Raw genomic sequence first — 115,343 nt, forward strand, 5'->3', positions numbered from 1 at the left:
GGCCGTTGATCATCTCGACACCGACCGGGTGCTGCATCCAGCTGTTCGCCACGATGATGAAGTAGGCGGAAAAGACCGAACCGATCACGGCGATCCAGAGGCAGGCGAGGTGGATGGCGGGCTTGAGCTGCTTCCAGCCGAAGATCCACAGACCCAGGAAGGTCGACTCCACGAAGAACGCCAGGAGGGCTTCCATGGCCAGCGGCGCGCCGAACACGTCGCCGACGAAACGGCTGTACTCGCTCCATGCCATGCCGAACTGGAACTCCTGCACAATGCCCGTGGCGACACCCATGATGAAGTTGATCAGGAAGAGCTTGCCCCAGAACTTGGTCATCCTGAGGTACTCCGGCTTGCCGGTCCGGTGCCACATCGTCTGGATCACAGCCACGACGAGGCCCAGGCCGATCGTGAGCGGCACCATCATGAAGTGGTAGACCGTGGTGATTCCGAATTGCCACCGTGCGATTTCCAAGGCGTCCAAGGCAGTCCCTAACTTTGCTGGGCGGACAACTTCTACATCATGTAGAAAGATTCTTCTACAGAGTGTAGAACATTGTGGCAGTTCCCTGCACCCAGAGTCCCACGGCGCCCAACGGCCCGCAATGGATTGGCCGGTGACCCGGGAGTGTTGCCGCCCAGCAGGCCATGCGCTTCAGGCCTTCGCAGGCTCCCGGGGAATGTCTATGGGCAGGTCCGGCGACCAGGCGGGGTCGTAGTCGGGATGCTCCCGATGCGAGCCCGCGAGAATGGTGAGCATTGACCTGCGGGCAATGGCAACCGTCCCTTCGGCATCGCTGAGGTCGCTGATCCCTTCGGCGTCGGCAGCTTCCTTCCAGCTGGAAATGATTGCCCGCTGCTGGGCGCACTCGTCCAGCATCAGCTGACCCAGGGAGGCCTTGTCGTGGCCATTAGGAAGGTCGGCTGTCCCCGTGGCGAAAGTCCCCTCCCGGATGGCTGATTCCTGCTCCGCGACGCGCGCTTCCAGAAACTCTACGAGACAGGTCCATTCGGCCCCGTTGGGGCTGGTCATTCTGCGGTTCCGGCCAATTGCTCCTGGACCGTTTCGCTTGTCGAATCCCGGTCCCCGGCCGAAGCCGCCTGGAGGAACAGTTTGCGTGACGCGATTTCAATGCCCAAGGCCGTCGCGGCAATATCCTCAAGCGCATCCTGAATCCACACCACGGCAGTCTCGTTGGCTGGTTCCGCGCCTTGTCCGGAAGCTTGGTCTGCCCGTGACGACGAGTACCGGGCTAGCTTCCCCTTGAGCGTTTTAGCGAGGTCTTCGATCTCTGCCAACAGCTGGTCCCGCCACATTCCGGAATCCAGCCCGTTCCCGCGGCCCCCGGCGGACGACGGCAGCTGGTCAAGACCCGGTTCCTGCCGCCTCCACAGGAATTCGGCAAGCTCAGCCGCCATCACCGGCTGTAGTGCCTGGGCGGTCGGCGCTGGCATTTGCCCGGCGTCATCTGTTTGGACGGCCTGCTGTTCGTTGGCCTTCCAGCGTTCGGGGCGCGGAGGATCCGTGATGTCCAGGGAACGATGGAACGGGTGTACGGAAGCGGCTCGAGGGTTGGGGTTGCCTGGCATCAGTGGAATACTCCTGGATAGTTCGCCGAATATTGGCGCTACCGGGGTCCGGGGCAACACGCTCATTTTGTCTGAACTTGAATCAAGACGGTAGGACGCCGCGGCGGGTCCATGCCGCCGAATCAGCGATGGCAGAAAAAGGGGAGCCGGTGCCCGTCATCCGGCTCCCGATTGGGCAGGCATAAACTGAAGCAAACACCCAGGTGCTTCCATCGCGATTGATGGCACTCCGACCAGGCCGAGGAGGCGCGACCCCATGGCCAGTATTTTGTACCGGACCGTCGAGCGGCACCCCTCTCCGCCGGCGGGAAGCGTCGGCTTCGCGGATTCGACTGGCACGGCTGCCCGGCATGGGTGATGGCACAGACTCAATGGCGGCGGGACTTGATGCTGGCCTGTGCGCCGGGTTCCTCGAATCGTTGCCCATCTCCGGAGCCGCGATCTCAGTGTTCGCCGGCCTGGCGCCGGAGACAATGGTGTGTGCCAGCGATGCCATTTCTGCACGGATCGACGAACTGCAGTTCGACCTGGGTGAAGGCCCGCGCTGGGAAGCCCTGCAAACCCGCAGACCCGTGCTTATGCCGGATGTGCGCCGGGGGCCGCATGGCGCATGGCCGGTCTTTGCAAAATCCCTGGTGGAACTGGATGTGGCGGCACTCTTCGTTTTCCCGCTCACGCTCGGCGCGCTGGATATCGGCGTAGTGGAGCTTTACAGTTCTGAACCCGGCCCCCTTAGCCCGGCGAAGCATTCCATGGCCCTGCAGCTCGCCGACGCCGCAACCTGGCACTTGCTGCGCCAGCTCCTGACCCTTGACCCCGGACACGGCGCTGACGCCCCGCCGGATGGCTCTCCCTTGTCACGGCGCGAGGTACACCAGGCCACCGGTATGGTCCTGGCACAAAGCGGAACGACTGCCCGGGACGCACTCCTGCTGATCCGGGCACACGCATTTGCCCATGGACGTACCGTCAGGGAGGTCGCCCGGGACGTGGTCAGCCGATGCCTTGACTTCAGCCCCGAACGCGGCTCAGCCGGGCGAGTGCAGTAGAATCCGAATATGGCGATGATAGGCCGCGCCGGACGCGTGAGTGCCGCATTCGTCAAGATAGCGGACACACTCGTGGCGGACTATGACGTCTTCGACCTCCTCCACACACTGGTGGATGAATCAGTCGGCATTCTTGACGCCGCCGCCGCAGGACTCGTTCTGGTCGACCCGGATGGAGACCTCCAGGTAATGGCCTCGACGAGCGAGGAAAGCCAACTGGTGGAAGTCCTCCAGCTCGAGGCTGGTGCCGGTCCGTGCGTGGACTGCTACCGGACCGGAGCCGTGGTAGCCATCGATGACATCGCAACGCAGGGCTCCCGATGGCCCCTGTTCCAGTCCTCTGCACTCTCCCAGGGATTCCGGTCCCTGCACGCCGTCCCCATGCGCCTGCGCAGCCGGACCATCGGCGCCTTGAACCTTTTTGGCCACGAGGTCGGTCCCCTCACCGCCGACGACGCCGCCATTGCCCAAGCCTTCGCCGACGTGGCAACCATCACCCTCCTGCAGGAACGCGCCGCGAGGGAAAGCGCCCTGATCAACGAACAGCTGCAGCGTGCCCTCAACAGCCGCATCCTGATCGAACAGGCCAAGGGCGTCATTGCCCACACTTCCAAGGTCGACATGAATGCGGCATTCGCGCTGCTGCGCGGCTATGCCCGCGCCCACAACCAGACCATCTACGAAACAGCGGACAAGATCATCAACCGCAGAATTACCCTTTAGCCCACGGAGCAATGGCTCCAGCTGGCTCATCGATTGTCGCCTCGCTGCTCCCTCGCCCGCTCCACCGGCGCACTCCCGGCTGATGCATAGTCGGCCGGCCTTTCAGCGTCGGGCAATCCGGCAGGCAGCGATCAAACGGGCGACACGGGCCAGCACTTCTACCTCATGTAGAAACTATCCGCAAAACACGGTAAATTTAAGACTGAGGTATTCACAGACCGCCCGCAGAGTCGATTGGCCGGAGCGGCATTTACGAAGGACGTACGGAATGGCAAGTCTCGGTGAACTGGAACGGGCAGTGATGGATCTGCTCTGGGCAGGCCATGAGGCTGCAACAGCAAACACCTTGCGGGACCTGCTCGCACAGAGTACACGCGCCGAAAACGGCACCGCAGGACACGAGGGCAAGGATCTGGCCGTCACGACGGTACTGACCGTGCTCTCCCGCCTTGAACGCAAAGGCCTGGTCGAGCGTGAACGCGGCACCCGCCCGCACCGCTACCAGGCAGTCTCCAGCCGCGAGGACCACACCGCTGAACTGATGCACGAGGTTCTGGGCTCCGCACCGGACCGCGAGGCGGTGCTGGCGCGCTTTATTGGTTCCGTCACCGATACCGAGGCAGAAACGCTGCGCAAGCTGCTGGGACTCAGCTAGCGCCCGATGTTCTGGACCTCATGGTTTCTGGCGGTCCTCGCGATAGTGCTGGCCTGGCCGGTGCCTGTCCTGCTTTCGCGCGCCCAGTGGCCGGCGCGTTCGCCGTTCACAGCCATGCTGCTGTGGCAGGCGATCGCCCTCGCCGGCGGGCTGTCCATGATCGGCGCCATGCTGGTCTACGGCCTGGAGCCGGTCGGAGACAACCTGCTGGCCGGCCTGCGCGCCCTTGCCGGGATGGTCTTCAACAACGCGCCCACCACCGCGCTGGGCTTCTGGCACATTTTCGCGCTGTCTGCCGCGGCCCTGCTGACGGCCCACCTGGTGTTCACCCTGCTGCTGACCTACTACAAGATCCAGCGCCAGCGGCGGCGCCACCGCGAACTGCTGGCGCTGCTCGCCTCACCCTCCGCCGACGGCCCTCGGACCATGGTGATCAATGTCGACTCGCCCGTCGCGTACTGCCTGCCCGGAGGCGCCCGCTCGGTCACCGTCCTCTCCGACGGTCTTATGGCGGCCCTCGAACCCGCCGAACTCCGTGCGGTCCTGAACCATGAGAACGCCCACCTGGACCAGCGCCACCATCTGCTGCTCTGGGCCTTTGCAGCCTGGCGGCAAGCCCTTCCGTGGCTGCCCACCACCCGCCTGGCGCAGGAGGCGGTTAGCTCGCTGATCGAGATGCTCGCCGACGACGTCGCGCTGAGAACCGAAAGCAAGGCGACATTGATCAAGGCGATCGCGATTGTCGCCAGCGGCTCCGCCGGCGCCCCCGGCGCACGGATGGCCTTCGGCGAGCCGGAACTGTCCGACGTCGAACCCGGCCAGCCGGGTGCCACCGGCGGCGCCGGTTCGGCCCGGACGACGGCGTCGCGCGTCAGCCGCCTGCTCTCCCCGCAGCCGCCGCTCCCGGAACCCCTGCGCGCGGCTGTGCTGGCCGCATGCCTGCTGCTGCTCGCGGTCCCGACGGCACTGCTGATTGTTCCCGGCATGCTGGGCTAACTCCCCTCGGCGGAGGCGGCAGCGGCGGCCGCCGCCGCCGAAGGCAGCGCACACAAGACGCGGGGCCGCCCCACCCTCAGGCGGGGCGGCCCGCGTCTGTTGTACCGCTGCACTGCCGCCGCCAGTGGCTACTTGATCAGCTTGTTGGCCTTGTACTCGAGGTCCACGTTGCCGGTACCGTTGCCCTTGGTGGTGCCATTGACTGTCGAGGTGGTCATCGCGAAGGTGAGCGTGGAGTGGGCAATCGCGTCCGCCATTTGCTCCAGCACTGTGTCGTTCACCCTGTCGATGGTGTCGCACGCCTGGTGGTAGCAGGAATCGTGGGCCACACCGGCAGTGCCGCCGAAGACGGCCGCCTCGTCAGCGGTTTTCAGGTCTTCCGCACCGGTGAACAGTCCTCCGGCCGGGATGCCGTTGTTGATGAAACCGAAGTAGTCGGATCTCCCGTCGAAGGCGGTCGGCACAACGGGCAGGTTCTGGGACTTGAAGTAGTCCAGGAAGACCTTCTCCACCAACGCGGAACCGTTGGGGCCCTTTTCGCCGAATGCCGAGCCGTCGCCGTCTTACACGTAGCGGACAAAGTTTGGCGAGCCCACCATGTCGAAGTTGAGGTTGACGGCATGGTCCTTGATCTGGCGCGCCGTGAGCTGGGAGACATAGTAATCCGAGCCGATCAGCCCGGCCTCTTCCCGCCCCAGAAGGCGAAGCGCACCCGGTTCGTCAGGGCCGGGCTGCCGGGCTTCTTGAGCTGGATCGCGGTTTCCAGGATGGAGGCCGTGCCGGTGCCGTTGTCGTTGATGCCGGGCCCTTCGGGCACCGAGTCCAGGTGCGCGCCCACCAGGACGGTCCGGTCCGCACGGCCGCCGGTATCGGCCAGGATGTTGAAGGACGCGGTCTGGGTGATAGTGGCGTCGACGGCGAGGTGCATCACGGCGTTTTGCAGCCCGGCGAGTTCGGAGCCGTTGTCGAAGCTCGTGCTGACCACCGGGATGGCCGGCTGCGGCGCGCCGAGGGTGCCGCCAAACAGACCGAGGCGGTCTTCGCCGGGGACGGCGTTGCCCTGGTTGAAGATGATGGCTCCCGCGGCCCCGGCGGCGGCGGCGTTGTCCGCCTTGATCCGGAACGTGCAGGTGCCGCGCTGGATCAGCGCGATGTTCCCCGGTGTGAAGCCGGCAAAGTCGCCCGCTTCGCAGCCGCTGGTCGACGCACGGTCACCGGCCAAATTGATGTCCACGGCCGACACGGGGGCGGTGATGTCCCCCTCGCCGGAGTAGTCCATGTCGAGGAAGCCGTCCCCGTAGGCATAGGCCTTGGGCGTCGGCGACACCCGTTCCAGCGTGGCTCCAACGGTGGCGTACTGTTCGTACGTGAACGGCTGCCGGACCGTCATGTAGCCGGCCGCCGCGAGCTTCGTTTCGATGTACCGGGCGGAGGCCTCGTAGCCTGGGGTTCCCGCCGCACGGTTGCCGCCGTTGGCGGTCGCGATGGCCTGGAGGGCTTGCAGGTGTGCCTTGATGTTTGGGGCCGACACCGCCGAACGCAGGGCTTCCGAGCTGGTTCCGGTTGCTGCAAGGGCCGGAGGCGCGAAGCTGACCGCCAGTCCGATCGTGGCGGCGATGGCCGCGCGCTGGATATTCCGAGTTTGCCTCATAGGGGTCTCCTGGATTCGTGCTGCGGAATCCGGCTCCGGGCGTCATTGCCCGGAGCCGTGAGACGACACTATCGGAACGAGTCAGTACGGTTTAGAGGGCATTTAGGCACTGGCGCAAATGCCCCGCGACGCGGAGGATGCGGGCCGCAGCAGCCCTCGTGCGCCTGGCGTCAGGCGTCGATGCGCTCCCGGTCCAGGCTCGCCGCGCCGGCGATGATGAAGTCCTTGCGGGGCGCGACGTCGGATCCCATCAGGAGGTCAAAGGTCTCTTCGGCGTCCTTGGCATTTTCGATGCCGACCTTGCGCAGGGTGCGGTGCCGCGGGTCCATGGTGGTTTCGGCCAGCTGCTCCGCGTCCATCTCGCCCAGGCCCTTATAGCGCTGGATCGGTTCCTTGTACCGCTTGCCGTCCTTGGCGAGCCGGTCCAGCAGGACGTGCAGTTCAGCCTCGGAGTAGGTGTAGATCATCTCGTTGGCCTTCTGGCCGGCGTTGATGACCTCCACCCGGTGCAGCGGCGGCACGGCAGCGAAGACCCGGCCCTGCTCAATCATCGGCCGCATGTAGCGGAAAAACAGCGTCAGCAGGAGCGTGCGGATGTGGGCGCCGTCGACGTCGGCGTCAGTCATCAGGATGACCTTGCCGTACCGGGCGGCGCTGATGTCGAAGCTCCGGCCGGAGCCCGCGCCCACGACCTGGATGAGGGCCGCACACTCGGCATTGGAAAGCATGTCGCCCACCGAGGCCTTCTGCACGTTGAGGATCTTGCCGCGGATGGGAAGCAGCGCCTGGAAGTCGGAAGAGCGTGCCAGCTTGGCGGTTCCGAGCGCCGAGTCGCCTTCGACAATGAACAGTTCGGAGCGGGCGACGTCGTCCGTGCGGCAGTCCGCGAGCTTGGTGGGCATGGAGGACGTTTCCAGGGCGTTTTTGCGCCGCTGGGTCTCCTTGTGGACGCGCGCGGAGATGCGCGACTTCATCTCGCTGACGATCTTTTCCAGCAGCAGCGCCGACTGGGCCTTGTCGTTCCGGTGGGACGAGGTCAGCTTGGCGTTGATCTCCTGTTCCACCACCTTGGCGACGATGGCCCGCACGGCGGAGGTGCCCAGGATTTCCTTGGTCTGGCCCTCGAACTGTGGTTCGGCAAGCCGGACGGTGAGGACGGCGGTAAGTCCCGCGAAGATGTCGTCCTTTTCGATCTTGTCGTTGCCGGCCTTGAGCTTCCGGGCATTGGTTTCGACGGCTTTGCGGAAGGTCTTCAGGAGCGCCTGTTCGAAGCCGGCCTGGTGGGTGCCGCCCTTGGGGGTGGAGATGATGTTGACGAAAGTGCGCACGGTGCTGTCGTAGCCGATGCCCCAGCGAAGCGCGACGTCGACCTCGCAGTCCCGTTCGACCTCGGTGAGCTGGCTGTGGCCCTTCTCATCGATGACCGGGACAGTTTCCTTGAACTTGCCGGCGCCATGCAGCCGCCAGATGTCCGTGACGGCAGGGTCTGCGGCGAGGTACTCAACGAACTCGGAGATGCCGCCGTCGTGGTGGAACACTTCCTCATGCGGGCCGGACTCGCCCGGGGTGCCGGGGAGCTTGCGCTCGTCCCGGACGGTGAGCTTCAGGCCGGGGACCAGGAAGGAGGTCTGGCGGGCGCGGGCGGCCAGTTCGTCGTAGGAGAACTTGGCGTCCGGGGTGAAGATCTGCCGGTCCGCCCAGTAGCGGATCCGTGTGCCGGTGACGCCGCGCTTGGTCTTGCCCACGATGTCCAGGACGGACCCGTCGACGAAGGGCGCGAAGACCGAAGCCGGGTCGGGCCTGGTGCCGGTGTCCTTGAAGCGGCCGGGCTCGCCACGGCGGAAGGACATCTTGTAGGTCTTGCCGCCGCGGTCGACTTCCACGTCAAGCCGGGCGGACAGGGCATTGACAACGGATGCGCCGACGCCGTGCAGTCCGCCGGAGGCGGTGTAGGAACCGCCGCCGAACTTGCCGCCGGCGTGCAGCTTGGTGAAGACAACCTCGACGCCGCTCAGCCCGGTTTTCGGTTCGATGTCCACCGGGACGCCGCGTCCGTCGTCGTGGATCTCCACCGAGTTGTCCGCGTGCAGGATGATTTTGATGTCATGGCCAAAGCCGGCGAGGGCCTCGTCGACGGAGTTGTCGATGATTTCCCAGAGGCAGTGCATGAGTCCGCGGGAATCGGTGGAACCGATGTACATCCCCGGGCGCTTTCGGACGGCCTCGAGGCCCTCCAGCACGGAGAGATGCCGGGCGGTGTAATCAGAACTTGGGGCCACGGGGCGGAAACTCCTTCAGGAACGGGACCGTCGCCATTGGACGGGCAAAGCATTTTGGCGCTCTTCCTAGGGTAGTCGGAGTGCCGCCGTCCGGCGTGCTGCCACTCCCCCGTAGCCCGACGCGCCGGACGCCGTTATCGAGACGTGATACGCGTACAGCGAAAGTGGCCCATCCAAGCCATGGATTCGCCGCGAATGCTGGTTATATAGGTATACCGATCTACCAAGGAGGCCGAACATGACAACAGCAGTTGCGGACCGCACACTCAGCACCGTCGACCGGTGCGATCGTTGCGGAGCACAGGCATATGTCCGGGTTGTTCTCGGCGCCTCCGGGGGTGAGCTTCTTTTCTGCGGCCACCACGCCCGCGCCGTGGAGCCGACGCTACGGCCGCTCAGCTCAGACTGGCACGACGAGACTGGACGCCTTCACGAGAAGCCGCCGGTCCCGGTCGACTAGACCATTTGAGAAAGGCCCCTCCGAATCCGGAGGGGCCTTTCCGCTTTAACGAACAACGCGGGGTCACTTCCCGCCCATCCTCCGAAGATGATGGGCGGGAAGTGACCCCGCGTTGTGTGGTACCTGCCTAGTCCAGGTAGTCCCGGAGGACCTGGGACCGCGACGGGTGCCGCAGCTTGGACATGGTCTTGGATTCGATCTGGCGGATCCGCTCGCGCGTGACGCCGTAGACCTTGCCGATTTCGTCTAACGTCTTCGGCTGTCCGTCGGTCAGGCCGAAGCGCATCGCGACCACACCGGCCTCCCGTTCGGAGAGCGTGTCCAGCACCGAGTGCAGCTGTTCCTGCAGCAGGGTGAAGCTCACCGCGTCAGCCGGGACCACGGCCTCGGAGTCCTCGATGAGGTCACCGAATTCCGAGTCACCGTCCTCGCCCAGCGGGGTGTGCAGCGAGATCGGCTCACGGCCGTACTTCTGGACCTCGACGACCTTTTCGGGCGTCATGTCCAGTTCGAGGGCCAGCTCTTCCGGCGTAGGTTCGCGGCCGAGGTCCTGCAGCATCTGGCGCTGCACGCGGGCCAGCTTGTTGATGACTTCCACCATGTGCACCGGGATGCGGATGGTGCGGGCCTGGTCGGCCATGGCGCGGGTGATGGCCTGGCGGATCCACCACGTGGCGTAAGTGGAGAACTTGAAGCCCTTGGTGTAATCGAACTTCTCGACCGCACGGATCAAGCCCAGGTTGCCTTCCTGGATCAGGTCCAGGAACAGCATGCCGCGGCCGGTGTAGCGCTTGGCCAGTGAGACCACGAGGCGAAGGTTGGCCTCCAGCAGGTGGTTCTTGGCGCGTTTGCCGTCGTGGATGACGAATTCGAGCTCGCGCTTGAGCTTCGGATCCATGGTTCCGTCGTCGGCGTTGATTTTCTCCTCGGCAAAGAGGCCGGCCTCGATGCGCAGGGCGAGGTCGACTTCCTGCTCGGCGTTCAGCAGGGCGACCTTGCCGATCTGCTTCAGGTAGTCCTTGACGGGGTCGGCGGTGGCGCCGGCGGACATGACCTGCTGCACGGGGGCGTCGTCGTCGTCGGCGTCGGAGTAGACAAAGCCGGAGCCGGTGGCGGCTGCTGCCTTGGCCGGGATCTCCTCGCCGTCCTCACCGATCTCAACGGCCTCGACCACAACGTCGTCGAGGTCAACCTCGACATCCTCATCGGTGTCGTCGTCGCCGTTGGCGGCCTTGCCGGCGGCTTGCGCCGCGGCCTTGGCGCCGGGCTTGGGCCCGCGCTTTTTGGGTTCAGGCTTGGCGACTGCCGACGCGGTGCTGTCGCCTCCGGCCAAGGCGGCGTCTTTGACAGCCTTGTTGGCGGCACGCGTGGCGGCGCGTTTGGCGCTCGTCGCCGCCTTCTTCTCCTCGGGGGACAATACGGCCTGGTCGGCGGGTTCCTTCTTCGCGGAAGACGGGGTCACAGAAAACCTTTCTAGCGGCGGTCTGTGGAATCACCATACGGGCAACACCACTATGACCCTGTCAAGTCCGTGTTTCACATCAGGTGCAATCACGACCAGCAGAGCCACTAAGTAGAACTCCTGGGGCGACCGTAATGTTCCTTGTTTCCAAGGTCGATTGCGAGCACTTAATACACGGACCCAACCGGGTCTCGGCAACCATTGTCTCACGATTTTCGCAATCGGCACCGACCCGCGGTGCAGGCGCCGCAATATCCGCCGCCGGGACCATGGCGCCACTGTCCCGGCCCTGCGGTGGCTTGGCGTCAGGCCACGTCCGGCTCGAACCGCTGCCAGGCGGCCTCCCTTCGGCCCGCCCAGCCGCAGAGCGTCCCGCGGCGGACCAGTTCTGCCAGCAGCTCCGCCAGCCGGTAGCCGGGGTGTTCCTCGTCCGCGCGGCTGAACAGCGCATCGGCGAACGATCCTTTGCCGCGGCACCATTCAATCCAGCCCCGCCCGGTCAGTGCGGCAGCGCCCGCTTCGCCGCCAGCCGCGCCCAGCTGCACCAGCACCCGCTCCAGGCAAGCCATCACGGTCCAGTCCGGCAGCGGAGGCGCCAGACCCAGGAGGACCTCGCCGTAGCCGGACACCTCCGGAGGTTCATGACCGGGGCGGCCCCGGCCCCGGGGCGGGAAACCTTCGAGCGGCGGCAAGGGAGCCAGCGGGCGGCCGGAGTGTCCGGATACAGGCAGCGAACCGCCCCATCCGGAATCCGGTGCCGCGCCGTCGAACACCCCGAAGTCCTCGGCGCCGCGCTCCGCCGCCTCCGCCCCTGCGGCCGCCATTACCAGCACCGCGTCGCGCCAGGCCGGGACGCACAGGGTCGCGCGGAGGTAGCCGGTGAGCGTCGCCGTCAGTCTGGGGCCCGGCGCCGGGGCGTGCAGCACCCGCGTCCACACGTCCAGGACCTGGCCGAACTGGCGCCTGTCCCGCGTACGGACCGAAAACAGCTGTGCCCAGTCCCGCTGAGCCTCCAGCACGGCGGGATCCGGCTCACCCGACGCCATCGCGGGCGGTTCGGTGCCGGGGGCCGGCCCGACAGTACTGCCGCGGAAGATCATCTCGGCGTTGAGCCTGCTGTTCCTGATCTCCTCCACGGGACGCCCGGGCGGAGCGCAGCACGAAGGGTCCACGCAATAGGCGTTGCGCCAGTAGTCGGCGCCGACCAGCCAGGCGTCCCGCACGGGCATGCCGGCGTCGGCCAGCGCATTCTCGAGCTCCGCCAGGAGCGTGGCCCACGGCGCGCCGTCCCCGTCGGCTTCGGTAAAGAAGGCCAGCAGCGAGCCATCCGCCACGTCGTCGGCCTCGAGGTAGGACGCCACGGAACGGGCGAAGCCTGCCGGTCCGGCCGAACCGGACCAGTCGGGGCTGCCGGCGTCACCGGGGAGGTCCACCCGAAGCGTGGCTCCGAGCCGTTTGCCCTGCATGGTCATGGCCACGAGACTGTGGGCCGGCCAGTAGCCCAGGGAATGCGGGATGAACCCGAGGATGTCCTCCGGGCCGGTGATTCTCAGGTGATCGGGGGCTGTCATAAGGCCAGCCTCGCTGCCCCCGGGGGCCCGCGTTAGTGCCGGACTATCCTATGTGGACAACCCGCAGCCCGCGAATCAGGGCGTGCGGCGCCGCTCCGCGCTGAGTCGGCGCTGTTCGGCGAGTGCCGCCAGCAGCGGGGGGACTACAACGCCCTGGGCCGCCATCTGCTTCCGGACTTTCCGGCGGATGACCACGATGGCTCCCGCCCCGCCTGCCAGCAGCACGAACTGCACACTCAGCGCGATCCGGAACGGATCGAGCCCGTACAGCTCGCCCTGTGAGAATCCGCTGGCGTGCAGAACGTCAAGGACCAGGCCGATCAGGTAGATGGCAATGAGGGAGGCGATGAAGCCGCCCACGTTCACGATCCCGGTCGCAGTGCCGATCCGGTGGGCCGGGTTAAAAGTGCGGGCGAAGTCGAAGCCGATCATGGAGCCGGGGCCGCCGATGGCGAGCACCACCACCAGCCCGGCCAGCAGCCACAGCGGGGAGCGTCCCGGGATGAGCAGCACTGCAGCCCAGGCGACGGCAGTAGCGGCGGAGATCAGCAGCACCATGGTGGAGCGCCGGAGCGGGTGGCGTGCAACGAAGCTGCCCATCAGCGGCCCGGCGGCGATGGCCGTGGCCACGTACAGCGTCATCAGTGCCGAAACGGTGGGTCCGTCCAGGCCCTGGGCGGAGATCAGGAACGGGTAGCCCCACGTCATGGCGAAGACGGTGCCGCTGAACTGGACGGTGAAGTGGCTCCAGAGGCCCAGCCGGGTGCCGGGCTGCCGCCAGGCGCGCGACAGCGAGACCCCCGTGGCGCGCAGCCCCTGGGACGGTTCCGGTGCCGGGTGCCCGGGTGGCCGGTCCTGGAGCAGGACCAGCACGAGCACCACGGCGAGGGCTGACATGGCCGCGAGCGTCAGGAACGCGGGGGTCCAGCCGGCGAGGTGCAGGATCATGGCGAACGGCACCACGCTGAAGAGCTGGCCCAGCTGCCCGGACATCCCGGTGAGCTGGGTGAGCAACGGGACACGGGTGGGGACGAACCAGATCGGGATCAGCCGGATCACCGAGATGAAGGTCATGGCGTCCCCGGCACCGACCAGCACCCGGCCCAGCACGCCTCCCGGGATGTTTTCCGCAAAGGCCAGCTGGAGCTGCCCCAGCCCCATCAGGAGGGCGCCGCCGGCGATCATGGCCCGGGAACCGAACCTGTCCACGAGGATGCCGACCGGAATCTGCAGGGCTGCGTAGACGAGGAGCTGCAGGACGGTGAAGAAGGAAATTTCGGCCGCGCTGGCCTGGAAGCGCTCCGTGGCCTCCAGTCCCACTACGCCAAAGGAGGTGCGCTGGCTGACCGCCACGAGGTACGCGAAGACCCCGACGATCCAGATCAGCCAGGCGCGGGGTGAAGTCACCCCTCCATTATGCCCAGTCGACAGAAAAATAGTATTTATTCGCCGGGTTGTTCACGGGCCAGGTAGGCCTCGACGGCGGCACCGAGGGCATCCGCGTTGGGCAGCTGGTCGTTCTCGTCGGCGAGCAGGGACCGGCGCACGGTGCCTTCGGCGTTCTCGTCGTACCGGGTTTCGAGCCGCGAGACCACCTGCTGCACGTCCTCCGACGCGTCAATCTGCTCGGCGATCTGGCGCCCGACTTCCCGGCCGGCTTCGCGGAGCCGGTCGGCGGGCAGCATTAGCGAGGTGGCCGCGCCCAGGTATTCGAGTCCGGCGACGGCCGCCGTCGGGTATTCCGCTTCGGCAAGGTAGTGCGGCACATGCATCACGTAGCCGGCGACGTTGCGCCCGGCGTCCGTCAGCCGCAGTTCAAGGAGGTGGCCGACGGCGGCGGGCACCTCGACGGTGGGCTTCCACACCGAGATGCCCTCGATGAGGTCCGGTCGGTTGCCGTGGACCGTCACTCCGACGGGCCGGGTGTGCGGTACGGGCATGGGGATGGAATGGATCCACGTGACGAGGTTGACGTCCAGGTCCTCGACGATGCCCACGACGGCGCGCGCGAACCGCTCCCATTGCAGGTCCGGTTCAAACCCGGCCAGGAACAGGAACGGGCTGCCAAGCCCGTCCACCAGCCGGTACAGTGCCAGGCGCGGCGCCTGGTAGTCCTGCAGATGGTCCTCGACGAAACTGATCTGCGGGCGGCGGGAGCGGTAGTCGATCAGCTGGTCGGCGTCGAACTCGGCCACCATCGTGGAATCCAGCGTGTCCAGCAGTTCGGCGGTGATCTGCCTGACGACGTGTCCTGCATCGGCAAATCCGGTGAAGCCCATGACGAGGTTCAGACCGCGCAGTTCGGGGCTGCGGAACAGCGCGTCATCACGCCGGTACAGCGATTCGGGGTCCAGCAGGGAGCCGGAAATCCGTTCAAGCACGGCATGTTCCTTTCGTCGTAGTCAGTGGGGGTCGTAGTCAGCGGGGGCAGCCGGGCGCGCCCTGCCGGGCGGCGGCGCCGATATCGGGTATAACACGCCGGAGGACGGGCGCATTCCTCATCGGGGTGTGCTCCAGCTCTCATTCAATTGAACACCCATGCCGGGGAGAGACTACGATCGGAGCTGGCCTTATGACGGCTTGAAGACACCTGGGTGACGTCTCAAACCGGCAGCGGCCCAGGTTCCATGGCAGGACGCCAAACATGCAGTTCCTGCCCTAAAAACTCAGAGAATTGAGGACTGTCCTCGTGGTCAAGAATACGGAAGTCAAACTTAGTGCAGTTGCAGGGGACCTCAAGAAGTCCCCCAGCGACGCCCTTGTCATCGGCGTGGGCCAAGGCACGGACGGTCCCGTCCTGCTCAGCAACCCCCTGACCGCCAAGGCCGCCGAAGCCCTGGCCGAATCACTGAGTGTTCTTGGCATCACCGGGGCAGCGGACCAGGCCCACCGCTTGCCGGGCCTGAGCGAGGCCGGCGCGAAAGTCCTCGTGCTCGCCGGCGTCGGAAAGGTCTCCGCGGCGCAGCCGCTCACCGAGGAGGCGCTGCGCCGCGCCGCCGGCTCGGCGGTCCGCCAGCTGGCCGGCGTCAGCACGGTCACTTTGGCCCTCCCGACGACGTCGCTTGGGGATGTCGCGGCCGTCGCCGAGGGCGCGGCCATGGGCGCCTACTCGTTCACCGAATACCGCTCCGCCAAGGACGGCCTGAAGGATCCCGTCAACAACGTCGTGATTGTCACCGATTTTGCCGCCGACAAGGCCCTGAAACCGGTGCTGGACCGTGCCGCACTGATTGGCAAGGCGGTCAACGCGACCCGCTCGCTGGTCAACCAGCCGCCCAGCCACCTCTACCCCGAATCCTTCGCAGAAGCGGCCAAGGAACTGTCCAAGGGCCTGCCGGTCAAGGTGACCGTGTGGGACGAGAAGCGCCTGGAAAAGGAAGGCTTCGGCGGAATCCTCGGCGTCGGCAAGGGCTCCACCCGGCAGCCGCGCCTTGTCAAGGTCGAATACTCCCCCGCCAGGGCCACCGCCAAGATCGCCCTCGTGGGCAAGGGCATCACCTTCGACACCGGCGGCATCTCGCTCAAGCCGCACCTCGGCATGGGCGACATGAAGTCCGACATGGCGGGCGCCGCCGTCGTACTGAACACCGTCCTGGCCCTCGCCGGCCTGGGCCTGCCGGTCAAGGCGACCGCCTGGCTCTGCATCGCGGAAAACATGCCCTCGGGTGCCGCGCAGCGTCCCGCCGACGTGCTCACCATGTTCGGCGGCAAGACCGTTGAGGTCCTGAACACCGACGCCGAGGGCCGCCTGGTCATGGCCGACGGCATCGTCGCCGCCAGCCAGGAGTACCCGGACGCGATCATCGACGTCGCCACCCTCACCGGCGCGCAACTCATCGCCCTCGGCGACCGCACGGCCGGCGTGATGGGCTCCGAATCCGTTACCGGCCCGCTCAAGGCTGCTGCTGACCGCGCCGGCGAACTGGTCTGGCCGATGCCGCTGCCTGAAGAGCTGCGCCCCAGCCTCGACTCGCAGGTCGCGGACCTCGCCAACATCGGCGAACGCCATGGCGGCATGATGACGGCTGCCGTTTTCCTGCGCGAATTCGTGGGCAAGGGCAAGGACGGCGAACAGATCCCCTGGGCCCACATCGATATTGCCGGCCCGTCCTTCAACAACGGCAGCCCCTACGGCTACAACCACAAGCAGGGCACGGGCTGCACCGTGCGCACGCTCGTGGCCTACGTCGAGGACATCCTGGCCAAAACCGCCTAGGACCAAAACCGTCCAGGACCAAAACCGTCCAGGCGTCCGCGCCAGCCGGTGGCCGGGGCTTCGCTGCCCCGGCCACCGGCCGCGTGAGACTGGACACAAGCGCTCCACAAACGCCACGGCAAGGTGGAGCATGTATTAGTGGTTCGCTAAGGTGAACTCCGGTAGTCACAAATGAAAGGGAACAGCCCTGCTGGCATAATCACGGCAGGAAGTTCCAAGACCAGATGATGCGTACTCTCGTGTCATCGTTCACGCGAGGGAGCGTTTTAGTGGCCGATCAGGCAACTGCGCAAGAATTCGACATCCTGGTACTCGGCGGCGGCAGCGGCGGCTACGCAACTGCCCTGCGTGCCGTTCAGCTTGGCCTCACGGTTGGCCTGATCGAAAAGGGCAAGCTCGGCGGCACCTGCCTGCACAACGGCTGTATCCCCACCAAGGCCCTGCTGCACTCCGCGGAACTGGCCGACCACGCCCGTGACTCGGCGAAGTACGGCGTCAACGTCACCCTGGACAGCATCGACATCACCGCTGTCAACGCCTACAAAGACGGCATCATCGCCGGCAAGTTCAAGGGCCTGCAGGGCCTCATCAAGGGCAAAAAGGGCATCACCGTCATCGAGGGCGAAGGCAAGCTCCAGGGCACCGACACCATCGTCGTGAACGGCACCGCGTACAAGGGCAAGAACATTGTCCTCGCGACCGGCTCCTACTCCCGCTCGCTGCCGGGCCTGGAAATCGGCGGCAAGGTCATCACCTCCGACGAAGCCCTCACCATGGATTTCATCCCCAAGAGCGCGATCATCCTGGGCGGCGGCGTGATCGGCGTCGAGTTCGCTTCAGTGTGGAAGTCCTTCGGCGTCGACGTCACCATCATCGAGGGCCTGCCGTCGCTGGTCCCGAACGAGGACGCGACGATCGTCAAGGCCTTCGAGCGCGCCTTCAAGAAGCGCGGCATCAAGTTCTCCACCGGCACCTTCTTCCAGGGCGTTGAGCAGAACGCCGACGGCGTCAAGGTCACCCTCGTGGACGGCAAGACCTTCGAGGCGGACCTTATGCTCGTCGCGGTCGGCCGCGGCCCCGTCACGGCCAACCTTGGCTACGAGGAAGCCGGCCTGACCATCGACCGCGGCTTCGTTATCACCAACGAACGCCTGCACACCGGCGTTGGCAACGTCTACGCCGTCGGCGACATCGTCCCGGGCGTCCAGCTGGCCCACCGCGGATACCAGCAGGGCATCTTCGTCGCCGAGGAAATCGCCGGCCTGAAGCCGGTTGTCGTCGAGGACGTCAACATCCCCAAGGTCACCTACTCCGAGCCGGAAATCGCGACTGTCGGTTACACGGAGAAGGCCGCCAAGGCCAAGTTCGGTGACGACCAGGTCCTGACCCAGGAATACAACCTTGCCGGCAACGGCAAGAGCTCCATCCTGGGCACCAGCGGCCTCGTGAAGCTGGTCCGCCAGAAGGACGGCCCCGTCGTCGGGGTCCACATGATCGGCTCCCGTATGGGCGAGCAGATCGGTGAAGCCCAGCTGATCGTGAACTGGGAAGCCTACCCGGAAGACGTGGCCCAGCTGGTCCACGCCCACCCGACGCAGAACGAGTCCCTCGGCGAGGCCCACCTGGCCCTGGCCGGCAAGGCCCTCCACGGCTAGCAGTTCCGCCGCACCACCGCAAGAACACCGTGCGTAGTGCACCCGGCCCGAAATGCCGGGTGCACTAAGCTCGACCAAGGCAGCAATCATCCGCACTAAAGATCAATAAGGAGAACGGGGACGACATGTCTGAATCCGTTAACTTGCCCGCCCTCGGTGAGAGTGTCACCGAAGGAACCGTCACCCGCTGGCTCAAGCAGGTAGGTGACCGGGTAGAGGTGGACGAGCCGCTGCTCGAGGTTTCCACCGACAAAGTAGACACCGAGATCCCCTCTCCGATCGCCGGCGTGATCGAGGAAATCCTCGTCGCCGAAGACGAGACCGCTGAAGTTGGCGCACCTCTGGTCCGCATCGGCGACGGTTCCGGCTCCGCCGGCTCGGGCGAAGCCCCCGCCGCCGCAGCCCCGGCCGAGGAAGCACCGGCCCCGGCGGCTGCCGAGTCCCCGGCGGCTGCCGAAGCACCGGCCCCCGAAGCCGAAGCACCCGCCGCGCCGGCCGCACCGGCTGCTGCTCCCGCCGGCGAAGGCCACGAAGTCACGCTCCCCGCCCTGGGCGAGAGCGTCACCGAAGGCACCGTCACCCGCTGGCTCAAGAGCATCGGCGACACCGTCGAGGTCGACGAGCCGCTGCTGGAGGTTTCCACCGACAAGGTTGACACCGAGATCCCGTCCCCGGTTGCCGGCGTTCTGCAGGAAATCCGCGTCGCCGAGGACGAAACGGCCGAGGTCGGCTCTGTCCTCGCCGTGATCGGTTCCGGCGCCGCTGCCCCCGCTGCGGCTCCTGCCGCTGAGGCGCCGAAGGAAGCAGCGGCACCGAAGCAGGAAGCTCCCAAGGAAGCTGCTCCGGCTGAGGCACCGAAGCAGGAAGCTCCCAAGCAGGAGGCACCCGCCCCGGCACAGGAAGCCGCTGCCCCCGTTGCTGCCCCGGCAGCCTCGTCCGCAGAGTCCGGCTACGTTACGCCGCTTGTCCGCAAGCTGGCCAACCAGCAGGGCGTGGACATCACCTCCCTGACCGGCACCGGCGTCGGCGGCCGCATCCGCAAGCAGGACGTGCTGGCAGCAGCAGAAGCCAAGGCAGCCCCGGCCCCCGCCGCGGCCGCCGCACCTTCGGCAGCCCCTTCCGCTGCTCCGGCCGCGCGTCCGTCCGCTGACCTCTCCTCGTTGCGCGGCACCGTGCAGAAGGCCCCGCGGATCCGCCAGGTCATTGCCCGCCGCATGCGCGAGTCGCTGGACATCTCCACCCAGCTGACCCAGGTGCACGAGGTCGACATGACCAAGGTCGCCAAGCTCCGTGCCAAGGCCAAGAACTCCTTCCAGGCCCAGAACGGCTCCAAGCTGACCTTCCTGCCCTTCATCGCCAAGGCTGTTGCCGAGGCCCTGAAGCAGCACCCGAAGGTCAACGCGTCCTACGACGAGGACAAGCAGGAGATCACGTACCACAACGCCGAGCACCTGGCGATTGCGGTGGACACCGACAAGGGTCTGCTGGTTCCGGTCATCGCCGACGCCGGCAACCTGAACCTGGCCGGCCTGGCCGGCAAGATCGCCGACGTCGCGGACCGCACCCGCAACGGCAAGATCGGACCGGACGAGCTCTCCGGCGGAACCTTCAGCATCACCAACATCGGTTCCGTGGGCGCCCTGTTCGACACCCCGATCATCAACCAGCCGCAGGTTGCCATCCTCGGCACCGGTGCGATCGTCAAGCGCGCCGTTGTGGTGGCCGACGAGAACGGCGATGACTCGCTGGCCATCCGCTCGATGATGTACCTCTCCCTCACGTACGATCACCGACTGGTCGACGGTGCGGACGCGGGACGCTTCCTGCAGACGCTGAAGGCACGCCTTGAAGAAGGCGCCTTCGAAGCGGACCTGGGCCTTTAGCGCCTGAAATCAGGCAGCTGCAGGGCACCATCCCGCAAGGGAGGGTGCCCTGCAGTGTTTACCGACAGTTTGTCGCTAAGCTGAAGCCATGGACATTCTCAAATATCTTCTGGTATTCCTGCACATCCTCGGCGCCGCCGCGATCGTCGGTGGCTGGTTCGCCACGTTCAAGAAGCCCACGGTCCTGCCGGTGCAGCTGTACGGCGCCATTGCGCAGCTGGTCACCGGGCTGGCACTCGTAGGGATCGCGGGCGCCACCCACGATCCGCTGAACTACGGCAAGATCGCCGTCAAACTGGTGATCGCCATCGTTGTGCTGGTCGCCGCTGTAATCGGGTACCGCAAGGCAACGTCCGGTGCGGGCGTTCCCAAGGGCCTGGCACACGCCGTCGGCGGGATGGGACTTATCAACATCGCAGTCGCCACCCTCTGGCAGTAGTCCTGTAGGCCTGTAGTCCCGTAGCCCGACGACGGCGACGCACCCCGCATGGGGAGCGTCGCCGTCGTCGTTCAAGGGATGGTCACAATCCACTGACAGCGGAACCCCGGTGCGGCGCCGGCGCTGAATCCCTAGGATGGGACACGGCACGATCCGGCGCTGCGCCGGTTCCGTGGCACGACAACAATCTTGAGGAGTGGACATGGCAGCAACACGCACCGCACACACTGTATGGAACGGCGACCTGATGACCGGCGCCGGCAACACCACGCTGGACAGCTCGGACCTGGGCAACTTCGACGTCACCTGGAAGGCGCGGGCCGAGGCCTCCGAGGGCAAGACCAGCCCGGAAGAACTCATCGCCGCGGCACATTCGGCCTGTTTCTCCATGGCCTTCAGCCTCGCCGTCGCCCAGGCCGGCCACACCCCCGAGGAAGTCAACACCAAGGCGGATGTCACCTTCGTACCCGGCACCGGCATCACGGACAGCCACCTGACCGTCAGTGCCCGGATCCCGGGGATCACGGAGGACGAGTTCCAGCGCATCGCTGAGGAAGCCAAGGTCGGCTGCCCCGTCTCAGCCGCCCTCACCGGCATCAAGATCACCCTGGACGCCACCCTGGCCTCCTAGCGCCCCACGCGCCAACGGCGAAGGCCCCCGTTCCCTGCTGGTCAGGGCGGTTTCTAGGGGTCGTTGCAACACCGGGTGGTTAGGTGGTTAGTAGTAGATCACGTAGACGCTCGGCTGGGGTATCCCAGCCGAGCGTTTTGCGTGGGCGGCCGTTGAGCTCCTGGGCGACGTGTTCGAGGTCTTCAGGTCCGTAGGCGGACAGGTCGGTGCTTTTGGGGAAGTACTGGCGCAGCAGCCCGTTGGTGTTCTCGTTCGAACCGCGCTGCCAGGGGCTGGCTGGGTCGCAGAAGTAAACCTGCATTTCGGTGGCCAGGGTGAAGGTCTTGTGGGCGGCCATTTCCGCGCCCTGGTCCCAGGTCAGAGAGCCTCGCAGATGTGCCGGCAGGGCAGAGATGGTGTTGATGAGCCCGTCCCGGACGGTTTCGGCGGTGTGGTCATTTGGCAGGTGGACGAGCATCACGTAGCGGGTGGTGCGTTCGACCAGGGTTCCGATCGCGGACTGGTTGTAGGCGCCGGTGATGAGATCCCCCTCCCAATGGCCGGGTACTGCGCGGTCCTCGATCTCGGGTGGACGCTCGGAGATCATGACCATCGGATCCACCAACCGGGAGGTGCGCTGTTCCCCGCTCTGGTGGTGTTTCCGGCGGGTCCGGCCTGTGCGCAGCGCGGCCTGTATTTCGCGTTTGAGTCCGCCTCTGGCCTGGACGTAGAGGGCTTGATAAATCGTCTCTGGACTCACACGCATCTCCGGTTGGTCGGGGAACTTTTTGACCAGGGTGTGGCTGATCTGCTCCGGAGACCAGCGTATGAGCAGCTTGGCCTCACATAGTCGCGCAGGTCCGACTCGCCAGCGAGCTTGGCGGTTTTGGGTCGTGCCCGCCGGGCAGCGGCCTTCCGCTGCGCCCCGTGGGGCAGATAGCCCAACAGGGCATCGGCATTTCGGCCCAGCTCGCGGCTGATCGTTGAAGCCGAACGGCCAAGCGCGCTGGCGATCGCCCGCATCGACGAACCCGAGGCTTTCAGGTCCCGGATCATCTCCCGCTCCTGCACGCTAAGAAATCGCGGGTCGATGAGTTTCTCGAGAGCCGCTGTCGGTGGGGCGAGGGCCGGCGAGGTCATAGTGGTCACACCACGTTTGTAATCGACCACCCGCCCATCAGCGTAAATGCGTCGGCCGCCTGACTTACGAATCCCCAGGTCCCACTCCGCCGCGGTCCTGGTATGCACGCTGACCGCTGCGGCCGCCTCCCGCCGACTCAAGCCGGCCTTGCGTAACCGGAAGTACTCATCCCGGCCCCGGTGGGGGCGCGCCCCCGGTTTACCATGGCTCTTCAGTCCGGCTTTACGCACCCAGCCGGCGCACGTATCGGGGCTCAATCCCAGCTCCCTGGCCGCCGCCCCCGTGCTCTTGAGCCGGTCGAACACGACGAAGAACTCATCCTTCTGCTCCTGTGCGTACTTCCTGTTGGTTCGAGGTTCTCCCGTTAAAGACGACACGGTCGTTGCAACTCCCAAAAATTCTGGGTGTTGCGACTGTGAGTATTGGTTGTAGCTGGTCTGGGACTGGCTGGCAGGATAGATATCGGCCGTTCCATCCCGTGGACGTGACTCCTGTTGCGACTGACCCCCAGGTGTCATTCGATCGACTTGTCCGTCCATCGGGGTGGTCCGGCCGGCACCTGTCCGGCCCACCTCGGTAGCTTGATCAGAAGATTGTCCACCCCTTGCGGGGCGTGACCCATCACAGTGCTGTTCCTTTGGTGACCTCTACCCGGACTGGCGCTGGCCGGTGACGGCCATGACCACATCCGTGAAGAGGAAGGTAGGAATGACCGCCATGTCTATCGTCGCGCATGCCCATCCATTTGTCGTGGGTGTCGACACGCACGCCCGAAACCATGTTTACGCCATCCTCGACGCCACCAACGGCGCACTACTGGATACGCAGTCATTCCCCACCACCACAGCCGGGATCAACCGGGCCATTAAATGGATCGCACGCCGCACCAACGCCGACGCAGACACCCTCTGGGTCATCGAAGGAGCCGCATCCTACGGAGCGATCCTCGCCGGCACCGTGGCAACCCACGGATTCCCAGTCGCCGAAGCGCCGCGCATGGATGCCAAGAAGCGCCGTGGCGTGGGCAAGTCCGATGCCCTGGACGCCCACCAGATCGCCATGGCCGTTCTGCCCCTGCCGGTGGACAAGCTGCGCCGACCACGCCTTCATGACGGGGTCCGCCAGGGCGTGCGGATCCTGGTCACAGCGCGGGGGTCCATGAGCAAGGACCGGACCCGGTCGGTCAACGCGCTCAACGCCCTGGTGCGGGGCAATGACCTGGGCATCGATGCCCGCCAGAAGCTCACAGGCGCCCAGATCACCGAGGTCTCAAAGTGGCGTTCCCGCGAGGAAGAGCTCGCCTTGTCCATCGCCCGTGCTGAGGCCGTGCGGCTGGCCAAACACGTCCTGGCGCTGGATGAGCAACTCACGGCCAACGAGAACCAGCTGGACGAGCTGGTGAAGGTCAGCGATGCCGCACCCTTGCTGGAGGAGACGGGGTTCAGGGCGATCAGCGCCGCGAAGTGCCTCGCCGCGTGGTCGCACGAAGGCAGAGTCCGCAACGAGGCAGCATTTGCCTCCCTGGCCGGGGTAAATCCGATCCCCGCGTCCTCCGGGAACACTGTCCGCCACCGCTTGAACCGGGGCGGTGACCGGTCCCTGAACAGCGCCTTGCACATGGTCGCGGTCGTCAGGATGACCCATGATGGCGAAACCCGCCAGTACGTGGCAAAGCGACGCGCCGAGGGTCGTACGGACAAGGAAATTCGTCGTTGCACCAAACGCTACCTGGCCCGCCGCATCTACCGCACGCTCAGCGCGGCGGCAATAGCGATAAACGCGGCTTGACAGACATAGAAGAGTCGACCGCTAGAACCCAAGCTGATGGTCAGGGGACGGGGGCCTTCGCCGTCGCGCGGACACGAGTCCGGGCGGCCGCCCGGACTCGTGTCCGGATCCGGGCCTAGTGTCCGGCCTGGCGGGCCGGCAGCGGTGCCGGCTTCACGCGGCGGTAGCCCTCGCGCAGCGGCGGCCGGTCGGTGGGCAGCTCCTGGATCATTTCCTTGAGCGCTCCAATGCCGTATTCCAGCTGCGGGTCGGTGCCGGCGGCGTAGGCGTGCGGCGGGAAGGTGACTTCGATGTCGGGGGCAACGCCGAAGTTCTCGACACCCCACCCCACGCCTCCGGAGAACCAGGTGGCGTAGCGCGGCTGCGTCACGCCGGTCCCGTCAGCGAGGGCGAAGCGGTTGTCGATGCCCACGACGCCGCCCCAGGTCCGGGTGCCGATGACCGGGCCGATCCCCCGCAGTTTGGAGACCTGGGTGATGATGTCGCCGTCGGAGCCGGCGAATTCGTCGGTCAGGATGATGACGGGACCGCGCGGTGCGTGGTGCGGATAGGTCCGCGGCTTCTCCCCGCGCGGCATGCTCCAGCCGGTGACCTTGCGGCCGATGAGTTCCGCGACGAGCTGGGAGGTGTGCCCTCCCCGGTTGCGGCGGACGTCGACGATCAGTCCGTCGAGGGCTGTTTCGGTGTCGAGGTCGCGGTGGAGCTGGGCCCAGCCGTTGGCCATCATGTCGGGGATGTGCAGGTACCCGAAGGTTCCCTGCGAGGCCTGCCGGACCGTCCGGCGGTTGGCGGCCACCCATTCCTGGTACCGCAGCCGCTCCTCGTCGCGGACCGGGACCACGGCGACCCGGCGCTGCTGCCCGGCCTGGCTTCCGTGCCCGGCGCCGTTGCACAGGGTGAGCTCGACGGCGCGTCCCGCGGCGCCGACCAGTTGCATGGCGGGGGTGCGCGCTTCGGTGAGTTCCACGCCGTCGATCGCCAGCAGCACGTCGCCGGGTTTCGCATCAGCGCCCGGGCGGGTCAGCGGCGAGGTGGCGAGCGGGTCGGAGGACTCCCCCGCGAGGATCCGGGTGATCTCCCAGCCCCCGCCCGTGAACGCAAGGTCGGCGCCGAGCCGGCCCTGGCCGTTGCTGCCGTTCTCGGTGACGGCGGCCGGACGGACGTAGGCATGCGAGGTGCCCAGCTCGCCGTGGAGCTCCCAGAGCAGGTCCACGAGGTCGTCATGCGAGCCCAGGCGGTCCACAATCGGACGGTAGCGGGCGTGCACCGAATCCCAGTCCTGCCCGGCCATGTCCTCCGTCCAGAAGAAGTCGCGCTGGAGCCGCCAGGCTTCATCGAAGGCCTGGCCCCAGACGCTGAGCGGGTCGAGCTGCACGCGGATGCGGCTGAGGTCCACCTTGACCAGCTGGCCGGACTCCTCGTCAGCCTTCGCGTTGGCGGGCGAGACGCGGATCTGCTTGTCGTGCAGGACCACGACCTTTTCGCCGTCGCCGGAGAGCCGGTAGCTGTCGGCGGCGTCCACGATGGTGCTGGTTTTGCGCCGGGCCAGGTCGAAACGGACAAGGGAGGGTGCAGCGTTTTTGTCCTCGAGGCTGGCGCGGCCCTCGCCGGTGACCCCGGAGAGCTCGCTGTCGAGCCAGAGCAGCGCCCCGGCAGTGGCGGTGAGGGCGGAGTAGTTTCCCTGCGGCACGGGCACGCTGATGACCCGGTGCGCGAGGCCTTCGGCATCGACCCGGACCGCGGGAACCGGGTCCTTCACTGTGCCGTCCGCGGCGTCAGTGGCAGAAGTGGCTGCGGCGTCGGCGTCCTCGGGCAGGTCAACACCCGGGCCGAACGGCGAGGGGGTGTCCGCGGCGAGGGCGACGAGATAAGGCTTGATCGGGCTCGGGAAAGACAGGTCGAAGGAGTGCCCGTCGTAGACCGGGTCGAAGCTGCGGTTGGAGAGGAAGGCGAGGTACTTGCCGTCGGGGGTGAACGACGGCGATTCGTCCCGGAAGCGGCCGTCGGTGACGTCGATGATGGTGCGCGTCCCCTCCGCTGCGGCGTCGTCGACCGCGGTGAGGCGCAGCCGGCTGCGGGAGCCGAAGGAGGTGACCGGCTCGGACCAGCCGAGCCAGGCCGAGTCCGGGGACCAGCTGAAGCCTTCGATGCTGCCCTCGCCGATGCTGCTCACGAGGGACAGCGTGCCGGTCCGGGTGTCGGCGAGGTAGATGTCACCGAATGCGGTGCCGACGGCCAGCCAGTTGCCGTCCGGGCTGGCCTCGATGGCGCTGGCCCGCGACGGCCTGGGAAAATCGATCCGGGTCAGCTCGGGGGACGCGCCGTGCTGCGCCGGGGCATTTCCCTCCGCCGGCCCGGCGGTGTCTGCGGCGTCGACGGTGGATTCGGCGGTGGCGTCAACGGTGGCCGTGCGGCCGGTTCCCGCCGCGGATGGTGCCGGGACCGCGGCCACGGCGTCACCCCGGATAAAGGACGCAGCCGGGACGGGCCTGGGCAGGGATGTGCCGGCGTCGGAATCCGCGCCTGGCAGGGCTGGATTCTGCGGCGCCGGGACGGCCGGGGAATACTGCGCTCCGACGCCGAGGGGCGCCGCGATTGCCTTCAGGTACAGGGCTTCGACGCCGTCGTGGTCGGCAACGTAGGCGATCCGGCCCGCGCCGAAGGGGCGGGGCAGGCGTGCCCGGACGCCGGGGGTGGCTTCCAGGACGCGCGAGGGACCGTCCTTGTGCCGCAGCCAGTGCAGGGTGCCGTGGGCCTCCACGGCGCTGGAGCCGCCGGTGCGGTCCGGAACCACGTCGCCCAGATGCCGTGACGGCTTCAGCGGCGCGGCGCGGCGGGCCTGGGAGGCGGATCCCAGGGAGATCCCGAGTTTGACGGCGTCCGCGCCGAGGTCCGGCAGCAGCCACAGCTCACCGGCCGATTCGAAGACGACGCGCCGGCCGTCGGTGGCGGCGTGCCGGACGTAGAAGTCCTCGTGGTCCGTGTGGCGGCGCAGATCGGAACCGTTGGGCAGCACAGAGTACAGGTTGCCGTAGCCCTCGTGGTCGGACAGGAAGGCGATCCGGCCGTCGACCCACATGGGGTCGGTCAGGTTGCCGTCCAGCTCGGCGGCGAGGCGTTCGAATTCGCCGTTTCCGTCGGCGTCGATCCACAGCTTGCCGGCGGCCCCACCCCGGTAGCGCTTCCACCATGCCGGCTCCCGCGAGAGCACGCTGGCGAGGACCACGGGGCGCTCGTCGCCGACGACCGGCCCGAACGCGACGGATTCCACCGGTCCCAGCGGGAGTTCAGTGGCCCAACCGCCCGTGACGGGCAGGCTGTAGGCGTGGGTGTGCCGGCTGTCGGCCTGGCGGAAGGCGCTGGTGACCAGGACGTCGCCGTCGGGGGTGAAGCCCTTGACCCTGGTAGTGGCGTGGCCGAAGTAGCTCAACTGGCGGTAGCCGCCGCCGTCGACCTCCGCGGTGACAACTTCCGGGGACGTTCCCTGGACGACCGTCCACACCAGCCGCTTGCCGTCCGGCGTGAAGCGGGGGTTGCGGGCGGGCAGCTGCAGCGAGGAAACGCGCCAGGCGCGGCCCCCGCCGAGGGGCGCAATCCAGACGTCGTCCTCGGCCACGAAAGTGACCAGATCGCCGTGCAGATGCGGGAAACGGAAGTAACTCGAAGAGGTCATCGTTCGATCATAGTCAAGACCGGCCGTCCCGCCCGGGAGGTGTCCCCGCCGTGCCGGGCATGGTGAGATGGATCATGAGAATCATTGTTGCCGGAGCCTCAGGGCTGATCGGAACCGCCATTTCCCGCACCCTGCGCAGCGCCGGGCACGACGTCGGCACACTGGTCAGGCGTCCGCCCGCCTCGCCGGCCGAGTTCCAGTGGAACCCCGGAGAGGGCAGCATCGACGACACCGCGCTGAAGGGGGCCGACGCCGTCGTCAACCTTTCCGGCGCCGGTATTGGAGACCGGCCCTGGACCCGGTCCCGCATCAACGAACTCCGTGCCTCTCGGCTGGGGGCGACGCGGACCCTGACGGCGGCCATGGGGCGCCTGGACACTCCCCCGGCGGTCTTCCTGAGCCAGTCGGCCTCCGGCTACTACGGCGACGCGGGCCCGGCGGTGCTCCGGGAGAACGCCCCCGCCGGCAGCGGCGTGCTCGCCCGGATCTGCATCGACTGGGAGGCAGCCGCGCACGAGGCCCCCGCCGGCGTCCGGGTGGTCACGCCCCGCACCGGCGTCGTCCTGAGCCGTTCCGGGGGCGCGTTGGGACGGCTGATGCCGCTGCTCCGCCTGGGTGTGGGCGGACCGCTGGGCAGCGGCCGGCAGTACTGGCCCTGGGTCACGCTCCCCGATGTTGCCGGCGCCTATGCCTTCCTGCTCAGCAGTCCACTATCCGGGCCGGTGAACCTGTGTGCCCCGGAAAGCGCGGATGTGAACTCGCTGATCGCCCAGCTGGCAGGTGCCCTGCACCGCCCGGCGGTGCTCCGCGTCCCCGCCCCGGTGTTGCGCCTGGTGATGGGCCAGCTCGCCAATGAACTGCTGCTCGCCAGCCAGCGGATGGAACCGGCTGCCCTGGTTGGGGCCGGCTTTGAATGGCAGCACCCGTCGCTCGCCCAGGCAGCCGCCTGGGTGGCGGACCGCGGTCCAGACTCCTGAGGAGCCCCGAGGTCCTGTGGAGCCCGGCGGCCGTCAGCCGCCGGAGCTGCCTGGGGCCCTGGTGTCGGCCGGGACGTGGGCCGCGGGATCTCCGGTGTCTCCGATGTCTCCGTCGGGGAGGATGTCCTGGATCCGCCAGCGGCCCTCGACCGGCGCCAGCACCAGCCGCAACCGCTGTTCCGGCCCCTCTGCCGCCTCGGCCAGCACCGCACCGGTTGCGTCGCGTTCCTGGTAGGCGGGCGTGCTCGCGGTGACGACCACCACCGCCTGGCCGTGGCCGGCATCCCCCTCCGCGGCCACACGGGTCAGGAGGATGGTGAATCCGGCCAGCACCCGGCCGGATTCCTTGAGCCCGGCGCTGATCCGGCCGTCCGCCGCGGCCGCGGTCGACGCCGGCACGTTGACCTGCTCCAGCAGCCCGAAGTCCCCCGAACTGAACGCCAGGGAGCGAAGCCGGGCGAGTCCGCGGACTGCTTCACCGGGGTCCGGGGATGCCAGCTGTGCCTCCAGCCCAGGAGGGAGGCCGGCACCACCGGGGGCCGGCGCCGCGGATGCCGGCGCCGCGGATGCCGGCGCCGCGGATGCCGGGGCGGATTCCGTGACGGCACCGGGGTCCCTGGCGGAGAAACCCGGAATCAGGCCGGCACCGGCGGACCCCCAGACGGCGACAAGGATCCCCAGGAGTGCCACGCCCACGGCCACGGCCCGGAAGGCGCGGCCCGGAGGTGCCGGGCGGGCCGCGGAGGGCCGGAAGGAGCGCGTGCCCGCCGGACTCTGGCGGCCCGAGTGGCGGGCGGAGTGGCGCGCGCTGAGGCTCCCGGCCCGGCGCCCGGCCCCCGGATGCACGGCGGCAGGAAACGGCGCGGCTACGCGGGGCCCGCGGAAGCGGTGCGGCAGGGACCGGAGCTGCTCAGCCCGCCGCTCCCGGGCGGTGCCGGGCAGGGAGCGGCGGGTCAGCAGCTGCGGAATGACCGTGGGGTGGACCGAGACGGAGAGGTCCACCGGTGCCGCTCCGGCGCTGCGGTGAACGGCGGCCGCCAGTTCGGCGGCGGTGGGCCGGAGCCTGCGGTCCTCCTGAAGTCCGGATTCCAGGGCTGCGGACAGCGCAGGCGGAACCCCGGGAACCAGCAGCGGCAGCGGCGGACGCTGCGCCCCGGGCTCTGGAGGGTGGCCGGTGAGGCAGAACCAGCCCACGGCAGCGAGTGAATACACATCGCGCTCCGGTTGCAGCCCGGCGCGGACGGCGTCCACCGGGGCAGGGTCGCTGAAGCCCTCGGTCCCGGCCCCGGATACCGCCCTGGCGTCAGCCACCATGCGTGCCACGCCCAGATCGGCGAGCAGCGGTTTGCCGTGTGCCGTAAACAGCACATTGCCGGGTGAGACGTCGCCGTGGGTGAAGCCCTGGCCATGCAGGTACGCGAGGGCCTGCGCGATCGGAGTCAGGACAGTCACCGTCTCCCCCGGCCCCAGCGTCCCCCGGCTGGCCACGAGCTGCCCCAGCGAACCGCCCGCCGCGTAATCCATGGTCAGCCCGAGGTTTCCCGCGGCTCCCCCGCCCAGCCGGACGACGTCGTGCGCCCTCACCAGGTGCTCATGGTCCAGGACGGAGAGTATTCGGGTCTCTCGCCGGGCAGCGTCCTCCGCGTCATCCCGGCCGGGCCCGTCGCCGGCGGAGAAGCATTTCAGCGCATACTCGCGCCCGGTCGACTGTGCAGTCACCAGCCACACCTTGGCGCTGCCGCCGCGCCCCAGGCAACGGCCGACGTCGTATCCGGGAACCTCGGGCGCCGAAGCGCCGGACGGCGAGAAATCTTCCATAACCAAGGAATAGCCGATCCCGCGGAATCCCGCAGAAGTTATCCACAGGCCATGAGAGCTTCACCACAGAATCGGTCGCCGCGACAGCCGGGGTCTAAGCTGGATGCCATGACTCTTGAGTTCTCCCAGCTGGGTCTCGCCCCGGAATTCGTCGAATATACCCGCGGCTGGGACATCCAGCGCGAACTCCATGGGAGGGTCCTCGCCGGCACTGCCCCCAGTACGGTCCTCCTGCTCGAACACGCCGCCGTGTACACGGCAGGCAAGCGCACCGAGGACCACGAACGCCCCTTTGACGGCACTCCCGTGGTTCCCGTGGACCGCGGCGGCAAACTCACCTGGCACGGTCCGGGACAACTCGTTGGCTACCCCATCATCAAGCTCAGGAACAAGGCCGGCATCCGCGACTACGTGGAGCGGCTCGAAGCCGTGATCATCGCCGTCCTGGCCGACTACGGCATCCACGCGGTCCGGATCAAGGGCCGCGCCGGCGTCTGGATCGACCAGGACGCGAACGGTCCAGCGCGGAAGATCGCCGCGATCGGCATCCGCGTCCACGAGGGCGTCACCATGCACGGCTTTGCGATCAACTGCAACAACGACCTCGCGCCCTACGCCCAGATCATCGCCTGCGGCATTACCGACGCCGGCGTCACCACCATCTCGCAGGAGACGGGCCGGGACGTCACCCCCGCCGACCTCGTTTCGCGGATCATCGAAGAACTGCGCAACAATGAAGAAGCGCTAGTTGCAACCCACGAAGGAGCTCTACTGTGACCCTGGCACCAGAAGGCCGGAAAATGCTGCGTATCGAGCAGCGCAATGCGGCCACCCCGGTGGAACGCAAACCGGATTGGATCAAGGCCAAGGTCCAGATGGGTCCCGAGTTCGTCCAGCTCAAGAAACTCGTCAAGAAGGAAGGCCTCCACACGGTGTGTGAAGAGGCCGGCTGCCCCAACATCTTCGAGTGCTGGGAAGACAAGGAAGCCACGTTCCTGATCGGCGGCTCCGAATGCACCCGGCGCTGCGACTTCTGCCAGATCGACACCGGCAAGCCCTCCCCCGTGGACGTCTTCGAACCCACCAAGGTGGCCCGCTCGGTCCAGGCGATGCAGCTCCGCTACGCCACCGTCACCGGGGTGGCCCGCGACGACCTCGCGGACGAGGGCGTCTGGCTCTACGCCGAAACGGTCCGCAAGATCCATGAACTCAACCCGGGCACCGGCGTCGAGCTCCTGATCCCGGACTTCTCCGGCAAGCCCGAGCACATCGAAGCGATCTGCGACTCCAAGCCCGAGGTATTCGCCCACAACGTTGAGACCGTGCCGCGGATTTTCAAGCGCATCCGTCCCGCGTTCCGTTACGAGCGGTCGCTGGACGTCATCACCCAGGGCCGCAAGCTCGGCATGGTCACCAAGTCCAACCTGATCCTGGGCATGGGCGAGACCCGCGAGGAAATCTCCGAGGCGCTGCGCGACCTGCACGAGGCCGGCTGCGACCTGATCACCATCACCCAGTACCTGCGCCCGTCCGAGCGGCACCTCCCGGTTGACCGGTGGGTCAAGCCCCAGGAGTTCGTGGACCTGCAGCAGGAAGCCGACGAGATCGGTTTCCTGGGCGTCATGTCCGGGCCGCTGGTGCGTTCTTCCTACCGCGCCGGCCGGCTCTGGGCCACCGCAATGCGCAAGAAGGGTTGGGAAATCCCGGCCCAGCTCGCACACATCGAAAGCTCGGGCAGCACCCGCCAGGAAGCCAGCTCGCTGCTCGCGGCGCACTCCTGAATCCAGCCGTAACGATCACGGCGAAGGGCCGGCACCGGAGGAATCCGGCGTCCGGCCCTTCGCGGTCCATCACGTAGAATTAAGGCACTATGGCGAACTCCCCTGATTCCAGCAACTCCACTCCGGCTTCTGATGCTCCGAAGCGCGGCCTTTTTTCGCGCAAGCCCAAGGCGGCCAAGGTCAAGAAGCCGAGCCGCCTGAAGCAGATCGGCGAGGTCTTCCAGATGACCCGCCAGCACGATCCCATGGTCCCGTGGCTCATGCTGCTGGCGTTCCTCGGCGTCGTGGCTGTCAGCTTCGTCATTGGATTCCTGCTGGACAACTGGATCACCGGCCTGATCATCGGCATCCCGCTGGGCGTCCTCGCGGCAACCCTGGTCCTGTCCCGGCGCGCCGAGCGGGCCGCCTTCGCCCGGATTGAAAACCAGCCCGGCGCCTCGGGTGCCGCACTGGGCACGCTCAAGCGCGGCTGGATCGTCGAAGAACAGCCCGTCGCCGTAAACCCCCGCACCCAGGACGCCGTCTTCCGCGCTATCGGCCGTCCCGGCGTCGTGCTCGTCAGCGAGGGCCCCAGCACCCGGGTCAAGCCGCTGCTCGACGCCGAACGCAAGCGGCTCGCCCGCATCCTGCCCAACGTCACCATCCACGTGATTGAAAGCGGCCGCGGCGAGGGCCAGGTTCCGATCAGCCAGGTCGCCAAGAAGATGACCAAGATGAAGAACGAACTGACCAAGCTCGAGGTCAGCACGGTCTCCAAACGCATCTCCTCGCTCGGCAGCCGCCTGCCCATCCCCAAGGGCATCGATCCTTACAAGGCCCGTCCGGACCGCAAAGCAGCCCGCGGACGTTAGGCCACCAGCCAGAGAACAGGTTCGCCCCGGTCACCGCCTTCCAGGTCGGCAGCCGGGGCGTTTCCTTTTGCCCGCGCTATCCTTGCGTCCGCCTTCGTCCCACTGTGTCCCCTGCGTCCCTCGGGACAGAATCTGGAGCTCCGCCATGAAAGTGCCGTCCACGTCTGCCGTAATTCGGATCTTCCGGGCCCTGGCTGTCGCCGAGGCCTTCAGCTGGGCCGCGCTCCTGGTGGGCATGTTCCTCAAGTGGGTCACCCGGACCACGGAGCTCGGCGTTGAGATCGCGGGACCGATCCACGGGGCTTTCTTCATTGGCTACGGGATCTCAGCACTGAGCCTGTGGGGCATGCAGCGCTGGCCCTTCCGGGTGGCCTTGTTCGCCGGGCTCTCCGCGGTGTTCCCGTTCGCCACGGTGGGGTTTGAGCGCTGGGCGGGCTGCCGCGGCTACCTGACAGTCCGGGCCGCGCAGGCTGCTTCAACGCCGGCCCGGCAGCGTGCGGGCGAGAAGGCCGGAGTCTAGCCCCGCCCGGAACTTCGGCGCCGGCGGGCGATACGGCCGGGTTCCGGCACCACCTACACATCCATCTGACGCAAATGGCCGCTAGAAACCGCCAGGAAGTTTAGCGGCCATTCGTGGCAAACGGACGACATGCGAGGAGGCTAGGAGCTACATCCGGATCAGGACGGTGTTCATGGCCTTGTCGTGGAGTCCGCGGTGGTCCGGGTCAAAGATGACGGCGGGGATCACAAGGCACAGCAGGATGCTGCGGACCAGGGCCGGCAGCGGACCGGCCGGGCCGCCGCCGAGCCGGATCACGTGGATCCCCACGATGCGGTGGCCGATGCTGTAGCCGAGGGTGCCGACCAGCAGCGCCTGTTCGATCGCGAAAACGGCAAGGGTTGCCCAGGAGTCTCCGGCGAATGCGTAATTGCTGATCAGCAGCGCGATGCCCCAGTCGATGCAGATGGCGACGATGCGCCGGCCGGCGCGGGCAATGGACCCCGGTCCGGACTCGGGCAGGCCCAGCCGCTCCCCCGGGTACTTTGAAATGCCGGATGTGTCCGGCCCGCTGAGCCATGAGCCTATATCTTTGCGATCAACCACCCTCCAAGACTATCGGCAATGGACGCCCGCCCGGCGCTGTTCAGAGTGTGGACACCTGGCGGCCACACTCTGGTCGCGGATAGGCCACGTTGTGGACAGCGACTACCGTTTACCCGTCAGGGCATTCTGTAACCTGCCGGAAACAAAGCGGACACCATCGGGAAATCCCTTGTCCTTAGGGTGGTAACAGTTGCTAGCGGCATAGGAGCGGGGCAGACCTTTGTGTTTCCCCGCTGTCGGATTGCGCTGGACCACACGGCCTGACGGCCAGATCTTTCACATGCATAAGGAGCATAGATGTTCAAGACTGCGGACGAAGTCCTCAAGTTCATCAAAGACGAAGACATCAAATTCGTTGATATCCGCTTCACCGACCTCCCGGGCGTTCAGCAGCACTTCAACGTCCCCGCGAAGAGCGTTGACGCAGACTTCTTCGTCAACGGCCAGCTCTTCGACGGATCGTCGATCCGCGGCTTCCAGGGCATCGCCGAGTCTGACATGCAGCTCATCCCGGACGTCACGACGGCGTTCGTGGACACCTTCCGCATTGAGAAGACGCTCGCGCTGAACTTCTCGATCGTGAACCCGCGCACCGGTGACCCGTACCACCGCGATCCCCGCGGCGTGGCCGAGAAGGCCGAGGCCTACCTGGCTTCCACCGGCATCGCCGACACCGCATTCTTTGCCCCCGAGGCCGAGTTCTTCGTCTTCGACAACGTCCAGTACCAGTCCTCCCCGCAGGGCAGCTTCTACAAGATCGACTCCGAGGAAGCACACTGGAACACCGGCCGCGAAGAAGAGGGCGGAAACCTCGGCTACAAGACCCCGGTCAAGGGCGGCTACTTCCCGGTCTCCCCCACCGACAAGCAGGCCGACCTCCGCGACGCCATGTGCATCGCCCTGGACGAGGCCGGCCTCGAGGTCGAGCGCAGCCACCACGAGGTCGGTTCCGCCGGCCAGGCTGAGATCAACTACAAGTTCACCACCCTGACCCACGCGGCTGATGACCTGCAGAAGTTCAAGTACGTCATCAAGAACACCGCCGATGCCTGGGGCAAGTCGGTCACCTTCATGCCGAAGCCGGTCTTCGGTGACAATGGCTCGGGCATGCACTGCCACCAGTCGCTGTGGAACGGTGGCGAGCCGCTGTTCTACGACGAAAAGGGCTACGCAGGACTCTCCGACATGGCCCGCTGGTACATCGGCGGCCTGCTGAAGCACTCCTCGGCCGTCCTGGCCTTCACCAACCCGACGGTGAACTCCTACCGCCGCCTGGTCAAGGGCTTCGAAGCTCCGGTCAACATGGTCTACTCGCAGGGCAACCGCTCCGCCGGTATCCGCATCCCGATCACCGGCTCCAACCCGAAGGCCAAGCGCATCGAGTTCCGCGCTCCGGACCCCTCCTCCAACCCGTACCTGGCCTTCGCGGCCCAGCTGATGGCCGGCATTGACGGCATCCGCAACCGCATCGAACCGCCGGCTCCGATCGACAAGGACCTCTACGAGCTCCCCGCCGAGGAAGCCAAGGACATCCCCAAGGCTCCCGGCACGCTCGAAGAAGCCCTGGATGCCCTGGCCGAGGACAACGAGTTCCTCCAGGCTGGCGGCGTCTTCACCCAGGACCTGATCGACACCTGGATCGAGTACAAGTACGAGTACGAGATCCGTCCGCTCTCGCTGCGCCCGAACCCGTACGAGTTCGAGCTGTACTACGGCGTCTAGCCACCAGCGGCGTTCCGTCACAGGATTGCACGACGGCGGCCCCCACCTTTTGGTGGGGGCCGCCGGTCTTTAAGTCATGGCCTCTTGATGCCGCTTCCACGCACAGTCCGCTTCAGCGCTTTCCGTATTTCCGATGGACCGCCTGCTTGCTCACGCCGAGGCACGTCGCGATGGCTTCCCATGACAGGCCTGCGCGGCGCGCGCGCAGCACCGCTTCCGACTCTGTCCGGGCTACTTCCTTGCGCAGTTCGGCGACCGCGTACAGCGCCTCCGCCGGACCCGTGCCGTCCATCGAACCGATCAGTGTTTCCATCAGGACCTCCTGCCGTCAACCTTAGTTGACAACGAAAGAAACGTCAACGAAGGTTGACACAACTCGGAACTGCAGCCGTGGCGCCCTGCCTGGCCGCCGGCCGCGCCAACGATCCGTTGACGGCGGGCCGGTCAGAACGCCCGGTAGAACGTCCGCTGCGGCCCGGCGCCGCCGCCCAAATACTGCCCGCGGTCCTCGAACCCGGCCCTGCGGTAGGCGGCCTGCCCGGCAGGGTTTTCCTCGTTGACGGACAGCACGACGCCGGCCTGGCCGCCGCCGAGGGCTGCCGTCAGTTTCGCGGCCGCCCGCACGGCGGCATCGGCAGCCAGCGTGCCGAGCCCCCGGCCCTGCTGCCGGCGGTCGATCAGGAAGCCGCGCAGCAGCCAGGCCGAGTCGTCGTCCGCCCAGCCGGCCAGTGTCGCGGCGCCGGCCTGCAGCGTCAGGACCCCGACTGCGGATCCGTTGGCGTCGATCGCAAAGGGCTGGCGGGAGTCCTCTTCGAGCCCGATAAGCACCATCCGCAGCGGGTCGCCGACGAATCTGCGCTGGTCTTCGGTGACTTCGAGCCCGGCGATCTCGCCCAGCTTGATGGCGCGCGCGTCGTCGTCGAGGTTCTTCAGCAGCAGCAGCCACACATTTTCAGGCATAACAGAAGCGTACCCAAACCGGCGGGCGCGCCCGCGCCGGCTGCTGGGCCGGCCGGCTGGGCCGGCCGGCTGGGCCGGCCGGCTCAGAGCGCCGCGTCCTTCGGCGGCCCGGCCGGGTCCATCCAGAAGACTTCCCACAGGTGGCCGTCCGGGTCCTGGAAGCTGTGGGTGTACATAAAGCCGTAGTCCTGGGCTTCCTGGGACGGTGCGCCGCCGGCGGTCAGGGCCTTCCGGATGAGCTCGTCGACGGCTTCGCGGCTGTCCAGCGAGAAGGACATGATGACTTCGGCGGCCCCGGATACGTCCGCGACGGCCTTGGACGTGAAGGTCTTGGACGTGAAGGTCTTGAAATACGACTCGACGAGCAGCATCACAAAAGCGTCGTCGTTGACAATCATGCATGTGGCGTTCTCATCGGTGAAGTCAGGATTGAACGAAAAACCCAACGCGGTGAAGAACTCCACCGTCTTGTCGAGGTCCTTGACGGGGAGATTCACAAAGAGTTGTCTGGCCATGCGGATAAAGTAGCACCGCACCTGCGGAGTGTCAGCCCGCGGATGCTCCGCTCCGGCAACCCGCCGGAGCGCCGGAGGGAGTCACTGGCCGTAGAAAACGCGCTCAAACACACTCCGCGCCCGGCGGCTGAGCCGGAGGTAGTCCTCCTCGAGGGCGGCGGCGTTGCCCTGCCCGTAACCGCACCAGCGGGCCACCGCCTCCAGGTCCCGGCGTGAGGACGGCAGCACGTCCGAGGCCCGGCCGGTCCAGATTACATTGGCGGAGCGGATCCGGCTCGCCAGGCGCCAGGCCCGGAGCAGGATCACCACGTCCCCCGCGTCGAGGAGGCCGACGGCGGCCGCCGCCTCGAGCGCCTCGACGGTGGACGTGGTCCGCAGCCCGGGGTGCTGTCCGGCGTGCTGCAGCTGCAGCAGCTGGGCCAGCCATTCGACGTCGCCGAGGCCGCCGCGGCCCAGCTTCAGGTGCCGGGCAGGGTCCGCTCCGCGGGGCAGCCGCTCAGCTTCCACCCGGGCTTTGACGCGCCGGACCTCGCGCACGTCCTGCTCGGAGAGCGATTCGGGGTAACGGATGGTGTCGATCAGTGCCACGAAGTCGGCGGCCAGCCCGTCGTCGCCCGCCATCGGGCGTGCCCGCAGCAACGCCTGCGCCTCCCAGACCAGCGACCACCGGCGGTAGTACTCGGCGTAGGACTCCAGCGACCGCACCATCGGCCCGCTCCTGCCCTCCGGGCGCAGGTCTGCATCCACCATCAGGACGCGCTCGGCGAGGATGGCGGGCTTGAGCGGCTGGGTGAGCAGGTTGGAGAGTCTGCTGACGATCTGCAGCGCCTGATGCTGTGCTTCGTCCTCCGGGACCCCGGGAAGCCCGCGGTGCACGTACATGACGTCAGCGTCAGAGCCGTAGCCGATCTCCCGGCCGCCCTGGCGTCCCATCGCCACCACGAGCACGTGCGTCTTGAGCGGCCCTTCGGCCGCGACCATGGTTTCCGCGACGCGCAGTGCGCCCAGGACCGCGGCCCGGTCGGTGTCGGCCAGCGCTGCGCCGACCTGGTCCTGGTCCAACAGCCCCGCGCTGTCCGCGATCGCGATCCGCAGGATCTCGCGACGCCGGATCAGCCGGATGAGGCGCATGGCGCTTTCCGGCTCGGCGTGCCGGGACATCTTCGAGGCGATCTCCAGCCACTGCGCTTCGAAGCTCAGCGGCACCAGTTCCTTGTCCGAGCCGAGCCAGGCCACGGATTCGGGCGAGACCTCCAGCAGGTCCGCGATCAGCCGGGAGTTGGACAGCACGTGGCACAGGCGTTCGGCCGCCGCCGTCGAGTCCCGGAGCATGCCGAGGTACCAGTGGGTGGTGCCGAGGGCTTCACTGACGCGGCGGAAGGCCAGCAGGCCGGCGTCGGGGTCCACGCCTTCCGCGAGCCAGCCGAGCAGGATGGGCAGGAGCTGGCGCTGCAGCGCGGCCCGCCGGCTGACTCCGCCCGTCAGCGCTTCGATGTGCCGCATGGCGCCGACCGGGTCGAGGTAGCCCAGCGCGGCGAGGCGCCCCTGCGCGGCTTCCGGGCTGAGCCTGGCTTCCTCGCTGCTGAGCGATGCGGCGGTGTTGAGCAGCGGGCGGTAGAAGATCCGCTCGTGCAGCTCCCGGACAGAGCGCTTGGTTTTCCGCCAGGTTTCTTCCAGGGCGTCGGGTTTGGGCCGTCCGCTGGAGAAAGGTCCGAGGACGGCTTTGGCGAGGGAGCGCAGCGCGGCTTCCGAGACCGGCATGAGGTGCGTGCGGCGCAGCTGGAAGAGCTGGATCCGGTGTTCCAGCAGCCGGAGGTACCGGTAGCAGCGGTCGAACTCGGCCGCGTCGGAGCGGCCGATGTAGCCGCCGGCGGACAGGGCGGCGATGGCCGAGGTGGTGTCGCGGCAGCGCAGCGTCTCGTCGGATTTGCCGTGCACCAGCTGCAGCAGCTGGACGGTGAATTCGACGTCGCGGAGTCCCCCGCGGCCCAGCTTGATCTGCCGCTGTTCCTCCTCGGCGGGGATGTGTTCAGTGACCCGGCGGCGCATCGACCGGACCGACTCCACGAAACCTTCGCGGCCGGCGGAGGACCAGATCAGCGGCGCGACGGCGGCTTCGTAGCGGGCGCCGAGATCGAGGTCCCCGGCGATGGTCCGCGCTTTCAGCAGCGCCTGGAATTCCCAGCTTTCGGCCCAGCGGGCGTAGTAGCTCTCGTGCGAGGCCAGGGTCCTGACCAGCGGCCCGGACTTGCCCTCCGGGCGCAGGTTCGCGTCGACCTCCCACAGCCCGGGTTCGCGGCCGACGGACATGATGGCCCGGGAGATGCCGGTGGCCAGGGCTGTACCGATCGTGTTGGCACGCGGGTCATCGAGCCCGCCGGAATCAATGACGTAGATGACGTCGACGTCGGAGATGTAGTTGAGTTCGCGGGCGCCGCATTTGCCCATGCCGATGACGGCAAGCCCGACGTCGGCCACCTCCCCGGCGCTGAAGTGCTCGGCGGCCTCAGCCCGGGAGACGGCCAGGGCGGCCTCGATCGCGGCGCCGGCCAGGTCCGCCAGTTCGGCGCCGGCGGCGGGCAGGAAGTCCAGCGGGTCGGCGGCGCAGAGGTCTTTGACGGCCAGCTCGACCAGGCCCCGCCGGTACTCGGTGCGGAGCGCCACGTACCCTTCCTGGCCGGTCAAACCGGCCACCGGGCGGGCGGATTTCGGATCCGCCCGCACCGAGCGCAGCAACCGGGCGCGCAGGCCGGCGGCATCCGCGGCCCGCGGTTCCGGGCTGGCCGTCACCTCGAAGGAGTCAAGGTGTTCCGGGTGGCGGATCAGGAATTCACCCAGCGCCTCGGAGGCACCCAGCACCCGGTACATGGGCTCGCTGCGTTCCAGCTCCGCGACTGCCAGCTTCCGCAGGTCCGGGTGCTTTTCGATCAGCCGGACGAGGCACTGCAGCGCCGTGTCCGGGTTCGCGGCCAGCTGCAGCCCGGCGAAAAGAATCTCCAGGTCCAGTTCCGCCAGCTCCGGGGCGGCCAGGAACCGTTCGCCCTTTTCCAGATCGCTGAAACCGGCCGCGATCAGGCGTCGTGCCAGGCTCACCCGGGCCGCCTAAAGGATGCCGAGGTTGCGCTGCAGCTCGTAGGGCGTGACCTGGAGACGGTAGTCCTGCCACTCGGCACGCTTGTTGCGCAGGAAGTGCTCGAACACCTGCTCGCCGAGGATCTGCGGCATCAGCTCGGAATCCTCCATGGTCCGGATGGCTTCGTGCAGGGACGCCGGGAGCGGATCGTGGCCCATCGCGCGGCGCTCGGCCGAGCTCAGCGACCAGATATCGTCCTCGGCGGCAGCGGGGAGCTGGTAGCCCTCCTCGATGCCCTTGAGCCCGGCACCAAGCAGCACGGCGTAGGCCAGGTACGGGTTGGCCGCCGAGTCGATGCCGCGGTACTCGATCCGGGCGGACTGGCCCTTGCCCGGCTTGTACAGCGGAACCCGGACCAGGGCAGAGCGGTTGTTGTGGCCCCAGCTGAGGTAGCTCGGCGCCTCTCCCCCGCCCCAGAGCCGCTTGTAGGAGTTCACGAACTGATTGGTGACGGCGGTGAACTCCGGGGCGTGCTTGAGGATGCCGGCCATGAACTGCCGCGCCGTCTCGGAGAGCTGGAACTCCGCTCCGGCCTCGTAGAAGGCGTTCGTGTCGCCCTCGAAGAGCGAGAAGTGGGTGTGCATGCCGGAACCCGGGTGGGCGGTGAACGGCTTCGGCATGAAAGTGGCGTAGGTGCCCTGTTGCAGCGCGACCTCCTTGATCACCGTGCGGAACGTCATGATGTTGTCTGCGGTCTGCAGGGCATCCGCGTAACGCAGGTCGATCTCGTTCTGGCCCGGGCCGGCCTCGTGGTGGCTGAACTCGACCGAGATGCCCACCGATTCCAGCATGGTCACGGCCGTGCGGCGGAAATCCTGCGCCACGCCGCCGGGAACGTGGTCGAAGTAGCCACCCTCATCCACCGGGACCGGCGAACCGTCAGGACCGGGATGCTGGGACTTCAGCAGGTAAAACTCGATCTCGGGGTGCGTGTAGCAGGTGAAGCCCATGTCCGCGGCCTTGGCGAGGTTGCGCTTGAGGACGTTGCGGGGATCAGCGGCGGAGGGTTCGCCGTCGGGAGTCAGGATGTCGCAGAACATCCGCGACGTCGCTTCGGTCTCTCCGCGCCACGGCAGGATCTGGAAGGTGGCGGGATCCGGCTGCGCCAGCATGTCGGACTCGAACACGCGGGCCAGGCCCTCGATGGAGGAGCCGTCAAAGCCCAGGCCCTCCTCGAACGCGCCTTCCACTTCGGCCGGGGCCAGTGCCACGGACTTCAGCGATCCGACGACGTCGGTGAACCACAGCCGCACGAACCGCACGTCGCGCTCTTCGATCGTCCGCAGGACAAACTCTTGCTGGCGGTCCATACTGGCCTCTTTCCGGGTCTTTCGTCCGTGCCCCAGGCCCGTCGTGCATGGGTCCCGCAGCTGCTCACCGTTCACTTTACTAATCATTGCCACCGATTGCTGGCACAGCTGCCCTGCGTAACACAGCGTTAACACTTGGAGGCGGAAATTAGCCGCCCCGGGGCACCGCAGCGGCATCCCGCCGGCGCCCGTGTGATGTGATTCACCTGACCACGGGTTGGAGCCCGGTAGCTAGGACCCGCGGTATCGCACTACGCTCGTGCCATGGCCACAAGCACCAGCCCCGATTCCAGCATGCCCGCAGAACTAGCCGCCCCGTATGGCAACGGCCCGGCAGCGCAGGCCGCAGGCACGCCCGCGGCCCCGGCCGCAGCTTCGGCCACAGCTCCGCCCGCAGGGCACGAGCCCGGCGGACGGAAGCCCGTGGCGAAGATCCGCACCCACCACCTGCGCCAGGCCAAGCTCAACGGTGAGCGCTTTGCCATGCTGACCGCCTACGACCAGTACACGGCGGAGATCTTCGACCAGGCCGGCATCGAAGTCCTCCTGGTGGGAGACTCGGCCTCCAACAACGTCTTCGGCAACGAGACCAGCCTGCCCGTCACCGTGGACGAGCTGCTCCCGCTGTGCCGCGCTGTCACCCGTTCCGCCAAGCGTGCCCTCGTCGTGGCAGACCTGCCTTTCGGCAGCTATGAGGTCTCCGCGCAGCAGGCTGTGGCCACCGGCGTCCGGTTCCTGAAGGAGGGACTCGCCCACGCGGTCAAGATCGAGGGCGGAAAGTTCTACACCGAGACCGTCCGGGCCATGGTCCAGGCCGGCATCCCGGTGATGGCGCACATCGGATTCACCCCACAGAGCGAGCACGCCCTCGGCGGCTACCGCGTCCAGGGCCGCGGCGATGACGCCCAGCGGCTGATTGACGACGCCGTCGCCCTCGCCGACGCCGGGGCGTTCTGCGTCCTGATGGAGATGGTTCCGGCGGCGACGGCGGCAGCCGTGGACGCCGCCGTCGACGTCCCCACCATAGGCATCGGCGCCGGCAACGCAACTACCGGACAGGTGCTCGTGTGGCAGGACATGGCGGGCCTGCGCGGCGGCAGGATGGCCAAGTTCGTCAAACAGTATGCGGACCTGCGCACCTCCCTCAGCGACGCCGCCAAGGCCTACGGCGAGGACGTGCGCTCCGGCCAGTTCCCCGGCCCCGAGCACTCCTTCTAGGCCAAAGCTCCTCCCGGACCGGCGCGGCGGCCCGATCTTCCACGCCTGCGCTGCGGGCTTGCAACGCCACCTCATCCTTCACGGGCGATGCGGCAGGCCGCCAGTCCGGGCAGGCTGGCCAGTACAGGCCTGCATCGGGCCTCAGCAGATGTTCCGCCGTCCCGGACGGATTCGTGCGCGAAGCGACGGGCCGGGCCCCGGCGGGCACTAGTGGAGGAGTAGCCATGGACTCAATTTCGACTGACTTCTGGAATGTCCTGCTGTGGAGCTTCTGGTTCTTCATCTGGATCTCCGCACTGATGGTGTGGTTCCGCTGCCTGTTTGACATGTTCGGCGACAGCACACTCAGCGGCTGGGGCAAGGCCGGCTGGGCGATCCTGTTGGTCTTCCTGCCGTGGCTGGGCGCCCTCATCTACCTGATCGCCCGGGGCCGCAGCATGGCCGACCGGCAGATGGCCGAAGTGGCCCGGCAGCAGGCCGCCCAGCAGGAGTACATCCAGCACGTCGCGGGCAAGTCGGCCAGCCCGGCCAGCCAGATCGCCGATGCCAAGGCCCTGCTCGACTCCGGGGCCATCAGCCAGACCGAGTTTGAGTCCCTCAAGTCAAAGGCCATGGCCTGAGCAGAGCTGCCGGGCCGTGCCCAAGCCCGGTGCGTGTTTCTTCGTGCTGACGATTGGCAGCCCCGCCCGGGGCTGTCATGGCAACCCCCCGTGAAGGAGATCAACTATGTCCGCTCAGAGCGAGAACCCGGTGCTCGAGACCATCGGCGCCATTACCAACGCCTCCCTGGGACGCTCAGACCTGCCGGCCGACGCGCTGCTCATGATTCGCATCGCCGCCCTGGCCGCCGTCGATGCCCGGCCTGTCTCCTACCTGGCCCATGTGGGCCCCTCGATCGAGTCAGGCGTCACGGCCAGGGATGTCCAAAACGTGCTCGTCGCCGTGGCGCCCATCATCGGAACGGCCCGGACGATGTCAGCCGCGATCAACATCACCGAAGCGCTCGGTTTCGCGATCGCAGTGCTGGAGGAAGAGACGAAGTAGCGCAGGACCCGGCATGAGACTCACCTGGCTGGGTCACTCCACTGTGGTCCTTGATCTCGACGGCGTACGGGTCCTGACCGATCCGCTGCTTCGTCCTCATGCCGGGCTGCTGCGGCGCCTGGCACCCCGGCCGGACCCCACGGCGTGGAACCGGCCCGACGTCGTGCTCCTGTCCCACCTGCACCACGACCATGCCGAACTGCGCTCCCTCCGCATGGTCCAGGGAGCAGTCCTGATGAGCGCTCCGGCGAACGTCGCCTGGCTGCGCCGCCGGTCGCTGTCGCCTGCAGTTCCGCTGGGGGACGGCTGGACCCCGGTACGCAGCGGGGTCGGGATTCGCCAGGTGCCGGCCGAGCACCGCCACCGCCCCATGCTGCACCGTCCCAACGACGCCAATGGCCAGCTGGTCCGCGGCCCCTCGGGCATCGTCTGGATCGCCGGCGACACGGGGTTGTACCCGGAGATGGCCGGTATCCCCGCCATGGCGGGCGGCCCCATCTCCGTCGCCCTGGTCCCGGTCTGGGGGTGGGGACCGAGGCTCTCGGCCGGCCACCTGTCCCCGGAGACCGCCGCGCTGGCTGTCGCCATGAGCGGCGCGCGGTTCGCCCTGCCGGTGCACTGGGGAACGCTGCACCCTCCCTTCGTCACCCACTTTGCCCGCAGCTGGCTGGAGCTGCCCGGGCGCCGGTTTGCTGACGCCGTGGCGGAACACGCCCCTGGCTGCACGGCAGTTGTCCTCTCCCCTGGCCAATCATGGGTGGCACCGGCGTGAACTTACGGCCTGCGGGCCGGCCCGCCGGCCGGCCACCCGGAATTGTTCGCTCACTTAGCGGGGGAACACCATCGCGGGACGCTGGCCACACGACTCGAGCATCGCCACCAGAACACGGTGCAGCTCATCGGCGCCCTCGATCCGCTCCGGCAGCCCCGCCATGAGATCGGCCGGGCCGAGCAGCACCGCGCGGTCCTGCCACCCGCCGAGGCCCCCGTGGGAACCGACGAGGCCCTCGAACGCCGCAACGTCGTTGGTCACCGGATCCACCGCACTGTTGACGTAGAGATCCGGCGCCTCGGGGTCCATCAGCGCACGCTCAAGCACCCGGGCCGCGTGGGACCCGAAGACAGCCAACGGGTCGTCACCCTCCACCCCACCGCTTGCGAGGTTGACGCGGCCACCGCCACCGATCGCCCACGCCCGGCCCTCGTCATCGATGCCGGCGACAAAGCCGACGCCGGGATGACCGGCCAGGCCCGGGATCAGGGCCGGCCACTCCCGGTCGAGTCCCTGGAGCGTCCGCCGCCGGTCGCCCCGCACGTAGACCAGTCCCAGATTGCCCGAACCCAGCACCACAACCGGCTCCTCGGCGGTTTCGCGGGGAGCCGACGTCTGCTGGGCCCTGGCCAGCCCCTCATCGGCACGGACCGCGAGTTTCCCGGCCATCCGGCCGGACGCGATGTCTCCGGCTAAGGAGTCCGCGCGCCCCAGCCCTTCGACGGACGCGTCCACGTTCTGTACGTGTTCGTGCATAAGTTCCGCGCACAGGCCGCCGAGCGTCTGGCCATAGCGGTCGGCGAACGGGGTGCCCTGGGACTGGCCGTGGTCCGAGAGCACGACCAGCCGGTAGCGGCGGGGAGCGGATGCGGCGAGCAGGGCCAGGGATCCCAGCGTGCGGTCCAGGCCGTCCAGTGCGGCGAGCGACTCGGGCCGGAACACGCCGGCGTGGTGGGCGATCTCGTCGTAGTCAACGTAGTCGACGTAGATGCTCTTCGTGCCGCGACGCAGCTCCTCGGCCACCAGGACCGTGTTCAGGTCACGCAGGAGACTGTTGGTGACTGCCCGTAGCAGGGCGAAGGTCCAGTCCCGGCGCACGCGCGGGTCGAGGTCATTCTTGACCTGGCGCCGGGCCTGCCACCGTTCCTTGAGGAGCTCCCCGACGGTCCGGGTGAGGCTGCGCATGAACCCGTTCGGCGACGTGAAAAACCAGGCGAATGCACGACGGGTTTGGGCGGATCCGCGCCTGACTTCCACCCGGCTCATCGTCAGCAGCGACCGGGGCGCGTCACCGGTGAACAGGTTCGAAATGGAGACCCCGTCATCGCAGAGCAGGCCCTGGCCGGTGCGGTGCTTTTCCTCGATCACCCTGGCATCGGCCGGCCGGTTGGCCACCAGGACCCGGTTGAGCTTCCGGTCGTACCACCGGAACGCCGGGACCCCGTCAACGGTGCCGTGCAGGATGCCCAGCTGGCTGGCCGGCGTGGTGCAGGGCAGCTGCGGTGTCCATTCGCGGAACGTGTACTCCCCCGAAGACAGCCAGCGCCGGATGTGGGGAACCGCACCGGACTGGACCGCCCACTGCAGCACCGGGAAGGGGACGCCGTCGAGCTGCACGAACAGGACGCCGTCAATTTCGGGATCAGTCACCGGATTCTGCCGGCGTGCCCTGCCGGCCAGCGAGGTGATGAGGCCGTCATCCGTTCCGGCTGTGGCGGCCCATGAGATGAGCGTGCCCACCACAGCGCTGACCCAGGTTGCGGCGACGGCGGTCCACGCCGTCGACTCGATGCCGGGCACCAGACGGATGGCGAGGTACATGATCAGGGCCTGCCCGAGCAGGGCGGTCAGAAGAACTGCCAGCCAGCCCACCCTGGCCGAGATCTCGACCAGAGCGGGGCGCAAGACCAGACCGACAATGCCGGCCGCCGCCGCCACGGCTGCGTATGCCCACCAGCTGGTTGCAGAGAACCCCGGCAGCAGCGCACCGGTGACGATCAGGGCCACAGTCGAGCCGGCCCAGGCAATGGCCAGCCTGGCCAGGTCGGTGACTCGGACGCCGCGGGTGCGGGCAGCGCGCGTCGGCATTTTCCCAGTATGTCCGGCCGTGGCCTGCCGGCACTCATCCGCACCGGGTGAGAAAAATCAGCCCCTGGCAGCGGCGCCTGGCCCGCGGTTGCCGTCCACGCGCTCTCCGGCGCGGCACGGCGGCCGGTGCCTAGTCGTCCTCGTCGCCTTTTTCCCAGGATTCGTTGCGGGCTTTGACCTTCTCGAGGGCGTGTTCGGCCTCTTCCCGCGTCTTGTACGGGCCAATCAGCTGGCTCCAGTCGGACATGGCGTCCTCTTCAACCTCGTGCGTGTTGACGTTGTACCAGTACTCCGGCATCGATGCTCCTCAGCTCTTATGGTGGCGGCCCGCGGGCGTCGCGGGGCGTTTGTATCGCGGCGTTTGTTTCTGTGCCTCCGGCCGGGGCCTTATATGATCAATGTATGCCTTCTCTAGCCTCGACTGCACCCATCGGCACCCTGGTCCCGGGAGCTGTCAGCCCGCAGCTGCCCGTTCCGGCGTCGATCCCGCGCCCCGAATACGTGGGCAAGCCCGCGCCGGCCAAGTTCACCGGTTCCGAGGTCAAATCGGCGGAGACCATCGAGAAGATCCGCGTCGCCTCGCGGATTGCCGCGCAGGCCATCGTGGAGGTCGGCAAGCACATCCAGCCCGGCGTCACCACGGACCAGCTGGACCGGGTGGGCCACGAGTTCCTGCTCGACCACCATGCCTATCCGTCCACCCTCGGCTACCGGGGCTTTCCCAAGTCCCTGTGCTCGTCGTTGAACGAAGTCATCTGCCACGGCATCCCGGACAGCACCGTGGTTCAGGACGGGGACATCGTCAACATCGACATCACGGCCTTTATCGGCGGCGTGCACGGCGACACCAACTACACGTTCCTGGCCGGCGACGTTGACGAGGAATCCCGCCTGCTCGTCGAGCGGACCCAGGAATCCCTGAACCGGGCCATCCGCGCTGTCGCCCCGGGCCGCGAAATCAACGTGATCGGCCGCACCATCGAGTCCTACGCCAAGCGTTTCGGCTACGGCGTCGTCCGCGACTTCACCGGCCACGGCGTGGGTGAGGCCTTCCACACCGGCCTGATCATCCCGCACTACGATGCTGCCCCGGCCTACAACACGGTCATGGAGACCGGCATGGTCTTCACGATCGAACCGATGCTGACACTGGGCACCGTGGACTGGGACATGTGGGCCGATGACTGGACCGTGGTCACCCGCGACCGGAAACGCACCGCGCAGTTCGAGCACACCCTGCTGGTCACCGAGACCGGCGCCGAGGTGCTGACCCTCCCCTGATTCCCGCTCCACCAGAAGATCCCGGTCTTCGCCCCCCGGCCCTGGGCCGCACCCTCCTAGCTCCGCCCCCTGCCACGAACGGAACCACATTGGCCAAGAAGGACGAGAAGTCGAAGAAGAACGCCCCGCTGATCGGCATCGACATCGGCGGCACCGGGATCAAGGGCGGGATCGTCGACCTGAAGAAGGGCAAGCTGATCGGTGACCGCCTGCGCATCCCCACCCCGCAGCCCTCGACGCCCGAATCCGTTGCCGAAGTCGTGGCCCAGGTTGTCGCCGAACTGTCCGCCCGACCCGACGCGCCGGCACCGGACTCGCCAGTGGGCGTCACCTTCCCGGGCATCATCCAGCACGGTGTGGTCCACTCCGCCGCCAATGTGGACAAGTCGTGGCTGGAAATGGACATCGATGCCCTGCTGACGGCCCGTCTCGGCCGCCCGGTGGAGGTCATCAACGACGCCGACGCCGCCGGCCTGGCAGAGGCACGCTTCGGCGCGGGCGAGTTCGTCGAGGGGACAGTGCTGGTCATCACGCTCGGCACCGGGATCGGCTCCGCCTTTATCTTCGACGGCAAGCTTGTTCCCAACGCCGAGCTCGGCCACCTTGAAATCGATGGGTTCGACGCCGAGAGCAAGGCCTCAGCCGTGGCCCGCGAGCGGGACGGCCTGAGCTGGGAGGAGTACAGCGTGCTGCTCCAGCGGTACTTCTCCCACGTGGAGTTCCTCTTCTCCCCCGAACTGTTCATCGTCGGCGGCGGCATCTCGAAACGGGCCGACGAATACCTGCCGCGGCTGCAGCTGCGCACGCCGATCGTCCCGGCCGAGCTGAAGAACGACGCCGGAATCGTCGGCGCCGCCCTCGAGATCGCGCTGAAGCACAAACTGGCCAAGTAGCCAATGAGCTATCACTCCGGGTCGTCCTGAACGCTGGGAACGACCCGGAGTGATAGCTCATTTTTTATTTGGTGCCGGTGGCGGCTGCGGCTTCCCCTCCGCTGCCACCACCGGAGTCTGTGGGCCGGTGGCGCTGGTACTGGAGCCCGGTGCTCCTTAGAGCGGGCTCTTCTGCTGGCTTGTGCCTTCACGGCCCTTGGTCTCGGCCTCATGGCGGAGCAGGGAGATGGCGGCTTCGAAGTCCTCAAGGGATTCGAAGGCCTGGTAGACGCTCGCGAAGCGCAGGTAAGCAACCTCGTCGAGCCGCTGGAGCGGGTTGAGGATGGCGAGGCCAACTTCATGGGCATCGATCTCCGCGGCGCCGGAGGCCCGGATGGTCTCTTCGACTTCCTGGGCCAGCATGGCGAGGTCGTCCTCGGTGACGGGACGGCCCTGGCAGGCCTTGCGGACGCCGTTGATGACCTTGCTGCGGCTGAACGGCTCACCAATGCCTGACCGCTTGATCACGGTGAGGCTGGTGGTCTCGACAGTGGTGAAGCGTCGCCCGCACTCGGGGCACTGCCGGCGTCGTCGGATAGCCGAGCCGTCGTCGGCGATCCGGCTGTCCACCACACGCGAATCAGGGTTCCGGCAAAACGGGCAATACATGGCGTTTCCTCCCCTGTCGCAAGTCCATGTCAGGTCGCACATCGATGTCACTTGGCTCCGCCATCAGTTTACGACTAGATGTAGCTGAATAACAAGCCTGTAATTACTACATGTAGTGGTCAGGCGTCCTGGGCGAACCGAATAGTGACCGCTTCGCCGTGCGCCGGGAGGTCCTCCGCCCCGGACAGGCTCACAATGTGCCCGCTCACCTCTTCCAGGGCGGCGCGGGAGTAGTTGATCACCTGGATGGCGCGCAGGAAGGTGGTCACGTTCAGTCCGGAGGAGAACGCCGCCGTGCCGCTGGTCGGCAGCACGTGGTTGGAGCCGGCGCAGTAGTCGCCCAGGCTTACGGGGCTGTAGTCCCCGACGAAGATCGCCCCGGCGCTGCGGATCCGGCCCGCGACCGTGGCCGCGTCAGCCGTCATGATTTCCAGGTGTTCGGCGGCGTAGGCGTTGCACGCCGCGATGCCCTGTTCGAGGTTGTCCACCAGGACGACTCCGGACTGCGGGCCTGAGAGTGCCTCACGGACCCGGCTGCTGTGTTTGGTCAGTGCCGCCTGGCGATCGAGTTCCACCCGTACGGCGGCGGCGAGGGCCTCGGAGTCCGTGATCAGCACGGATGCCGCTTTGGGGTCGTGCTCGGCCTGGCTGATCAGGTCGGCCGCGACCAGGCCCGGCTGCGCCGTGGCGTCGGCCAGAATCGCAATCTCCGTGGTGCCGGCCTCGGAATCGATGCCCACCACGCCCTTGACGAGACGCTTCGCGGTGGCGACAAAGACGTTGCCCGGGCCTGTGACGACGTCCACCGGGTCCAGCCCGGCCTTCCCCCCTGAGGCGGGGACGCCGTAGGCGAAAGCCGCGATGGCCTGGGCGCCGCCGATCGCGTAGACCTCTTCGATCCCGAGCAGGCACGCTGCGGCAAGGATCGTGGGGTGTGGGAGGCCGTCGAAGTCCTTCTGCGGCGGGGATGCCAGTGCGATGGATTCGACACCGGCTGCGAGGGCCGGGACAACGTTCATGATCACGGAGGACGGGTAGACCGCCAGGCCGCCGGGCACGTAGAGGCCGACGCGTGCCACGGGGACCCAGTTCTGGCTGACCACCGCGCCTTCTCCGAGTTCGACGTCGGTGTCCGCCGGGCGCTGGGCATCGGCAAAGCGGCGGGCACGCTTGATGGACTCTTCCAGGGCTGCCCGCACGGCGGGGTCGAGCCCGGCCAGGGCAGCCGTGAGCGCTTCCGCGGGGACCCGGGGATGCGCCTGCTCCACGCCGTCGAACGTCCGGGCCAGTTCGCTGAGTGCCTCGAAGCCCCGGGTGCGGACGGCGTGGATGATGTCCAGGACCTTCTGCTCGGCATCAGCCATGGTGCCGGCCCTGGCCCGGGGTACCGCGGCACGGAGACCCGCGAGGGTCAGGCGCTGGCCGCGGAGGTCGACGGTGCGGAAGTCTGGGTCGGCGGGTGCCTGGGGCGCAGTTGCGGCCGGTACGGAGCTGTCAGCTGAAAGGGTCACCCGTTCATTTTACGTGCCGCGCCGGCGAGTCCCGCGCCTGTTACTTCGGGGCCGCTACCCGGAAGGCTGTTCGGTATCCCCGAGGTCAGCCGCGTGGCCTGCATCCGGAGCCGGCTTGCTGAAGACGGTGTTCAGGAAGACAGCCAGGGCGGTGGCGGCCGGCCAGATCGCCAGGACGGCCAGGGACCGCAGCGAGAAGGCGATGCTGGCGCTGGCCGTGTCTTCCGGCGCGCCCCACCACAGGCCGCACAGCACGCCGGTCCCCCAGGCCGCGAGGGCGCCCAGCGCTCCAGCGCCGACTGCCAGGAGCACGTCCCCGCCGGACGGGCCTTTGTGCCTGCTGCCCGACGCAACAGCGCCCGAAATGCAGCCGGCCAGCAGGAACAGGCCCGCCAGGATGAGGTCCCGCAGCAGCCACCCTTCCGTGTTTCCGCCGCTCCGCAGCTCCGGATTGCCGGACAGCAGGTTCAGTCCCGAGGGGGCCAGGAGCCACCACAGCAGCCCCGCCGGGATGCCGGCAGCGGCGATGGCCGCGGCTTTCCGCCACGTCACGGCGCGGACGCCGGGTTCCCGTCCCGGCCGGCCTGAAGCAGTGCCGGGCGGGAAGCCCTGGACCGGGTTCCGGGCGGAACCGTGCGGGGCGTCCTGCGGGGCGTCCTGTCGGAACTGGCCGTGTACTGCGGGCTGTGTCATGCAACAAACCTTAACAAGCTTTCCGGCGCCGGGGCACATGACATCGCGCGTCCGGCGGATGACGTTCCACATGACGGCTCCGGGTAAACAAGTAACGCCGCCGTTCGCAGGCGCAATACGCTGGCAGGGTAGGAACATCACACACGTGCAGCAGGGAGTTGGATCGCAGTGGCCACAGAGGACCAAGCCTTCGAGGGAACGTTCCGGGAGATGTTCCGCCGGCACGCGGCCGGAGTGGCCATTATCACCGCCAACTTCAACGGCGTCCCCTTCGGCTTCACGGCGACCTCGGTGGCCTCGCTCTCGGCGAAGCCGCCCCGGTTCACGTTCAACATGGCCCGCACGTCCAGTTCCTGGCCGGCCGTGGCCAACACCACGTACATCGGCGTCCACATGCTGGGGCTGGACAACCAGGAGCTTGCGGACCGGTTTGCCCGGACCAGCAACCGATTCGAGGGGGATCACTGGGCGCTCGGACCCCATGAGGTGCCGATCCTGAACGACGTCGCCGGCTGGCTGATCGGCAAGGTCCAGATGCGGCTCTCCTTCGAGAACAACGCCGTGGTGGTGGTCGAGGTCGTGGAAGGCGAAGTCGGTGCCGACGGCGCCCCCCTGCTCTACCACTCCGGCTCCTATGGCCAGCCCGTGCCGCTCGACTACGAGATCTGACCTGTCACCTCTCGAGGTGACACTTAATGCCCATGTCTTTGAGCGGCATGGGCATTAACTGTCACTTCGGCGGGGGTCGAGCCCGTATAGATCAGCTGTCCAGGCAGGTGGGGCCGAGCAGCACCTTCAGGTCGCCGAACAGCGACGGGCTCGGGTTGACCCTCAGGTGTACGGGCAGGCCCATGACTTCCACCCGGGTGTCACCCTGCAGGTGCAGCCGGACTTCGGATTTGCCGCGGTGGGTCCGCAGCACGTCTCCGAGTTCGGTCACGACGGCTTCGGTCGCCTTGTGTGTCGGCATGGTGATCACGAGCGGGCCGTTGAGGCCCTCGCTGAGGTCCGGGACGGACAGTTCCATGCAGTTCAGGGCGACGGCGCCGTCATCGCGGCGCTGCAGCCGCCCCTTGACGACGACGATCAGGTCCTCTGCCAGCACCGAGGCGATGGGCCCGTAGACCTGGCCAAAGAACATGACCTCGACCGAACCGCCCAGGTCCTCGATCTCGGCACGGGCGTAGGCGTTGCCGCTGGCTTTCGCGATCCGCCGGCTCAGTGAGGTGATCATGCCCGCGATGGTGACGATGGCGCCGTCGTGCGGGCCGTCCTCGGCGATGATCGAGGTGATGGACTGGTCGGCATGCTGGCTCAGGACCCCTTCGAGCCCCTGCAGCGGGTGGTCCGAGACGTACAGGCCCAGCATGTCCCGTTCGAAGGAGAGCTTGTCCTTTTTCTCCCATTCGGGAAGGTCCGGGATTTCGATGCTCAGGGACGCCTCGGATTCGGCCTCGTCGAAACCGGCGAAGAGGTCGAACTGGCCGATCGCCTCGTTGCGCTTGAGGGTGATGACCGAGTCGATGGCTTCTTCATGGATCATGGCCAGGGCGCGCCGGTGGTGGTTCAGGGAGTCGAAGGCGCCGGCCTTGATCAGGGATTCGATGGTGCGCTTGTTGCACACCACGGCCGGGACCTTCACGAGGTAGTCCTTGAAGGACGTGTAGGCGCCCTCTTTTTCGCGGGCCGCCACCATGGCTTCGACGGCGTTGACGCCGACGTTGCGGATGGCCCCCATGCCGAAGCGGATATCGGTGCCGACCGGGGTGAAGTTCAGCGCAGACTCGTTGACGTCCGGCGGCAGCACCGTGATGCCCATGCGCCGGCATTCGTTGAGGTAGATGGCCGATTTGTCCTTGTCGTCGCCGACCGAGGTGAGCAGGGCCGCCATGTACTCCGGCGCGTAGTGCGCCTTCAGGTAGGCGGTCCAGTAGGAGATCACGCCGTAGGCGGCCGAGTGCGCCTTGTTGAAGGCGTAGTCGGAGAACGGCAGCAGGATGTCCCAGAGGGTCTTGACCGCAGCCATGGAGTAGCCGTTGTCCTGCATGCCCTGGGAGAAGCCGGCGAACTGCTTGTCCAGTTCCGATTTCTTTTTCTTGCCCATGGCGCGGCGCAGGATGTCGGCCTGGCCCAGCGTGTAGCCGGCGAGCTTCTGGGCCACGGCCATGACCTGCTCCTGGTACACGATCAGGCCGTAGGTGCCACCGAGGATCTCGGAGAGCGGTTCCTCGAGCTCCGGGTGGATCGGGATGACTTCCTGGATCTTGTTCTTGCGCAGGGCGTAGTCGGTGTGCGCGTTGGCCCCCATGGGTCCGGGCCGGTAGAGCGCCAGGACGGCGGAGATGTCTTCGAAGTTGTCAGGCTTCATCAGCTTGAGCAGGGAGCGCATCGGGCCGCCGTCGAGCTGGAACACCCCCAGGGTGTCGCCGCGGGCAAGCAGCTCGTACGACGCCACGTCGTCCAGTTCCAGGGACTCCAGGTCGAGGTCGATCCCGCGGTTCATCTTGATGTTTTCCAGGGCGTCGGAAATGATCGTCAGGTTCCGCAGGCCCAGGAAGTCCATCTTGATCAGGCCGAGGCCCTCGGACGTCGGGTAGTCGAACTGGGTGATGACCTGGCCATCCTGGAAGCGGCGCATGACCGGGATGACGTCGATGATGGGGTCCGAGGACATGATGACGCCGGCCGCGTGGACACCCCACTGGCGTTTCAGGCCCTCGATGCCGAGCGCCGTTTCGAACACCTTGGCGGCTTCCGGGTCCGTGGCGATCAGCTGGCGGAAGTCCCCCGCCTCGCTGTAGCGCTTGGAGTCCTTGTTCTGGATGTCGGCCAACGGGATGTCCTTGGCCATCACGGCCGGCGGCAGCGCCTTGGTCAGCTGCTCGCCCATGCTGAACGGGTAGCCCAGCACGCGCGAGGAGTCCTTGAGGGCCTGCTTGGTCTTGATGGTGCCGTAGGTGACGATCATCGCGACGCGTTCGTCCCCGTATTTACGCGTGACGTAGTCGATCACCTCGGAGCGGCGCCGGTCATCGAAGTCGACGTCGAAGTCAGGCATGGAGACGCGGTCCGGGTTGAGGAATCGCTCGAAGATCAGGCCGTGGTGCAGCGGATCGAGGTCGGTGATGCGCATGGCGTACGCCACCATCGAGCCTGCGCCCGAGCCACGTCCGGGACCCACCCGGATGCCGTTGTTCTTGGCCCAGTTGATGAAGTCGGCCACCACCAGGAAGTAGCCCGGGAAACCCATGGACGTGATGACGCCGAGTTCGTAGTCCGCCTGGGTGCGGACCTTGTCCGGGATGCCCTGGGGGTAGCGGTACTGGAGTCCCTTGTCGACTTCCTTGACCAGCCAGGACGTTTCGTCCTCCCCCTCCGGGCAGGGGAACCGGGGCATGTAGTTGGCGCCGGTGTTGAACGAGACTTCGCAGCGCTCGGCGATCAGGAGTGTGTTGTCGCACGCCTCCGGGTGGTCGCGGAACAGTTCCCGCATTTCCCGCGGTGACTTCAGGTAGTACCCGCTGCCGGAGAAGGCGAAGCGCGAGCCGCCGTTGTCGTACGTCGGCTCCAGGAGGGTGGAACCGGACTGGATGGCCAACAGGGCCTCGTGCGCCTTCGCGTCGTGCTCGTGCGTGTAGTGGAGATCGTTGGTGGCCACGAGCGGAAGGTTCAGTTCCTTGGCCAGGCGCAGCAGGTCCCCCGTGACGCGCCGCTCGATGTCCAGGCCATGGTCCATGAGTTCGCAGAAGTAGTTCTCGGCTCCGAAGATGTCGCGGAACTCGGCGGCCGCTTCGACGGCTTCCCGGTACTGGCCGAGCCTGAGCCGGGTCTGGACCTCACCGGACGGGCACCCGGTGGTCGCAATCAGGCCATCCGCATAGGTGTTCAGGAGTTCGCGGTCCAGGCGGGGCCATTTGCCGAAGACCGAATCAAGGGACGCGATCGAGGAGGCCCGGAACAGGTTCCGCATGCCCACGTTGTTGTAGCTGAGCAGCGTCATGTGGGTGTAGGCGCCACCGCCGGAGATGTCGTCCTTGCGCTGGTTCTCCTCGCCCCAGCGGACGCGGGTCTTGTCCGTGCGCGCGGTGCCGGGGGTTACATAGGCCTCGACGCCGATGATCGGCTTGATGCCCTGGTCCGTGGCCCGCTTCCAGAAATCGAAGGCGCCGAACAGGTAACCGTGGTCCGTTGTGGCAAGGGCCGGCATGCCGAGCCGTTCAGTTTCGTCGAACAGTTCACTGAGCCGGGCGGCGCCGTCCAGCATCGAGTACTCGGTGTGGTTGTGGAGATGGACAAACGAGTCGTTGCTGGAAGTCACCGAATCATTCTAGTGCCGCGCGCCGGCCATTCCACGCGGCACTCCGGCGGCCACCCGATTGGACAGGTCCAACCCGGCGGCCACAGGGGCCCGTCAGGCCTGTCCGGACTCCAGGACTTCCAGCGCGTAGCGCAGGTCCTGCGGGTACTCGCTGGTGACCGTGACCCGCTCCCCCGTCCGGGGGTGGTCGAAGGACAACTGCCGGGCGTGCAGCCACTGCCGGGTGAGCCCCAGCGTGGCGGCGAGCCGCGGGTCAGCGCCATAGGTCAGGTCGCCCGCACACGGGTGACGCAGCGCGGAGAAGTGGACCCGGATCTGGTGCGTGCGGCCGGTCTCGAGGTGGACTTCCACGAGCGAGGCCTTGCCGAACGCCTCAAGGACCTCGTAGTGCGTGATGGAGTCCCTGCCGTCCTCGATCACGGCGAACCGCCAGTCGTGGCCCGGATGGCGGCCGATCGGCGCGTCAATGGTGCCGGCCAGCGGATCCGGCAGGCCCTGCACGACGGCGTGGTAGACCTTATCCACGGTGCGCTCCTTGAAGGCACGCTTGAGCGCCGTGTAGGCCCGCTCCGTCTTGGCGACCACCATCACCCCGGAGGTCCCGACGTCGAGCCGGTGGACGATGCCGGCGCGCTCGGGCGAGCCCGACGTGGAGATCCGGTAGCCGAGGCCGGCGAGCCCGCCGACGACGGTGGGTCCCACCCAGCCCGGCGAGGGGTGGGCGGCCACACCGACCGGTTTGTCGATGACGACAAATTCGTCATCGTCCAGCAGGATGAACAGGTCCTCCACGACTTCCTCCACGATTTCCAGGGGGTCCCGGCGTTCCGGGACGGCGACGTCGAGCACGGTGCCGGGGGCAAGCTTGAGCGATTTTCCGACCGCTTTGTCCTTGCTGATGACGTTGCCCTCGGCGATCAGTGTGGCGGCCTGCGAGCGGGAAATATCCATGAGTTTCGCCAGCCCGGCATCCACCCGGGTGCCCGCGAGTTCATCGGGGACCACGAAGCGGAACGATGACGCGGCCGTCGCGGACGCCCCGTGGGGCCCGCCCCCGGCGTCGTCGATGTCTTCCGGCAGGATGTCTTCGGGCAGCGTCCCAGCCGGCAAGGACCCCTCCGGCGTCAGGTCCTCGGGCGTGCTGTGTCCGGGCACCGGGTGCTCAGGAGTCATGTTTCACTGTGTCCTTGGTCAGGTGTGAGCCGTCCAGGGAGATTCCGCGCAGCGTCAGCAGGCAGATGATCACCACGGAGCACACAACGGCTGAGTCGGCGATGTTGAAAATCGCGAAATTGGGAAGCTGGATGAAGTCCACGACATGGCCCATGGCGAACGAAGGTTCGCGGAACAGGCGGTCCGTGAGGTTGCCGAGGGCACCGCCGAGCAGCAGCCCGAGCGCCAGCGCCCACCAGAGCGATCCGAGTTTCCGCAGCTGCGCCAGGATGGCGATCGATACTGCGGTCATGATGATGGTGAACACCCAGGTGACGTTCTCGCCGATTGAGAAAGCGGCACCGGAGTTGCGGATGTAGTACCAGTGCAGCAGCGGCGGCAGGACGGGGATCCGCTCGCCCTCGGTCATGTTGCCGGTGACCCACAGTTTGGTGAGCTGGTCGAAGACGTAGGCGAACACCGCCAGGCCAAAGAAGACGGCGAGCAGCAGGGCCCGCCGCGGCCGGGGCCCGGCGGGAATGGTTTGCGCGGACTCGGCTTGAGAGAACCCGGTCTGCGCGGACTCGGCGGGCTGCGTTGGGTCAGGTGATGGTGCGTCAGTCATAAGGCTTTCGTTCACGAGCCAGTGCGGGGACTGGGAACCGGGTGCTTGGGCACGGCCGCGGGCGGACCCGGCGGTTAATGCCAAAAGCCGGCGGCCGAGGAATCCTCAGCCACCGGCTTTCAGAATACTTGCTAAATACCTTAGCTGCTGGCTTCGACCTCAGGGGCAGCCACGGAGCCACGGGCATCCAGGTCACGCAGCTGGCCTTCGATGTAGGCCTTCAGGCGTGAACGGTAGTCGCGCTCGAAGCCGCGGAGCTGCTCGACCTTGCGTTCCAGGACGGAGCGCTGCTGCTCGAGGGCACCGAGGATCTTGCGGGACTTCTCCTGGGCGTCGTTGACGAGGCTGCTGGCTTCGATCTGCGCTTCGGCGATGATCTTGTCGCGCTGCTGCTCGCCGTCGGCGACGTGCTTGTCGTGCATCTGCTGCGCCATTGCCAGCAGGCCCGCAGCGGACTCGGCTGCCGGGGTGGCGGCGGCGCGTGCCGGGGCAGCTGCCTGCTCGGCTTCCTTCTTCTTGGCAACTTCAGCAGCCTTGGCGGCTTCAGCGGCCTTGGCCTCGGCTTCAGCCTTGGCGCGGTCTTCCTTCTCGGCCTTGACGGGTGCCGGAACCTTTTCCACGACGGGAGCCGCGGCGGCGGAGCTGGCAGGCGTGCCGGCGCCCAGTTCGGCAAGCTTCTTGCGCAGCTCGTCGTTCTCCTGGTTCAGGCGTCGCAGTTCGACGACGATCTCGTCCAGGAAGTCATCAACTTCATCCTGGTCGTAGCCTTCGCGGAACTTGGTCGGCTGAAAGCGCTTGTTGACAACGTCTTCTGGCGTCAAAGCCATCTGGTCACCTCGTTGGTCTAGTTAGTCAGTAGGCCTTCCGGCCGTCAAAACTACGGTACCTAAATATGGTCTGGTTCCTCTAATTCAACACCGCAGTGTCAAACCGGAGTTTATATCTGTTTCGGGCCGCGGACCGGGTCCGCCGCCCGCCTACGCTGAGATGGGCTGGGCGAACACCAGGTACTTGGCAACCGCCATGGCTATGGTGACTGCCACGAACAACAGCAGGAAGCCGAGGTCCAGTGATATTCCGCCCAGCCGCAGCGGCGGAATGAGCCGCCGCAGCAGCTTGATGGGCTTGTCTGTGACCGAATACACAGCGTGGGCGGCGACGAGCGCCGCGCCGCGCGGCCGCCAGCTTCGTGCGAACATCTGCACCCAGTCGAAAATCAGCCGGATGATGAGGGCAACCAGGAACAACAGCAGGGCGATATAGACAAGTCCGAAAACAATTCCCATGAGTTAACTCATATCTCCATGTTCATTCCGGAAACCGCAGTGTCCTCTTGATAGTTACGCCTCTATTTCAACACGGATAATTCAGCAAGGATGCCAGACAAGGTGTCCTTGCCTGGCATCCTTCGGGAGAATCCGGATCTAGCTCTGGTTGAAAAAGGCCGCCTGGGTCTCGCTGACCTTCTTGTCGTCGCCGATGACTTCAACGTACGACGGCGACAGCAGGAAGACCTTGTTCGTGACGCGCTCGATGCTGCCGCGAAGTCCGAAGACCAATCCGGCAGAGAAGTCGACGAGCCGCTTCGCGTCCGCTTCACCCATGTCCGTGACGTTCATGATGACGGGGATGCCGTCACGGAAGCTCTCACCGATGAGTTTGGCGTCGTTGTAGGACCGCGGGTGGATCGTGGTGATCTGGCGGAGTCCGGTGTGCTCTTCGCGGCTCGACGCCGCTCGCTTGATGGGTGTCACAGGTGCGCGATATTCCTCTTCAGCGGCGTAGGGCTCTTCCCTGGGGGCCTCGCGGACGGGCGCGGGTGCGCGGCGTTCCTCGCGGTCATGCTCCATGGAATCGTCCTCATCCTTGTGCGATGTTTGGTGCTCGGACTCGTAGTGCTCGTCGCCATCGGCGAGCCCAAGATAGATCATTGTCTTGCGCAGAGCGCCGGCCATGGTCGACTCCTAATCGTGTCCGTCAGCGGGCCGATCAATGACTTAGCAGCCTTGGAATCCCCGCCATTACCTTCCAATACGTTGAACCTACCGCAACGCCGGACGCGGACCGAGAATATCGGAGCCAACACGAAGGTGTGTCGCCCCGAACCGGACGGCCTCTTCCAGGTCCTGGCTCATGCCCGCGGAAATGCCGGAGGCTCCGGGGTGGACGGCGGTCAGCCGGGCGGAAAGCTCCGCGAGCTTCTCGAAGGCCGGGGCCGGATCCGCACCGAAGGGGGCGACCGCCATCACGCCGGCGAGCCGGAGTCCTTCCGCCCCGGCCAGCTGCTCGGCCAGGGCCGGGACGTCTGCGGGAAGGGCGCCTCCGCGGTGACCGCCGGCGTCGTCGTCGAGGCTGACCTGGATGAAGCAGTCCAGTGGCGCCCGCCCGGTGCGTTCCTGGTCGGCCGCCATGGCCCTGGCCAGGGCACTGGCCAGCTGCGGCCGGTCCACGGAGTGCACGGCGTGGGCGTACTTCACGACGGACTTTGCCTTGTTGCTCTGCAGCTGGCCGATGAAGTGCCAGCGAAGATCCAGTCCACGCAGCGCAGCGGACTTCTCCGCTGCTTCCTGGTCCCGGTTCTCCCCGACGTCCGTGATGCCGAGTGTGGCGAGCCGCCGGACATCCTCGGCGGGATGGAACTTGGTGACCACGATCAGCTGGGGCGGGCGCTCCTGCCGTCCGGCGGCCGCAACGGCAGTGTCGATGCGCTGCCGGACGGCCGCGAGCCGCTCCCTGAGCTGTTCCAGCCGGGCATCGGGCCGGCCGGTTGCGGTGTCCGGCCCCCGCGTCGGCTCATTCACCTGGCCGTTCACGGCTGCCCCGTCCCGGCGTCCGTCCAGACGAGCCCGGCGAACCGCCCGGTGTTCGGGTCACGGCGGTAGGAGAAAAGGTTGGTGTCCTCCAGGGTGCAATGCCCGGAGTATTCGACCGCCACGCCGGCGTCCCGCAGCTGGCTGCGGACGGCGGCCGGCAGGTCCAGGCCGGGGGTGCCGCGGGATGTGGTGCACCGGGCCGCGGGCACGCGGGCGGCGACGTCGTCGCGCATGTCCGCGGGAACCTCGTAGCAGTTCCCGCAGACGGACGGGCCGATCCAGGCGCTGAGCGCTGACGCGCCGAGCCCCCGCATGCGCGCGACGGCCGCGGGGACCACGCCGGACGCGACGCCGGGGCGGCCGGCGTGCACGACGGCCAGGACGGGGCGCTCCCCGCCGGCCCTGTCCCCCACCAGGACGATCGGCACGCAGTCGGCCACCATCACGGCCAGGGGCTCCCCGAGGGACACCATGGCATCCGCAGTCGGGCCTTCAGCTGTGACGGGATCAGCAGTTACGGGATCAGTGCCGGCCCCGATGCCGGCGACGTCGTTGCCGTGGACCTGGTTCATGTACTGGAAGCGACGGGAGCCCAGGCCCAGCGCCACTTCGAGGTCCCTGCGCCGGCGCCCGACGTCCGCCGGATCGTCGCCGACATGGAGCGCGAGGTTGCCGGCAGCGGCGTCGGTGAAAGCCACCCAGACGCCAGGCCGGACTTCAGCCCGCCACGAGAACACTCAGAACACCGCCAAACTCTTGTACAACTGCTTTGCTTCAGGACTGTGATCCTAACAAAAAACACCATGGCACTGCCGGACAGCAGTGCCATGGTGCTTCAGGATCTACGCCGGGACCTACTTGAGGAAGTCAGGGACGTCCAGGTCATCGGAGTGACGGCCGGACAGGTCCGGCTCCACGACGGACGGCAGGTCGACGTCGAAGCCGGAGTCGGCCGGAACTGCGGACGGGCGCTGCTGGCCCCAGCCGCCGTAACCCGAGGCGCCGACCGTGGCGTGCAGCGGCTGGACGTGGGCCGAGGACGGGGCCTGGACCGGCGCGGGGGCAGCTGCCGGCGCCGCCGGACGCTGCGGGGCCGACTGCGGAAGCGACTGGTCCATGGACGGCGAGGTGGCCTTGACGTCGTCGAAGCCGGCCGCGATGACGGTGACACGGGCCTCGTCGCCGAGGGCGTCGTCGATGACGGCACCGAAGATGATGTTGGCCTCGGGGTGGGCGACTTCCTGGACCAGGCGGGCGGCCTCGTTGATCTCGAAGAGGCCAAGGTCCGAACCGCCCTGGATGGACAGCAGGACGCCATGGGCTCCGTCAATCGATGCTTCCAGCAGCGGGGAGGCGATGGCGAGCTCCGCAGCCTTGACGGCGCGGTCTTCGCCGCGCGCCGAGCCGATGCCCATCAGTGCGGAGCCTGCGCCCTGCATGACCGACTTGACGTCGGCGAAGTCAAGGTTGATCAGGCCGGGGGTGGTGATCAGGTCGGTGATGCCCTGGACGCCGGACAGCAGCACCTGGTCGGCGGAACGGAACGCGTCAAGGACGGAGACGTTGCGGTCGCTGATGGACAGCAGGCGGTCGTTCGGGATGACGATGAGTGTGTCGACTTCGTCGCGGAGGGCGTCGATGCCCGCCTCGGCGGAGCCGGCGCGGCGGCGGCCTTCGAAGGTGAAGGGACGGGTGACAACGCCGATCGTCAGTGCGCCGAGCGAGCGTGCGATGCGGGCCACGACGGGCGCGCCGCCGGTGCCGGTGCCGCCGCCTTCGCCGGCGGTGACGAAGACCATGTCAGCGCCGCGGATGACCTCTTCGATTTCCTCGGCATGGTCCTCGGCGGCCTGCCGGCCGACCTCGGGGTTCGCACCGGCTCCCAGGCCGCGCGTCAGCTCACGCCCGATGTCGAGCTTGACGTCTGCATCGCTCATCAACAATGCCTGCGCATCGGTGTTGACCGCGATGAATTCGACGCCGCGAAGACCGACCTCGATCATGCGGTTGACTGCGTTCACGCCACCGCCGCCGATGCCGACGACCTTGATGACGGCCAAGTAATTCTGCGGAGCTGCCACGTTACGTGTCCCTTGTTCGTGTTCTGTTGCGAAAACTGATGGAGTCGGGCTTGAAGCTTTCAACCTTAACCTTCGAGTTGAAGGTTATAGTTATGTCAAGTAACTCATGCTGTGACGCTATTTCCTATGTAGATGACATTCAATAACCGGCCCCGCGTGTCGCAGGAATACCGCTGAAATAGCCTCTTTTGGTACTGCGGTGGTGCCTGCGGCCGGCGGCTGGGCGGGGACAGTGCAGGTCCCGCTGCCCTTCCGCGGCTAAGTGATTCGCGGCTATCGGGTGACCGGGTGCCGGGGCACGCTGACGTCGTAGACCCGGACCGGGTTTTTCGGGTCGGCGGGGGCCTTCAGCAGGGCCTCGAGGACCTTTGCCTTGAGCTCCTTCTCCCCCGCGTTGCCCCACACAATGGTCTGGCCGTCAACGAGTTTGAGTTCGACGGCGTCCGCCGACTTCGCCGAGGCGCTGGAGAGCCGGGCCAGCACGTCGGCGGGCAACGCCCCCAGGACCCCGGTGATGGCATGGAACAGGTCCTTGGGCAGGGTGCCGTTTCCGCCGTCGATGACCGGAAGGGGAATCGAGGCCGGGTCCGCGGTGTCGCTGAGCTTCACCCCGTCGGCATCGACCAGCTGGTGTGCCTCACCCTGCCTGACCAGGGCCACCGGCACGCGTTCAGTCACCTTGACCTGCAGCGTCGAGGGCGGGCGGGCCTGGACGGTGACTTCCTTGACCTGGACGAGAGGCTGCAGGAGGGCGGTGACGTCGCCGTCGCTGATCTGCGGCAGCGGCTTGCCCTGCAGCGGCGCGAGGGCCGTCTTGATCTGGTCCGCGGTCAGCAGTTTGGTGCCCTCCACGGTGACCGTCTGCAGCGCCAGGACGGGCGAGTAGACAGCGGCGGCGAGAATCCCTGCGATCAGTACCGCCAGGGCGCCGACGGTACCCAGCAGGATGCGCTTGCGGCGTTTGGCCTTGGGTTCCGGAAAGGACAATACGTTGTCCGGAGCGGGCGGGGTGCGGACGTCGGGGCCGGTTGCGGCGCTGTCCTTGGACGCGGAGATGACGTCGGCTGACGCCGAGTCACCGCGCGCCGACGGCGGGCGGCCCGCGCCTGCCTTGTAGCCGGGCCTGCGGGTGCTAGGCACCGAAAGAACCGTCGTTGAGGGCCGCCACAATCAGCGGCCCGTAGGCCGTGACGTCGCCGGCGCCGACCGTGAGCACTATGTCCCCCGGCCCCGCGGCGGACACCACCGCCTGCACGGCCTCTTCGCCCGGGCCGACGAGCCGGCCGCCGGCGCCAAGGTGTGCGGCGATCAGCTGGCTGCTGACCCCTGGAATCGGGTCCTCGCGGGCGGGGTAGATGTCCAGGACCAGGGCGGTGTCGGCGGTGTTGAGCGCTGCGGCGAACTCCGCGGCGAACTCCCGGGTCCGGGAGAACAGGTGCGGCTGGAAGAGGACGTGCAGCTTGTGGCCGCCGGCCACCGACCGCGCCGCGGCGAGGGCGGCCCGCACTTCGGTGGGGTGGTGGGCATAGTCGTCGTAGACCCGGACCCCGCGGCCCTCGCCCTTGAATTCGAAGCGCCGGGACGCACCTGTGAAGGCGGCCAGGGCACCGGCGGCAGTGCCGGGGTCCACACCGAGTTCCAGGGCGACGGCGAAAGCGGCCGCCGCATTGAGGGCGTTGTGCCGCCCGGGAACGTGCAGGTCGAGGGGGAAGCGGCCGGCCGGGGTGGTGATCGAGACGTCGCCCGGGCCGCCGTCGTGCAGCAGGAGCTGGGCGTCACCGCCGGTGCCGTAAAGCACGACGCGTGTGTTGCCGCGCTCGAGTGTCCGCTGGGCAAGTGCCCTGGCTCCGGCGTCGTCCGCGCATGCGACCAGCACACCGTCGGCCGGGAGCAGTGCGGTGAAGCGGTCGAAGGAGGCGTAGACGGCCTCGGCGGTGCCGTAGTAATCGAGGTGGTCAGGTTCGACGTTGGTCACGACGGCGATCTGCGGACGGTAATTCAGGAAGGAGCCGTCGGATTCGTCGGCTTCGGCGACGAAGATCGGGGTGCTGCCGCTGGCGGCGTTGACGCCGAGCGCGGGAACATTCGCACCGATGGCGAAGGACGGGTCCAGTCCCGCGCCCTGCAGGAGGACGGCGATCATCGACGTCGTGGTGGACTTGCCGTGGGTGCCGGCCACGGTGACGGCGGTGTCCTCCGCCATGGCGGCCGCCAGTGCCTCGGAGCGGTGCAGCACCGGGAGGCCGGCGGCCCGTGCGGCGGCCAGCTCAGGGTTGTCTGCGCGGATGGCCGAGCCGGCGACCACACTTTGCGCGTCACCGAGGTTGGCGGCGTCGTAGCCGACACAGATCCTGGCCCCGGCGGCGGCCAGGTCCGCCATGACCGGGAGGTCCTTGGCGTCTGAGCCGCTGACCGGCAGGCCGCGGGCCACCATGATGCGGGCCACGGCGGACATCCCGACGCCGCCGATGCCGATGAAGTGGACACGTCCGAGGGACTCCCCGGTGCGGGCAACCGTGGGGGCGTGGTGGTGTTCTGGCTCCGTCATTTCGCTACTGCTTCCTGCTGTGCTGCTTCAAGGACGAGATCGGCCATGCGCCGGTCGGCGTCCCGGATGCCGAGCTTTTCGGCGCTGGCCGCCATCCGGGCGAGCCGGTCGGGGTCCTGGAGCAGCGGGATAATGTGTTCGCGGACCCAGCCGGGGGAAAACGTGCTGTCCTCCACGAGCAGGGCGCCTCCTGCCTCCACGAGTCCGGCGGCGTTGAGTGCCTGCTCGCCGTTGCCGATGGGCAGCGGAACGAAGACGGCGGGAAGGCCGACGGCGGCGACCTCGCAGACGGTCGCGGCGCCGGAGCGGGCCAGCAGCAGGTCGGCGGCGGCGTACGCCGTTTCCATTCCGTCCACGTATTCACGCTGCTGGTAGCCGGGGGCCGCGAGCGGCTTGCCGCCGGCATCGTGGACGGCCTTGCCGCGTCCGGTGATGTGCAGGGTCTGGATGCCGGCCTCCGAGAGAAGTCCGAGCGATGCGGCGATGGTGCGGTTGATGCTCTGGGCGCCCGAGGAGCCGCCGGTGACAATCAGGGCCGGACGGTCCGGGTCCAGGCCGAGGGCTGCCCGGGCCGCGGGCCGGGCGGCGGTCCGGTCAAGGCCGGAGATTTCCCTGCGCATCGGCATGCCAACGTGCCGGGAGGCGCCCAGGCGTGTTGCTGCGAAGGCCACGGCGACGTGTCCGCCCAGGCGTGCGCCCACGCGGTTCGCGAGCCCCGGGCGGGTGTTCGCCTCGTGGATGACGATGGGGATCTTCCGGCGCCGTGCGGCGAGGTACAGCGGGGTGCAGACATAGCCGCCGACGCCGACCAGGACGTCGGCGTTGGCCCCGTCGAGGATGACGCCGGCCTGTTTCACGGCGCCGGCCAGCCGGCCGGGCAGCCGCAGCAGGTCCAGCGACGGCCGGCGGGGGAAGGGCACCCGGCTGATAGTGGCGAGGTCCAGCCCCGCGGCCGGGACCAGCCGGGCTTCCATCCCGCCCGGTGTTCCCACAGCGAGGAGCCGCACGCCGGGACGGGCCTCGCGGAGTGCGTTCGCGATGGCCAGGAGCGGGCTGATGTGCCCGGCTGTTCCGCCGCCGGCAAGGACGACGGACAAAGACGACTCAATGTTCATGGAGGCCTATTTACGCTTTCGTGCAGGATTGCTGGGGGCGGGGGTCCGGGTGGCCGGCGTTCGGGTGGCCGGCGTGCGGGTGGCTGCGGGCCCGGCAGTGAGCTTGCCGGCGGGATTGCCGGTGCCGGCCGCCTTGGCCGCGGGATCCTTCCCGGGCCTCCTTGTGGTGGCGGCCGCGCCGCGCGCCGCGATCCGCTTCCGCAGGGACGCCGCCAGTCCGGCGGGGCCGAACCTGAACAGCCGGTCCGGCTGGAGTCCGGGCGCCATCTGCGCCCGGGCCAGGGACAAGACTACGCCGATCGCGCACAGCGACATCAGCAGGGCCGAGCCGCCGTAGGAAATGAACGGGAGCGGGATTCCCACGACGGGGGCCAGCCCGGTGACCACGGCCATGTTGACCGTCGCCTGGCCGAGCAGCCAGACCATGATGGTGCCCGCCAGGACGCGGTGGAACATGTTCTTCTGGGCCACCACGACGCGGTAGATGGCGGTGCCGAGGATGGCGAACAGGACCAGCACCACGAGGGTCCCGACGAGCCCGAGCTCCTCGCCGATGATGGCGAAGATGAAGTCATTGTGGGCTTCCGGGATCCAGCTGTACTTCTGCCGGCTTTGGCCCAGCCCCACCCCGAACCAGCCGCCCGAGGCGAGCCCGTACAGGCCGTTGGTGGACTGGTAGTTCAGGTCGGAGCCGTCGGCGCAGGTCTGACCGGTCCAGGACAGGATGCGGCACACGCGGTTGGGGCTGGTGATGGCCAGGATGATGGTGCCCGCGGCGAGGATGACGCCGGCAATGCCGAACAGGTAGAGCCGCACTCCGGCGAAGAACAGGGCGGCCGCTGTGATCATCATGACGATCATGGCGGTGCCGAGGTCGTTGCCCATGAGGATGAGTCCGATCACTCCGGCGGCTCCCGGGAGGACGACAGGGACGAGGACGTGCTTCGTCTGGGACAACAGCTTGGCTTTACGGTCCAGCACCGTGGCCATCCACAGGGCAAGCGCCAGTTTGGCCGCCTCGGAGGGCTGGAAGGTGAAGGGCCCGACGTCGATCCAGTTCTGGTTGCCGAGGGCGCTGCGGCCGACGAGCAGCACGAGCCCCAGCAGCACGAACGCCACAATGATGGCGATCCAGGCGCCGCGCTTGAGCCACACGACGTTGACCCGCGAGAGCAGGAACATGCCGAACAGGCCGATCCCGGCGAACATCCCCTGTTTGAGGGCGGCCGTGTAGGGCGATTCGCCTGCCGCGATTGCCTCGACGCTGGAAGCGGACAGCACCATCAGGATGCCGATCGCCGTGAGCGCGAGGGTGGACCCCAGGATCAGGTAGTAGGTGGAGCCGTTGCGGGACTTCCCCGTTCCTTCCAGGGCGGACCAGAATCCCTGGTACCAGCCCCGGATCTTCCGGCCGGCGGCAAGCGGGCCGGTGTGCAGCCGGACACGCGGCGCCGTCGCGGCGGGTTGCGTTGGTGCGGCCGGTGCGGCCGCGGGGGTACGTGTGGGCGTGCTGACCATTGTTACTCCTCGCTGGTCTGAGCCTGCCCTTCCACGAGCCCGCGGACAGCTTCGATGAAGGCGTCGCCACGGTGAGCGTAGGAAGAGAACTGATCCATGGATGCAGCGGCCGGGGCCAGGAGCACAGTGTCACCGGAGGCGGCGAGCTGCGCCGCCGACGCTACGGCCTGGGCCATCACAGTCTCGCCGAAAATCGGCGAGGGTCCTGCTCCGGCGCCGGCCGTTCCGGCAGTCTGCACGTGTTCAGTTTCGCCCTTCCCCGCACCGATCACGGGGACATCCGGCGCGTGTCGCTGCAGCGCGGAGTGGAGATCGCTGGAGTCGGTGCCGATCAGGACCACGGCCTTGAGCCTGCTGGCGTGCTCCTGGATGAGGGGCTCGTAGTTCACGCCTTTGGAAAGCCCGCCCGCTATCCACACAACGTTCTCGAACGCCGAAAGGGACGCGGCGGCGGCATGCGGGTTGGTGGCCTTGGAGTCGTCGACCCACAGGACGCCGTTGTGGCGGGCGACGAGCTGGATGCGGTGGTCCCCCGGCAAGTAGTTCAGCAGGCCCTTGCGGACGGCGGCCGGCTCGACGCCGTAGGCCCGTACCAGGGCTGCAGCAGCCAGGGCGTTGGCCACCATGTGCCGCGGAGCCACGGGGCCCAGGTCCGAAACGGAGGCAAGCTCGGCGGCGCTGTCTTTGCGCTCGGCGATGAAGGCACGGTCCACGAGGAGCCCTTCGACGACGCCGAGCATGCTGACGGCCGGTGTGAGGGTGGTGAAGGCCACCGCCCGGCAGCCTTCGACGACGTCGGCGTCCTCCACCATGCGTTCGGTTTCGATCTGCTCGGCGTTGTAGATGCAGGCCTTTTGGGTGTGTTCGTAGACTTTGGCCTTGTCCGCCAGGTAGGAGGCGTAGGAGCCGTGCCAGTCAACGTGGTCCTCGGCGACGTTGAGGCAGACGCTCGCGACCGGCGAGACGGAGTCGCTCCAGTGCAGCTGGAAACTGGAAAGTTCGACGGCGAAGACGTCGTAGTCCACCGGATCGCGCAGGGCGTCCAGGATCGGTGTGCCGACGTTGCCGACGGCGATAGCCTTCAGCCCTGCCGCCTGGAGCATCGACTCGGTGAGCCCGACGGTGGTGGTCTTGCCGTTGGTGCCGGTGATCGTGAGCCAGTCCGCGGTCTTGCGTCCCTTGCGTTCGCGCAGCCGCCAGGCGAGTTCGACGTCGCCCCAGACCGGGATGTGGGCCCTGGCCGCGGCGGCGAGCAGGGCCTGGTCCGGGCGCCAGCCCGGAGAGGTGACGACCAGGTCCGGCTTTGCACCGTCAATTTTGGGAATGGACTCCACTGCTTCCTCGCCCAGCAGGACATCGGCCGCGCCGACGATCCGCAGCGTGTCCGCCTGGGCTTGCGCCGTGGGGCCGGTGGCGGCATCCACCACGATCACGCGGGCGCCCAGTTCGATCAGGGTGTCGGCGGCGGCGAAGCCGGAGACGCCGATGCCGGTGACGACCACCCGCAGTCCGGCCCAGTCGGCGTCCCAGCTGACCAGGCCCTGGAGCCGGGGCGAGGTGGTGAGGGGTGCGGGAATAGGACCAGTCACAGCAGTACCACCCATTCGGCGTAGAAGATGCCCAGGCCGGCGGCCACAAAGAGTCCGCACAAAATCCAGAACCGGACGACGACGGTGACCTCGGCCCAGCCTTTGAGTTCAAAGTGGTGCTGGAGCGGGGCCATCTTGAAGAACCGTTTGCCCTTGGTGATCTTGAAGTAGCCGACCTGGATGATCACCGAGAGGGTGATCAGGACGAAGAGGCCGCCGATGAAGGCGAGCAGCAGTTCGGTCCGGGACAGGATGGCGAAGCCGGCGACAGCACCGCCGATGGCGAGTGATCCGGTGTCCCCCATGAAGATCTTTGCCGGTGACGTGTTCCACCACAGGAAGCCGACCAGGGCCGCACTGAGGATGGCCGCGAGCAGTGCCAGGTCCAGCGGGTCACGGACGCTGTAGCAGCCGGCGCCGGCCTGCCGCGGGGACCCGCAGGCCTGGTTGCTCTGCCAGATCCCCATCAGGGTGTAAGCGCCGAAGACCATAATGGACGCGCCAGCGGCAAGGCCGTCGAGGCCGTCCGTGAGGTTCACGCCGTTGGTGGCGGCGGTGATGATCAGGTTCGACCACAACACGAAGAGAATGGCGCCGACGACGGTGCCGGCGAAGGCCAGGTTCAGCCACGGGATATCGCGGACCAGGGAGATCTGGTAGGACGCCGGTGTCGCGCCGCCCTCGTCCGGGAACTGCAGCGCCAGGACCGCGAAGATGATGCCTACGGCGGCCTGCAGGATCAGCTTGGCCTTGGCGTTCAGGCCCAGGCTTCGTTGCTTGGAGATCTTGATGAAGTCATCCAGGAAGCCGACGAGGCCCATGCCGACCATCAGGAACAGCAGCAGCAGGGCCGAGGCGGAGGGGCCCGGTGACGCCGGGTTGAGCAGCCACATGACGAGGTGGGTGATGCCGTAGCTCGCGAGCACGGCGAGGACGACGACGGTGCCTCCCATGGTGGGGGTGCCGCGCTTGGTGTGGTGCGAGGTGGGTCCGTCATCCCGGATGAATTGCCCGTAGCTCTTCCGGACCAGGAAGCGGATGAATAGCGGGGTGCCCAGGAAGGCAAACAGCAGGGCCAGTCCGGCGCCCATCAGCAGTGCAATCACAGCAGCGCACTCCCTTCAGTGGCGGTTCCGGCAGCGGTCCCGGGGGCTTGTGGGGGTAATGCTATCCGATCGCCCAAGTGCCGCAGCCCGATGCTGTTGGAAGACTTGAACAACACCAGGTCACCGGGCTCGAGCTCGGTCTGCAGCAGTTCGTAGGCTTCCTCCGCGGTCTCGGCGAAGACGCACTCGTTGCCCCAGGACCCCTCGTTGACGGCGGAGACGTAGAGCGAACGTGCCTCGCGTCCGACGACGACGAGCCGGGAGATGTTGAGCCGCACCACCTGGGTGCCCACGGCCATGTGTTCACGGATGGAGTCGGGGCCAAGTTCGAGCATTGCCCCGAGCACTGCCCAGGTCCGGCGGCCCTGTCCGAGGTCGGCGAGGGTCCGCAGCGCGGCGCGCATGGATTCCGGGTTGGCGTTGTACGCATCGTTGATGACGGTGACGCCGTCGGCCCGCTCGGTGCGTTCCATCCGCCAGCGGCTGGCGGCCGTCTGGGCACTGAGGGAGGCGGCGATCCGCGGGGCGGGGACACCGGCGGCGTGGGCCGCTGCCGCCGCTGCCAGGAGGTTGGCGGTGTGGTGGGCACCGATCAGCCTGGCTGAGACGTGCTGCCCGGCGCTCCCGCCCGGCAGGAACAGTTCGAACTCGGGGCTGCCGGCGGCATTCAGCTCGACGCCGACTGCCTGGACGGCGGCCTGCTTGCCGTCCTTGGCGGGCTGGGCGGAGAAGCCGAGGACCGTCGCGGAAGTCCGCGACGCCATGGCGGCGACGCGGGCGTCGTCCAGGTTGAGGACGGCGGTGCCGCCGGCCGGAAGGGCTTCGACGAGCTCGCCCTTGGCGAGGGCGATGTTCTCGACACCGCCGAATTCGCCGGCGTGGGCCGTGCCGACGCCGAGAACCACGCCGATGTCGGGGCGGACCATCTCGGCGAGGTAGCGGATGTGGCCGACGCCTGTGGCACCCATCTCGATGACGAGGTAGCGGGTGTCGGGACCGGCTTTGAAGACGGTCAGCGGGACCCCTACTTCGCCGTTGTAGGAACCCTGCGGGGCAATGGTCGCACCTTCCGCGCCGAGGATTCCGGCCAGCAGGTCTTTCGTGGTGGTCTTGCCGGCCGAGCCGGTGATGCCAATCACCGTCAGCGGCTCGCCGGTGGCGGCGCGGCTGGCGCGGATCCGCCGGACTGCCTCCGCGGCGAGGGCGCCCATTGCCAGGACCGAGTCCTGGACCACAACGGCGGGGTAGGTGCGCCCTGCGCTGTCCGTGACGTCATGCTCGACGAGAGCCAGCACGGCGCCGCGTTCGAAGGCCTCGGCTACGAAGTCGTGGCCGTCGGCGCTCTCCCCCGGCTTGGCGACGTAGAGGGAACCCGGGGTGGCTTCACGGGAGTCGGTCACCACGGAGCCGGGAGTGATGCCCGGTTCGGCGGCCAGCCGGCCTTTGGTTATGTCGGCGATTTCCGCCGCGGTAAATGCAATCATCTCGGTTTAGGACTCTATCCGCTGGTCTTCGAGAACGGTGAATCCCCGGGCTGTCAAGGCGGAGCGGAGCTCCACCCTGTCGTCAAGGGCGAGGTTGACGCCCTTGACCTCCTGCCAAATTTCGTGGCCCCGTCCGGCGACGAGGATCGTGTCGGCCGGGCCAGCGAGTTCCACGGCCTTCCGGATGGCGGCGTCGCGCGGGAAGACCTCAAGGATGCTGCACTCCAGCCCCTCGCGCTCCTTGGCCTCGATGGCACCGGCCAGGACGTCGGCGCGGATCCCCGCGGCGTCCTCATCGTGCGGGTCGTCGTCGCTGACAATGACGGTGTCGGCGAGCCGTGCGGCGATGGCTCCCATGGCGGGCCGCTTGCCCTGGTCCCGCTGTCCGGTGGCACCAAAGACGACGACCACCCGGGATCCCGGCTCCGGGGAGCGGACGGCCTCGAGGGCCCGGGCCAGGGCATCCGGGTTGTGGGCGAAGTCGACCACCGCCGCGGGGGCGGTTGAGACGAGCTGCATGCGGCCTGGAACAGCGACGGTGAAGGGGTCGGCCGCGTCGAGGGCGGCCTGGACGGCGGCGGCACCGTGGCCGCCCGCGAGCACCATGGCCGTGGCCAGCGCGGCGTTGGCGACATTGAAGCTGCCGGGCAGCCCGGTGTGCACGCGCAACTGGGTGCCGTCGCGGTGGCGCAGGGTGAAATCGGTGCCGAGTCCGCGCGGGACCGGAGTGCGCACCATCCAGTCCGCTTCCGCGGGGACTCCGGTTGCCCCGCCGTAGGAGTGTGTGGCCAGTGTGGTGACCGGGATGCCGGCGGCGGCGGCGAGCTTGACGCCCCAGTCGTCGTCGACCGTCACGACGGCGGTGCGGGCCCGCCCGGGGGTGAAGAGCTGCGCCTTCGTCTGGAAGTACTCCTCCATGCTCCCGTGCAGGTCGAGGTGGTCCTGGGTCAGGTTGGTGAAGCCGGCGACGTCGAACACGACCCCGTCCACGCGGTGGAACGCGACGGCGTGCGAGGAGACCTCCATCGAGGCCGCATCGAGGCCGCGTTCGCGCATGAGGGCCAGCAGGGCGTGGACGTCGGTGGACTCGGGTGTCGTGAGGAGGCTGGGAATGGGTTCGCCGCCGGCCAGGATCTCGATGGTGCCGATCAGCCCGGTCTTCTTTCCGAGGGCCTGCAGCAGGGCGTTGATGAAGTACGTGGTGGTGGTCTTGCCGTTGGTGCCCGTGACGCCGTAGAGGGCCGGGGCCGGGGCGTCGTCCGGCCTGCTCCGGTAGATCAGGGCCGACAGCGCGCCCACGAGGCTGCGGGGTTCATCCGCCAGCAGCACAGGCACGGCGATGTCGTGGGAGAAGGCCAGCAGGCGCGCGCCGGCGTCGTCCGTCAGCACGGCGGCCGCCCCGGCCTCCACGGCCTGGGAGACGAAGTCGGCACCGTGCCGGCTCGCGCCGGGCAGGGCAACGTAGAGGTCTCCGGGCTGCACGGTACGGGAATTCAGCGAGATCCCGGTGACCGCGACGGAGCCGGACGTCCCGGGGACAACGACGCCGATCGAATCACCGATGGTTGCCAGCGGCACGGCAGCAACCGCCGTGGGCCGGAAGCCCGGGGTGGACCCCGGACCGGACGACGCGGCGGAAGCGCCGGGGGCATTCTGATCTGACACGTGGATCTCCGTTGGTGGTGCTGGTGGATCTGGCGCTGCGCACGGAGGAATACTCCGGCCCGCAGGCTCAGTTTCCCGGTACAGGTTCGTGGCGGACGTTCGTGGTGCTGGTTCTCGCGCGGTGCTACTTGGCGTACTGCGGCAGCCGGACGGGCTGACCGGTGGACGGCGGGACGTTGAACGTCCGCAGCGCCTGGCTCATGACGGACCGGAAGACCGGTCCATTCGAGATTCCGTAGATGTCGCCCTTGGGCCGTTGCAGGACCACTTCAACAATAAACCGCGGATTGTCCATCGGCGCCATCCCCACCATCGATGCAGTGAAGCCGCAGAAGCCGGCGGTGCCGTCGTCGCACGGCGATTGCGAGGTGCCGGTCTTCGCCCCGACCCGGTAACCGTCCAGCCCTGCTTCCTTGATCTGACCCTCCGTGACGGCGCTCTCGAGGATGTCCCGCACCTGCCGGGCGGTGTCCGGGGAGACTACCTCCCGGGGATCCTGCACAGGCGCCTTTTCCTCGGTGCCGTCCGGGTTGATGTAGCTGTCGATCAGCCGCGGCTGGAGCATCACGCCGTTGTTGGCGATGCTCTGGAAGGCCCGGACAGTCTGGAGCGTGGACTGCGAGACGCCCTGGCCGAACAGCACCGTGTACTCCTGGCGGCCGTCCCATTGCTCATAAGGAGTCAGGATGCCCTGGGCCTCGGCGGGGAGGCCAATGTCCGGCGCTTCCCCGATGCCGAACTTCTTCAGCCAGTTGTAGCGCTGTTCCTTGCTAAGCCGCTGGCCGGCCATGACCGTGCCGGTGTTCATCGACCAGCCCAGGATGCCGGCCAGGGTGCGGTCTTCGGTGCCGTGGGTGAAGGAGTCATTGAACGTCTGCCCGTCCACGGTGTACGACGGCGGGATGGTGAACTTGTCCAGCGGGCTCGACTTGCCCTCCTCGATCAGGGCAGAGGCCGTGATCATCTTTTCCACCGAGCCGGGCTCGTAGGCGGCAGTCACGGCGCGTACGCCGCGGTCCTTGGCATCGACCTTGCCGGGGTCGTTGGGGTCCGGGGAGTTGGTGTCCGCCATAGCGATGATGTTGCCGGTCTTGATGTCCTGGACGATGACGACGCCCCACTCGGCGCTGAGTTTGTCCCGCTGGCTCTGGATGGCCTGCTGGGCGAAGTACTGGAGGTCCGAATTCAGCGTGAGCCTGATGTCCTTGCCGTTCACAGCCGGGGTCAACTGGTCCACTCCGACCGGGATGCGCAGCCCGTCGGCACCGATTTCGAACAGCCGCTTGCCGGGGGCGCCCTTGAGGATCTCGTCCTGGGTCTGTTCCAGGCCGGCCTGGCCCGTGGTGCCATCCTTCAGGAAGCCGACGATCCCGCCGGCCACCGAGCCGTTGGGGTACACCCGTTTGCTGGTGCCTTCGGTGACGATGCCGGGAATCTGGAGCTTGGAGATGCGGTCCTCGACGTCGGGCTTCAGGTCTTTGGCCACGATGAAGTAGCGCTGGTCCCCCGTCAGTGCGTTTGTGACGGTGTCCCTGTCCATGCCCAGCACGGTGGCCAGTTCGTTGATGCCCTGGTCCCGGGAGACCTTGACGAGCGCATCCTTGCCGTCCACCTGCTCCAGCCGGCGGAATGACTCGGTCTTGGTATTGACAGTCTGGTCGACAACGAGGTTGTAGCGGATCACGCTGCTGGCCAGGACATTGCCGTTGGCGTCCAGGATGCTGCCGCGCTCGGCGGGCAGTTCAATGGGCGTGAGCCTGTTTTGGAGCGCGGCCTCGGCCATGCCTCCGACGTCAAGGCCCTGGACCAGGAAGAGCTTTCCGCCGACGACGAGCAGGAGCGTCAGCATGACGCCGAGGCCCAGCCGCAGCCGCCGGGTCGCGCTTGGCGTTTTCGCCTTGCGTGCCTTGCCGGTGTTCTGCGCCACGATGTTTCCTTGCTGCTTGCCTGGCTGGTGGTCCGTCCTGCGTTACTGTCCGGGGACCTTCTGCGCGGGGGCGGGAACAGATCCCCCGTGGAGTTCGACTGCGGGGGCGGCCGGGGCGGCCGGGGCGGCCGGGGCGGCCGGGACGGCCGGCGGGGCAGCGGCTGCGGGGGCAGCAGCTGCCCCCGCCTCCGGCGGTTTGCGGTTTGCGAGCGGCTCTTTGACAGTGGCGGGCGGGACGACGCTGAGTTGTCCGGCCACGGCCGGAGCGGCGATGACTGCGCCGGGGGCGTCGCCCTTCACCGCGGGCTTGGCCTTGCCCGTGACGGTCAGGGTGGAAAGGTCGATCTGGCCCTTGGTGGTGGAGGCGACCATGCCCAGCTCGGTGGCCTTGGCGGCCAGGTTCTGCGGGGCGTCGAAGTTCTGCACCTGCTGGGTCAGGTCCTGGTTCTGCTTGGTCAGCGTGGACTGCTCCCCGCGCAGCTGCACCAGCTGGTACTGGGCGGTGGAAACGGAGATGTTGAGGACCAGCACGGCCATCAGCGCCACGGCGAGGAGGCCGAAGCACAGCACGACGAACGGCGCGCGGCGTTTGCGCGGGGCTGGCCGGACGAGGGAGAGCGGGGTCCGGGTTTTCCGGGAGGGGCCGGTGCCGGGAGTGATCCCGGGCAGGGCGCGGGCCGTCGCGCCTGTGGCAACGGGGAATCTGTTGACAGCGGCGGTGCTCATGCGGCCCTCCTGGCTTTGATGCGTTCCACGGCGCGGAGCCTGGCGGAGGCGGCGCGTGGGTTCTCGGCGATTTCGGCGGCGGTGGGCACCTCGGTGCCCCTCGTCAGGGTTTTCAACTCGGCCTTGTGCTCTTCCAGTTCCACCGGGAAACCGAGCGGCGCGGAGGATTTGGATCCTGCCTGGAAGAAGCCCTTCACGATCTTGTCCTCCAGCGAGTGGTAGGACATGACCACAACGCGGCCGCCGACGGCGATCGCACTGATGGCCGCGGGGACCGCACGTTCCAGCACGTCGAGTTCTTCGTTGACCTCGATCCGGAGCGCCTGGAAGGTGCGCTTCGCGGGGTGTCCGCCTGATTTCGCAGCGCCGGCGGGGACCACATCACGGATCTGCTCGACGAGCTCCCCCGTTGTGGTGAAGGGCTTCGCGGCGCGGGCGGTGACGATACGGTTGGCGATCCGGCCGGCGAACTTCTCTTCGCCCCACTTCCGGATGATCCGGACCAGGTCCTCTTCGCTGTAGTTGTTGACGACGTCGGCGGCAGTCTGCCCGCGGCTGGTGTCCATGCGCATGTCCAGCGGGGCGTCGAACGAGTACGCGAAGCCGCGCTCCCGCTCGTCCAGTTGGAGCGAGGAGACTCCGAGGTCCATGAGGACCCCATGGACTTCCTCGAAGCCGAGGTCCGCCAGGATGTCGGGGATTTCGTCATACACGGCGTGCACGAGGTCGATCCGGCCGGCGAAGGGCTTGAGGCGCTCCCCCGCGAGGGCCAGGGCTTCCTCGTCACGGTCGATGCCGATCAGGTGCAGGTCCGGGAAACGCTGCAGCATTGCCTCGGAGTGGCCGCCCATGCCGAGGGTGGCGTCAATGACGACGGGGGTCTCGCCGCGGCTGCGTGCCGCTTCGAATCCCGGTGCCAACAAATTGATGCACCGGTCCTTGAGGACCGGTACATGTCGTTCGGACGTAGGCTTCGACTGGTCAGGGTCCGTCATGCCTGCGTCCTTTCGTTGTCCGGCTTGTTCGTGGAGTGCGGTTGCTGGCTTCGCGTGCCGCTTCTTGATCCAGATCCCCATCCGCGCCTACCCTGCGTCCGCCTGGCTCCGGGGAAGTGAGCCAGGAAAACAGCCGGATGGGCGGCTGGAGATCTCGATCAAGAATCGTGCAGTGCTGCTTGGTTGCGGTGGGGGTTCAGAGAATCCCCGGTATTGCGTCGTCGGTCTCCGAGAAGGCCGTTTCCTTTTCAGCGAGGTACTCGTTCCAGGCCTGGGCGTCCCAGATCTCCGCCCGGGTTCCTGCACCGATAACGGCGAGTTCCCGGCCGAGCCCTGCGTACTCCCGGAGCGCCGGCGGAATCGTCACGCGCCCCTGCTTGTCAGGCACCTCGTCGGAGGCTCCAGAGAGGAAAACGCGGATGTAGTCGCGAGCCTGTTTGCTGGAGATTGGCGCCTCCCGCATTTGCTCGTGAACCCGGCCGAATTCCGCCTCACTGAAGACGTAGATGCAACGTTCCTGGCCCCTTGTGAGAACCAGTCCGCCAGCGAGCTCCTCGCGGAACTTGGCGGGAAGGATGATTCGACCTTTTTCGTCCAGACGCGGCGAGTGTGTGCCGAGAAACACGGCCCACCGCCTGTCTGTTCGTAGGAAGCCCAACGTCCCCTGTGCTGCCACTACCCTCTTACGTCCTCCACATTACTCCACATCGCTCCACAGTCAACGACACGCCGAAGGTTTCTGCGTCAATTTGTGGAACCACGCGCCGTCCAGTTCCCTGCAATGACAGGGACCTGGGCGTGGTGGTGGAAAGTGGAGGGATTGTGGCGGGCTGCGGCCGCCTGCCGGCCGGCGCGGGGCCAGGGCAGGGCCTCACCGGCCTGGGGCGGCACCCTGCGGCAGAAAAGCCCGCGTTCCGCGTTGTTTATGTGTCGCAAACAGAAAAAGACCCGCCGGAGCGGGTCTTTTGTGCCACGTGGTGTTTCCTGTGGTGGAAAGTGGAGGAGAGTGATGGAAGGCTGCCGGCTGGGGAACGATGTGCCGATCCGCGATCAGGGTTCGCCGCGGTGCCTCTCGTCCCAGCGTTCCTCAAGGTTGCCCATGAACGAACTCCTGGGCTTCCCCGGTTTCCGGGCAACGCCGGCGGCCTTGGACTTCCCGGCCCCACCGCGCATGGTGGCGTAGTAGACACCGGCGCCCATGACGACAAAGCCAAGCACTCCGACGAAGATGTTTTGGATCGTCACGCCCAACAGCAGGAGCACGACGCCGGCCAGTGTGGCCAGCACCCCGATCACCAGATGACGCGTTGACCATGAACGTCCCGCGTCCGAGCCCATCGAGCTGGCGAACTTGGGATCGTCCTCATGCAGCTGCTTCTCAAGTTGCTCCAGCAACTTCTGTTCGTGCTCCGAGAGCGGCATCACGACCTCCTTAAGTCGGCCAACGTCCAGACTGACGCGGCCAGTGTCCCTAAACCCACAACGTGCGGGCATCCCGCGTGGTTCCCATTCGCCGTCGTTGGTCGAACCGGGGGTACCACGGCCCCTTCCAGGGTGTTCAGCTGGTCATGCATTAGTCCGAACGCTCGATCCAGTCGTTCCAAACTTACGTATAAATAAGGATAGTTTGTTGCGCCCTGTTCTGAAAGATGCCAAACGTCCCCTTGACGTCATGAATGGGCTTGCTGGACTGTCCGGGTCAGCCCGGGGTGGTCCCGGGGTCCAGGAGCCGGGCAGGAAGCACCGATTTTGTGCCGAACTTCCGGGTCACCTGATCCAGGACCTGTTCAGCGGCGCGCCAGTTGTCGTCCCGGCGGTCAAGGCTCAACTGCAGTGGCGCCTGCGCCGCCTCCTCGAGGTGCTCGGCCCTGATGCCGACGAGCCGGACGGTCATGGGGCGGTCGCCGAGTGATTCCAGCAGCTGGACGGCGACGGCGTACAGCAACTGGGCGCTGTCGATCGGGGTGCCCACCGTGCGGCTCCGGGTGATCGTGGAGAAGTCCGCGTAGCGCAGCTTCAGGGCCACGGTGCGGGCGTGCATGCCGGCGCTGCGGAGCCGCTCCGCCGTCCGGTGCGAGAGGCGCAGCAGTTCCCGGTGCAGCAGCGCCTCGTCGGCTGTGTCCACGGCGAAGGTCTCTTCCGCGCCGATGCTTTTCTCGAGCCGGACGGGAGTGACCGGGCGGGGGTCAATCCCCCACGACAGCCGGTAGACGTGCTCTCCGGAAGCACCGAGCACCTTCCGGAGGGACGGCAGCGGGGACGCCGCGACATCCGCGACGGTCCGGATGCCCATCCGGGAGAGCACTTCGACGGTCTTGGCACCGACACCCCAAAGGGCGCTGACCGGAAGGCTGTGCAGGTACGGGACAGTCTCCTCCGGACCGATGAGCAGCAGGCCGTTGGGCTTGCAGCGGGTCGACGCGATCTTCGCCACGAACTTACTGGCCGCTATCCCCACGGACGCGGTGATGCCGAGTTCGCTGCGGACCCGGGTGCGGATAAGTTCGCCGATCTCGCGGGGCGGGCCAAGCCGCCGGATGGCTCCCCCGACGTCGAGGAAGGCCTCGTCCACGCTCAGTGGCTCCACGAGTTCGGTAATCGAGCCGAAGATGGCCATGATCTGGCCGGACACCTCGTAGTACAGCTTGTGGCGGGGCTCGATGACGACGGCGGAGGGACACATCCGCATGGCAACCACCATCGGCATGGCCGACTTGACGCCGAATTTCCGGGCTTCGTAGGAGGCGGACAGCACGACGGAGCGGTCGGCGGGGTAGCCCACGATGACGGGCTTACCCACGAGTGCCGGGCGGCTGCGCAGTTCCACGGAGACAAAGAACGCGTCCATGTCCACGTGCATGATGCTGCTCCGCCGGAGCTCGCGTATTTCTGCTTCCCCGAGCCGCCGGGCTGCGCCCTGGGGAGACTGCTCCCGCTGCTGTTTGTCCTGGTCCGGCCCCACGTCTTCAATCCTATGCCCCGGGACTGACTAAACTGGAGGCTGCATCCGGCGTCAACACCAGGAGGAAAGTCCCTGTGAAGGAATTTGGACAGCGCAAACGTGCTGCGGTAGCCGTTATGGCGGCGGGCACGCTGATGGCCCTGGCCGCCTGCACGCCCGCCAACCCCGGGACCGCTTCCTCGGGCTCCCCGTCAGCCTCGGCTGCGCCGTCCGCGGCCCGGCCCTCCAACACGGTGTCGGCAAGCCCCTCGGCGGAACCCGGCACCTCGGCCACGGTCGGCGCCCTGGTCCCCGGCTTCCCGGAGAAGCTCCTGCCGGTGATGCCCGGGGCGAAGACTGTCTCCAGCAGCTTTGACAAGACCACGACGCCCGCCACCGTGGCGCTCGTCGCCAGCATCTCCGCGCCGTCGGCCGACGTCCTGGCCTTCTATACGAAGGAACTGGTAGCCCAGGGCTTCCAGGCCGTTCCGGGGGAAACCGTGGGCGCCGTCCCGTCCAAGGATTTCCTGCGCGGTGACAACGAAACGGTCAACATTTCGGTGATTGAAACCGCCGGCGTTTCCACGTTCACCATCGGCGCGAACGTCGCCGCCGAGTCCGTCAAGTGACCCTCGCGGAGCAGCTGCGCCTGGAACAGGCCGCCTACGTTGCCGCCGTCGCCGGAAAACTCACCGATTTCCTGGCCACCCGCCAGTCGGTGATGTCCTCGATCTCCCCGGACATCGATCCGCTGATGGGATCGATCTCGAACCTTGTCACCGGCGGAAAGCGCCTGCGGGCGCTCATGTGCTACTGGGGCTGGCGGGGCGCCGGCGGCGAGGCAGGAGCCCATGAGGTGGTGACGGCGGGCTCGGCGCTGGAGCTTTTCCAGGCCGCGGCGCTGATCCACGACGACATCATCGACAGGTCGGACACCCGCAGGGGCGGACCCAGCGTGCACCGGCGCTTCAGCGAACTGCACGAGACGCAGGGCTGGGCGCTGGACAGCGAACGGTTCGGGCACGCGGCCGCGATCCTGACCGGGGATCTGTGCCTGTCCTTCAGCGAGGAATCGTTTACCGAGATCGGGCAGAGTGCAGCCTCCGGAACCCGGGCACGGCTGATCTTCAACCTGATGCGCGCCGAGGTCATGGCAGGCCAGTACCTCGATATCCTCGAGGAAGTGGCCGGGCCGAGGCGAGACCGGGCCGGGGCCGTCAGCCGCGCCCAGTCCATCATCCGCTTCAAGTCGGCCAAGTACTCCACGGAGCATCCGCTGGCCTTGGGGGGCGCCCTGGCCGGCGCCCACGACGAGTTGCTCCGCGGCTACTCGGCGTTTGCCCTCCCGCTGGGCGAGGCCTTCCAGCTCCGCGACGACGTCCTTGGAGTCTTCGGCGACCCTGTCACCACCGGCAAACCGGCGGGAGACGATCTCCGAGAAGGCAAGCGGACGGTGCTGATCGCCTTCGCCCTGGACCTGGCCAGCCCGGTGGAGTCGGCGTTCATTGACGCGAAGCTGGGCAGCCCCGGGCTGGACGATGCCGACGTGGACGAAATCCGCCGCATCATCGCCGACTGCGGCGCACTCCAGGCCACGGAAGTACTCATCGAGGAATTCGGACACGCAGCGTTCACGGCCCTGGATCTCCTGCCGCTGGAGGAACTGCCCAAAACAGCGCTCCGGAAGCTCGCCGAGGCCACGGTCAGCCGAGCGGCCTGACCAGCCTGAGCCGACACTGCCCGCCGGACCGGGATCCCCACGGATACAGACAACGCAGGCCCCGCACCTCGTATCGAGGTACAGGGCCTGCGTTAGTTTAGGACTGCGTCAGCTGCAGACTGCGTCAGCCAGAGTCTGCGTCAGCCAGAGTCTGCGTCGGCCAAAGACGGGTACGGTGTTTGCGGCTACCAGGCCAGGGACTGCGCCCGGCGCCGGATTTCCGTTTTGCGGCCCTCACGCAGGGCATCGATCGGGCGGCCGCGCAGGGATTCATCGGGCGTAAACAGCCAGGTAATGAGTTCCTCGTCGGAATAACCGGCGTCGGCGAGGACCACAATCGTTCCCTTAAGGCTCTCAACGGCGTGGCCGTCCTGGATGAATTCCGCAGGAACGCAGCGGATCCGGCGTTCGCCTACGCGCAATGCCGCCAACGCCCGTTCGTCCAGGAGCGCATGGACCTTGGTAATTGAAACGTTCAGAAGCTGTGCGACATCGGGCAGGGGCAGCCATTCGCCCACAAGGCTTTCTACATTACTCACGGATCAAGATTGCCATGCCGGCAGCCCCTGCGCCTAGTCGACGCCCGCCCGTTAAATTGCGGATGTCCGGACGCCGCTTCCGGCCGCGGCCGCGGCTCCGCGGCCGACACTCCACAAATACTTGTTTGCGGAACGTCAAACAGTTCTTGTGATAATTCCCAATTCATGAGAGATTCACATAGATCACATTTGTAACAGCAATAACTTGAGTCACACTGGTAACACCAGTAACGCCGGCCAGACCCGCAGCGATCGCCGCTGAGAAGAGGACCTTTCCCATGACGACGTCACGTTCGCCAAAACCCGCCGCGAGGCCCAGCCTGCCGATGATTGCGGCCACGACGGCGGCCCTTCCCGCCGTCGTCCTGTCTTCTTTGGCGCTCGCCCAACCGGCAGCGGCCGAGTCGCGTCCCCGTGCCATCCCGGCCACGCTGGCTGCAGCCATGCAGGCCCAGGCCCAGGGACAGACCGCACGGACGCTGGGTTCCGCGATGATTCCTGCCGGTTCCGTCCCGGCGGCCATGCCGACCGCGTTCCGCCCAGCCCAGGTGTCCGCCCCGGCGGAGTACACGATCGCCCGCGGTGACACGATCAGTGGAATCGCCGGTAAGTTCGGCCTGGACACCTACGCCATCCTGAAGTTGAACCAGCTGCAGGCGAACACCATCATCTACCCCGGTCAGAAGATCAAACTCGGCGGCTCGGCCACGGCTCCGGAGCCGGCTGCTCCGGCCGCTCCCGCTCCGTCGGCTGCTGCCGGCAGCGTCTACACCGTGAAGTCGGGCGACACACTCAGCGCCATCGCCGCCCGCCACGGCGTCAAGCTCTCCGAGGTCTTCGGCTGGAACGGGCTCAACATGGGCTCCATCATCCGCCCCGGCCAGCAGATCAAGATCGGCGGCGGCACGGCCGCGCCTGCCCCGTCGGCTCCAGCCCCCGCTCCGGTTGCTCCCGCCCCGGTGGTGCCGGCCGCAACTCCGGCTCCGGCCCCTGCCTCGGGTTCCTACACCATCAAGTCGGGCGACACGCTCTCCGGCATTGCGGCCAGGAACGGCGTCAAGCTCGCCGATATTCTTTCCGCCAACCGCCTGACGATGAGCAGCATCATCTACCCCGGCCAGAAGCTCGCGCTTCCGGGCTCGTCGATCGCGCCGGCCTCCACCCCCGCCCCGCCCGCAGCCACTGTGACGCCGCTCGTCCCGAGCACCTTCCTCGGCTTCAGCTACCCGGCAGCAGTCGTCAGCTCCGCCAACGAGAACAAGGCCCTGCTGAACGCCTCGCCGGTGCCCAGCCGGGAACAGATGAAGACCATCGTGGCGGACACCGCCCGCCGTATGGGTGTCGACCCCTCCCTGGCCCTGGCCTTCGCCTTCCAGGAATCCAGCTTCGACCACCGCTCGGTCTCGCCCGCCAACGCGATCGGCACCATGCAGGTCATCCCGTCCTCGGGCGTGTGGGCTTCGGACCTGGTGGGCCGCCAGCTCAACCTGCTGGACCCGTACGACAACGCCACGGCCGGGGTCGCCATCATCCGCCAGCTGGTCCGCACCAGCAAGGACCTGGACACGGCCATTGCGGGCTACTACCAGGGCCAGTACTCGGTCAGCAAGTACGGCATGTACGACGACACCAAGCGCTATGTGGAGTCCATCAAGGCACACCAGAAGAACTTCGCCTAGGAGCCGGGACAGCCCAGGCCGCGGCGCCTAACGCGCGGCCAAGCCCCACGCAGGATAACGATACGGGTCCGGATCGCATGTTGATTCGGACCCGTTTCCGTGCAGCGATTAGGATCGTATAGTGCAGGATTACTCGTCGGACCCTCTCGTTGGCACTCTGGTGGATGGCCGGTACCTGATTCAATCCAGGCTCGCCAGCGGCGGGATGTCCACTGTGTATGTGGCCACCGACCAGCGCCTGGAGCGCGATGTGGCGCTGAAGGTGCTGCACCCCCACATGGCCGGCGACCCGCAGTTCCTCGACCGGCTGGGCCGCGAGGCCAAGGCAGCCGCCCGGCTGTCGCACCCGCACGTTGTGGGCGTCCTGGACCAGGGCGAGGATGACAGGGTGGCCTACCTGGTGATGGAGTACATCAAGGGCCACACCCTGCGCGATGTCCTCAAGGACAAGGGCGCGCTCCCCCCGCGCGTGGCGCTGGCGCTGATCGACCCTGTCGTCGAAGGCCTGGGCGCAGCCCACGCCGCGGGGCTCATCCACCGGGACATCAAACCCGAGAACGTGCTGATCGCCGACGACGGGCGGATCAAGCTTGGCGACTTCGGACTGGCCCGCGCCATTTCGACGTCGACCAGCACCGGCGCGCTGATTGGCACCGTGGCGTACCTCTCGCCCGAACTCGTGCTCGGCAGGCAGGCCGACGCGCGCAGCGACATCTACTCGGTCGGGATCATGCTTTACGAGATGATCACCGGACGGCAGCCGTTCGACGGCGAGATTCCCGTCCAGGTGGCCTACCAGCATGTTAATTCGACCGTCGGCGCCCCCTCGGTGCTGGTGCCCGGACTGGCCGCCGAAATCGACGAACTCGTGCAGTGGTGCACCGCCAATGACCCGGACAAGCGCCCGGTCGACGGCAATTCCCTGCTCTCCGAACTCCGCCATATCCGGACCAACCTGAGCCAGGCCGAACTCGACCTGCAGCCGCCGGCGGCACGCCCTGCCCTGCCGCCCGTGCCGGGGCCACCCGCCAGGCGTCCCGGTGGTGCCCCGGATCCGGGAGCCGGCAGCGGCGCCACCGAAATCATCGGCGGCCACCAACAACCCACGGAATTCATCGGCCGCGGCAGCAACCCGACCACCGTGATGTCCGCTTCGCCGCGGCACCCCGGCTACGGCCCGCTGTCCGCCCCGGAGGACGCACCCTACCCGGACAACCACGATGAGCGTTTCGCCAACGGACCGGCATCCGCAGCTCCTGCCAGCAAGCGGGCGCAGCGCAAACACGACCGTGATGAGGAGAAAGCACGCCAGCGTGCCGCGGCCACCCCGGTCCGGAGCCTGCGGGAGGGAAACCCCCGGCGGCGTGGCCTGCTCTGGATTCTGGTGCTGGTCATCGCGGCACTGCTGGCCGGTGGGGCAGGCTGGTTCTTCGGCATGGGACCGGGCTCCCCCGGGACAATCCCGCAGCTCGCGAACAAGACGGTGGCCGAGGCCCAGCAGCTGCTCCGCACGGCTGGATTCCAGTCGAACACCAGGGATGTCTTCGACGACGATGTGGCCCCCGGGCTGGTGGTCGGATCGGAACCTGCGGCCGGAGAGGTCATCCGGAAGTTCCAGCCGGTCTCCCTCGCAGTCTCCAAAGGCCCCGAGCTCTTTCCCCTCCCCGAGCTGACCGGCAAATCCCTGGATGAGGCCAAGACCGCCCTCAATGGCGCAGGCATGGCTTTGGGACAGATCGCCGAAACGTACGACGAGTCCGCCCCCGCCGGGACCGTCCTGGCGCAGGCCCCGCGCAGCGGCAATCCTGTCCGGCACGGCACTCCGGTGGACCTCACCGTGTCCAAGGGTCCGCAGCCCCTTCCGGTGCCGGACGTGCGCGGCCAGGACCAGGGTGACGCCGTCAAGGCCATCGAAGCCGCCGGCCTGAAAGCCTCGATCGCACCCGGGACCGTCTTTGACAAAAAGGTGCCCAAGGGCGCCGTGGTCTCACAGGATCCGGCCTCCGGCAACCTCACCCGGGGCGGCACCGTGACGCTGACCGTTTCCAAGGGTCCCAAACTCGTCGACGTTCCCAGCTTCATCGGCAAGCAGGTCGACGAGGCCCGCAAAGCCCTTGAACAGCTGGGCTTCGAAGTCCGGGTGAACAACATCCTGGGCGGCTTCTTCGGCACCGTCCGGGACCAGGAACCTGTGAACAAGAAAGTTCCTGAGGGCTCTGTTGTCACACTGACCGTGGTCTGACAGCCGCCTGGCTGCCCCGGACAAAAACAGCTCCGCCCCCGGCTGGATCAGCCGGGGGCGGAGCTGTTTGCCGCCTTGGAACTGGTACTTAACGCTTAGACAGTGCTCCGGCCACCAGGAAGGCCATCTCGAGGGACTGCATGTGGTTCAGGCGGGGATCGCAGACCGATTCGTAGCGGTCCAGGAAGGACTCCTGGTCCACCGGATCGGCCCCTCCGAGGCACTCTGCCACGTCGTCGCCGGTCATTTCGACGTGCAGGCCGCCAGGGACCGTGCCCAGCGCGTGGTGGACCTCGAAGAAGCCGCGCACCTCGTCGATGACGTCGTCGAAGTTCCGGGTCTTGTAGCCGTTCGGCGAGGTGACCGTGTTGCCATGCATGGGGTCGGTGACCCAGAGGACCTGTGCGCCGGACGCGGTGACCCGCTCCACGATCGGGGGCAGCTTCTCCCGGATGTTGCCGGCACCCATCCGGGTAATAAACGTCAGGCGGCCGGGTTCACGGTCCGGATCCAGTTTGTCGATCAGGCGCAGCGCGTCGTCGCCGCTGGTGCCCGGCCCCAGCTTCACACCAATCGGATTGCGCACCCGCGAGAGGAAGTCGACGTGCGCGTGGTCCAGTTCGCGCGTGCGCTCACCGATCCAGAGGAAGTGCGCGGAGGTGTCGTACGGGAAGCCGGTGCGGGAGTCGATGCGGGTCAGAGCGCGTTCGTAGTCGAGCAGCAGCGCCTCGTGGCTTGCGTAGAACTCCACGCGCTTGAGCGCCTCGAAATCCGCGCCGCAGGAGGCCATGAACTTGATGGCACGGTCGATGTCCCGGGCCAGCGACTCGTAGCGTGCGTGGGCGGGGTTCTCCGTGAAGCCCTTGTTCCACTGGTGCACGAGCCGCAGGTCGGCGAAGCCGCCCTGCGTGAACGCGCGGATCAGGTTCAGGGTGGAGGCGGACGTATGGTAGGCCTTCAACATCCGGCCGGCGTCGTGGGCGCGGGATTCCGGCGTGAAGTCATAGCCGTTGACGATGTCGCCGCGGTAGGCCGGCAGCGTGACGCCCTCGCGGGTTTCATCGTTGGACGAGCGCGGCTTGGCAAATTGCCCGGCCATCCGGCCCATCTTGATGACCGGCATGGCAGCGCCGTAGGTCAGGACGACGGCCATCTGGAGGATGGTGCGCACCCGGGCACTGATCTTGTCCGCTGTGGCGGCCTCGAACGTTTCCGCGCAGTCGCCGCCCTGAAGCAGGAAGGCCTTGCCCTGCGCCGCGGCGGCGAGGCGTTCGCGGAGGATGTCCACTTCGCCGGCAAAGACGAGCGGCGGGAGGACCGACAGTTCCTTGACCGAGGCCTCGAAGACTGCCTTGTCCGACCAGCTCGGCTGTTGGGAAGCCGGCAGCTCCCGCCAGTGATCCAGGCCGGGATAGTTGGCGGCACCACTCTGGGCGGTGCTGGTCAGGGCCGAGCCCGCCAGGGGCGAGCCGCTCAGGGAACTGTTCAGGGGGAAGGCCGAAGGCGCAGATAGCTCAGTCACATACCAAGGATAGTTGCCTCCGCGGCGATCGTCGGACCCGGGCCGTCATTGACTGCGCGGGTCCCGTCACACGGTCCCCTCAGCCGGTCCCGGGATTGGCTGGACCGGAGCCGGCGGTGCCTTCCTCGGGGACCTCCGCGGCCTTCCCGGCGAGCCGGAGCTTGACGACGGCGGCGTACTCGTCGACGTATTCCTGGCCGGAGAGCCGCATGAGTTCGTACATGATCTCGTCGGTCACGGACCGCTGGATCAGCCGGTCGTCCTCCATGCCGTAGTAGCGGCTGAAGTCCAGCGGCTCGCCGAAGATCATTCCGATGCGCCGGATGTTGGGCATCCGCTTGCCGATCGGCTGGACTTTGTCCGTGCCGATCATCGCAACCGGGACCACAGGGACGCGGGCCTGCAGGGCCAAGCGCGCCACGCCCACTTTGCCGCGGTACAGACGGGAGTCCGGGCTGCGGGTGCCCTCGGGGTAGATGCCCAGGAGCGAGCCGTTCTTCAGCACGTCCATGCCGGCATTGAGTGACAGCGCGGACGCGGCCCCGCCGGAGCGGTCCATCGGCAGCTGGTTGGTGAGCCGGAAGAAGGTGGCCGTCAGCCGGCCTTTGATTCCCTTGCCGGTAAAGTACTCCGATTTTGCGAGGAACACGACGGGACGGGGCACCATCAGGGGCATAAAGATGGAGTCGGAGAAGGACAGATGGTTGGAGGCCAGAATCGCTGCGCCCTCGGCGGGGACGTTGTCCAGGCCCTTGACCCAGGGCCTGAAAAGCGTCTTCAGGACCGGCCCGAGAACGAACGTCTTCATGAACCAATAAAACACGTGGTGTACCTCTCCGGAAGGCGTCTGGCCGGCCCTCCATCGGACCCGGCCAGGACTTCAATGACACCCTACTCTAGTGAGTTTTGTCCGGAACAGTGACACGATGGGCTCATGACCGGAAGCAGCACTCCCCTGGCGCCCGCAGCGTTCAGTTATCCCGGCCACGGCGCCAACGCAGGCATCGGCGTGGCCATCTGCCACGGCTTCACGGGTAGTCCACTGAGCGTCCTTCCGTGGGCCGGGCACCTGGCCCGGCAGGGCTTCGCGGTGTCCGTCCCGCTGCTGCCCGGGCATGGCACGGACTGGCGCGACCTCGCCCGCCACAGCTGGCTGGACTGGTACCGGGAATTTGAGGCCGCCTATCTGGAGCTCGCCGCCGGAACCCGGCACTGCTACGCGGCTGGACTGTCCATGGGTGGCACCATCGCGCTGCGCGTGGCCGCGCGCCATCACGTGGCCGGGGTCGCCGTCGTCAATCCGGGACTGAGCTTCTATGACCGGCGGGTGCGCTACATCGGCCTGCTGAAGCACTTCCAGCGCACCACCGTCCCGGCCCAGGAACCGAACCCGGCGCCCGTGACCACCGGGGACGGCGACTACTCACTCACCCCGCTGGAAGCCGTCCACCAGCTGAGCAGGCTCTTCGGGGCCGCGCTGCGCGAACTGCCCGCCGTCACCGCGCCGGCGCTCGTGTTCAAGTCCGTTACCGACACCGTGGTTCCGCCCACCTCGATCGAACTGCTCCGGAAGCGGCTGGGATCGCGGGAGCTCGCGGTGGTCAGTTTGCCGGACAGCGGGCATGTGGCGACGCTCGACGTCGACGCCCCCCTGATTTTTGCGCAGTCCGTTCAGTTCTTCCTGCACCATGCAGCCGCCGCGCCGCAAGCCGCGGCGGCACGGGAGAGCCCCGCCACCAGAATCCCGGAGACCCCATGACCATTCCCCTGGACCACACGCCGTTCAGCAGCCCGTTCACCGGGACCGGCACCCGCACCGGCGTCGTGGTCTCGCATGGCTTCACCGGCAGCCCGCACGGGGTCAGGGACTGGGCCAGGTCGCTGGCGGACGCCGGCTACGCCGTGCGGATGCCGCTGCTGCCCGGGCACGGCACCAGCTGGCAGGAGCTGGCGCGGACGCGCTGGCAGGACTGGCACGCGGCACTCGACGCCGCCTACCTTGAGCTCGCCGGGGAATGTGACCAGGTGGTCGTTGCCGGGCTGTCCATGGGCGGGGCGCTGGCGCTGCGGATTGCCGCCACGCGGCCAGTCGCCGGGGCAGTGCTGGTTAACCCGGGCCTTGTCATTGACGATCCCCGGGCACCGCTGGCGGGCATCCTGAAATTTGTCCTGAAGAGCACCCCGGCGATCGCCAACGACATCCTGAAGGAGGGCATCGACGAGGGTGCCTATTCCCGGACGCCGGTCGCCGCGGCGCACGAACTGAACAAGATGTTCAAGGACACCGTGCGGCTCCTCCCCCGGATCACCGCTCCCGTGCGGGTGTACCGTTCCGCGGTGGACCACGTGGTCTCCGAGTCGAGCATGGTCGCCCTGCGCCGCGGCCTGACCCACGCCCCGCTGGAGGTGATCCGGCTGGAAAACAGTTACCACGTGGCTACGATGGACAACGACGCGCCCCGGATCTTCCGCGGCTCGGCCGAGTTCATCCGGTCGCTGGCTGCGGGACAGGCACCGGGCGCCGCCCACGCTAGCCAGAAGGACACGGCCGATGACTAAACCGGACCCCAACTCCCCGGATTCCAGCGCCAACCAGGACGACGCCGTCTGGCTGGATCTCGTTGCGAGGCTGGAAGAAAAGAACCCGTCCACCGGCCCGGGAGCCCCGGAAATCCGGAAAGGCCATGACGGCGCGGGCGGAGCGGAAGCACCCGTCACGGACGGCGCCGGCAGCGCCGCAGCGCCCCGGCCCTTCAGCGACTTCGACCCGCTGGGGCTTTCCGCCGGCGTGCCGATTGAACTTTCCGCCGAGGAACGGCTGGCACAGGCCAAGGCCGACGGGACCTCCCCTGCGGCCGCGGACGCCGGCCACCAACCTGGGGACATACCCGGGCCGCGGGACTACGAGGGCGCGGAGGATGACCCGTTTGTCCCGGCCGGGTTCGTGCCGGAGGAACCGCCCAGCCTTGCCGGTGCCGACCCGATGACGGTCCTGGCCTGGCTGGGTGCGGTTGGGGGCCCCGTGGCGCTCGTGATGTCCGCGATGTTCTGGCGCTCCGCCCCGCTGATGGCCATCCTCGGAATGGTGGCGGCGTTTGCGGCGTCGGTGGTCTTCCTGATCATGAAGCTGCCGGGTGAGAAGGACGAGCACGACGACGGCGCACGCATCTAGCTGTGCATGCGGCTGCTGACCCGGGACAGGTCCGCGGCACCAATCAGGCCCGCGTTCGGGCCAAGGGCGGCCAGTTCAATTTCTGCAGCGGGCCGGAAGCCGCGGCCCGTCAGGTTCCGGGCGAAAGCCTTCCGGGCCGGCCCGACCAGCAGTTCGCCGGCATCGCAGAGTCCGCCGCCGATCACGAACTTGCCCGGATCCAGCGCGGCGGCGAGGTTGGCGAGGCCCAGGCCGAGCCACTCCCCGACGTCCTCGAGCAGTTCCCGGGACGTCGCGTCCCCGGCTTTGGCCAGTTCGGTGACAATCACGCCGGTGATGCGCTCCACGTGGCCGTCCACCGCTTTGAGCAGTTCCTGGGCCACCGGGGAATTGGCGGCCGCGAGTTCGCGGGCTTCCCGGCCCAGGGCATTCCCGGAAGCGTACTGCTCCCAGCAGCCCCGGTTGCCGCACTCGCAGCGGTGGCCGCCGGGCATGATGATTTGATGGCCGAACTCCCCGGCCACACCGAACCGTCCGCGTTCCAGCCGGCCGTCCATCACCATGGCACCGCCGATTCCGGTTCCGAGGGTAATGCAGACCAGGCGGTTCTGGCCCAGCCCTGCCCCGAAGCGCCACTCCGCCCAGCCGGCGGCATCGGCGTCGTTGGTCAGCAGCACGGGCCGGCGGAGCAGCCGCTGCAGGTTGTCCCGGAGGGGTTCGTTGCGCCACGCAAGATGCGGGCTGAACAGCACGGTGCCGCCGTCGAGGTCCATCCAGCCGGCCGCGCCGATCCCTACCGACCAGATCCGGTGGCCCTCGCCCAGCTCCTCGACCAGCTCAACAATGACCTGTTCGACCGCGCGGGGGTCGTTGCCGGGAGTGGACCGCTTGGCCTGGGCGAGGATCCGGCCCTCCGCGTCGACCACACCGGCCGCCACCTTGGTGCCGCCAATGTCCACGCCGATGGCGAGGCCCTTGCGGCCGAGCCGCAAGTGCTCCCGGAGACCCTGTCCGGCCGGTGCGGCGGCCGCGCCCGCCAGCGTCCTGCGCCGCCAGGCGGCCGTTCTGCGGTACGGGCCGGGCAGCTGTCCCGGTGATGGTGTGTGCATGGTTCCCTATCCTATTCGCCGCAGTGCCCGGGCACAGGCCGCATCACCGGGAGGACGGCCGGGGATCACCGCCGGTCCGCGCCCCGGCCGCGGCCCGGCACGCCCCTCCGGCTTGGCACCCGGGTGACCCAGCCGGTATGTTACTCGCCAGTAGGTGTGGTGTAACCCACATCCCCCGGAGGGCATACTAGTGTTAGTCGTACCCCTCGCGGGTCCATGGATATCAAAGGAGCTAACGTGCGAGAAATCAGTGTCCCGCCCCTGGTCAACGTTCCCCCGGAAACGAACGTCACGGACCTGGTCCTGCGGCAGGCCGCAAAGACCTCCAACCCGGCCCTGTTCTCCCGCCTTGACGCGGCCGGACAATGGCAGGACGTCCGGGCCACCGATTTCCTGGCCGATGTTTCCCTGCTCGCCAAGGGCCTGATGGCCAGCGGCGTCGCCGCCGGCGACCGGGTTGGCATTATGTCCCGCACCCGGTATGAATGGGCCCTCATTGACTTCGCCATCTGGTTCGCCGGTGCCGTCTCCGTGCCGATCTATGAGACCTCCTCGCCCTCGCAGGTCGCCTGGAACCTGGGTGATTCCGGTGCCGTCGCCGCGTTCGGCGAGTCCGCCCACCACGAGGCCATCATCCGGCAGGCTGCCACCTCCGAGGGCCTCACGGACCTGGCCCACGTCTGGCAGCTCGAAGGCACGGGCCTCGACGAGGTCCGTGCTGCCGGCGCGACGGTCAGCAACGAGGAGCTGGAGGCCCGGCGCAGCCTCGCAACCCTCGACGACCTCGCCACGATCATCTACACCTCGGGCACGACAGGCCGGCCCAAGGGCTGCGAGCTGACCCACGGTAACTTCGTGAGACTGTCCGAAAACGCGCTGGCCACCTCGCTGAACAATATCGTCCACGAGCAGGCCCGGACCATCATGTTCCTGCCGCTCGCCCACGTGTTCGCGCGGTTCATTTCAGTGCTCGCGGTCGCCGGCGGCGTCACGGTGGCACACACGCCGGACATCAAGAACCTCCTGCCGGACCTGCAGAGCTACAAACCAACCTTCATCCTCGCGGTGCCGCGGGTGTTCGAGAAGGTCTACAACTCGGCACTGACCAAGGCCGAGGACGGCGGCAAGGGCGCCATCTTCCACCGCGCCGCGGACACCGCCATCGAGTTCTCCCGTGCCCGCCAGGCCGGCAAGGTCGGCCTGGGCCTGAAGCTTAAGCACACCCTCTTCGACAAGCTCGTCTACGGCAAGCTCCGCGCGGCCATGGGCGGCGAGGTGGCCCACGCCGTCTCCGGCGGCGGCCCGTTGGGTGAGCGGCTGGGTCACTTCTTCCAGGGCATCGGCATGCAGATCCTGGAAGGCTACGGGCTGACCGAGACCACGGCCCCCGTTACCGTGAACACGCCAGAGTTGATTAAGATCGGCACGGTCGGCGCCCCGATTCCCGGGAACGCAGTCAAGATCGCCGACGACGGCGAAATCCTGGCCAAGGGCGTGTGCGTCATGCGCGGCTACTACAAGCGCGAGGACCTCTCCGCGGAGTCCTTCGTCGATGGCTGGTTCCGCACCGGCGACATTGGACACCTCGACGAGCAGGGCTTCCTGACCATCACGGGACGCAAGAAGGAAATCATTGTCACGGCCAGCGGCAAGAACGTCGTTCCGGCCCTCCTGGAGGATCAGATCCGCGCCGACGCGCTGGTCTCGCAGGTGCTCGTGGTGGGCGACAACCGGCCCTTCATCGGAGCCCTGGTCACCCTCGACGAGGAGGCCCTGCCCGGCTGGCTGCACCGCCACGGGCTCCCCGCCTCAACGACCCTGGTCGAGGCCACCGACAACCCGGTGGTGAAGGCCGCGGTGCAGGAACTCATCAACGGCGCCAACCAGTCGGTCTCCCAGGCCGAGGCCATCAAGTCGTTCCGGATCGTCCCGGCCGACTTCACGGAGGCGTCCGGGCACCTGACGCCGTCGATGAAGGTCAAGCGCGCGCAGGTGATGAAGGACTTCGAGAACGTCATCGAGGAGATGTACGGCGCCCCGCGTCCCAACCAGGTCTAGGCATCACCTTATAAAGAAGGAGGGTCCTTCCAGCCTCGGCCGGAAGGACCCTCCTTCTTTGTCGTGCTGTGGTTGGTGGCGGCTACTCGACGACGAGCAGCAGGTCTCCGCCCTGGACCTGTTCAATCGCACCGACGGCGAGGCGCGAGACGGTACCGGCCACCGGCGTCGTGATGGATGCTTCCATCTTCATGGCCTCGATCGTGGCGACGGTGTCGCCGGCCTTGACCGTCTCGCCTGCCTTGACGGTCAGGGTGACGGCGCCGGCGAACGGTGCGGCCACCTGTCCGGGCTGGGAGGTGTCGGCCCGTTCTGCTGCCTTGACGTTGCTGACGACGGAACGGTCACGGACCACCACCGGGCGGGACTGGCCGTTGAGCGTGCACATCACCGTGCGCATGCCCTTCTCGTCCGGTTCGGAGACGGCTTCGAGTGAGGCGATCAGGCGGACGCCCTTCTCCAGCTCGATCTCGTGCTCGGCGCCGCGCTGCAGCCCGAACAGGTAGTCGCGGGTGTCAAGGACCGAGAGGTTGCCGTAGGACTCCACGCTCTTCTGGTAGTCCTTGGTGGGCCCGGCGAAGAGCAGCCGGTTGAGGGTCTGCTGCACGGTCTTGGAGTCGGACTTGAGGGCGGCGCTGTCCTCGGCGCTGAGCTCGACGTCGCGGACCTTGACCGTGCGGCCCTGCAGGGCCTTGGTGCGGAACGGTTCCGGCCAGCCGCCGGGAGGATCGCCCAGTTCACCGGACAGGAAGCCGATCACGGAGTCCGGGATGTCGTATTTCTGCGGGTTCTCGTTGAAGTCCGCGGGATCGGCGTTGAGTCCCACGAGGTGCAGGGCGAGGTCGCCGACAACCTTGGAGGACGGGGTGACCTTCACGAGCCGGCCGAGGATGCGGTCCGCCGCGGTGTACATGTCCTCGATGGCCTCAAAGCGCTCACCGAGGCCAAGGGCGATCGCCTGCTGGCGCAGGTTGGAGAGCTGGCCGCCGGGGATCTCGTGCTGGTAGACCCGGCCGGTGGGGCCCGGAAGTCCGGACTCGAACGGGGCGTAGACGCGTCGGACGGCCTCCCAGTACGGTTCCAGGGCGCAGACGTTGGCCAGGCTCAGGCCGGTGTCGCGGGGCGTGTGCGCCAGGGCTGCCACCAGCGCGGAGGCTGAGGGCTGGCTGGTGGTGCCGGCCAGCGAGGCGGAGGCCACGTCCACGGCGTCCACTCCGGCGTCGACGGCTGCCAGCAGTGTTGCCAGCTGTCCGCCGGCGGTGTCGTGCGTGTGCAGGTGGACCGGGAGGTCGAAGCGTTCACGCAGGGCCGTCACGAGGCGGGCAGCAGCGGCGGGACGCAGCAGGCCGGCCATGTCCTTGATCGCCAGGATGTGCGCGCCGGCGTCGACGATCTTCTGCGCCAGCTCCAGGTAGTACTCGAGGGTGTAGAGCGTCTCGTTCGGGTCCAGCATGTCGGCGGTGTAGCACAGGGCCACCTCCGCGACGGCGGTGCCGGTCTCGCGGACGGCGCGGATGGCCGGGGCCATCTGGTTGACGTCGTTGAGTGCGTCGAAGATGCGGAAGATGTCGATGCCGGTCGCGGCGGCCTCGTTGACGAAAGCCACCGTGACCTCTTCCGGGTACGGGGTGTAGCCGACAGTGTTGCGGCCCCGCAGGAGCATCTGCAGGCAGACGTTCGGCAGGGCCTTGCGCAGCGCCGCGAGCCGGTCCCAGGGGTCCTCGCCGAGGAAGCGCAGGGCGACGTCGTAGGTGGCTCCGCCCCAGGCCTCGACGGAGAGCAGTTCCGGGAGGAGCGTGGACACTGCCGGGCCGGCTGCCACGAGGTCGCGGGTGCGGACCCGGGTGGCGAGCAGCGACTGGTGGGCGTCACGGAACGTGGTGTCCGTTACGGCGACGGCATCCTGCGCGCGCAGGGCCTGCGCGAAACCTTCCGGCCCCAGTTCCAGCAGCCGCTGCCGGGAGCCCGGCCGAGCGGCGGCCGCGTCGTCCAGGGCGGGGAGTTTGGCAGCGGGATCGCTGTGGACCGTGAGCTCGCCGTTGGGCTTGTTCACGGTGACTTCGGCGAGCCAGGTCAGCAGCTTGGTGCCGCGGTCTGCGGAGACCCGGGCCTTGAGCAGCTCGGGGCGTTCGTCAATGAACGAGGTGGCCACGTTGCCGGCGATGAAGTCGGCGTCGTCCAGGACCGCCTGCAGGAAGGAGATGTTGGTGGAGACCCCGCGGATGCGGAACTCGGCGAGGGCACGGCGCGCCCGGGCCACCGCGGCCGGATATTCGCGGCCGCGGCAGGTCAGCTTGACCAGCATCGAGTCGAAGTGCGGGCTGATCTCCGCACCGGAGTAGACGGTGCCGCCGTCGAGCCGTACACCGGCGCCGCCGGCCGACCGGTAGCCGGTGATCTTGCCGACGTCGGGCCGGAAGCCGTTGGCCGGGTCTTCCGTGGTGATGCGGCACTGCAGGGCGGCACCCTTGAGCTGGACGGTCTCCTGGGAGAGGCCCAGGTCCGCGAGGGTCTCACCGGCGGCGATGCGCAGTTGAGCCTGGACGAGGTCGACGTCCGTGACTTCCTCGGTGACGGTATGTTCGACCTGGATCCGCGGGTTCATTTCGATGAAGACGTGCTGGCCCGCCCGCTCCCCCACGGTGTCGATGAGGAATTCGACGGTGCCGGCGTTGACGTAGTTCAGCGCCTTGGCGAACTTCACGGCGTCGCGGTAGAGCGCCTGCCGGATGCCTTCGTCGAGGTTAGGTGCCGGCGCGATCTCGATGACCTTCTGGTGGCGGCGCTGGATGGAACAGTCGCGCTCGAAGAGGTGCATGACGTTGCCCTCCGCATCGGCCAGGATCTGGACCTCGATGTGGCGGGGACGCAGGACGGCCTGCTCCAGGAACATGGTGGGGTCACCGAAGGCCGCGTCCGCTTCGCGCATGGCGGCCTGCAGCGCTTCGGGAAGGGCCTCGCGGGTGTCGACGCGGCGCATGCCGCGCCCGCCGCCGCCGGCGACAGCCTTGGCGAAAATGGGGAAGCCGATCACGTCGGCGGCTGCGATGAGTTCGTCGAGGTCTTTCGAGGGCTGGCTGGATTTCAGCACCGGCACGCCGGCCTTGCGGGCGGCCTCCAGGGCGGCAACCTTGTTGCCGGCAAGTTCCAGGACCTCGGCCGGCGGCCCAACAAACGTGATGCCGGCTTCCGCGGCGGCCCGTGCCAGGCGCGGATTCTCGGAGAGGAATCCGTAGCCGGGGTAGATGGCGTCGGCCCCGGATTCCTTGGCCACGCGCACCACCTCGTCGACGTCGAGGTAGGCCCGGACGGGGTGGCCCTCTTCACCAATCAGATATGCCTCGTCGGCCTTCTGGCGGTGGATTGAGTTGCGGTCCTCGTTCGGGAAGACAGCAACAGTCTTGGCACCCAGCTCGTAGCTGGCGCGGAAGGCACGGATCGCAATTTCGCCGCGATTGGCCACCAGAATCTTCGAAAACATACTTCTCCTGCATCATCGCGGGTGTACCGGTAATTCGTCACAGTGTCTAAGAACCGGACGGGCAAACACAAATTATTGTGGCGACCGTCACAGCGACGCGCGTCACGTATGCCGGATCAGGCAGGTCCGCCGGACAACCAGTTCAGGCAGGGGCGGATCCGGCCCCCCCATTGCAGCTTATCCATGATCTGCCGCCCCGGGCGCCCGATGAGACAGGTTTCGGCGGGGCGGCAACATATGATGAGGGGGTGGGTGGCGCATGCACGCCCCGGCTCCGGAGAACGCAGGAGCCGGCAGGACCCCGTCCCGGCAACCGGCGTTAGGTATTGGTTTTTCAAGTGCAAGTAGTCAGCATCAGCAGCCTCAAAGGCGGTGTCGGCAAGACATCGGTGACCACCGGATTGGCGTCCGCGGCCTTGGCCGCCGGCATCCCCACCCTTGTCGTCGACCTTGACCCCCACGCCGATGCGAGCACGGCACTGGGAGCCCGGCCGGGAGACCAGCAGGACATCGGCCGGATGCTCAAGGCACCCCGGCGGGCGCGCCTGGCAGAGAACGTGGTCCCCAGCGGCTGGGTGGAACGGGCTTCCGGCAGCGGCGGCGCTCCCGCCGGCTTGGCGGAAGCCATCCTGGATGTGGCCGTCGGCTCGGCCTACACCGGCATTTACGACCGCCCCGACCTGGGCCGCCGCGACCTCCGCCGGCTCTCCACGGTGCTGGCCGGCGCGGAGCAGTACGAGCTGGTCCTCGTGGATTGCCCGCCCTCCCTGAACGGACTCACCAGGATGGCCTGGTCCGCCAGCGACAAAGTTGTTCTCGTCGCCGAACCGGGCCTCTTCTCGGTTGCCGGCACGGAACGCACCATGCGGGCCATCCAGCTGTTCCGCCAGGAATTCGCCCCGAACCTCTCCCCCGCCGGCATTGTCGCCAACCGCGTGCGGACCGGTTCCGCCGAGCACACTTTCCGGCTCGCTGAGATGGAATCGATGTTCGGCGAACTGCTCCTCTCCCCGCACATCCCGGAGCAGGCCAACTGGCAGCAGATCCAGGGTGCCGCCCACTCCATCCACCACTGGCCCGGCGAGTCGGCCAAGAGCGCCGCCGCGCTGTTCGATGCCCTCCTGGCGAACCTGCTGAACCCGGACGGCCGTCCGGCCGCCGCCCAGGTCCGGGACCGCATCCACCGCTGAGCACATCCACCACCAACAGAAAAGGCCGCCTCCCTGGCGGTTTCTAGGGGTCGTTGCAACACCTGGTGGTTAGGTGGTTAGTAGTAAATCACGTAGACGCTCGGCTGGGGTATCCCAGCCGAGCGTTTTGCGTGGGCGGCCGTTGAGCTCCTGGGCGACGTGTTCGAGGTCTTCAGGTCCGTAGGCGGACAGGTCGGTGCTTTTGGGGAAGTACTGGCGCAGCAGCCCGTTGGTGTTCTCGTTCGAACCGCGCTGCCAGGGGCTGGCTGGGTCGCAGAAGTAAACCTGCATTTCGGTGGCCAGGGTGAAGGTCTTGTGGGCGGCCATTTCCGCGCCCGGGTCCCAGGTCAGAGAGCCTCGCAGATGTGCCGGCAGGGCAGAGATGGTGTTGATGAGCCCGTCCCGGACGGTTTCGGCGGTGTGGTCATTTGGCAGGTGGACGAGCATCACGTAGCGGGTGGTGCGTTCGACCGGGGTTCCGATCGCGGACTGGTTGTAGGCGCCGGTGATGAGATCCCCCTCCCAATGGCCGGGTACTGCGCGGTCCTCGATCTCGGGTGGACGCTCGGAGATCATGACCATCGGATCCACGAACCGGGAGGTGCGCTGTTCCCCGCTCTGGTGGTGTTTCCGGCGGGTCCGGCCTGTGCGCAGCGCGGCCTGTATTTCGCGTTTGAGTCCGCCTCTGGCCTGGACGTAGAGGGCTTGATAAATCGTCTCTGGACTCACACGCATCTCCGGTTGGTCGGGGAACTTTTTGACCAGGGTGTGGCTGATCTGCTCCGGAGACCAGCGTATGAGCAGCTTGGCCTTCACATAGTCGCGCAGGTCCGACTCGCCAGCGAGCTTGGCGGTTTTGGGTCGTGCCCGCCGGGCAGCGGCCTTCCGCTGCGCCCCGTGGGGCAGATAGCCCAACAGGGCATCGGCATTTCGGCCCAGCTCGCGGCTGATCGTTGAAGCCGAACGGCCAAGCGCGCTGGCGATCGCCCGCATCGACGAACCCGAGGCTTTCAGGTCCCGGATCATCTCCCGCTCCTGCACGCTAAGAAATCGCGGGTCGATGAGTTTCTCGAGAGCCGCTGTCGGTGGGGCGAGGGCCGGCGAGGTCATAGTGGTCACACCACGTTTGTAATCGACCACCCGCCCATCAGCGTAAATGCGTCGGCCGCCTGACTTACGAATCCCCAGGTCCCACTCCGCCGCGGTCCTGGTATGCACGCTGACCGCTGCGGCCGCCTCCCGCCGACTCAAGCCGGCCTTGCGTAACCGGAAGTACTCATCCCGGCCCCGGTGGGGGCGCGCCCCCGGTTTACCATGGCTCTTCAGTCCGGCTTTACGCACCCAGCCGGCGCACGTATCGGGGCTCAATCCCAGTCCCCTGGCCGCCGCCCCCGTGCTCTTGAGCCGGTCGAACACGACGAAGAACTCATCCTTCTGCTCCTGTGCGTACTTCCTGTTGGTTCGAGGTTCTCCCGTTAAAGACGACACGGTCGTTGCAACTCCCAAAAATTCTGGGTGTTGCAACTGTGAGTATTGGTTGTAGCTGGTCTGGGACTGGCTGGCAGGATAGATATCGGCCGTTCCATCCCGTGGACGTGACTCCTGTTGCGACTGACCCCCAGGTGTCATTCGATCGACTTGTCCGTCCATCGGGGTGGTCCGGCCGCCACCTGTCCGGCCCACCTCGGTAGCTTGATCAGAAGATTGTCCACCCCTTGCGGGGCGTGACCCATCACAGTGCTGTTCCTTTGGTGACCTCTACCCGGACTGGCGCTGGCCGGTGACGGCCATGACCACATCCGTGAAGAGGAAGGTAGGAATGACCGCCATGTCTATCGTCGCGCATGCCCATCCATTTGTCGTGGGTGTCGACACGCACGCCCGAAACCATGTTTACGCCATCCTCGACGCCACCAACGGCGCACTACTGGATACGCAGTCATTCCCCACCACCACAGCCGGGATCAACCGGGCCATTAAATGGATCGCACGCCGCACCAACGCCGACGCAGACACCCTCTGGGTCATCGAAGGAGCCGCATCCTACGGAGCGATCCTCGCCGGCACCGTGGCAACCCACGGATTCCCAGTCGCCGAAGCGCCGCGCATGGATGCCAAGAAGCGCCGTGGCGTGGGCAAGTCCGATGCCCTGGACGCCCACCAGATCGCCATGGCCGTTCTGCCCCTGCCGGTGGACAAGCTGCGCCGACCACGCCTTCATGACGGGGTCCGCCAGGGCGTGCGGATCCTGGTCACAGCGCGGGGGTCCATGAGCAAGGACCGGACCCGGTCGGTCAACGCGCTCAACGCCCTGGTGCGGGGCAATGACCTGGGCATCGATGCCCGCCAGAAGCTCACAGGCGCCCAGATCACCGAGGTCTCAAAGTGGCGTTCCCGCGAGGAAGAGCTCGCCTTGTCCATCGCCCGTGCTGAGGCCGTGCGGCTGGCCAAACACGTCCTGGCGCTGGATGAGCAACTCACGGCCAACGAGAACCAGCTGGACGAGCTGGTGAAGGTCAGCGATGCCGCACCTGCCTCCCTGGCCGGGGTAAATCCGATCCCCGCGTCCTCCGGGAACACTGTCCGCCACCGCTTGAACCGGGGCGGTGACCGGTCCCTGAACAGCGCCTTGCACATGGTCGCGGTCGTCAGGATGACCCATGATGGCGAAACCCGCCAGTACGTGGAAAAGCGACGCGCCGAGGGTCGTACGGACAAGGAAATTCGTCGTTGCATCAAACGCTACCTGGCCCGCCGCATCTACCGCACGCTCAGCGCGGCGGCAATAGCGATAAACGCGGCTTGACAGACATAGAAGAGTCGACCGCTAGAACCCAAGCCTCAGGAAGGCGGCCTTTTCCGTGCAGCGGGTAGCTGGAGCCTAGCCGATCTTGCGGGTGGCCCGGCGCTTGCTGAGTTCGTCGTCGGGGAATGACTGGTCGCTGGCGTGTTCGCTGGGAAGGGCCGCGAGGCTGCCCTCCACTTCGCGCCAGACCCGGCCGACGGCGATGCCGAAGACGCCCTGTCCGCCCTGGACGAGGTCGATCACTTCGTCCGCCGACGTGCACTCGTAAACGCTGGCGCCGTCGCTCATGAGGGTGATCTGGGCAAGGTCCTCGACGCCGCGCTCCCGGAGGTGTTCAACGGCCGTGCGGATCTGCTGGAGGGAAACGCCCGTGTCGAGCAGGCGCTTGACGACCTTGAGGACCAGGATGTCGCGGAAGCCATAAAGTCGCTGGGAGCCTGAACCGGCAGCGCCGCGGACGGCGGGCTCCACCAGCCCGGTGCGTGCCCAGTAGTCCAGCTGCCTGTAGGTGATGCCGGCGGCCTTGCAGGCCGTGGGTCCACGGTAGCCCGCATCCTCGTCCAGGACGGGAAGATCCTCGGTGAACAGCAGGCCCTGGGCACCGCTGGCGGGCACGGCCACACCAGCCGCCGAGGGCTGCTTGAGCTCGCCTGCTTCGCCTTTCGGACTCACGTGGATCCTCCTTGTCATGGCTCCCCTGCGGAAAATGCAGCAACAACCGGTTATGTCTGGCTAAACAACACACGGGCGGATAAAATTCATCCGTGTAATTCTGCCGGGGCTGCACCTTCCAGTGTGACCTGAGCAGCTGTTGCGTGCAATGGGAACTTGTACTTCTGACGTTAGGCCTGCCGGGGCCCAAGGTCAAAGACGTTCGAGGTATTGCCGGGGCGTGTCGAAACTTTCATCCTCGACTTTAACCTTAACGAGACCTCAGCCCGCGAAGTCCTCGGGTTCCACGTCGTCGAGGAACTCCCGGAACCGGCGCAGCTCCCCTTCTTCGTCGACGGCGGGACCCGGGTGGGTGTCTTCGCCCTCGTCGTGTTCGGTGATCCGGACACCGGCTTCTTCCATCACGGCGTCGGCGCACCAGATCCGGCACTTGGCGCGGAGGGCCAGGGCCAGGGCATCGGAGGCACGGGAACTGACCGTGGTCCCGTTGTCGAACTGGAGCTGCCCGTAGAAGATGTTGTCCTCCACGGCCACAATGTTGACGCTGACGATCGTGTGGCCGAGGGATTCGACGACGTCGACCAGCAGGTCGTGCGTCATGGGCCGCGGGGGCACGACCCCCTGCTGGGCCAGGGCGATGGCGCTGGCTTCGGGGGTGCCGATCCAGATCGGCACGTGCCGCTCCCCGTGGATCTCCTTGAGCAGGACGAGCGGCTGGTTGGACGGAAGTTCAATCCGCACGCCTACAATTTCCACCTCAATCATCAGATGTCCATCCTCGAGATGCGGTCCTGGACCAGGGCCCGGTGCAGCGTCAGGCACAGCTCGCTGATCTCCCGGGCGGCCTCCGCGGCACGGGCATGGGACGCGGCGTCCTTGCGGGAAGTCAGGGTGGACACCGCACGCTCCACCAGCCCGAACTCGCGTTCGGCGGCTGCCTGGAACGGCCGCAGGTGCCGTGGTTCCAGGCCGTGGCTCTCCAGCTGGACGCAGGCGCGCGCCACCTGGAGGGCGTGCTCATCGAATTTGCCGTTGACGTGGCCGATCAGGCCGAAGCTCAGGAGCGATTCCAGCAGCGGCACGCTCGCGCCGGACTCGGCCCGGAGCTGTTCCTCACTGAGCCTTCGGACCCGGTTCTGCAGTTCGGATGCGAGCTCTTCGGAGACAATCCGCGGCGATACCGTGACGCCGGGAGGCAGGTTGTCGGGGCGCTCACCGCGGTCGATCGCGTCGAGGTAGTCCTTGATGACCTTCAGGGGCAGGTACTGGTCCCGCTGAAGGGCCAGCACGAAGCGCAGCCGTTCGACGTCGTTCTCGGCGTACTGGCGGTACCCGGCAGGGGTCCGCTGGGGGTTGATCAGCCCCTTTTCCTCAAGGAACCGGATTTTCGACGCCGTCATGCTGGGAAAGTCGTCGGTCAGCTGAGCCAGGACTTCCCCGATGTTTAGAACCTGGGGTCCGCGCCGTTCCGCTTGTGCCATGGCCACAGGCAGCTGCTCCGGAATCAGACGTTGCCTGCTGCGCGGGCAGGGCTCAGGTAGAAGGTGAGGCGGAACTTCCCGATCTGGACTTCGTTGCCGGACTTCAGTTCGACGCCGTCGACGCGGTCGTTGTTCACGTAGGTGCCGTTCAGGCTTCCGGTGTCCACGACTTCGAAGGTGCGCGCCGTGCGGCGGAACTCCACGTGCCGGCGGGAAACCGTGACATCGTCGAGGAAGATGTCGGCATCCGGGTGCCGGCCCGCCGTCGTGATGTCCGTGTCAAGCAGGAAGCGGGCGCCCGTGTTGGGACCGCTGTGCGCCACCAGCAGGGCAGAGCCATACGGGAGCGCCTCAACGGCGGCCCGCTCCTCCACCGAAAGTTTCGGGGTGATGGTGGGTTCATCGCGGACCGGCGTGAGGTTGATCGACGTGGTCTCCGAAGCCTTCACTCCACCCGTGCCATAACCGTCACCGGTGTTGTTGCGTTCGTGCCCAAACATTGATTCCTCCATTCGCTGCAGGTGTCCCCCCTGCAAACAACGCATGCCGTCCGGAAAAGCCGTGCAAATCCGGGATTCAGCCTTTCGGCGGGACGTTGAGTGGCTGGTTTCCCAACGGCTGTTCCAACGACCCGGCCCGAATGGACTTTGCTTTAGCCTACCTGTTGTTCGTACTCCGATGCACTGAGGAGCGACTCGATCGCGTCGGCTTCCGCCAGCTTGATTTCCAGCAGCCAGCCCTCGCCGTAGGGATCCGAATTGATCAGGGCGGAATCGGTGTCCAGAGCCTCGTTGCGGGACACAACTTCACCGGAAACCGGGGCGTAGATGTCGCTTACGCTCTTGGTGGACTCGACCTCGCCAACGACGTCGTTTGCCTTGACCGTGGTGCCCGCCTCAGGCATCTGGGCATAGACGACGTCCCCCAGGGCGTCCTGGGCAAAATCAGTGATGCCCACCCGCACGACACCGTCGGCGTTCGGGGCAGAAACCCACTCGTGTTCTGCGGTGTAGGACAACTCTTCGGGAATGATGCTCATGACGGGCCTTTCATCGGGTCAATCACCAATAGCGGTGGCGGTCACATGAACTGTCCGCCGCTGAAAGTATAGGCATATCCGCCCGGGCCCGGGGAGGACTCTGGCATGATGGGGCCATGACGGAACAAGCCGGTAAAGGCTAGGCAATGCCGGAGCTTCCCGAAGTGGCGGCCCTGACGGACTTCCTGGCCCGGCACCTCCTCGGAACTGTTGTCACGAAGGTCCAGATCGTCTCCTTCGCCATGCTCAAAACGGCGGATCCGCCGTTTTCCCGGCTGGAGGGCAGGTCCGTGACCGGGGTGCGCCGTTTCGGCAAGTTTGTCAGCCTGGACACCGACGGGCTGTGTTTTGTCTTCCATCTGGCGAGGGCCGGCTGGGTCCGTTTCACCGAGGCGCCCACGGACACCCCACTGAAAATGGGCAAGGGATACATTGCGGCGCGGCTGTCGTTTTCCAGTGCCTCCGGCCCGCTGGGCCTGGACCTGACCGAGGCCGGCACAAAAAAGAGCCTGGCGGTCTATGTGGTTGCGGATCCGCACGACGTCCCCGGGATCGCTGCACTGGGACCGGATCCGTTCAGTCCCGGGTTCGACGTCGAGGCCCTGGCGGGGATCCTGGGTTCCAGTTCCCAGCAAATCAAGGGCGTCCTGCGGAGCCAAAGCGTGATTGCCGGCATCGGGAACGCCTACAGCGACGAGATCCTGCACGCGGCCAGGACATCGCCTTTCGCCATAGCCAAGTCGCTGGACCGGGAGGCGGTCCAGCGGCTCTATGACGCCATCCACAGCATTCTCGGGACAGCCCTGCGGGAGGCCGCCGGGAAACCGCCCGCTGAACTCAAGGACACCAAGCGGAGCCACATGCGGGTCCACGGCCGGACCGGCGAGGCGTGCCCGGTGTGCGGCGACACCGTCCGCGAGGTGTCCTTCGCGGACACGGCCCTGCAGTACTGTCCGCGCTGCCAGACGCACGGGAAGATCCTGGCCGACCGCCGGACGTCGCGCTTCCTGAAATAGACGCGCCCCGAATCAGGGGCCGCCGGAGAAACAGAAAACCCCGCCATTCCCTTGTCAGGAATGGCGGGGTACTTTCTGCTGGTCGGGCTGACAGGATTTGAACCTGCGACCCCTTGACCCCCAGTCAAGTGCGCTACCAAGCTGCGCTACAGCCCGTCAGTTCCGCCGTTCTCCGCTCATGATGCCATCCTCTTCAGTAGCCAGGGGATTTCATCTGAGCAGTCCGGCCGAACCACCTCCAAAAGCTTACACGATTCCGGAGGGTGCCCGTGACACTTTTACTATTGCCACGGGCAAGGTGTGTCGAAATTAACGCTTCTTGCCGCGCTTTTCACGCACACGCATGTTGACCTCGATCGGCGTGCCCTCGAACCCGAAGGTTTCGCGCAGCCGGCGGGTGATGAAGCGGCGGTAGCCCGGGTCCAGGAACCCGGTGGTGAAGAGCACGAACTTCGGCGGGCGGCTCGAGGCCTGGGTGCCGAAGAGGATGCGGGGCTGCTTGCCGCCCCGGACCGGGTGCGGGTGCGCGGCTACCAGTTCACCCAGGAAGGCGTTGAGCCGGCCGGTGGCGATGCGCTTGTCCCAGCTTTCCAGCGCGGTGTCCAGGGCAGGGACGAGCCTGTCCTTGTGCCAGCCGGTCTTGGCCGAGATGTTGACCCGCGGTGCCCATGCCACGTGGGCCAGGTCCTGCTCGATTTCACGTTCGAGGTAGGTGCGGCGTTCGTCGTCGAGCAGGTCCCACTTGTTGAACGCAAGAACCAGGGCCCGGCCGGATTCGATGGCCAGCTGCAGGATGCGGACGTCCTGTTCGCTGAGCACTTCATCCACCGCGAGGAGCACGACGGCGACCTCCGCCTTTTCGAGGGCGCTCTGCGTCCGCAGCGAGGCGTAGAAGTCGGCGCCCTGCGCCATGTGCTGGCGGCGACGGATACCGGCGGTGTCCACAAAACGCCAGGTGCGCCCACCGAGTTCGATGAACTCATCGACCGGGTCACGCGTGGTGCCGGCGGTGTTGTCCACGACAACGCGCTCGGAACCGGCCAGCTTGTTCAGCAGCGAGGACTTGCCCACGTTCGGACGCCCGATCAGGGCGATGCGCCGCGGACCGCCGGAGCGCTCCAGGCCTTCGATCGTGGAGTACTCGGGAAGAGTGTCCATGACATGGTCCAGGAGGTCGGCGACGCCCCGGCCGTGCAGTGCCGAGACCGGGTACGGCTCGCCGAAGCCGAGGCCCCAGAGCGTGGCCGAATCGGCTTCCTGCGCAAAGTCATCCACCTTGTTGGCCACCATGATGACCGGCTTCTTGGACTTGCGGAGCATCTTCACAACGGCCTCGTCCGTGGCGGTGGCGCCCACGGCGGAGTCGACGACGAACAGGACGGCGTCGGCAAGTTCCACGGCCATCTCGGCCTGCTCGGCGACGCGGGCGTGGATGCCGCGGGCATCGTGCTCCCAGCCGCCGGTGTCGACGACCGTGAAGTTCCGGCCGTTCCAGGTGGCCGAGTACATGACCCGGTCGCGCGTGACGCCGGGGGTGTCTTCCACCACGGCCTCGCGGCGGCCGAGGATACGGTTCACCAGGGTGGACTTGCCGACGTTGGGACGGCCGATGATGGCCAGGACCGGATCAAGCTTGACCGGGCCGTCGAAATCCTCGTCGTCGTACTCGCCGCTCAGGAGGGCGGCGTCCTCTTCGTCGAGCTCGTAGTCGTCCAGGCCGGCCCGAAGGGAGGCCGCGCGGAGCTCTGCCTCGTCGTCATCCAGGGCGGCGAGGTGCTCGGCCACCTGGTCCGTGCCGGTGGGCGTGTATTCGTCTTCGCCGGCGCCAAATTGGCCGGAGGTTTGAGTCGTATCGCTCATTGCACTTTCCTTATGGGGTGATCTGCCGGCGTCCCGGCTACTGCTTCATGACGTTCTTGCGGGGAATCCGCGTCGGGCAAGGGCTGCCCTGTTCTTTGGATCGAGTCCTGGACATGGCGCGCCAGCGCGGCGCGGATCTCGGTTCCGGCCCTGTCCATTGAAACACGCCCGGTCTCGCCGGGCCTGCGGCTGACGTTGAGGGCTCCGCCGAAGCTGACGTGCAGCCGGCGGCGCAGCCGTGGAACGGCGTCGAGGTGTTCGCCGCCGGCCCGGGTACCGAGGATGGCGACGGGGACCACGGTCGCGCCGGAGTTCAGCGCGAGCCAGGCGACCCCCTTGTTGATGGCGGAGGCTTCGCCGCTCCCCCGCGTGCCTTCGGGGAGTATCCCGACGCACCGCCCGGCGTCGAGCACGCTCTTGGCCGTGAGGAGGGCCGCCCGGTCACCCGCGCGGTCCACCGCCAGCTGCCCGGAGCCCTGGAGCACCCGGCCCAGGAAGCCGGTGAACATTTCCTTCTTGACCAGGATGTGCATGGCACGCGGGGATGCCCCGAACATCACCGGTCCGTCCAGAAAGCTGATGTGGTTGCCGGCGAAGATCACCGGACCGGTCGCCGGGACATTCGACCGTCCCGTGACCGAGGTCCGGTAGAGGACGTGGTCCAGGATCCAGCCCACGGGCCGGCTCCAGAGAGTTGTCCAGCGGGCCGGCACCCGGACCACGGGCAGGACGGGTGCCTGGACCGCCTGCTGCTGCGCGGCGTCAGTCATGGCGGAGCGCCTGGTGGTTGACGATGCCTGTCACGATGCCGAGCGCGGCGTCGACGGTCCCGGCGAAGTCAAGCTCCGAGGAGTCCAGTGTCACCACACCGTCGGCGGCCCGGGTGAAGTTCACCACGGTCGAGTCCTTCGCGTCGCGCTGGGTCACCTGGGCCGCGAGCTGTTCGGCGCTTTGGCTGCCGCCGAGCTGGATGCCCCGGCGGCGCAGGCGCGCCTCTTCGCTCGCGGTGAGCAGCATCCGCACTTCGGCATGGGGCGCGACGACGGTGGTGATGTCCCGCCCTTCGACCACCATGCGGCGGTGGTGCTTTTCGATCAGCTCGCGCTGCCGGCGGATCAGTTCGGTGCGGGCGCCGAGGGTGGTGGCAACGGCGCTGACGGCGGCGGATATCGACGGCTCGCGGATCGCGAGCGTGACATCGGTACCGCCGACCCGGACGTATTCCTCCAGCGGGCTCGTGCTGATTTCCAGCGGAAGGCTCTTGGAGGCGGCCTCGACGGCGGCGCCGTCGTCCAGGTCCGTGCCGTTGTCCAGGCAGAACCAGGTCAGGGCACGGTACATGGCGCCGGTGTCGAGGTAGGCCAGCTTGAGCCGGCGTGCCACCTCTTTGCTGACGCTGGACTTGCCCGATCCGGACGGCCCGTCGATGGCTACGACAAGGCTTTTTCCGGGGCGGAGGACGTCCACGGTTGCGATAAGTTCCTGGGTCATTACTGGAGTACCCGCCATCCACGGTCGTTGAGGGCTTCGATGAGCAGTTCGTGCTTGTTCGGCAGGACGGAGATTTCCACCATGCCCACGTTCTGGCCCGAGGAGTGGTCCAGGCGGAGGTCCTCGAGGTTGACGCCGATCTCGCCGATCTCCGTCAGGAGCCGGGCGATCTGTCCGGGTGTGTCGTCCACCAGGACTGTCAGCCACGAGTAGGCCTGCGGGGGTCCGCCGTGCTTGCCCGGGATGCGGGACTGGCCGGCGTTGCCTTCGCTGATCAGCTGGGCAAGGTCCAGCCGGGCACCGGGTGCGGTCGGGTTCTCGAGCGTGCCGATGACACGGTCGAGGTCCTCGCGGACGCCGTGCAGGATCTCCACGACCTTCTCCGCGTTCGCCCCGAGGATCTGCACCCACAGGGTCGGATCACTGGCCGCGATCCGGGTGACGTCCCGCAGCCCGTTGCCCGCGAGGGACAGCGCATGCAGGGGTGTGCCCTGCAGCCGGCTCGCCACGAGCGAGGACACCACCTGCGGGACATGCGAGACGAGCGCCACCGCCTCGTCGTGCTCCTCGGCCCCGAATTCGGAGACGACGGCGCCCAGGTCCACGGCCAGCGCGCGCGCAGCCTGCAGGGCCTGGGGCAGGGTCTCCGCCGAGGGGCACAGGACCCACGGCATGGAGGTGAAAAGTTCGCCGCGGGCCGCGACGGGACCGGACTTTTCGCGGCCGGCCATCGGGTGGGTTCCCACGTAGCGGCCGAGGTCGGCGCCGCGTTCGCGGAGCTCGGCCTGGATGCCGGCCTTCACGCTGGCGATGTCCACGACGGTTGCCCCGGGGTAGTCCGCGAGGGCGCGTTCGACGACGCCGGCCGTGACGTCCGGCGGGGCGGCGACCACGACGAGTTCGGGCTGCTCGCCGTCAAGGCGCGCCAACGGCAGGCCGGCGCCGATGTCGACGGCGACGGCCTGGTTCGTGGGCGAAGGGTCGGAGAGGAAGACTGCCACTCCGCGGCCCCGCAGCCCCAGCCCTATGCTGGTGCCCAGGAGCCCTGTCCCCACGACCACCACCGGACCGTTGAGGTGGCCGCGGCCGTGGGTGCGAAAGGCGGACATACCTACAGCCCTACGGATGCCAGCAGGTGGCCGACTTCCTGCTTGCCGAGGTTGCGGATGCTGCCCTGGCGCTGGTCGCCCAGGCCGATCGGGCCGACCTTCACGCGGACCAGGCGGAGCACCGGGAAACCGACGGCGTCGAAGAGGCGCCGGACGATCCGGTTCTTGCCCGAGTGCAGCACGACCTCGATCAGCACGTGGCCGGGGGTGGAGTCCACGAGTTTGAAGGAGTCCACCGAAGCGATGCCGTCTTCAAGTTCGACGCCGGCCTTGAGCTGTGCGCCGACGCCCTGCGGGAACGGCCCGCGGACCTGCACGAGGTAGGTCTTCGGGACTTCGTAGGAGGGGTGCGTCAGGCGGTTGGCGAGTTCGCCGTCGTTCGTCAGCAGCAGCAGCCCCTCGGTGGCGACGTCGAGACGGCCGACGTGGAACAGGCGTTCGCCGTGGTTGTTGCGGACGAAGTCGCTGACGCAGGGACGGCCGTCCGGGTCTTCCATGGTGGAGACAACGCCCTTGGGCTTGTTGAACACCATGTAGACCATGTTCTCGTCGAGCTGGATGCGGAGTCCGTCGACGTGGATCACGGCGGTCTTCGGGTCGACGCGGACGCCGAGCTCGGTGACGACCTGGCCGTCGACCTCAACGCGGCCTTCGGCGATCATTTCCTCGCAGACGCGGCGGGAGGCGACGCCGGCCGACGCCATGACCTTCTGCAGGCGGATGCCGTCCTGGTCGTGGACTTCGGACTGGGGCACGTCGGCGCGGGGTCCGCGCTTGCGGGCCGGCTTGCGCACGGGTCCGAGGTTCTGGCCGAAGCGTTCGCTGCCGAAGGCCCGGGGGCCGGCGGACTTCGCGGCGCCGGTGCGCGGTTTGGGCTTGAGGGCACCGGGGGTGCCGGGTGCCTTGCCGAAGCCGGGCTTGCGGGCGGCGGCCTTGCGGGCTGCCTCCTTGCCGGAGGGAGCCTTGGACTTCCAGTCCCCGGAGGCCGGCCGGCTTGTCGACGGCCTGGCCGACGGCGCGCCGTCGGGGCCCTGCAGGTCCGGATCGATGAAGGCTTCTTCGCGGGGCTTGGGGCGCTTGAAGGGGCGGTCTCCGCCGCCCTTGAAGCCGGCTCCGCCGCTGCGGCTTCCGCCGCCCAGTGCGCCGCGGCCTGAGCCCTGCGCCGGGTTTTGTCCGGCACTGCTGCGTCCGGCAAAGTTTTGTCCGGCACTGTTGCGTCCCGAACTGTTACGTGGTGAACCCTGGCGTCCCGCCTGTGTCATGACCCGTCCTTCGTTTATTGGCCAACGGCCGCTGTCTCCCGACAACACCCGCCGGCTGGGGCAAAAAGCTTCTGCCCCGGTGGATTCCGTGCGCAGGCAGTTGTTCCTGCCTACATTCTCGCTGCGTCGTAGAACTCTTCGATGCCTTCCAGCCCCGGAAGATGGGGTGAAAGTTGCGGCAATTCCGCCACCGAGCCGATTCCCATCCGCTCCAGGAAATACGACGTCGTGCGGTACAGGACGGCCCCGGATTCAGGATCGGTTCCCGAGTCTTCGATCAGCCCGCGCTGCGTCAGCGTCCGCACGACAGAGTCAACATTAACTCCTCGAATTGCAGACACCCGCGCCCTGGAAACAGGCTGGCGGTAAGCGATGACGGCGAGCGTTTCGAGCGCCGCCTGCGTCAGCCTGGCTGTCTGTCCCTCCAGCACGAACGCGCCGACAATATCGGCGAACTCAGCGCGGGAATAGATCCGCCAACCTCCGGCGATATTCCGCAATTCAAAACCCCGGGGAGTGGCACTGAAACCGGCACTATTGATAGCAGTACTGGCGTCGTCCACAGCCGGGGCATTAACAGTATAGCCGTTATACTCCCGCTGCAGTTCCGCGAGCAGTTCCTCGACGACGTCGAGGGTCAGGTTCAGTCCGGAGGCGAGCTCCGTCGCCGTCGCCGGCTGGTCGATCACCATCAGCACGGCTTCGAGGGCTGCCCGGGCGCCGCCGGGAAAATTGCCGCCGCCGGGCAGGCTGCCGGCGTCCGGGCCGGTCCCCGCCGCCGGTTCAGGCTGGGTGTCATTCACGGCTTCTCCTCATATTCTTCACTCAGGTTTTCGCTGCTCCAGGCCCCGTCGTCGGCGGTCCAGCGGACTGTCAGGTCCCCCAGCGGAAGCAACTGTTCGAACGCCACCGCCTTGTCCCGGAACAGCTCCAGCAGCGCCAGGAAGCGTGCCACCACCACGAGGGTGGATTCGGCGTCGGCGATCAGGGCCCGGAAGGTCAGGGGGGTGCCGAGCTGCAGCCGGCGGCCCAGCAGTTCGGCCTGCTCCTTGACGCTGACGGCAGTGCCGTGCAGGTGGACGAGGCCCACCTCGGTGGGCGCCGCTTCCTTGGGCTTGAGCGCGGCCTCGGCCAGGGAAGCGAACTGCTGCGGGGTGTGCCGCCAGAGGAGTTCCGGCAGGAGCGCCGCGAAGTGCCCCTCCAGCGCCACCTGCCGCGGATAGCGCCGGGCCTCGAGTTCGAGGGTGGAACCCATCATGCCCGCCACGTGCTTGAACGCTTTGTACTGCAGGAGCCGGGCGAAGAGGAGGTCGCGGGCTTCCAGCAGCGCAATGTCTTCCTCGTCCTCAACTTCGCCGGCAGGCAACAGCCGGGCGGCTTTGAGGTCCAGCAGGGTGGCGGCGATGACGAGGAATTCGCTGGCCTCATCAAGGGCCCATTCCTCGCCCAGGTTCTGCAGGCGCTTGATGTACTTGATGAACTCATCGGTGACGGTGGACAGCGCCACTTCGGTAATGTCCAGCTGGTGTTTGGAAATCAGGCCCAGCAGGAGATCGAAGGGGCCGGTGAAGTTCGCCAGCCGGACCTCGAAGCCGGGCTTCTTCCCGGCCGGCCCAAGCCGCGGCTGCGCTGTGGAAGGGCCTGTTTCTGCCACGGCCCTGACTAGGGTGCGCCGCCGCGCGAAATGAGCTCTTTGGCCAGGCTCCGGTAGGCGTCGGCGCCGATGTGGTTGCCGGCGTAGCTGGTGATGGGCTCGGCCGCGACCGTGGCGTCGGCGAACTTGATGGAGCGCTTGATGACGGTTTCGAAGACCTTGTCGCCGAAGGCCTCCACGAGGCGGGAGATCACCTCCCGGCTGTGCAGCGTGCGGGCGTCGTACATGGTGGCGAGGACGCCGTCGACCTGGAGCCGCGGATTCAGCCGGTCCTGGACCTTGTCGATGGTCTCCACCAGCAGTGCGACGGCGCGCAGGGCGAAGAACTCGCAGATCAGCGGGATGATGACGCCGTGGGCCGCCGTCAGCGCGTTGACCGTGAGCAGGCCCAGCGAGGGCTGGCAGTCGATCAGGACGACGTCGTAGTCATCCTCGACCTTCTTCAGGGCCCGGTCCAGCACCTGTTCGCGGGCAACCTCGTTGACGAGCTGGACTTCCGCGGCGGAGAGGTCGATGTTGGCCGGGAGCAGGTCCAGGTTTTCCACGCCGGTCTTGTGGATGGCGTCGCGGATGTCGACCTTGCGGTCCATGAGGACGTTGTAGACCGTGAGGTCCAGTTCGTGCGGGTTGATGCCGAGGCCGGCGGAGAGGGCACCCTGCGGGTCGAAGTCCACGACAAGGACACGGCGGCCGTATTCAGCCAGCGCGGCGGCAAGGTTGATGGTGGAGGTGGTTTTACCCACCCCGCCCTTCTGGTTGACCATGGCGATGACCCGCGCGGGGCCGTGGGATGACAGCGGCGCGGGCTCCGGAAAGTCGCGTTGAGGGCGCCCGGTGGGGCCCATGACAGCGTCTTCCAGATCGAGGTCGATGCCTTCCAGAGTTGCTGAACCCTGTTCGCTGCTCACGTATCTATCCACACTTTCGATGACGGTGATGGTCGTGCTTGATATTGCTGCCTGCTTGAGACTTGCGCCCGCTTGAGACTTGCGCCCGCTTGAGACTTGCGCCTGCTTGAGACTTGCGCCCGCTTGAGACTTGCGCCTGCTTGAGACTTGCGCCCGCTTGAGATTTCGCCCTGGACGTCCAGCGCCGGTCTCATTCCTCCCAAGGTTACAGCGCCCGACACGGTATTCCGCGGACCTTGACAGCGGCCATTGTTTGAGCCTCAACCCTCTGGTAGAAGTCGAAGGTTGGTGTCGTGGCGCGAAAAACCGCCCGGACGCTGGCCGGCGTCCGGGCGGTTTTGGCCAGTAACTGGCGGGGGTGCGGCGGCCTAGGCGTTGGCCAGGACCGGCTTTTCCGGAGCCGCTTCCTCCTCAGGCGCACCGTGTCCGGCGATCATGGTCAGTTCGTTGAAGGGCTCGCTGCCGGAGAGGACACGCTCGACCTGTCCGCCGTCGATCTCCTTGACCCAGGTGCCGATCAGCACGGTGGCCACGGCGTTGCCGGTGAAGTTGGTCAGCGCCCGGGCTTCGGACATAAAGCGGTCGATGCC

100 protein-coding genes, 1 tRNA gene and 2 pseudogenes (2 of these 103 cut by a window edge) are annotated in these 115,343 nt (G+C 67.3%); 35 read left to right on the plus strand and 68 right to left on the minus strand.

All coding sequences use genetic code 11. The features are described from left to right. The 3 genes from GXK59_RS09950 to GXK59_RS09960 form a co-directional block, all read right to left on the minus strand. Positions 1-484 carry the 5' end (the start) of a cytochrome ubiquinol oxidase subunit I gene (locus tag GXK59_RS09950; protein ID WP_160666403.1) on the minus strand. 1,118 nt of this gene lie to the left of the window's left edge, so 484 of the gene's 1,602 nt are visible here — the first part of the coding sequence; the start codon lies at positions 482-484; its stop codon lies off the left edge, out of view. A 171-nt stretch (positions 485-655) separates the two neighbouring features. Beyond that, positions 656-1,033: a DUF6221 family protein gene (locus GXK59_RS09955; protein WP_160666405.1), complete on the minus strand. Its 378-nt coding sequence runs from the start codon at positions 1,031-1,033 to the stop codon at positions 656-658. After that, positions 1,030-1,299, minus strand: a complete 270-nt coding sequence (locus GXK59_RS09960) for a hypothetical protein (RefSeq protein ID WP_160666407.1) — start codon at positions 1,297-1,299, stop codon at positions 1,030-1,032. Before GXK59_RS09960 ends, GXK59_RS09955 begins: the two co-directional genes overlap by 4 nt. Positions 1,300-1,940: 641 nt before the next feature. Here GXK59_RS09960 and GXK59_RS09965 point away from each other — a divergent pair. From GXK59_RS09965 to GXK59_RS09980, 4 genes are all read left to right on the plus strand, one after another. Beyond that, positions 1,941-2,639 carry a GAF and ANTAR domain-containing protein gene (locus GXK59_RS09965; RefSeq protein ID WP_202129105.1) on the plus strand — a complete coding sequence of 233 codons (699 nt, stop codon included), beginning with the start codon at positions 1,941-1,943 and terminating at the stop codon, positions 2,637-2,639. A gap of 9 nt (positions 2,640-2,648) precedes the next feature. Then, entirely contained in the window at positions 2,649-3,362 is a 714-nt protein-coding gene (locus GXK59_RS09970; RefSeq protein WP_160666409.1) for a GAF and ANTAR domain-containing protein, read from the plus strand. A gap of 268 nt (positions 3,363-3,630) precedes the next feature. Beyond that, a complete protein-coding gene (locus tag GXK59_RS09975; RefSeq protein WP_024368330.1) occupies positions 3,631-4,017 on the plus strand; it encodes a BlaI/MecI/CopY family transcriptional regulator in 387 nt (128 codons plus the stop codon). A gap of 6 nt (positions 4,018-4,023) precedes the next feature. After that, a complete protein-coding gene (locus tag GXK59_RS09980; protein ID WP_160666411.1) occupies positions 4,024-5,013 on the plus strand; it encodes a M56 family metallopeptidase in 990 nt (329 codons plus the stop codon). A 128-nt stretch (positions 5,014-5,141) separates the two neighbouring features. Here the strand turns inward: GXK59_RS09980 and GXK59_RS20460 are convergent, their stop codons facing one another. The 3 genes and pseudogenes from GXK59_RS20460 to GXK59_RS09990 all read right to left on the minus strand — a co-directional run bounded on the left by GXK59_RS20460 (position 5,142) and on the right by GXK59_RS09990 (position 8,943). Then, positions 5,142-5,525 carry a M28 family peptidase gene (locus GXK59_RS20460; protein ID WP_202129106.1) on the minus strand — a complete coding sequence of 128 codons (384 nt, stop codon included), beginning with the start codon at positions 5,523-5,525 and terminating at the stop codon, positions 5,142-5,144. A gap of 51 nt (positions 5,526-5,576) precedes the next feature. Further along, positions 5,577-6,664, minus strand: a pseudogene (locus tag GXK59_RS20695) (M28 family peptidase). A gap of 170 nt (positions 6,665-6,834) precedes the next feature. Beyond that, entirely contained in the window at positions 6,835-8,943 is a 2,109-nt protein-coding gene (locus GXK59_RS09990; protein WP_160666413.1) for a DNA gyrase/topoisomerase IV subunit B, read from the minus strand. Between the two features lie 238 nt (positions 8,944-9,181). Here GXK59_RS09990 and GXK59_RS09995 point away from each other — a divergent pair, with 238 nt between their 5' ends. Further along, positions 9,182-9,403, plus strand: coding sequence for a DUF7455 domain-containing protein (locus tag GXK59_RS09995; RefSeq protein WP_160666415.1), 222 nt, complete (start codon positions 9,182-9,184; stop codon positions 9,401-9,403). Between the two features lie 127 nt (positions 9,404-9,530). Here GXK59_RS09995 and GXK59_RS10000 read toward each other — a convergent pair whose 3' ends face one another. The 4 genes from GXK59_RS10000 to GXK59_RS10015 all read right to left on the minus strand — a co-directional run bounded on the left by GXK59_RS10000 (position 9,531) and on the right by GXK59_RS10015 (position 14,817). After that, positions 9,531-10,865, minus strand: a complete 1,335-nt coding sequence (locus GXK59_RS10000; protein ID WP_024368325.1) for an RNA polymerase sigma factor — start codon at positions 10,863-10,865, stop codon at positions 9,531-9,533. Between the two features lie 305 nt (positions 10,866-11,170). Continuing rightward, positions 11,171-12,436: a DUF4192 family protein gene (locus GXK59_RS10005; protein ID WP_160666417.1), complete on the minus strand. Its 1,266-nt coding sequence runs from the start codon at positions 12,434-12,436 to the stop codon at positions 11,171-11,173. Between the two features lie 75 nt (positions 12,437-12,511). Next, positions 12,512-13,843: an MFS transporter gene (locus GXK59_RS10010; RefSeq protein WP_160666419.1), complete on the minus strand. Its 1,332-nt coding sequence runs from the start codon at positions 13,841-13,843 to the stop codon at positions 12,512-12,514. Between the two features lie 35 nt (positions 13,844-13,878). Beyond that, a complete protein-coding gene (locus tag GXK59_RS10015) occupies positions 13,879-14,817 on the minus strand; it encodes a proteasome assembly chaperone family protein (protein ID WP_160666421.1) in 939 nt (312 codons plus the stop codon). A 308-nt stretch (positions 14,818-15,125) separates the two neighbouring features. On the opposite strand from GXK59_RS10015, the gene GXK59_RS10020 reads away from it, so the two are divergent. The 5 genes from GXK59_RS10020 to GXK59_RS10040 all read left to right on the plus strand — a co-directional run bounded on the left by GXK59_RS10020 (position 15,126) and on the right by GXK59_RS10040 (position 21,260). After that, positions 15,126-16,652: a leucyl aminopeptidase gene (locus GXK59_RS10020; RefSeq protein WP_160666423.1), complete on the plus strand. Its 1,527-nt coding sequence runs from the start codon at positions 15,126-15,128 to the stop codon at positions 16,650-16,652. 269 nt (positions 16,653-16,921) lie between these two features. After that, entirely contained in the window at positions 16,922-18,307 is a 1,386-nt protein-coding gene (gene lpdA, locus GXK59_RS10025) for a dihydrolipoyl dehydrogenase (RefSeq protein ID WP_160666425.1), read from the plus strand. Between the two features lie 125 nt (positions 18,308-18,432). Beyond that, positions 18,433-20,190 carry a 2-oxoglutarate dehydrogenase, E2 component, dihydrolipoamide succinyltransferase gene (sucB, locus tag GXK59_RS10030; protein WP_160666427.1) on the plus strand — a complete coding sequence of 586 codons (1,758 nt, stop codon included), beginning with the start codon at positions 18,433-18,435 and terminating at the stop codon, positions 20,188-20,190. Between the two features lie 88 nt (positions 20,191-20,278). Then, a complete protein-coding gene (locus GXK59_RS10035) occupies positions 20,279-20,629 on the plus strand; it encodes a hypothetical protein (RefSeq protein WP_160666429.1) in 351 nt (116 codons plus the stop codon). A 202-nt stretch (positions 20,630-20,831) separates the two neighbouring features. Beyond that, positions 20,832-21,260 (plus strand): OsmC family protein, encoded by a 429-nt coding sequence (locus GXK59_RS10040; protein WP_160666431.1) that lies wholly within the window; start codon positions 20,832-20,834, stop codon positions 21,258-21,260. 79 nt (positions 21,261-21,339) lie between these two features. On the opposite strand, the pseudogene GXK59_RS10045 reads toward GXK59_RS10040, so the two are convergent. After that, positions 21,340-22,520: pseudogene (locus GXK59_RS10045) on the minus strand (IS30 family transposase). Between the two features lie 568 nt (positions 22,521-23,088). On the opposite strand from GXK59_RS10045, the gene GXK59_RS10050 reads away from it, so the two are divergent. Beyond that, positions 23,089-24,168, plus strand: a complete 1,080-nt coding sequence (locus GXK59_RS10050; RefSeq protein WP_160666433.1) for an IS110 family transposase — start codon at positions 23,089-23,091, stop codon at positions 24,166-24,168. Between the two features lie 115 nt (positions 24,169-24,283). Here the strand turns inward: GXK59_RS10050 and GXK59_RS10055 are convergent, their stop codons facing one another. After that, complete coding sequence (locus GXK59_RS10055; RefSeq protein WP_160666435.1) at positions 24,284-27,841, minus strand: S41 family peptidase; 3,558 nt, start codon at positions 27,839-27,841, stop codon at positions 24,284-24,286. 74 nt (positions 27,842-27,915) lie between these two features. Here GXK59_RS10055 and GXK59_RS10060 point away from each other — a divergent pair, with 74 nt between their 5' ends. Beyond that, entirely contained in the window at positions 27,916-28,818 is a 903-nt protein-coding gene (locus GXK59_RS10060) for a TIGR01777 family oxidoreductase (RefSeq protein ID WP_160666437.1), read from the plus strand. 33 nt (positions 28,819-28,851) lie between these two features. Here GXK59_RS10060 and GXK59_RS10065 read toward each other — a convergent pair whose 3' ends face one another. Continuing rightward, positions 28,852-30,636 carry a serine/threonine-protein kinase gene (locus GXK59_RS10065; RefSeq protein WP_160666439.1) on the minus strand — a complete coding sequence of 595 codons (1,785 nt, stop codon included), beginning with the start codon at positions 30,634-30,636 and terminating at the stop codon, positions 28,852-28,854. A gap of 108 nt (positions 30,637-30,744) precedes the next feature. Here GXK59_RS10065 and lipB point away from each other — a divergent pair, with 108 nt between their 5' ends. The 4 genes from lipB (at position 30,745) to GXK59_RS10085 (ending at position 33,788) form a co-directional block, all read left to right on the plus strand. Further along, the gene (gene lipB, locus GXK59_RS10070) at positions 30,745-31,413 is read left to right on the plus strand and encodes a lipoyl(octanoyl) transferase LipB (RefSeq protein WP_160666441.1); all 669 of its coding nucleotides are present in this window, start codon (positions 30,745-30,747) and stop codon (positions 31,411-31,413) included. Further along, positions 31,410-32,417, plus strand: coding sequence for a lipoyl synthase (lipA, locus tag GXK59_RS10075; RefSeq protein WP_160666443.1), 1,008 nt, complete (start codon positions 31,410-31,412; stop codon positions 32,415-32,417). Before lipB ends, lipA begins: the two co-directional genes overlap by 4 nt. A gap of 89 nt (positions 32,418-32,506) precedes the next feature. Beyond that, positions 32,507-33,268 carry a DUF4191 domain-containing protein gene (locus tag GXK59_RS10080; protein ID WP_160666445.1) on the plus strand — a complete coding sequence of 254 codons (762 nt, stop codon included), beginning with the start codon at positions 32,507-32,509 and terminating at the stop codon, positions 33,266-33,268. Between the two features lie 145 nt (positions 33,269-33,413). Beyond that, positions 33,414-33,788 (plus strand): DUF3817 domain-containing protein, encoded by a 375-nt coding sequence (locus GXK59_RS10085; protein ID WP_160666447.1) that lies wholly within the window; start codon positions 33,414-33,416, stop codon positions 33,786-33,788. Positions 33,789-33,935: 147 nt separating this feature from the next. Here GXK59_RS10085 and GXK59_RS10090 read toward each other — a convergent pair whose 3' ends face one another. Further along, on the minus strand, positions 33,936-34,373 hold the full coding sequence (locus GXK59_RS10090) for an RDD family protein (protein WP_160666449.1): 438 nt from the start codon (positions 34,371-34,373) through the stop codon (positions 33,936-33,938). Positions 34,374-34,670: 297 nt separating this feature from the next. On the opposite strand from GXK59_RS10090, the gene glnA (GXK59_RS10095) reads away from it, so the two are divergent. Continuing rightward, positions 34,671-36,095, plus strand: a complete 1,425-nt coding sequence (gene glnA / locus GXK59_RS10095) for a type I glutamate--ammonia ligase (protein WP_160666451.1) — start codon at positions 34,671-34,673, stop codon at positions 36,093-36,095. Between the two features lie 112 nt (positions 36,096-36,207). On the opposite strand, the gene GXK59_RS10100 is transcribed toward glnA (GXK59_RS10095), so the two are convergent. The 5 genes from GXK59_RS10100 to glnA (GXK59_RS10120) form a co-directional block, all read right to left on the minus strand. Then, a complete protein-coding gene (locus tag GXK59_RS10100) occupies positions 36,208-36,408 on the minus strand; it encodes an AsnC family protein (protein ID WP_160666453.1) in 201 nt (66 codons plus the stop codon). A 131-nt stretch (positions 36,409-36,539) separates the two neighbouring features. Beyond that, the gene (locus tag GXK59_RS10105; RefSeq protein ID WP_160666455.1) at positions 36,540-37,055 is read right to left on the minus strand and encodes a GNAT family N-acetyltransferase; all 516 of its coding nucleotides are present in this window, start codon (positions 37,053-37,055) and stop codon (positions 36,540-36,542) included. 83 nt (positions 37,056-37,138) lie between these two features. After that, complete coding sequence (locus GXK59_RS10110) at positions 37,139-37,570, minus strand: VOC family protein (protein WP_160666457.1); 432 nt, start codon at positions 37,568-37,570, stop codon at positions 37,139-37,141. 81 nt (positions 37,571-37,651) lie between these two features. Next, positions 37,652-40,663 carry a bifunctional [glutamine synthetase] adenylyltransferase/[glutamine synthetase]-adenylyl-L-tyrosine phosphorylase gene (locus GXK59_RS10115; protein WP_160666459.1) on the minus strand — a complete coding sequence of 1,004 codons (3,012 nt, stop codon included), beginning with the start codon at positions 40,661-40,663 and terminating at the stop codon, positions 37,652-37,654. A gap of 9 nt (positions 40,664-40,672) precedes the next feature. Then, complete coding sequence (glnA, locus tag GXK59_RS10120) at positions 40,673-42,013, minus strand: type I glutamate--ammonia ligase (protein WP_160666461.1); 1,341 nt, start codon at positions 42,011-42,013, stop codon at positions 40,673-40,675. Between the two features lie 264 nt (positions 42,014-42,277). On the opposite strand from glnA (GXK59_RS10120), the gene panB reads away from it, so the two are divergent. From panB to GXK59_RS10140, 4 genes are all read left to right on the plus strand, one after another. Then, positions 42,278-43,231 (plus strand): 3-methyl-2-oxobutanoate hydroxymethyltransferase, encoded by a 954-nt coding sequence (panB, locus tag GXK59_RS10125; RefSeq protein WP_160666463.1) that lies wholly within the window; start codon positions 42,278-42,280, stop codon positions 43,229-43,231. Between the two features lie 224 nt (positions 43,232-43,455). Further along, positions 43,456-43,851, plus strand: a complete 396-nt coding sequence (locus tag GXK59_RS10130; RefSeq protein WP_160666465.1) for an SHOCT domain-containing protein — start codon at positions 43,456-43,458, stop codon at positions 43,849-43,851. 106 nt (positions 43,852-43,957) lie between these two features. Further along, entirely contained in the window at positions 43,958-44,275 is a 318-nt protein-coding gene (locus GXK59_RS10135) for a carboxymuconolactone decarboxylase (RefSeq protein WP_160666467.1), read from the plus strand. A gap of 13 nt (positions 44,276-44,288) precedes the next feature. Then, positions 44,289-45,047, plus strand: coding sequence for an MBL fold metallo-hydrolase (locus tag GXK59_RS10140; RefSeq protein ID WP_160666469.1), 759 nt, complete (start codon positions 44,289-44,291; stop codon positions 45,045-45,047). Positions 45,048-45,101: 54 nt separating this feature from the next. On the opposite strand, the gene GXK59_RS10145 is transcribed toward GXK59_RS10140, so the two are convergent. Then, positions 45,102-47,135 carry a phage holin family protein gene (locus GXK59_RS10145; protein ID WP_160666471.1) on the minus strand — a complete coding sequence of 678 codons (2,034 nt, stop codon included), beginning with the start codon at positions 47,133-47,135 and terminating at the stop codon, positions 45,102-45,104. A 130-nt stretch (positions 47,136-47,265) separates the two neighbouring features. Continuing rightward, a complete protein-coding gene (locus GXK59_RS10150) occupies positions 47,266-47,433 on the minus strand; it encodes an SPOR domain-containing protein (protein WP_128081649.1) in 168 nt (55 codons plus the stop codon). Positions 47,434-47,537: 104 nt separating this feature from the next. On the opposite strand from GXK59_RS10150, the gene map reads away from it, so the two are divergent. Together map and ppgK are read left to right on the plus strand one after the other, a co-directional pair. Then, positions 47,538-48,416: a type I methionyl aminopeptidase gene (map, locus tag GXK59_RS10155; RefSeq protein WP_160666473.1), complete on the plus strand. Its 879-nt coding sequence runs from the start codon at positions 47,538-47,540 to the stop codon at positions 48,414-48,416. Positions 48,417-48,505: 89 nt separating this feature from the next. Further along, a complete protein-coding gene (gene ppgK / locus GXK59_RS10160; RefSeq protein WP_160666475.1) occupies positions 48,506-49,309 on the plus strand; it encodes a polyphosphate--glucose phosphotransferase in 804 nt (267 codons plus the stop codon). Positions 49,310-49,465: 156 nt separating this feature from the next. On the opposite strand, the gene nrdR is transcribed toward ppgK, so the two are convergent. The 3 genes from nrdR to GXK59_RS20470 all read right to left on the minus strand — a co-directional run bounded on the left by nrdR (position 49,466) and on the right by GXK59_RS20470 (position 52,161). Further along, positions 49,466-49,957 (minus strand): transcriptional regulator NrdR, encoded by a 492-nt coding sequence (nrdR, locus tag GXK59_RS10165; RefSeq protein WP_160666477.1) that lies wholly within the window; start codon positions 49,955-49,957, stop codon positions 49,466-49,468. Between the two features lie 119 nt (positions 49,958-50,076). After that, entirely contained in the window at positions 50,077-51,468 is a 1,392-nt protein-coding gene (hisD, locus tag GXK59_RS10170; RefSeq protein WP_160666479.1) for a histidinol dehydrogenase, read from the minus strand. Between the two features lie 54 nt (positions 51,469-51,522). After that, positions 51,523-52,161: a hypothetical protein gene (locus tag GXK59_RS20470; RefSeq protein WP_202129107.1), complete on the minus strand. Its 639-nt coding sequence runs from the start codon at positions 52,159-52,161 to the stop codon at positions 51,523-51,525. Positions 52,162-52,371: 210 nt separating this feature from the next. Between GXK59_RS20470 and GXK59_RS10180 the strand changes: the two genes are divergently transcribed. After that, positions 52,372-52,830, plus strand: coding sequence for a flavin reductase family protein (locus GXK59_RS10180; protein WP_202129204.1), 459 nt, complete (start codon positions 52,372-52,374; stop codon positions 52,828-52,830). 91 nt (positions 52,831-52,921) lie between these two features. On the opposite strand, the gene dnaE is transcribed toward GXK59_RS10180, so the two are convergent. From dnaE to dinB, 23 genes are all read right to left on the minus strand, one after another. Continuing rightward, on the minus strand, positions 52,922-56,479 hold the full coding sequence (dnaE, locus tag GXK59_RS10185; protein ID WP_160666483.1) for a DNA polymerase III subunit alpha: 3,558 nt from the start codon (positions 56,477-56,479) through the stop codon (positions 52,922-52,924). Between the two features lie 93 nt (positions 56,480-56,572). Further along, a complete protein-coding gene (locus GXK59_RS10190; RefSeq protein WP_272927718.1) occupies positions 56,573-57,652 on the minus strand; it encodes an RluA family pseudouridine synthase in 1,080 nt (359 codons plus the stop codon). Next, a complete protein-coding gene (lspA, locus tag GXK59_RS10195) occupies positions 57,642-58,256 on the minus strand; it encodes a signal peptidase II (RefSeq protein ID WP_160666485.1) in 615 nt (204 codons plus the stop codon). The genes GXK59_RS10190 and lspA overlap by 11 nt, the downstream gene beginning before the upstream one ends. Positions 58,257-58,396: 140 nt before the next feature. Next, positions 58,397-59,083 (minus strand): DivIVA domain-containing protein, encoded by a 687-nt coding sequence (locus GXK59_RS10200; protein WP_160666487.1) that lies wholly within the window; start codon positions 59,081-59,083, stop codon positions 58,397-58,399. 150 nt (positions 59,084-59,233) lie between these two features. Then, entirely contained in the window at positions 59,234-59,542 is a 309-nt protein-coding gene (locus tag GXK59_RS10205) for a YggT family protein (RefSeq protein WP_160666489.1), read from the minus strand. Between the two features lie 138 nt (positions 59,543-59,680). Further along, positions 59,681-60,211 carry a cell division protein SepF gene (locus tag GXK59_RS10210; RefSeq protein ID WP_160666491.1) on the minus strand — a complete coding sequence of 177 codons (531 nt, stop codon included), beginning with the start codon at positions 60,209-60,211 and terminating at the stop codon, positions 59,681-59,683. An 87-nt stretch (positions 60,212-60,298) separates the two neighbouring features. Next, positions 60,299-61,069: a YggS family pyridoxal phosphate-dependent enzyme gene (locus GXK59_RS10215; protein ID WP_443094278.1), complete on the minus strand. Its 771-nt coding sequence runs from the start codon at positions 61,067-61,069 to the stop codon at positions 60,299-60,301. After that, complete coding sequence (locus GXK59_RS10220) at positions 61,066-61,806, minus strand: polyphenol oxidase family protein (RefSeq protein ID WP_160666493.1); 741 nt, start codon at positions 61,804-61,806, stop codon at positions 61,066-61,068. The genes GXK59_RS10215 and GXK59_RS10220 overlap by 4 nt, the downstream gene beginning before the upstream one ends. A gap of 117 nt (positions 61,807-61,923) precedes the next feature. Further along, positions 61,924-63,150 (minus strand): cell division protein FtsZ, encoded by a 1,227-nt coding sequence (gene ftsZ / locus GXK59_RS10225; RefSeq protein WP_160666495.1) that lies wholly within the window; start codon positions 63,148-63,150, stop codon positions 61,924-61,926. 273 nt (positions 63,151-63,423) lie between these two features. Further along, positions 63,424-64,290 (minus strand): cell division protein FtsQ/DivIB, encoded by an 867-nt coding sequence (locus GXK59_RS10230; protein ID WP_160666497.1) that lies wholly within the window; start codon positions 64,288-64,290, stop codon positions 63,424-63,426. After that, a complete protein-coding gene (murC, locus tag GXK59_RS10235) occupies positions 64,283-65,698 on the minus strand; it encodes a UDP-N-acetylmuramate--L-alanine ligase (protein ID WP_160666499.1) in 1,416 nt (471 codons plus the stop codon). Before murC ends, GXK59_RS10230 begins: the two co-directional genes overlap by 8 nt. Then, positions 65,695-66,813 (minus strand): undecaprenyldiphospho-muramoylpentapeptide beta-N-acetylglucosaminyltransferase, encoded by a 1,119-nt coding sequence (gene murG, locus GXK59_RS10240; protein WP_160666501.1) that lies wholly within the window; start codon positions 66,811-66,813, stop codon positions 65,695-65,697. The genes murC and murG overlap by 4 nt, the downstream gene beginning before the upstream one ends. A 6-nt stretch (positions 66,814-66,819) precedes the next feature. Next, positions 66,820-68,331, minus strand: a complete 1,512-nt coding sequence (gene ftsW, locus GXK59_RS10245; protein WP_160666503.1) for a putative lipid II flippase FtsW — start codon at positions 68,329-68,331, stop codon at positions 66,820-66,822. 2 nt (positions 68,332-68,333) lie between these two features. Then, positions 68,334-69,935, minus strand: a complete 1,602-nt coding sequence (murD, locus tag GXK59_RS10250; protein WP_160666505.1) for a UDP-N-acetylmuramoyl-L-alanine--D-glutamate ligase — start codon at positions 69,933-69,935, stop codon at positions 68,334-68,336. Further along, entirely contained in the window at positions 69,917-71,026 is a 1,110-nt protein-coding gene (gene mraY, locus GXK59_RS10255; RefSeq protein ID WP_160666507.1) for a phospho-N-acetylmuramoyl-pentapeptide-transferase, read from the minus strand. The genes murD and mraY overlap by 19 nt, the downstream gene beginning before the upstream one ends. Continuing rightward, positions 71,023-72,510: a UDP-N-acetylmuramoyl-tripeptide--D-alanyl-D-alanine ligase gene (locus GXK59_RS10260; RefSeq protein ID WP_160666509.1), complete on the minus strand. Its 1,488-nt coding sequence runs from the start codon at positions 72,508-72,510 to the stop codon at positions 71,023-71,025. The genes mraY and GXK59_RS10260 overlap by 4 nt, the downstream gene beginning before the upstream one ends. A gap of 6 nt (positions 72,511-72,516) precedes the next feature. Next, positions 72,517-74,175, minus strand: a complete 1,659-nt coding sequence (locus tag GXK59_RS10265) for a UDP-N-acetylmuramoyl-L-alanyl-D-glutamate--2,6-diaminopimelate ligase (protein WP_160666511.1) — start codon at positions 74,173-74,175, stop codon at positions 72,517-72,519. A 124-nt stretch (positions 74,176-74,299) separates the two neighbouring features. Next, the gene (locus GXK59_RS10270; protein ID WP_160666513.1) at positions 74,300-76,102 is read right to left on the minus strand and encodes a peptidoglycan D,D-transpeptidase FtsI family protein; all 1,803 of its coding nucleotides are present in this window, start codon (positions 76,100-76,102) and stop codon (positions 74,300-74,302) included. Between the two features lie 42 nt (positions 76,103-76,144). Beyond that, a complete protein-coding gene (locus GXK59_RS10275; protein WP_160666515.1) occupies positions 76,145-76,828 on the minus strand; it encodes a hypothetical protein in 684 nt (227 codons plus the stop codon). Then, positions 76,825-77,823 carry a 16S rRNA (cytosine(1402)-N(4))-methyltransferase RsmH gene (rsmH, locus tag GXK59_RS10280; RefSeq protein ID WP_160666517.1) on the minus strand — a complete coding sequence of 333 codons (999 nt, stop codon included), beginning with the start codon at positions 77,821-77,823 and terminating at the stop codon, positions 76,825-76,827. The genes GXK59_RS10275 and rsmH overlap by 4 nt, the downstream gene beginning before the upstream one ends. 196 nt (positions 77,824-78,019) lie before the next feature. Beyond that, complete coding sequence (gene mraZ / locus GXK59_RS10285) at positions 78,020-78,448, minus strand: division/cell wall cluster transcriptional repressor MraZ (RefSeq protein WP_160666519.1); 429 nt, start codon at positions 78,446-78,448, stop codon at positions 78,020-78,022. Between the two features lie 425 nt (positions 78,449-78,873). Then, on the minus strand, positions 78,874-79,245 hold the full coding sequence (locus GXK59_RS10290) for a DUF3040 domain-containing protein (RefSeq protein WP_160666521.1): 372 nt from the start codon (positions 79,243-79,245) through the stop codon (positions 78,874-78,876). Between the two features lie 277 nt (positions 79,246-79,522). Continuing rightward, on the minus strand, positions 79,523-80,785 hold the full coding sequence (gene dinB / locus GXK59_RS10295; RefSeq protein ID WP_443094279.1) for a DNA polymerase IV: 1,263 nt from the start codon (positions 80,783-80,785) through the stop codon (positions 79,523-79,525). Between the two features lie 74 nt (positions 80,786-80,859). Here dinB and GXK59_RS10300 point away from each other — a divergent pair, with 74 nt between their 5' ends. Further along, positions 80,860-81,393 carry a hypothetical protein gene (locus GXK59_RS10300; protein ID WP_160666523.1) on the plus strand — a complete coding sequence of 178 codons (534 nt, stop codon included), beginning with the start codon at positions 80,860-80,862 and terminating at the stop codon, positions 81,391-81,393. Continuing rightward, positions 81,390-82,484 (plus strand): polyprenyl synthetase family protein, encoded by a 1,095-nt coding sequence (locus tag GXK59_RS10305; RefSeq protein WP_160666525.1) that lies wholly within the window; start codon positions 81,390-81,392, stop codon positions 82,482-82,484. Before GXK59_RS10300 ends, GXK59_RS10305 begins: the two co-directional genes overlap by 4 nt. A gap of 185 nt (positions 82,485-82,669) precedes the next feature. Here the strand turns inward: GXK59_RS10305 and GXK59_RS10310 are convergent, their stop codons facing one another. Then, positions 82,670-83,023, minus strand: coding sequence for an Rv2175c family DNA-binding protein (locus GXK59_RS10310; RefSeq protein ID WP_024367566.1), 354 nt, complete (start codon positions 83,021-83,023; stop codon positions 82,670-82,672). 278 nt (positions 83,024-83,301) lie between these two features. Here GXK59_RS10310 and GXK59_RS10315 point away from each other — a divergent pair, with 278 nt between their 5' ends. Beyond that, a complete protein-coding gene (locus GXK59_RS10315; RefSeq protein ID WP_160666527.1) occupies positions 83,302-84,702 on the plus strand; it encodes a lytic transglycosylase domain-containing protein in 1,401 nt (466 codons plus the stop codon). A gap of 118 nt (positions 84,703-84,820) precedes the next feature. After that, positions 84,821-86,944, plus strand: a complete 2,124-nt coding sequence (locus GXK59_RS10320; protein WP_160669092.1) for a Stk1 family PASTA domain-containing Ser/Thr kinase — start codon at positions 84,821-84,823, stop codon at positions 86,942-86,944. 88 nt (positions 86,945-87,032) lie between these two features. Here GXK59_RS10320 and GXK59_RS10325 read toward each other — a convergent pair whose 3' ends face one another. Beyond that, on the minus strand, positions 87,033-88,466 hold the full coding sequence (locus tag GXK59_RS10325) for a class II 3-deoxy-7-phosphoheptulonate synthase (protein ID WP_443094280.1): 1,434 nt from the start codon (positions 88,464-88,466) through the stop codon (positions 87,033-87,035). Between the two features lie 79 nt (positions 88,467-88,545). Further along, positions 88,546-89,289 (minus strand): lysophospholipid acyltransferase family protein, encoded by a 744-nt coding sequence (locus GXK59_RS10330; protein ID WP_160666529.1) that lies wholly within the window; start codon positions 89,287-89,289, stop codon positions 88,546-88,548. Between the two features lie 111 nt (positions 89,290-89,400). Here GXK59_RS10330 and GXK59_RS10335 point away from each other — a divergent pair, with 111 nt between their 5' ends. From GXK59_RS10335 to GXK59_RS10345, 3 genes are read left to right on the plus strand one after another with little or no spacing between them, the layout of a single operon-like run. Continuing rightward, positions 89,401-90,225 (plus strand): alpha/beta hydrolase, encoded by an 825-nt coding sequence (locus GXK59_RS10335; RefSeq protein ID WP_160666531.1) that lies wholly within the window; start codon positions 89,401-89,403, stop codon positions 90,223-90,225. Beyond that, a complete protein-coding gene (locus GXK59_RS10340; protein WP_160666533.1) occupies positions 90,222-91,025 on the plus strand; it encodes an alpha/beta hydrolase in 804 nt (267 codons plus the stop codon). Before GXK59_RS10335 ends, GXK59_RS10340 begins: the two co-directional genes overlap by 4 nt. Then, complete coding sequence (locus GXK59_RS10345) at positions 91,018-91,638, plus strand: hypothetical protein (RefSeq protein ID WP_160666535.1); 621 nt, start codon at positions 91,018-91,020, stop codon at positions 91,636-91,638. Before GXK59_RS10340 ends, GXK59_RS10345 begins: the two co-directional genes overlap by 8 nt. On the opposite strand, the gene GXK59_RS10350 is transcribed toward GXK59_RS10345, so the two are convergent. After that, the gene (locus GXK59_RS10350; protein ID WP_160666537.1) at positions 91,635-92,726 is read right to left on the minus strand and encodes an ROK family glucokinase; all 1,092 of its coding nucleotides are present in this window, start codon (positions 92,724-92,726) and stop codon (positions 91,635-91,637) included. The genes GXK59_RS10345 and GXK59_RS10350 overlap by 4 nt on opposite strands. A gap of 237 nt (positions 92,727-92,963) precedes the next feature. Here GXK59_RS10350 and GXK59_RS10355 point away from each other — a divergent pair, with 237 nt between their 5' ends. Beyond that, the gene (locus GXK59_RS10355) at positions 92,964-94,784 is read left to right on the plus strand and encodes an AMP-dependent synthetase/ligase (RefSeq protein WP_160666539.1); all 1,821 of its coding nucleotides are present in this window, start codon (positions 92,964-92,966) and stop codon (positions 94,782-94,784) included. An 82-nt stretch (positions 94,785-94,866) separates the two neighbouring features. On the opposite strand, the gene GXK59_RS10360 is transcribed toward GXK59_RS10355, so the two are convergent. Beyond that, the gene (locus tag GXK59_RS10360) at positions 94,867-98,265 is read right to left on the minus strand and encodes a pyruvate carboxylase (RefSeq protein WP_160666541.1); all 3,399 of its coding nucleotides are present in this window, start codon (positions 98,263-98,265) and stop codon (positions 94,867-94,869) included. 338 nt (positions 98,266-98,603) lie between these two features. On the opposite strand from GXK59_RS10360, the gene GXK59_RS10365 reads away from it, so the two are divergent. Further along, positions 98,604-99,455 (plus strand): ParA family protein, encoded by an 852-nt coding sequence (locus GXK59_RS10365; RefSeq protein ID WP_160666543.1) that lies wholly within the window; start codon positions 98,604-98,606, stop codon positions 99,453-99,455. A gap of 69 nt (positions 99,456-99,524) precedes the next feature. Here the strand turns inward: GXK59_RS10365 and GXK59_RS10370 are convergent, their stop codons facing one another. Further along, on the minus strand, positions 99,525-100,706 hold the full coding sequence (locus GXK59_RS10370) for an IS30 family transposase (protein WP_160666545.1): 1,182 nt from the start codon (positions 100,704-100,706) through the stop codon (positions 99,525-99,527). Positions 100,707-101,274: 568 nt separating this feature from the next. Between GXK59_RS10370 and GXK59_RS10375 the strand changes: the two genes are divergently transcribed. Continuing rightward, positions 101,275-102,261, plus strand: coding sequence for an IS110 family transposase (locus GXK59_RS10375; RefSeq protein ID WP_160666547.1), 987 nt, complete (start codon positions 101,275-101,277; stop codon positions 102,259-102,261). 75 nt (positions 102,262-102,336) lie between these two features. Here GXK59_RS10375 and GXK59_RS10380 read toward each other — a convergent pair whose 3' ends face one another. The 5 genes from GXK59_RS10380 to gcvH all read right to left on the minus strand — a co-directional run bounded on the left by GXK59_RS10380 (position 102,337) and on the right by gcvH (position 105,453). Beyond that, a complete protein-coding gene (locus tag GXK59_RS10380) occupies positions 102,337-102,933 on the minus strand; it encodes a MerR family transcriptional regulator (RefSeq protein WP_024365114.1) in 597 nt (198 codons plus the stop codon). Positions 102,934-103,194: 261 nt separating this feature from the next. Further along, entirely contained in the window at positions 103,195-103,698 is a 504-nt protein-coding gene (locus GXK59_RS10385; protein WP_160666549.1) for a bifunctional nuclease family protein, read from the minus strand. After that, positions 103,698-104,414, minus strand: coding sequence for a transcriptional regulator FtsR (gene ftsR / locus GXK59_RS10390; RefSeq protein ID WP_160666551.1), 717 nt, complete (start codon positions 104,412-104,414; stop codon positions 103,698-103,700). Before ftsR ends, GXK59_RS10385 begins: the two co-directional genes overlap by 1 nt. A 23-nt stretch (positions 104,415-104,437) precedes the next feature. Further along, complete coding sequence (locus tag GXK59_RS10395) at positions 104,438-104,914, minus strand: FHA domain-containing protein (protein ID WP_160666553.1); 477 nt, start codon at positions 104,912-104,914, stop codon at positions 104,438-104,440. Positions 104,915-105,066: 152 nt separating this feature from the next. Next, positions 105,067-105,453: a glycine cleavage system protein GcvH gene (gene gcvH / locus GXK59_RS10400; RefSeq protein WP_024365118.1), complete on the minus strand. Its 387-nt coding sequence runs from the start codon at positions 105,451-105,453 to the stop codon at positions 105,067-105,069. A 146-nt stretch (positions 105,454-105,599) separates the two neighbouring features. On the opposite strand from gcvH, the gene GXK59_RS10405 reads away from it, so the two are divergent. Beyond that, positions 105,600-106,469, plus strand: a complete 870-nt coding sequence (locus GXK59_RS10405) for an Fpg/Nei family DNA glycosylase (protein WP_160666555.1) — start codon at positions 105,600-105,602, stop codon at positions 106,467-106,469. 79 nt (positions 106,470-106,548) lie between these two features. Here the strand turns inward: GXK59_RS10405 and GXK59_RS10410 are convergent. The 10 genes from GXK59_RS10410 to GXK59_RS10455 form a co-directional block, all read right to left on the minus strand. Beyond that, positions 106,549-106,625: transfer RNA gene (locus tag GXK59_RS10410), tRNA-Pro, on the minus strand. Positions 106,626-106,778: 153 nt separating this feature from the next. Continuing rightward, positions 106,779-108,329 carry a ribosome biogenesis GTPase Der gene (gene der / locus GXK59_RS10415; protein ID WP_160666557.1) on the minus strand — a complete coding sequence of 517 codons (1,551 nt, stop codon included), beginning with the start codon at positions 108,327-108,329 and terminating at the stop codon, positions 106,779-106,781. Beyond that, on the minus strand, positions 108,326-109,006 hold the full coding sequence (locus GXK59_RS10420) for a lysophospholipid acyltransferase family protein (RefSeq protein WP_160669094.1): 681 nt from the start codon (positions 109,004-109,006) through the stop codon (positions 108,326-108,328). The genes der and GXK59_RS10420 overlap by 4 nt, the downstream gene beginning before the upstream one ends. A gap of 85 nt (positions 109,007-109,091) precedes the next feature. Further along, positions 109,092-109,820 carry a (d)CMP kinase gene (cmk, locus tag GXK59_RS10425; protein WP_160666559.1) on the minus strand — a complete coding sequence of 243 codons (729 nt, stop codon included), beginning with the start codon at positions 109,818-109,820 and terminating at the stop codon, positions 109,092-109,094. Then, on the minus strand, positions 109,820-110,929 hold the full coding sequence (locus tag GXK59_RS10430; RefSeq protein WP_160666561.1) for a prephenate dehydrogenase: 1,110 nt from the start codon (positions 110,927-110,929) through the stop codon (positions 109,820-109,822). The genes cmk and GXK59_RS10430 overlap by 1 nt, the downstream gene beginning before the upstream one ends. A 2-nt stretch (positions 110,930-110,931) precedes the next feature. Next, a complete protein-coding gene (locus GXK59_RS10435; RefSeq protein ID WP_160666563.1) occupies positions 110,932-112,191 on the minus strand; it encodes a pseudouridine synthase in 1,260 nt (419 codons plus the stop codon). A gap of 110 nt (positions 112,192-112,301) precedes the next feature. Next, entirely contained in the window at positions 112,302-112,883 is a 582-nt protein-coding gene (gene scpB / locus GXK59_RS10440) for an SMC-Scp complex subunit ScpB (RefSeq protein WP_237393996.1), read from the minus strand. A gap of 107 nt (positions 112,884-112,990) precedes the next feature. Next, entirely contained in the window at positions 112,991-113,845 is an 855-nt protein-coding gene (locus GXK59_RS10445) for a segregation and condensation protein A (protein WP_160666567.1), read from the minus strand. An 8-nt stretch (positions 113,846-113,853) separates the two neighbouring features. Continuing rightward, positions 113,854-114,753, minus strand: coding sequence for a ParA family protein (locus tag GXK59_RS10450; protein ID WP_160666570.1), 900 nt, complete (start codon positions 114,751-114,753; stop codon positions 113,854-113,856). Positions 114,754-115,121: 368 nt separating this feature from the next. Beyond that, on the minus strand, positions 115,122-115,343 hold the final stretch of the coding sequence (locus GXK59_RS10455) for a cation:dicarboxylate symporter family transporter (RefSeq protein WP_160666572.1). It continues 1,134 nt past the right edge of the window; the window shows 222 of its 1,356 coding nt (coding positions 1,135-1,356); its start codon lies beyond the right edge, outside the window; it ends in the stop codon at positions 115,122-115,124.

It is taken from the genome of Pseudarthrobacter sp. ATCC 49987, assembly GCF_009928425.1.
Taxonomy (GTDB): Bacteria; Actinomycetota; Actinomycetes; order Actinomycetales; family Micrococcaceae; genus Arthrobacter.

Excerpts from the sequence above, each read along its gene's own strand:
- GXK59_RS10060 (WP_160666437.1), top strand. The coding sequence starts at position 27,916 with ATGAGAATCATTGTTGCCGGAGCCTCAGGGCTGATCGGAACCGCCATT.
- glnA (WP_160666451.1), top strand. The coding sequence starts at position 34,671 with ATGTTCAAGACTGCGGACGAAGTCCTCAAGTTCATCAAAGACGAAGAC.
- GXK59_RS10260 (WP_160666509.1), bottom strand. The coding sequence starts at position 72,510 with ATGATTGCATTTACCGCGGCGGAAATCGCCGACATAACCAAAGGCCGG.
- GXK59_RS09955 (WP_160666405.1), bottom strand. The coding sequence starts at position 1,033 with ATGACCAGCCCCAACGGGGCCGAATGGACCTGTCTCGTAGAGTTTCTG.
- GXK59_RS10040 (WP_160666431.1), top strand. The coding sequence starts at position 20,832 with ATGGCAGCAACACGCACCGCACACACTGTATGGAACGGCGACCTGATG.
- GXK59_RS09975 (WP_024368330.1), top strand. The coding sequence starts at position 3,631 with ATGGCAAGTCTCGGTGAACTGGAACGGGCAGTGATGGATCTGCTCTGG.
- GXK59_RS10340 (WP_160666533.1), top strand. The coding sequence starts at position 90,222 with ATGACCATTCCCCTGGACCACACGCCGTTCAGCAGCCCGTTCACCGGG.
- GXK59_RS10005 (WP_160666417.1), bottom strand. The coding sequence starts at position 12,436 with ATGACAGCCCCCGATCACCTGAGAATCACCGGCCCGGAGGACATCCTC.
- murC (WP_160666499.1), bottom strand. The coding sequence starts at position 65,698 with ATGACGGAGCCAGAACACCACCACGCCCCCACGGTTGCCCGCACCGGG.
- lipB (WP_160666441.1), top strand. The coding sequence starts at position 30,745 with ATGACTCTTGAGTTCTCCCAGCTGGGTCTCGCCCCGGAATTCGTCGAA.
- GXK59_RS10180 (WP_202129204.1), top strand. The coding sequence starts at position 52,372 with ATGTTCCGCCGGCACGCGGCCGGAGTGGCCATTATCACCGCCAACTTC.
- GXK59_RS10200 (WP_160666487.1), bottom strand. The coding sequence starts at position 59,083 with ATGGCTTTGACGCCAGAAGACGTTGTCAACAAGCGCTTTCAGCCGACC.
- GXK59_RS10430 (WP_160666561.1), bottom strand. The coding sequence starts at position 110,929 with ATGTCCGCCTTTCGCACCCACGGCCGCGGCCACCTCAACGGTCCGGTG.
- GXK59_RS09995 (WP_160666415.1), top strand. The coding sequence starts at position 9,182 with ATGACAACAGCAGTTGCGGACCGCACACTCAGCACCGTCGACCGGTGC.
- GXK59_RS10055 (WP_160666435.1), bottom strand. The coding sequence starts at position 27,841 with ATGACCTCTTCGAGTTACTTCCGTTTCCCGCATCTGCACGGCGATCTG.
- GXK59_RS10395 (WP_160666553.1), bottom strand. The coding sequence starts at position 104,914 with ATGTTTGGGCACGAACGCAACAACACCGGTGACGGTTATGGCACGGGT.
- murD (WP_160666505.1), bottom strand. The coding sequence starts at position 69,935 with ATGGGTGGTACTGCTGTGACTGGTCCTATTCCCGCACCCCTCACCACC.
- ftsW (WP_160666503.1), bottom strand. The coding sequence starts at position 68,331 with ATGGTCAGCACGCCCACACGTACCCCCGCGGCCGCACCGGCCGCACCA.
- GXK59_RS10150 (WP_128081649.1), bottom strand. The coding sequence starts at position 47,433 with ATGCCGGAGTACTGGTACAACGTCAACACGCACGAGGTTGAAGAGGAC.
- GXK59_RS10050 (WP_160666433.1), top strand. The coding sequence starts at position 23,089 with ATGACCGCCATGTCTATCGTCGCGCATGCCCATCCATTTGTCGTGGGT.
- scpB (WP_237393996.1), bottom strand. The coding sequence starts at position 112,883 with ATGGTGATCGACCAGCCGGCGACGGCGACGGAGCTCGCCTCCGGACTG.
- glnA (WP_160666461.1), bottom strand. The coding sequence starts at position 42,013 with ATGGACCGCCAGCAAGAGTTTGTCCTGCGGACGATCGAAGAGCGCGAC.
- GXK59_RS10345 (WP_160666535.1), top strand. The coding sequence starts at position 91,018 with ATGACTAAACCGGACCCCAACTCCCCGGATTCCAGCGCCAACCAGGAC.
- ftsR (WP_160666551.1), bottom strand. The coding sequence starts at position 104,414 with ATGGCACAAGCGGAACGGCGCGGACCCCAGGTTCTAAACATCGGGGAA.
- GXK59_RS10335 (WP_160666531.1), top strand. The coding sequence starts at position 89,401 with ATGACCGGAAGCAGCACTCCCCTGGCGCCCGCAGCGTTCAGTTATCCC.
- GXK59_RS10210 (WP_160666491.1), bottom strand. The coding sequence starts at position 60,211 with ATGGCCGGCGCTCTGCGCAAGACAATGATCTATCTTGGGCTCGCCGAT.
- GXK59_RS10435 (WP_160666563.1), bottom strand. The coding sequence starts at position 112,191 with ATGACACAGGCGGGACGCCAGGGTTCACCACGTAACAGTTCGGGACGC.
- cmk (WP_160666559.1), bottom strand. The coding sequence starts at position 109,820 with ATGACCCAGGAACTTATCGCAACCGTGGACGTCCTCCGCCCCGGAAAA.
- GXK59_RS10375 (WP_160666547.1), top strand. The coding sequence starts at position 101,275 with ATGACCGCCATGTCTATCGTCGCGCATGCCCATCCATTTGTCGTGGGT.
- GXK59_RS10385 (WP_160666549.1), bottom strand. The coding sequence starts at position 103,698 with ATGATTGAGGTGGAAATTGTAGGCGTGCGGATTGAACTTCCGTCCAAC.
- GXK59_RS09965 (WP_202129105.1), top strand. The coding sequence starts at position 1,941 with ATGGGTGATGGCACAGACTCAATGGCGGCGGGACTTGATGCTGGCCTG.
- GXK59_RS10315 (WP_160666527.1), top strand. The coding sequence starts at position 83,302 with ATGACGACGTCACGTTCGCCAAAACCCGCCGCGAGGCCCAGCCTGCCG.
- GXK59_RS10145 (WP_160666471.1), bottom strand. The coding sequence starts at position 47,135 with ATGCCGACGCGCGCTGCCCGCACCCGCGGCGTCCGAGTCACCGACCTG.
- map (WP_160666473.1), top strand. The coding sequence starts at position 47,538 with ATGCCTTCTCTAGCCTCGACTGCACCCATCGGCACCCTGGTCCCGGGA.
- GXK59_RS10275 (WP_160666515.1), bottom strand. The coding sequence starts at position 76,828 with ATGAGCACCGCCGCTGTCAACAGATTCCCCGTTGCCACAGGCGCGACG.
- GXK59_RS10360 (WP_160666541.1), bottom strand. The coding sequence starts at position 98,265 with ATGTTTTCGAAGATTCTGGTGGCCAATCGCGGCGAAATTGCGATCCGT.
- GXK59_RS10135 (WP_160666467.1), top strand. The coding sequence starts at position 43,958 with ATGTCCGCTCAGAGCGAGAACCCGGTGCTCGAGACCATCGGCGCCATT.
- GXK59_RS10100 (WP_160666453.1), bottom strand. The coding sequence starts at position 36,408 with ATGGAAACACTGATCGGTTCGATGGACGGCACGGGTCCGGCGGAGGCG.
- GXK59_RS10405 (WP_160666555.1), top strand. The coding sequence starts at position 105,600 with ATGCCGGAGCTTCCCGAAGTGGCGGCCCTGACGGACTTCCTGGCCCGG.
- GXK59_RS10290 (WP_160666521.1), bottom strand. The coding sequence starts at position 79,245 with ATGCCGCTCTCGGAGCACGAACAGAAGTTGCTGGAGCAACTTGAGAAG.
- GXK59_RS10130 (WP_160666465.1), top strand. The coding sequence starts at position 43,456 with ATGGACTCAATTTCGACTGACTTCTGGAATGTCCTGCTGTGGAGCTTC.
- GXK59_RS10140 (WP_160666469.1), top strand. The coding sequence starts at position 44,289 with ATGAGACTCACCTGGCTGGGTCACTCCACTGTGGTCCTTGATCTCGAC.
- sucB (WP_160666427.1), top strand. The coding sequence starts at position 18,433 with ATGTCTGAATCCGTTAACTTGCCCGCCCTCGGTGAGAGTGTCACCGAA.
- GXK59_RS10035 (WP_160666429.1), top strand. The coding sequence starts at position 20,279 with ATGGACATTCTCAAATATCTTCTGGTATTCCTGCACATCCTCGGCGCC.
- GXK59_RS10080 (WP_160666445.1), top strand. The coding sequence starts at position 32,507 with ATGGCGAACTCCCCTGATTCCAGCAACTCCACTCCGGCTTCTGATGCT.
- GXK59_RS09970 (WP_160666409.1), top strand. The coding sequence starts at position 2,649 with ATGGCGATGATAGGCCGCGCCGGACGCGTGAGTGCCGCATTCGTCAAG.
- GXK59_RS10065 (WP_160666439.1), bottom strand. The coding sequence starts at position 30,636 with ATGGAAGATTTCTCGCCGTCCGGCGCTTCGGCGCCCGAGGTTCCCGGA.
- nrdR (WP_160666477.1), bottom strand. The coding sequence starts at position 49,957 with ATGTATTGCCCGTTTTGCCGGAACCCTGATTCGCGTGTGGTGGACAGC.
- GXK59_RS10085 (WP_160666447.1), top strand. The coding sequence starts at position 33,414 with ATGAAAGTGCCGTCCACGTCTGCCGTAATTCGGATCTTCCGGGCCCTG.
- GXK59_RS09980 (WP_160666411.1), top strand. The coding sequence starts at position 4,024 with ATGTTCTGGACCTCATGGTTTCTGGCGGTCCTCGCGATAGTGCTGGCC.
- GXK59_RS10190 (WP_272927718.1), bottom strand. The coding sequence starts at position 57,652 with ATGACTCCTGAGCACCCGGTGCCCGGACACAGCACGCCCGAGGACCTG.
- der (WP_160666557.1), bottom strand. The coding sequence starts at position 108,329 with ATGAGCGATACGACTCAAACCTCCGGCCAATTTGGCGCCGGCGAAGAC.
- GXK59_RS10350 (WP_160666537.1), bottom strand. The coding sequence starts at position 92,726 with ATGCACACACCATCACCGGGACAGCTGCCCGGCCCGTACCGCAGAACG.
- GXK59_RS10105 (WP_160666455.1), bottom strand. The coding sequence starts at position 37,055 with ATGCCTGAAAATGTGTGGCTGCTGCTGCTGAAGAACCTCGACGACGAC.
- lspA (WP_160666485.1), bottom strand. The coding sequence starts at position 58,256 with ATGACTGACGCACCATCACCTGACCCAACGCAGCCCGCCGAGTCCGCG.
- murG (WP_160666501.1), bottom strand. The coding sequence starts at position 66,813 with ATGAACATTGAGTCGTCTTTGTCCGTCGTCCTTGCCGGCGGCGGAACA.
- GXK59_RS10205 (WP_160666489.1), bottom strand. The coding sequence starts at position 59,542 with ATGGGAATTGTTTTCGGACTTGTCTATATCGCCCTGCTGTTGTTCCTG.
- GXK59_RS10110 (WP_160666457.1), bottom strand. The coding sequence starts at position 37,570 with ATGGCCAGACAACTCTTTGTGAATCTCCCCGTCAAGGACCTCGACAAG.
- rsmH (WP_160666517.1), bottom strand. The coding sequence starts at position 77,823 with ATGACGGACCCTGACCAGTCGAAGCCTACGTCCGAACGACATGTACCG.
- GXK59_RS20470 (WP_202129107.1), bottom strand. The coding sequence starts at position 52,161 with ATGACACAGCCCGCAGTACACGGCCAGTTCCGACAGGACGCCCCGCAG.
- gcvH (WP_024365118.1), bottom strand. The coding sequence starts at position 105,453 with ATGAGCATCATTCCCGAAGAGTTGTCCTACACCGCAGAACACGAGTGG.
- panB (WP_160666463.1), top strand. The coding sequence starts at position 42,278 with ATGGCCACAAGCACCAGCCCCGATTCCAGCATGCCCGCAGAACTAGCC.